Origin of the sequence: Pseudomonas sp. R15(2017), from assembly GCF_002112685.1 — a bacterium.
GTDB lineage: Bacteria > Pseudomonadota > Gammaproteobacteria > Pseudomonadales > Pseudomonadaceae > Aquipseudomonas > Aquipseudomonas glycinae.
Genome location: NZ_NEII01000007.1, coordinates 1 through 114,316, shown reverse-complemented (window position 1 = coordinate 114,316; position 114,316 = coordinate 1). Strand labels below are relative to the sequence as shown.

Annotated in this window: 100 protein-coding genes and 3 pseudogenes; 55 read left to right on the top strand and 48 right to left on the bottom strand. The window is 61.3% G+C overall.

Annotation, left to right across the window (positions count from 1 at the left end; genetic code table 11):
- The first annotated feature begins 39 nt into the window (after positions 1-39).
- The 5 genes from CAF77_RS15810 (at position 40) to CAF77_RS15790 (ending at position 5,324) form a co-directional block, all read left to right on the top strand.
- Positions 40-1,587 (top strand): TROVE domain-containing protein, encoded by a 1,548-nt coding sequence (locus tag CAF77_RS15810; protein WP_085655194.1) that lies wholly within the window; start codon positions 40-42, stop codon positions 1,585-1,587.
- A 238-nt stretch (positions 1,588-1,825) separates the two neighbouring features.
- A complete protein-coding gene (locus CAF77_RS15805) occupies positions 1,826-3,052 on the top strand; it encodes an RtcB family protein (protein WP_041475522.1) in 1,227 nt (408 codons plus the stop codon).
- Positions 3,053-3,091: 39 nt separating this feature from the next.
- Positions 3,092-3,880, top strand: coding sequence for a nucleotidyltransferase domain-containing protein (locus CAF77_RS15800; RefSeq protein ID WP_064378877.1), 789 nt, complete (start codon positions 3,092-3,094; stop codon positions 3,878-3,880).
- A gap of 8 nt (positions 3,881-3,888) precedes the next feature.
- Positions 3,889-4,920 (top strand): RNA 3'-terminal phosphate cyclase, encoded by a 1,032-nt coding sequence (gene rtcA / locus CAF77_RS15795; protein WP_085655193.1) that lies wholly within the window; start codon positions 3,889-3,891, stop codon positions 4,918-4,920.
- Positions 4,921-4,994: 74 nt separating this feature from the next.
- On the top strand, positions 4,995-5,324 hold the full coding sequence (locus CAF77_RS15790; protein ID WP_064378879.1) for a hypothetical protein: 330 nt from the start codon (positions 4,995-4,997) through the stop codon (positions 5,322-5,324).
- A gap of 57 nt (positions 5,325-5,381) precedes the next feature.
- Here CAF77_RS15790 and CAF77_RS15785 read toward each other — a convergent pair whose 3' ends face one another.
- The 4 genes from CAF77_RS15785 to CAF77_RS15770 all read right to left on the bottom strand — a co-directional run bounded on the left by CAF77_RS15785 (position 5,382) and on the right by CAF77_RS15770 (position 9,295).
- Positions 5,382-5,795 carry a VOC family protein gene (locus CAF77_RS15785; protein WP_074687707.1) on the bottom strand — a complete coding sequence of 138 codons (414 nt, stop codon included), beginning with the start codon at positions 5,793-5,795 and terminating at the stop codon, positions 5,382-5,384.
- 160 nt (positions 5,796-5,955) lie between these two features.
- Complete coding sequence (locus tag CAF77_RS15780) at positions 5,956-6,900, bottom strand: alpha/beta hydrolase (RefSeq protein WP_085655192.1); 945 nt, start codon at positions 6,898-6,900, stop codon at positions 5,956-5,958.
- Between the two features lie 112 nt (positions 6,901-7,012).
- Entirely contained in the window at positions 7,013-8,011 is a 999-nt protein-coding gene (locus CAF77_RS15775) for an NAD(P)H-quinone oxidoreductase (protein ID WP_085655191.1), read from the bottom strand.
- Positions 8,012-8,074: 63 nt separating this feature from the next.
- The gene (locus CAF77_RS15770; protein ID WP_085655190.1) at positions 8,075-9,295 is read right to left on the bottom strand and encodes a YbfB/YjiJ family MFS transporter; all 1,221 of its coding nucleotides are present in this window, start codon (positions 9,293-9,295) and stop codon (positions 8,075-8,077) included.
- A 111-nt stretch (positions 9,296-9,406) separates the two neighbouring features.
- Here CAF77_RS15770 and CAF77_RS15765 point away from each other — a divergent pair, with 111 nt between their 5' ends.
- On the top strand, positions 9,407-10,282 hold the full coding sequence (locus CAF77_RS15765) for a LysR family transcriptional regulator (RefSeq protein WP_085655189.1): 876 nt from the start codon (positions 9,407-9,409) through the stop codon (positions 10,280-10,282).
- 65 nt (positions 10,283-10,347) lie between these two features.
- On the opposite strand, the gene CAF77_RS15760 is transcribed toward CAF77_RS15765, so the two are convergent.
- Complete coding sequence (locus CAF77_RS15760) at positions 10,348-11,070, bottom strand: pirin family protein (protein ID WP_064378885.1); 723 nt, start codon at positions 11,068-11,070, stop codon at positions 10,348-10,350.
- A 211-nt stretch (positions 11,071-11,281) separates the two neighbouring features.
- Between CAF77_RS15760 and CAF77_RS15755 the strand changes: the two genes are divergently transcribed.
- Positions 11,282-12,232, top strand: a complete 951-nt coding sequence (locus CAF77_RS15755; protein ID WP_011333406.1) for a GlxA family transcriptional regulator — start codon at positions 11,282-11,284, stop codon at positions 12,230-12,232.
- Positions 12,233-12,322: 90 nt separating this feature from the next.
- On the top strand, positions 12,323-13,795 hold the full coding sequence (locus CAF77_RS15750) for a winged helix-turn-helix domain-containing protein (protein ID WP_085655188.1): 1,473 nt from the start codon (positions 12,323-12,325) through the stop codon (positions 13,793-13,795).
- Here CAF77_RS15750 and CAF77_RS15745 read toward each other — a convergent pair.
- The gene (locus tag CAF77_RS15745) at positions 13,757-16,543 is read right to left on the bottom strand and encodes a winged helix-turn-helix domain-containing protein (protein WP_085655187.1); all 2,787 of its coding nucleotides are present in this window, start codon (positions 16,541-16,543) and stop codon (positions 13,757-13,759) included. The genes CAF77_RS15750 and CAF77_RS15745 overlap by 39 nt on opposite strands.
- Positions 16,544-16,876: 333 nt before the next feature.
- Between CAF77_RS15745 and CAF77_RS15740 the strand changes: the two genes are divergently transcribed.
- Positions 16,877-17,446, top strand: coding sequence for a flavodoxin family protein (locus CAF77_RS15740; RefSeq protein WP_085655186.1), 570 nt, complete (start codon positions 16,877-16,879; stop codon positions 17,444-17,446).
- Between the two features lie 7 nt (positions 17,447-17,453).
- On the opposite strand, the gene CAF77_RS15735 is transcribed toward CAF77_RS15740, so the two are convergent.
- Entirely contained in the window at positions 17,454-17,855 is a 402-nt protein-coding gene (locus CAF77_RS15735; protein WP_064378890.1) for a helix-turn-helix domain-containing protein, read from the bottom strand.
- A 260-nt stretch (positions 17,856-18,115) separates the two neighbouring features.
- On the opposite strand from CAF77_RS15735, the gene CAF77_RS15730 reads away from it, so the two are divergent.
- The 7 genes from CAF77_RS15730 (at position 18,116) to ycaC (ending at position 24,646) form a co-directional block, all read left to right on the top strand.
- On the top strand, positions 18,116-19,099 hold the full coding sequence (locus tag CAF77_RS15730) for an MBL fold metallo-hydrolase (RefSeq protein WP_085655185.1): 984 nt from the start codon (positions 18,116-18,118) through the stop codon (positions 19,097-19,099).
- Between the two features lie 44 nt (positions 19,100-19,143).
- Positions 19,144-20,067, top strand: a complete 924-nt coding sequence (locus CAF77_RS15725) for a LysR family transcriptional regulator (RefSeq protein ID WP_011333412.1) — start codon at positions 19,144-19,146, stop codon at positions 20,065-20,067.
- A 349-nt stretch (positions 20,068-20,416) separates the two neighbouring features.
- On the top strand, positions 20,417-20,794 hold the full coding sequence (locus CAF77_RS15720) for a DUF6124 family protein (protein WP_064378892.1): 378 nt from the start codon (positions 20,417-20,419) through the stop codon (positions 20,792-20,794).
- A gap of 236 nt (positions 20,795-21,030) precedes the next feature.
- Positions 21,031-21,447, top strand: coding sequence for a DoxX family protein (locus CAF77_RS15715; protein ID WP_011333414.1), 417 nt, complete (start codon positions 21,031-21,033; stop codon positions 21,445-21,447).
- Positions 21,440-22,066 (top strand): antibiotic biosynthesis monooxygenase, encoded by a 627-nt coding sequence (locus CAF77_RS15710; protein ID WP_085655184.1) that lies wholly within the window; start codon positions 21,440-21,442, stop codon positions 22,064-22,066. The genes CAF77_RS15715 and CAF77_RS15710 overlap by 8 nt, the downstream gene beginning before the upstream one ends.
- Positions 22,067-22,111: 45 nt before the next feature.
- Complete coding sequence (locus CAF77_RS15705) at positions 22,112-23,950, top strand: amidohydrolase (RefSeq protein WP_085655183.1); 1,839 nt, start codon at positions 22,112-22,114, stop codon at positions 23,948-23,950.
- 69 nt (positions 23,951-24,019) lie between these two features.
- Positions 24,020-24,646 carry an isochorismate family cysteine hydrolase YcaC gene (ycaC, locus tag CAF77_RS15700; protein ID WP_011333417.1) on the top strand — a complete coding sequence of 209 codons (627 nt, stop codon included), beginning with the start codon at positions 24,020-24,022 and terminating at the stop codon, positions 24,644-24,646.
- A 58-nt stretch (positions 24,647-24,704) separates the two neighbouring features.
- Here the strand turns inward: ycaC and CAF77_RS15695 are convergent, their stop codons facing one another.
- Positions 24,705-26,132, bottom strand: a complete 1,428-nt coding sequence (locus tag CAF77_RS15695) for a mechanosensitive ion channel family protein (protein ID WP_085655182.1) — start codon at positions 26,130-26,132, stop codon at positions 24,705-24,707.
- Positions 26,133-26,195: 63 nt separating this feature from the next.
- Complete coding sequence (locus tag CAF77_RS15690; protein WP_085655181.1) at positions 26,196-27,212, bottom strand: alpha/beta hydrolase; 1,017 nt, start codon at positions 27,210-27,212, stop codon at positions 26,196-26,198.
- Positions 27,213-27,374: 162 nt separating this feature from the next.
- Here CAF77_RS15690 and CAF77_RS15685 point away from each other — a divergent pair, with 162 nt between their 5' ends.
- The gene (locus CAF77_RS15685; RefSeq protein WP_064378896.1) at positions 27,375-28,274 is read left to right on the top strand and encodes a LysR family transcriptional regulator; all 900 of its coding nucleotides are present in this window, start codon (positions 27,375-27,377) and stop codon (positions 28,272-28,274) included.
- Between the two features lie 149 nt (positions 28,275-28,423).
- Here CAF77_RS15685 and CAF77_RS29365 read toward each other — a convergent pair whose 3' ends face one another.
- The 3 genes from CAF77_RS29365 to gspG form a co-directional block, all read right to left on the bottom strand.
- A complete protein-coding gene (locus CAF77_RS29365; RefSeq protein WP_084776885.1) occupies positions 28,424-29,020 on the bottom strand; it encodes a hypothetical protein in 597 nt (198 codons plus the stop codon).
- A 76-nt stretch (positions 29,021-29,096) separates the two neighbouring features.
- On the bottom strand, positions 29,097-30,284 hold the full coding sequence (locus CAF77_RS15675; RefSeq protein WP_007956102.1) for a type II secretion system F family protein: 1,188 nt from the start codon (positions 30,282-30,284) through the stop codon (positions 29,097-29,099).
- A gap of 14 nt (positions 30,285-30,298) precedes the next feature.
- The gene (gene gspG, locus CAF77_RS15670; protein ID WP_011333421.1) at positions 30,299-30,727 is read right to left on the bottom strand and encodes a type II secretion system major pseudopilin GspG; all 429 of its coding nucleotides are present in this window, start codon (positions 30,725-30,727) and stop codon (positions 30,299-30,301) included.
- A gap of 203 nt (positions 30,728-30,930) precedes the next feature.
- Between gspG and CAF77_RS15665 the strand changes: the two genes are divergently transcribed.
- The 22 genes from CAF77_RS15665 to CAF77_RS15555 all read left to right on the top strand — a co-directional run bounded on the left by CAF77_RS15665 (position 30,931) and on the right by CAF77_RS15555 (position 54,863).
- Positions 30,931-31,542, top strand: a complete 612-nt coding sequence (locus CAF77_RS15665) for a lytic transglycosylase domain-containing protein (protein WP_064378899.1) — start codon at positions 30,931-30,933, stop codon at positions 31,540-31,542.
- Positions 31,543-31,744: 202 nt separating this feature from the next.
- Positions 31,745-37,570, top strand: a complete 5,826-nt coding sequence (gene mnxG / locus CAF77_RS15660; protein WP_085655716.1) for a manganese-oxidizing multicopper oxidase MnxG — start codon at positions 31,745-31,747, stop codon at positions 37,568-37,570.
- A gap of 75 nt (positions 37,571-37,645) precedes the next feature.
- The gene (locus CAF77_RS15655) at positions 37,646-39,568 is read left to right on the top strand and encodes a cytochrome D1 domain-containing protein (protein WP_085655715.1); all 1,923 of its coding nucleotides are present in this window, start codon (positions 37,646-37,648) and stop codon (positions 39,566-39,568) included.
- A gap of 13 nt (positions 39,569-39,581) precedes the next feature.
- Positions 39,582-40,232: an SCO family protein gene (locus tag CAF77_RS15650; RefSeq protein WP_011333425.1), complete on the top strand. Its 651-nt coding sequence runs from the start codon at positions 39,582-39,584 to the stop codon at positions 40,230-40,232.
- Positions 40,229-40,855: an SCO family protein gene (locus CAF77_RS15645; protein WP_064378902.1), complete on the top strand. Its 627-nt coding sequence runs from the start codon at positions 40,229-40,231 to the stop codon at positions 40,853-40,855. The genes CAF77_RS15650 and CAF77_RS15645 overlap by 4 nt, the downstream gene beginning before the upstream one ends.
- A 9-nt stretch (positions 40,856-40,864) precedes the next feature.
- Complete coding sequence (locus CAF77_RS15640) at positions 40,865-42,415, top strand: ABC transporter substrate-binding protein (protein WP_085655714.1); 1,551 nt, start codon at positions 40,865-40,867, stop codon at positions 42,413-42,415.
- Positions 42,416-42,430: 15 nt separating this feature from the next.
- Positions 42,431-43,384, top strand: a complete 954-nt coding sequence (locus CAF77_RS15635; protein WP_085655713.1) for a peptidylprolyl isomerase — start codon at positions 42,431-42,433, stop codon at positions 43,382-43,384.
- 236 nt (positions 43,385-43,620) lie between these two features.
- Positions 43,621-44,154 (top strand): response regulator, encoded by a 534-nt coding sequence (locus CAF77_RS15630; protein ID WP_039769033.1) that lies wholly within the window; start codon positions 43,621-43,623, stop codon positions 44,152-44,154.
- A gap of 83 nt (positions 44,155-44,237) precedes the next feature.
- Complete coding sequence (locus CAF77_RS15625) at positions 44,238-45,959, top strand: GspE/PulE family protein (protein WP_085655712.1); 1,722 nt, start codon at positions 44,238-44,240, stop codon at positions 45,957-45,959.
- On the top strand, positions 45,940-46,743 hold the full coding sequence (locus CAF77_RS15620) for a hypothetical protein (RefSeq protein ID WP_064378907.1): 804 nt from the start codon (positions 45,940-45,942) through the stop codon (positions 46,741-46,743). The genes CAF77_RS15625 and CAF77_RS15620 overlap by 20 nt, the downstream gene beginning before the upstream one ends.
- A gap of 1 nt (position 46,744) precedes the next feature.
- The gene (locus CAF77_RS15615; protein WP_007956129.1) at positions 46,745-47,290 is read left to right on the top strand and encodes a PilN domain-containing protein; all 546 of its coding nucleotides are present in this window, start codon (positions 46,745-46,747) and stop codon (positions 47,288-47,290) included.
- On the top strand, positions 47,277-47,825 hold the full coding sequence (locus tag CAF77_RS15610) for a GspMb/PilO family protein (protein ID WP_064378908.1): 549 nt from the start codon (positions 47,277-47,279) through the stop codon (positions 47,823-47,825). The genes CAF77_RS15615 and CAF77_RS15610 overlap by 14 nt, the downstream gene beginning before the upstream one ends.
- Complete coding sequence (locus tag CAF77_RS15605; protein ID WP_007956134.1) at positions 47,825-48,343, top strand: hypothetical protein; 519 nt, start codon at positions 47,825-47,827, stop codon at positions 48,341-48,343. Before CAF77_RS15610 ends, CAF77_RS15605 begins: the two co-directional genes overlap by 1 nt.
- Positions 48,340-50,187, top strand: coding sequence for a secretin N-terminal domain-containing protein (locus CAF77_RS15600; protein ID WP_011333433.1), 1,848 nt, complete (start codon positions 48,340-48,342; stop codon positions 50,185-50,187). Before CAF77_RS15605 ends, CAF77_RS15600 begins: the two co-directional genes overlap by 4 nt.
- 2 nt (positions 50,188-50,189) lie before the next feature.
- Positions 50,190-50,663: a type II secretion system protein gene (locus CAF77_RS15595; protein ID WP_064378909.1), complete on the top strand. Its 474-nt coding sequence runs from the start codon at positions 50,190-50,192 to the stop codon at positions 50,661-50,663.
- A gap of 5 nt (positions 50,664-50,668) precedes the next feature.
- Positions 50,669-51,043: a type II secretion system protein gene (locus tag CAF77_RS15590; protein WP_011333435.1), complete on the top strand. Its 375-nt coding sequence runs from the start codon at positions 50,669-50,671 to the stop codon at positions 51,041-51,043.
- Positions 51,018-51,557 carry a type II secretion system protein gene (locus CAF77_RS15585; RefSeq protein ID WP_064378910.1) on the top strand — a complete coding sequence of 180 codons (540 nt, stop codon included), beginning with the start codon at positions 51,018-51,020 and terminating at the stop codon, positions 51,555-51,557. Before CAF77_RS15590 ends, CAF77_RS15585 begins: the two co-directional genes overlap by 26 nt.
- Positions 51,554-51,946, top strand: a complete 393-nt coding sequence (gene csgE / locus CAF77_RS15580) for a curli production assembly/transport protein CsgE (RefSeq protein WP_064378911.1) — start codon at positions 51,554-51,556, stop codon at positions 51,944-51,946. The genes CAF77_RS15585 and csgE overlap by 4 nt, the downstream gene beginning before the upstream one ends.
- Positions 51,943-52,374 (top strand): curli assembly protein CsgF, encoded by a 432-nt coding sequence (locus CAF77_RS15575; RefSeq protein WP_007956141.1) that lies wholly within the window; start codon positions 51,943-51,945, stop codon positions 52,372-52,374. Before csgE ends, CAF77_RS15575 begins: the two co-directional genes overlap by 4 nt.
- A gap of 29 nt (positions 52,375-52,403) precedes the next feature.
- Positions 52,404-53,264, top strand: a complete 861-nt coding sequence (locus CAF77_RS15570) for a CsgG/HfaB family protein (RefSeq protein ID WP_064378912.1) — start codon at positions 52,404-52,406, stop codon at positions 53,262-53,264.
- A gap of 786 nt (positions 53,265-54,050) precedes the next feature.
- A complete protein-coding gene (locus CAF77_RS15565; protein ID WP_064378913.1) occupies positions 54,051-54,434 on the top strand; it encodes a DUF6124 family protein in 384 nt (127 codons plus the stop codon).
- A 237-nt stretch (positions 54,435-54,671) separates the two neighbouring features.
- Positions 54,672-54,863, top strand: coding sequence for a hypothetical protein (locus tag CAF77_RS15555; protein WP_064378914.1), 192 nt, complete (start codon positions 54,672-54,674; stop codon positions 54,861-54,863).
- Between the two features lie 151 nt (positions 54,864-55,014).
- On the opposite strand, the gene CAF77_RS15550 is transcribed toward CAF77_RS15555, so the two are convergent.
- Entirely contained in the window at positions 55,015-55,398 is a 384-nt protein-coding gene (locus CAF77_RS15550) for a hypothetical protein (protein ID WP_064378915.1), read from the bottom strand.
- 96 nt (positions 55,399-55,494) lie between these two features.
- Here CAF77_RS15550 and CAF77_RS29525 point away from each other — a divergent pair, with 96 nt between their 5' ends.
- On the top strand, positions 55,495-55,713 hold the full coding sequence (locus tag CAF77_RS29525; protein ID WP_064378916.1) for a hypothetical protein: 219 nt from the start codon (positions 55,495-55,497) through the stop codon (positions 55,711-55,713).
- Between the two features lie 73 nt (positions 55,714-55,786).
- Here the strand turns inward: CAF77_RS29525 and CAF77_RS15540 are convergent, their stop codons facing one another.
- From CAF77_RS15540 to CAF77_RS15515, 6 genes are all read right to left on the bottom strand, one after another.
- The gene (locus CAF77_RS15540) at positions 55,787-56,071 is read right to left on the bottom strand and encodes a type II toxin-antitoxin system RelE/ParE family toxin (RefSeq protein ID WP_080770598.1); all 285 of its coding nucleotides are present in this window, start codon (positions 56,069-56,071) and stop codon (positions 55,787-55,789) included.
- Complete coding sequence (locus CAF77_RS15535; protein ID WP_034152589.1) at positions 56,061-56,267, bottom strand: hypothetical protein; 207 nt, start codon at positions 56,265-56,267, stop codon at positions 56,061-56,063. Before CAF77_RS15535 ends, CAF77_RS15540 begins: the two co-directional genes overlap by 11 nt.
- Before the next feature lie 268 nt (positions 56,268-56,535).
- Positions 56,536-57,987 (bottom strand): curlin, encoded by a 1,452-nt coding sequence (locus CAF77_RS15530; RefSeq protein WP_064378917.1) that lies wholly within the window; start codon positions 57,985-57,987, stop codon positions 56,536-56,538.
- A 26-nt stretch (positions 57,988-58,013) separates the two neighbouring features.
- A complete protein-coding gene (locus CAF77_RS15525) occupies positions 58,014-58,478 on the bottom strand; it encodes a curlin (RefSeq protein WP_007956150.1) in 465 nt (154 codons plus the stop codon).
- 70 nt (positions 58,479-58,548) lie between these two features.
- Complete coding sequence (locus tag CAF77_RS15520) at positions 58,549-60,783, bottom strand: Ig-like domain-containing protein (RefSeq protein ID WP_085655711.1); 2,235 nt, start codon at positions 60,781-60,783, stop codon at positions 58,549-58,551.
- 35 nt (positions 60,784-60,818) lie between these two features.
- Complete coding sequence (locus tag CAF77_RS15515; RefSeq protein WP_064378919.1) at positions 60,819-62,165, bottom strand: hypothetical protein; 1,347 nt, start codon at positions 62,163-62,165, stop codon at positions 60,819-60,821.
- A gap of 413 nt (positions 62,166-62,578) precedes the next feature.
- Between CAF77_RS15515 and CAF77_RS15510 the strand changes: the two genes are divergently transcribed.
- From CAF77_RS15510 to CAF77_RS15490, 5 genes are all read left to right on the top strand, one after another.
- Positions 62,579-64,027: an ATP-binding protein gene (locus CAF77_RS15510; protein WP_064378920.1), complete on the top strand. Its 1,449-nt coding sequence runs from the start codon at positions 62,579-62,581 to the stop codon at positions 64,025-64,027.
- Positions 64,028-64,186: 159 nt separating this feature from the next.
- On the top strand, positions 64,187-66,994 hold the full coding sequence (locus tag CAF77_RS15505) for a multicopper oxidase domain-containing protein (RefSeq protein WP_064384031.1): 2,808 nt from the start codon (positions 64,187-64,189) through the stop codon (positions 66,992-66,994).
- A 17-nt stretch (positions 66,995-67,011) separates the two neighbouring features.
- The gene (locus tag CAF77_RS15500) at positions 67,012-68,082 is read left to right on the top strand and encodes an SCO family protein (RefSeq protein ID WP_223290665.1); all 1,071 of its coding nucleotides are present in this window, start codon (positions 67,012-67,014) and stop codon (positions 68,080-68,082) included.
- Positions 68,083-68,186: 104 nt separating this feature from the next.
- Entirely contained in the window at positions 68,187-69,680 is a 1,494-nt protein-coding gene (locus CAF77_RS15495; protein ID WP_064378922.1) for a HAMP domain-containing sensor histidine kinase, read from the top strand.
- Positions 69,649-71,085, top strand: a complete 1,437-nt coding sequence (locus CAF77_RS15490) for a sigma-54 dependent transcriptional regulator (protein ID WP_064378923.1) — start codon at positions 69,649-69,651, stop codon at positions 71,083-71,085. Before CAF77_RS15495 ends, CAF77_RS15490 begins: the two co-directional genes overlap by 32 nt.
- On the opposite strand, the gene CAF77_RS15485 is transcribed toward CAF77_RS15490, so the two are convergent.
- The gene (locus tag CAF77_RS15485; RefSeq protein WP_064378924.1) at positions 71,076-71,444 is read right to left on the bottom strand and encodes a hypothetical protein; all 369 of its coding nucleotides are present in this window, start codon (positions 71,442-71,444) and stop codon (positions 71,076-71,078) included. The two genes, CAF77_RS15490 and CAF77_RS15485, sit on opposite strands and share 10 nt — an antisense overlap.
- Positions 71,445-71,608: 164 nt before the next feature.
- Here CAF77_RS15485 and CAF77_RS15480 point away from each other — a divergent pair, with 164 nt between their 5' ends.
- Positions 71,609-72,415: a class I SAM-dependent methyltransferase gene (locus CAF77_RS15480; RefSeq protein ID WP_064378925.1), complete on the top strand. Its 807-nt coding sequence runs from the start codon at positions 71,609-71,611 to the stop codon at positions 72,413-72,415.
- 159 nt (positions 72,416-72,574) lie between these two features.
- Here CAF77_RS15480 and CAF77_RS15475 read toward each other — a convergent pair whose 3' ends face one another.
- From CAF77_RS15475 to CAF77_RS15395, 17 genes are all read right to left on the bottom strand, one after another.
- The gene (locus CAF77_RS15475; protein ID WP_064378926.1) at positions 72,575-73,267 is read right to left on the bottom strand and encodes a GNAT family N-acetyltransferase; all 693 of its coding nucleotides are present in this window, start codon (positions 73,265-73,267) and stop codon (positions 72,575-72,577) included.
- 117 nt (positions 73,268-73,384) lie between these two features.
- On the bottom strand, positions 73,385-74,173 hold the full coding sequence (locus CAF77_RS15470; RefSeq protein WP_085655717.1) for a ChbG/HpnK family deacetylase: 789 nt from the start codon (positions 74,171-74,173) through the stop codon (positions 73,385-73,387).
- Positions 74,145-75,332, bottom strand: a complete 1,188-nt coding sequence (locus tag CAF77_RS15465) for a GNAT family N-acetyltransferase (RefSeq protein ID WP_064378928.1) — start codon at positions 75,330-75,332, stop codon at positions 74,145-74,147. Before CAF77_RS15465 ends, CAF77_RS15470 begins: the two co-directional genes overlap by 29 nt.
- 4 nt (positions 75,333-75,336) lie before the next feature.
- Positions 75,337-76,026 carry a GNAT family N-acetyltransferase gene (locus tag CAF77_RS15460; RefSeq protein ID WP_064378929.1) on the bottom strand — a complete coding sequence of 230 codons (690 nt, stop codon included), beginning with the start codon at positions 76,024-76,026 and terminating at the stop codon, positions 75,337-75,339.
- A gap of 67 nt (positions 76,027-76,093) precedes the next feature.
- Positions 76,094-78,013 carry a hypothetical protein gene (locus tag CAF77_RS15455; protein WP_064378930.1) on the bottom strand — a complete coding sequence of 640 codons (1,920 nt, stop codon included), beginning with the start codon at positions 78,011-78,013 and terminating at the stop codon, positions 76,094-76,096.
- Positions 78,010-79,317: a lipopolysaccharide biosynthesis protein gene (locus tag CAF77_RS15450; RefSeq protein ID WP_064378931.1), complete on the bottom strand. Its 1,308-nt coding sequence runs from the start codon at positions 79,315-79,317 to the stop codon at positions 78,010-78,012. Before CAF77_RS15450 ends, CAF77_RS15455 begins: the two co-directional genes overlap by 4 nt.
- Positions 79,314-80,315: a polysaccharide deacetylase family protein gene (locus CAF77_RS15445; protein WP_064378932.1), complete on the bottom strand. Its 1,002-nt coding sequence runs from the start codon at positions 80,313-80,315 to the stop codon at positions 79,314-79,316. The genes CAF77_RS15450 and CAF77_RS15445 overlap by 4 nt, the downstream gene beginning before the upstream one ends.
- A gap of 13 nt (positions 80,316-80,328) precedes the next feature.
- A complete protein-coding gene (locus CAF77_RS15440) occupies positions 80,329-81,465 on the bottom strand; it encodes a glycosyltransferase (RefSeq protein ID WP_064378933.1) in 1,137 nt (378 codons plus the stop codon).
- Positions 81,458-82,426 (bottom strand): glycosyltransferase, encoded by a 969-nt coding sequence (locus tag CAF77_RS15435; protein WP_064378934.1) that lies wholly within the window; start codon positions 82,424-82,426, stop codon positions 81,458-81,460. The genes CAF77_RS15440 and CAF77_RS15435 overlap by 8 nt, the downstream gene beginning before the upstream one ends.
- Positions 82,423-83,793: an O-antigen ligase gene (locus CAF77_RS15430; protein ID WP_064378935.1), complete on the bottom strand. Its 1,371-nt coding sequence runs from the start codon at positions 83,791-83,793 to the stop codon at positions 82,423-82,425. Before CAF77_RS15430 ends, CAF77_RS15435 begins: the two co-directional genes overlap by 4 nt.
- Positions 83,790-84,842, bottom strand: coding sequence for a glycosyltransferase family 4 protein (locus CAF77_RS15425; protein ID WP_371915556.1), 1,053 nt, complete (start codon positions 84,840-84,842; stop codon positions 83,790-83,792). The genes CAF77_RS15430 and CAF77_RS15425 overlap by 4 nt, the downstream gene beginning before the upstream one ends.
- A 35-nt stretch (positions 84,843-84,877) precedes the next feature.
- The gene (locus tag CAF77_RS15420) at positions 84,878-86,470 is read right to left on the bottom strand and encodes a Wzz/FepE/Etk N-terminal domain-containing protein (protein ID WP_064378937.1); all 1,593 of its coding nucleotides are present in this window, start codon (positions 86,468-86,470) and stop codon (positions 84,878-84,880) included.
- A 17-nt stretch (positions 86,471-86,487) separates the two neighbouring features.
- Positions 86,488-87,513, bottom strand: a complete 1,026-nt coding sequence (locus CAF77_RS15415) for a polysaccharide biosynthesis/export family protein (protein WP_064378938.1) — start codon at positions 87,511-87,513, stop codon at positions 86,488-86,490.
- Between the two features lie 21 nt (positions 87,514-87,534).
- Positions 87,535-88,182, bottom strand: a complete 648-nt coding sequence (locus CAF77_RS15410; protein WP_011333467.1) for a CpsD/CapB family tyrosine-protein kinase — start codon at positions 88,180-88,182, stop codon at positions 87,535-87,537.
- A complete protein-coding gene (locus tag CAF77_RS15405) occupies positions 88,182-88,928 on the bottom strand; it encodes a sugar transferase (RefSeq protein ID WP_064378939.1) in 747 nt (248 codons plus the stop codon). Before CAF77_RS15405 ends, CAF77_RS15410 begins: the two co-directional genes overlap by 1 nt.
- Positions 88,929-88,946: 18 nt before the next feature.
- Positions 88,947-89,984 (bottom strand): NAD-dependent epimerase, encoded by a 1,038-nt coding sequence (locus CAF77_RS15400; RefSeq protein WP_064378940.1) that lies wholly within the window; start codon positions 89,982-89,984, stop codon positions 88,947-88,949.
- Complete coding sequence (locus CAF77_RS15395) at positions 89,981-91,333, bottom strand: UDP-glucose/GDP-mannose dehydrogenase family protein (RefSeq protein ID WP_064378941.1); 1,353 nt, start codon at positions 91,331-91,333, stop codon at positions 89,981-89,983. The genes CAF77_RS15400 and CAF77_RS15395 overlap by 4 nt, the downstream gene beginning before the upstream one ends.
- 391 nt (positions 91,334-91,724) lie before the next feature.
- Here CAF77_RS15395 and CAF77_RS15390 point away from each other — a divergent pair, with 391 nt between their 5' ends.
- From CAF77_RS15390 to CAF77_RS15360, 7 genes are all read left to right on the top strand, one after another.
- Positions 91,725-93,422: a sulfatase-like hydrolase/transferase gene (locus tag CAF77_RS15390; RefSeq protein ID WP_085655710.1), complete on the top strand. Its 1,698-nt coding sequence runs from the start codon at positions 91,725-91,727 to the stop codon at positions 93,420-93,422.
- 50 nt (positions 93,423-93,472) lie between these two features.
- Positions 93,473-94,126: an ABC transporter ATP-binding protein gene (locus tag CAF77_RS15385; RefSeq protein WP_064378943.1), complete on the top strand. Its 654-nt coding sequence runs from the start codon at positions 93,473-93,475 to the stop codon at positions 94,124-94,126.
- Positions 94,123-96,594: an FtsX-like permease family protein gene (locus CAF77_RS15380; protein WP_064378944.1), complete on the top strand. Its 2,472-nt coding sequence runs from the start codon at positions 94,123-94,125 to the stop codon at positions 96,592-96,594. Before CAF77_RS15385 ends, CAF77_RS15380 begins: the two co-directional genes overlap by 4 nt.
- The gene (locus CAF77_RS15375) at positions 96,584-97,651 is read left to right on the top strand and encodes a lipocalin-like domain-containing protein (RefSeq protein ID WP_064378945.1); all 1,068 of its coding nucleotides are present in this window, start codon (positions 96,584-96,586) and stop codon (positions 97,649-97,651) included. Before CAF77_RS15380 ends, CAF77_RS15375 begins: the two co-directional genes overlap by 11 nt.
- An 87-nt stretch (positions 97,652-97,738) precedes the next feature.
- Positions 97,739-97,981: a hypothetical protein gene (locus CAF77_RS15370; protein ID WP_041475203.1), complete on the top strand. Its 243-nt coding sequence runs from the start codon at positions 97,739-97,741 to the stop codon at positions 97,979-97,981.
- An 11-nt stretch (positions 97,982-97,992) separates the two neighbouring features.
- Entirely contained in the window at positions 97,993-98,172 is a 180-nt protein-coding gene (locus CAF77_RS15365) for a hypothetical protein (RefSeq protein ID WP_064378946.1), read from the top strand.
- 83 nt (positions 98,173-98,255) lie between these two features.
- Positions 98,256-98,840, top strand: coding sequence for a hypothetical protein (locus tag CAF77_RS15360; protein WP_085655709.1), 585 nt, complete (start codon positions 98,256-98,258; stop codon positions 98,838-98,840).
- A gap of 327 nt (positions 98,841-99,167) precedes the next feature.
- Here the strand turns inward: CAF77_RS15360 and CAF77_RS15355 are convergent, their stop codons facing one another.
- Positions 99,168-99,989 (bottom strand): glycosyltransferase family 2 protein, encoded by an 822-nt coding sequence (locus CAF77_RS15355; protein WP_039767785.1) that lies wholly within the window; start codon positions 99,987-99,989, stop codon positions 99,168-99,170.
- A 244-nt stretch (positions 99,990-100,233) separates the two neighbouring features.
- Here CAF77_RS15355 and CAF77_RS15350 point away from each other — a divergent pair, with 244 nt between their 5' ends.
- A complete protein-coding gene (locus tag CAF77_RS15350; protein WP_064378948.1) occupies positions 100,234-101,052 on the top strand; it encodes a VanW family protein in 819 nt (272 codons plus the stop codon).
- Positions 101,053-101,069: 17 nt separating this feature from the next.
- Here CAF77_RS15350 and CAF77_RS15345 read toward each other — a convergent pair whose 3' ends face one another.
- The 6 genes and pseudogenes from CAF77_RS15345 to CAF77_RS15325 all read right to left on the bottom strand — a co-directional run.
- Positions 101,070-101,483, bottom strand: coding sequence for a hypothetical protein (locus CAF77_RS15345; protein ID WP_084776887.1), 414 nt, complete (start codon positions 101,481-101,483; stop codon positions 101,070-101,072).
- A 121-nt stretch (positions 101,484-101,604) separates the two neighbouring features.
- On the bottom strand, positions 101,605-101,949 hold the full coding sequence (locus CAF77_RS29030) for a hypothetical protein (RefSeq protein WP_139831646.1): 345 nt from the start codon (positions 101,947-101,949) through the stop codon (positions 101,605-101,607).
- 133 nt (positions 101,950-102,082) lie between these two features.
- On the bottom strand, positions 102,083-102,478 hold the full coding sequence (locus CAF77_RS15340; RefSeq protein ID WP_064378949.1) for a hypothetical protein: 396 nt from the start codon (positions 102,476-102,478) through the stop codon (positions 102,083-102,085).
- 332 nt (positions 102,479-102,810) lie between these two features.
- Positions 102,811-104,802: pseudogene (locus tag CAF77_RS15335) on the bottom strand (RHS repeat-associated core domain-containing protein); the annotation flags it as partial.
- A 92-nt stretch (positions 104,803-104,894) separates the two neighbouring features.
- Positions 104,895-105,284, bottom strand: coding sequence for an Imm50 family immunity protein (locus tag CAF77_RS15330; RefSeq protein ID WP_139831645.1), 390 nt, complete (start codon positions 105,282-105,284; stop codon positions 104,895-104,897).
- A 10-nt stretch (positions 105,285-105,294) separates the two neighbouring features.
- Positions 105,295-107,328: pseudogene (locus tag CAF77_RS15325) on the bottom strand (RHS repeat-associated core domain-containing protein); the annotation flags it as partial.
- 230 nt (positions 107,329-107,558) lie between these two features.
- On the opposite strand from CAF77_RS15325, the gene CAF77_RS15320 reads away from it, so the two are divergent.
- Positions 107,559-108,113 (top strand): RNA 2'-phosphotransferase, encoded by a 555-nt coding sequence (locus CAF77_RS15320; protein WP_084776888.1) that lies wholly within the window; start codon positions 107,559-107,561, stop codon positions 108,111-108,113.
- 5 nt (positions 108,114-108,118) lie between these two features.
- Here the strand turns inward: CAF77_RS15320 and CAF77_RS15315 are convergent, their stop codons facing one another.
- From CAF77_RS15315 to CAF77_RS15300, 4 genes and pseudogenes are all read right to left on the bottom strand, one after another.
- Entirely contained in the window at positions 108,119-108,493 is a 375-nt protein-coding gene (locus CAF77_RS15315) for a hypothetical protein (RefSeq protein WP_064378951.1), read from the bottom strand.
- Complete coding sequence (locus CAF77_RS15310; protein ID WP_064378952.1) at positions 108,490-113,172, bottom strand: RHS repeat-associated core domain-containing protein; 4,683 nt, start codon at positions 113,170-113,172, stop codon at positions 108,490-108,492. Before CAF77_RS15310 ends, CAF77_RS15315 begins: the two co-directional genes overlap by 4 nt.
- Positions 113,172-113,894, bottom strand: a complete 723-nt coding sequence (locus CAF77_RS15305; protein WP_371915555.1) for a DUF4123 domain-containing protein — start codon at positions 113,892-113,894, stop codon at positions 113,172-113,174. The genes CAF77_RS15310 and CAF77_RS15305 overlap by 1 nt, the downstream gene beginning before the upstream one ends.
- Positions 113,895-113,898: 4 nt before the next feature.
- A pseudogene (locus tag CAF77_RS15300) lies at positions 113,899-114,316 on the bottom strand (type VI secretion system tip protein VgrG); the annotation flags it as partial.

Genomic DNA, 114,316 nt, shown 5'->3' with positions numbered 1-114,316 from the left:
CCTGTCCCAACGAACAGGACAACACAGCGAGACGCCACGATGGCCAACTTCAACCTCTTCAACACGCAATCGAAAAACCTGCCGGCGTGCGACACCTTGAATGCTTCCGGGGCTGCGGCTTATGCCTACACGCCCAAGCATCAACTGGCCCAGCTGGCAGTCACCGGTTGCCTGAATTCGACCTTTTACGCATCCGCTCAAAGTCAGTTGGATCAGGTGTTGAAGCTGGTGGCAGAGCTGGACAGCCGCTTCGTGGCGAATGCCGCTCTTTATGCTCGCCAGAAGGGCCATATGAAAGACATGCCGGCCTTGTTGCTGGCGGCGCTGGCGGCTCAGCGCTCGGCGCTGGTGCCGGAGGTGTTCGGGCAGGTCGTGGACAGCGGCAAGATGCTGCGCAATTTCGTGCAGATCCTGCGCAGTGGCGCCACCGGTCGCCGCTCCCTCGGCTCCCAACCCAAGCGTCTGGTGCAGAACTGGCTGAACAGCGCGACCGAGCGACAGCTTTTGCAGGCATCGATCGGCAATCAGCCTTCGCTGGCAGATGTGCTGAAGATGGTTCACCCAAAACCGTCCGAGGCCTGGCGCGAAGCGTTTTTCGCCTGGGTGATCGGCAAACCGGTGGATGCACAGGCGTTGCCCGCACTGACTCGCGATTTGCTGGCCTTTCGCAGCGGTGCGAGTGATCAACTGCCTGAAGTGCCTTTTCAATTGCTCGGTAACGAAACATTGAGCAAGGAGCAATGGGCGGCTCAGGCACGAAATATGGGGTGGCAGGGCCTGCGCATCAACCTCAATACGCTGGCGCGCCACGGTGCTTTTGAAGTACCGGGTTGCACCGAATACGTGGCCGCGCGGTTGGCGGATCCTGAAGCCGTTGCGAAGGCGCGGGTGTATCCGTACCAGTTGCTGGCGGCGTACCGGATGGTCGGCGATGACGTGCCGGCGCTGATACGCGAGGCTTTGCAGGATGCGCTGGAGCTGTCATTGACCAATGTGCCGACGCTGCAAGGTGCGGTGGTGGTTTGCCCGGATGTTTCCGGCTCGATGGGGAGCCCGCTGACCGGTTATCGTCAGGGCGCGACCACCGCGGTGCGCTGCATCGATGTGGCGGCGCTGATTACGGCGGCGGTGTTGCGCAAACAACCGACGGCGCGGGTGATGCCGTTCGAATGGAAGGTGGTGGATATCACCCTCAACCCGCGCGACAGTGTGATCAGCAATGCCGAAAAGCTTGCGGGCATTTTCGGCGGCGGAACCTGCTGCTCGGCGCCGTTGAAGAAACTGGCGGACAGCAAGGCCAGGGTCGATACGCTGATCATGGTGTCGGACAACGAATCCTGGATCGATGCGCGACGCCAGGGCGCCAGCGAGACGATGCTGCAATGGGAGCGGATAAAGCGGATCAACCCCCAGGCACGTCTGGTCTGCATTGACCTGCAACCGGGCTGGGCGACACCGGCGGCGGATCGTGACGACATCCTGAATGTCGGCGGTTTCAGTGACGCGGTGTTTGATGTGATCGAACAGTTCACTGCCGGCCGATATGGGCCGCAGCACTGGGTCGAAGCGATTGAACGCATGGGGTGAGGCGATGAGCCGCCCAAAGAATTGATTTGTCACGGGCACTGAATGCCGGTGGGACTACATCCAAGACGTCTCACCAAACCCTTGTCAGTGCGCGTGACGGCACGAATGCCGATGGCTGTACATCTGAGGCCGGCTAACCCCGGTGCGCGGCAACGCGCAACAGTCATCAACCTTTGTCGTGCCACCTTTTTAGAAGCTGCCGGCGACTGCCGGTGGGACTACCTGAAGAATCGAGATGATGAAAGAACACACTTACCAACTGCTGGAAGTCGCCAACGGCAAACCGATCAAGCTCTGGACCGAAGGCGTCCCGGTGGAAAACGAAGCGCGCGAGCAGTTGATGAACACGGCGAAGATGCCCTTCATCTTCAAGCATCTGGCGGTCATGCCGGACGTCCATCTGGGCAAGGGCTCGACCATCGGCAGCGTGATTCCCACGGTCGGCGCGATCATCCCGGCTGCGGTCGGGGTGGACATCGGTTGCGGCATGATTGCCGCGCGAACCTCGCTGACGGCGGCCGATCTGCCGGACAACCTGCATGGTCTGCGCAGTGCCATCGAGCAAGCGGTGCCCCATGGCCGCAGTTCGACCCGCTCGCGCCGCGACAAAGGCGCCTGGGACGAGATTCCGCAGCAGGCGGATCAGGCCTGGGCGGCGCTGAATCCACGGTTCAAGGCGATCACCGACAAGTACCCGAAACTGGCCAACACCAACAACCGCGGGCATCTCGGAACACTGGGCAGCGGTAACCACTTCATCGAAGTGTGCCTGGACGAGGCCAACCGGGTCTGGTTCATGTTGCACAGCGGCTCGCGCGGTGTCGGCAACGCCATCGGCAACCTGTTCATCCAGATGGCCCAGGCGGATATGCGTCAGCACATCGCCAACCTGCCGGATCGTGATCTGGCGTACTTCGAAGAAGGCAGTCGGCATTTCGACGATTACGTCGAAGCCGTGGGCTGGGCCCAGGATTTCGCCAAACAGAACCGTGCGCTGATGATGCAAGCGGTGATTCAGGCCACGCGGCAGATTATCCGCAAACCGTTTGAAGTGGCGCTGGAGGCAGTGAACTGCCACCACAACTACGTGCAGAAAGAGCGGCATTTCGGTGAGGACATTCTGGTCACCCGCAAAGGCGCGGTGTCAGCGAAGAAGGGCGAGTTGGGGATCATTCCCGGTTCGATGGGCGCCAAGAGTTTCATCGTGCGCGGTCTGGGCAACGAAGAATCGTTTTGCTCCTGCAGCCACGGTGCCGGCCGGACCATGAGCCGAACCAAGGCCAAAAACACCTTCACCGTCGAAGACCAGATCCGCGCCACCGCGCACGTTGAATGCCGCAAGGACGCTGCGGTGATCGATGAAATTCCGATGGCCTACAAGGACATCGACAAAGTCATGCACGCCCAGCGTGAGCTGGTTGAAGTGCTGCACACCCTGCGTCAGGTGGTGTGCGTCAAGGGATAACGCGTGCCGCAAGGCACGCCGGAACAAGGATTAAAGGACATGAAATTCGAAGAACGTCACCCGCTGTGCAACACCATGCGTGCCCGGGTACTGGAAGAACTGACGCGCATAGAGCGCGAACGCAATGTCACGGTGCTGTATGCCTGCGAATCGGGCAGCCGGGCCTGGGGTTTTGCCTCGCCGGACAGTGATTACGATGTGCGCTTCGTTTATGTGGAGAAACCGGAGTGGTTCGTCCAGGTCGATGCACCAAGTGATGTGATCGAGCGCCCGCTGGATGACGAGCTGGATGTCAGTGGCTGGGAGTTGCGCAAGACCCTCGGGCTGTTGCGCAAATCCAACCCGACCTTGCTCGAATGGCTCGACTCCCCGCTGGTTTATCGCAGCGAGACTGCAGCGGTTTCTCAGCTGCGGGCACTGGCCGAGGCGTTCTACAGCCCGCCAGCCGCGCGCAATCATTATCTGTCGATGGCGAAGAAGACCTTCCGTGGTTATCTGCAAGGCGAAAGCGTGCGGTTCAAAAAGTACTTTTACGTACTGCGGCCGCTGCTGGCGGTGCGCTGGATCGATCAGGGGCGAGGTCGGCCGCCGATGACGTTCAGCGATCTGCTGAGTACCGTCGATGACCGAGCCTTGCTCGATGAAGTTGATGAACTGCTCGCGCTCAAGCGCAATGCCGATGAGAGCGCATACGGTCCTCGTCGTCCGGCGCTGCATGCGTTCATCGAGGCGGAGCTTGAGCGTGCGGTGCCGACATTGCCCAGAACCCGGGAGGATTCGCGGCAGCTCGATCGATACCTGCGGGAAACCGTTGGCCTGTACGCCTAAGGAAAAAAATGAAACAGGACGTTATTGAACTGGACGGCGCGATCGGCGGTGGCCAGGTGTTGCGCAGTGCGCTGAGTCTGTCGATGGTGACGGGCCAGGCGTTTCGAATAGTGCGGATTCGGGCCCGGCGCAGTCGTCCCGGCCTGTTGCGCCAGCACCTGACCGCCGTGATGGCGGCGGCGCAGGTCTGCGGTGCGAAGGTCCAGGGGGCTGAACTGGGTTCGCAGACATTGAGCTTCGAGCCAGGGCCGATCCGTGGCGGCGATTATCGCTTTGCCATTGGCACCGCCGGCAGTTGCACCCTGGTGTTGCAAACCTTGCTGCCCGCCTTGTTACTGGCGCCGCAAGCCAGCCGCGTGCGGATCAGCGGCGGCACGCATAATCCGCTGGCGCCCCCGACCGATTTTCTCAGCCGCAGCTGGCTACCGTTGCTGCGACGCATGGGCGCGGAGGTTGAACTGACGTTGCTGCGCCACGGGTTTGTACCGGCGGGTGGCGGTGAAGTCGACGTCAGCGTGCAACCATCGAAACTGTCAGCACTGCACCTGTGTGAGCGCGGCCTGCCGCGTTCGCAACAGGCGTTTGCGCTGACGGCCGGGCTGGCACCGAACGTCGGCATACGCGAGCTTGACCGGGTGGCGCGTCGTTTGAACATGGCGTCAGCAGAATTGAACGCCGTCATCCTTGATCCGGCCTGCGGACCGGGCAACGTGTTGCTGCTGGAATATGCGTTTGAACACGTCACGGAGGTTTTCAGCGCTTTCGGTCAGGCTTCACTGCGTTCGGAGAAGGTTGCGGACGCCGCGATCGATCAAGCGACCGATTGGTTGCACAGCGGTGCGGCGGTAGCGGAGCATCTGGCTGATCAACTGCTGTTGCCGATGGTGCTCGCCGGAGGTGGATCGTTTACCACCCCCAGGATGACCGAGCATTTGCACAGCAATATCTCGGTAATCCAGCGTTTTGTCCCGATCGTCATCCAGTGCCGGGAAGAAGGCACAGACCGATTGAAGGTTGAAGTCCGCGCCCGGGAGCAATAGGCGGCAAACTGCTGGCCCCCGAGTGTTTCAAGTCCCGGCAAACTCGCCTTTTTTCAAAAGGTTAGGTGGGCTATATGCGGACGATTGTCATCACCGTAGCAACGCTTTCCCTCGCTCTGTTCGCGGTGGAGGCCCAGGCCAGGGAACTGAGCAAGAGCCATCGTTTCGCGTGTACCTGGGGTTCGGACATCGCCGCCGGCGCGCAACAATCGAAGCTGTCAGGGATTTCCCTGTATGGCGCGCGCAAGCGCTTGCAGGCGCGCAAGTTTCAGCAACCGTGGATGCGCATGACCGCCATGGGCATCACCGAGCAGACCTACGACAGCGCGTCGCGGCTCAAGCCGGCGGCCGTCAAGCAGACCTACTATGAGCAGTGTGTCCGGCACGAGCTGGCCCAGCGTTGAACGCAAAAGCCCGACCTGAAGAGGTCGGGCTTTTTCATGTCCGGTGCAATGACAGCGTCACTTGTCACTTTCGCAATTGACCATCCACGACACACCAAAACGATCCACCAGCATGCCGAAGCGCGCTGCCCAGAAGGTGGCTTCCAGCGGCATGTCGACGCGACCGTCCCTGGCCAGGGCGTTAAACACCCGTTCGGCCTCGGCGATGCTGTCGACATTCAGCGAAATCGAGCAACCGCTCATGCCCTGGGTCGGGCGGTCGGGTGTGGTGTCCGAGGCCATCAACATCTGATCGCCGACTTTCAGGCAAGTGTGGATGATCAGGTTGTGGTGCTCTTTGGGTACATGTTCAGCGGCTGGGGTTTCGCCGAAGGTCATCATCGCTTCGAGCTTGCCTTGCAGGCATTGCTCGTAAAACGTGAAGGCTGCGCGGCAGTCGCCGTTGAAGATCAGGTACGGGTTGATTTTCATGGGGGTGCTCCCGAATAGGCAGTGGAACGCTGCGCGGCCGGGTGTGCCGAAGCAGCGTCATGGATGGACTCCATCCAGCAAAGCGTCAGATCGCCGGATTGCCAGCCGATGCTGCAAGAATTTCCTTTCGGGGTGACCGATGGTCTCCGGGGGAGGAACGTCAGGAATCGCGCGGATTCTTTTGCACCGCAGCACCCGCCACCCGGGCGGCAGGTCGGGTTTGCATCAGCGCATCGATCGCCTTGCGATAATTCTGTCCGCCCAGCGCCATGCTGTTGTTGTGCGTGGCGCCGGGCACCAGCAACAGGCGTTTTGGCTGCCGGGCGGCGGCGAACAGTTGTTCGCTGAAGCGTGACGGCACGAATGCGTCGGCCAGGCCGTGTACCACCAGCAACGGCATGTGGATCTCGGCGATCTTGTCGATGGAATCGAATTTCTGCGACAGCAACCAGCGGACTGGAAGGGAGGTGTTGGCCACGGCTTCCGCAACATCCGCCAATGAAGTGAAGGTGGATTCGATAACCAGTCCGCGCACCGGCAGTGGGGTGTGGTTTCTGGTGGCGTCGCGACCGAGTTCGGCAGCCAGATCGATGGCGACCGCGCCACCCAATGAATGCCCGTAGATCAGGCGTTTGTTCGGATCGGGTTGCAACAGCTGGAAGCGTTCCCAGGCCACCCGCGCATCTTCGTACACCGTGCTTTCCGACGGCAGATCGCCGTGGCTCTGGCCGAAGCCGCGATAGTCGATGGCCAGTACCGAATAACCTGCCGCGCGCAATTGCTCGATACGGAACAGTTGCCCGGTGAGGTTCCAGCGCACGCCATGCAGATAAAGAATGGCCGGTGCATCGGCGCGCTCTGCCGGCCACCACCAGGCGTGAATGTTTTGCCCGGCCTTGAAGCTTTTCGGTTGCAGGTCGAGTTCCTGCACGCTGCCGGGCAATCCGTGATACCAGCCGGCGGTGCCCGGTTCGATGCGAAACAACAGCTTGCGTTCGGTGTGTTCCAGCACGGCACAACTCGCCGGCACGCCGATGATCAGGGCAGCCATGCAGGCGAACGCCAGACGGCGGCGTCGAAGTCGGGTCATGAAGGCCAGGAACATTAAACGTTTCACCACAGCGCGGACAAAGAACGCTTTTTACCAGATGCCTTGACCCGCGCGTGACATTTTCGACCACCGCACGCCTGCAACGATTACAAAATGCTGCAACGGCTCAGTCGATCTTCAGCACGATCTTGCCGATGTGGTCGCCCGCTTCCATGTGCGCATGGGCCTTGGCTGCGTCGGCGAGCGGGTAGACCTTGTCGATGATCGGCAGGCAGCGTCCGGCGGCCAGCACCGGCCAGACGTGTTCGCGCAATTGATCGGCGATGGCGGCCTTTTCCGCCGAGGTACGTGCGCGAAGCAGGGAACCGGTGACCACCGCGCGCTTGCCGAGGATCGCCAGCAGGTCAATGTCATTGGCCCGCGCGCCACCGAGAAACCCGAGCATCACCAACCGCCCATCCATGCCCAATGCGCTGATGTTCCCGTTGAGGTAAGAGCCGCCCATGATGTCGAGGATCACATTCACGCCCTGGCCGGCGGTTTTCTCGGCGATGACCGCGGCGAACTCCTGTTCCCGGTAGTTGATCGCGTCGCCGCCCAGATTGCGGATCGCTGCACATTTGTCGGCGCTGCCGGCGGTGGCGAAAGCTTCAATGCCAAACTCGCGGCACAGCATGAGCGCGGTGGTGCCGATGCCGCTGGTGCCGCCGTGGATCAAGGCGCGCTGACCACGGCTGGCGCCGCCGAGGCCGAACAGGTTGGCCCACACCGTGAAAAAGGTTTCAGGAATAGCCGCAGCCTGAATCCAGTCCAGCCCTTCGGGAATCGGCAGGGCCTGGCCGGCCGGGACTGTGCAGTATTCGGCGTAACCGCCGCCATTGGTCAGCGCACACACCCGGTCACCCACCGCGAATGTGCTGACACCGCTGCCAATCGCCACCACCTCGCCGGCCACTTCAAGGCCCGGAATCGGGTTCATGCCGGGCTTCATCGGGTATTTGCCGGCGCGTTGCAGGGCGTCCGGGCGATTGACGCCGGCGGCGTGCACGCGGATCAGAACTTCGCCTTCTGCGGCAACCGGGAGCGCGACGCGTCGGGATTGCAGAACCTCGGGCCCACCCGGTTCGGTGATTTCGATTCGGGTCATTTCATTGGGCAACGTCATTTTCGATTCCTCTTGAAAAAGTGATCAGTAGATGGGAACGCAGTCAGGGCGCAATGATTCCCGTCATTCGGCGCAGCAGCGTTGTTCGACGGAGGAGGGCAGCAATTTCATGGCGTGCTCAAGTATCAGCGCGATCACGATGGCACCGCCGGCAATCACGAAGAGCAGCGCATGTTGTCCGCCCGTGGCGTTGAACAGCGCCGAATAGGCGAAGCCCGCCAGCGCCTGAAACGTGGCGAACGACACCGTGGCCCGGCTCCACGCCACCTGTTGGCGATGGTGATCCGGCACCAGCTCATGCACCCGAGCCAATGCCAGCGGCACAATGCCCGGTGGAAATGAACCAAGGACCACCGCCAGCAGCGCCAACGCCAGGAACGAATGCGAAACCGCCAGCAAACCCAGGGTGATCGCCTGCACCACCAGCACCAGACGAATGCCGGTCCGCGCGCCGAGATGATCAGCGAGAAAGCCATAACTCACCGGGCCGACGATGGCGCCCAGACCGTACATGACCCAGATCAGCGCGCCGACGTGCGCCCCGGCGCCCAGTCCACGGGCGACGTAATCCACCAGAAAGACCATGGCCGGTACCAGCCCGGCAGCCATGAATGCGTACTGGGCAAACAGCAGATAAACAGCAGGCGGTGTCGGCTCGACCGGTTCCACCTGAGCCGTTGCGGTGGTTGCGTGGGTCAGCTCCGAAGGCCAGCCGAACCAGCTCAATGCCGTCAGCGCGAGCGACAGAGCGCCCAAGCCCAGCCAGGTCGCTTGCAGGCCCAGCCCCAACAGCAACGGAACAATCGTCCCCGAGCCGGCGATGCCCAGACCGATGCCGAGGAAAATCGCGCCACTGGCCAGACCTTTGCGTGCGGCGGGTACATGGGGCAGTACGGTCGCGGCCACCAGCACCATGATCGCGCCGCCCGCGATTCCCGACAGCAGGCGCCAGCCGAAATACCAACTCACCGACACGGGGTACGCACAGGCGAAAAACGCCACGGTCACCGCTAGCATCATCAGGCGCAGAGCGTTTCTCTGGGTAAGCCGGCGTGCCAGCGGTCGGCCAAGGAGAGCGCCGATCAGGTAACCGACCAGGTTGGCCGCGCCGAGATAGACCACATCATGGGCGGAAAACCACTGCGCCTGAATCAGTGAAGGGATCAGCGGTGTGTAGGCGAAACGCGCCAGACCGATGCTGACCAGGCTGGCGCAGAGTCCGGCGAAGATCGCCAGCCAGACACTTGTGTCCGGACGTTCGGGCGAAGCAATTGAAGTGTGCATGACCGCAATCCTTTGAAAGGTTTATGACGCACAGCATATCGACTATCGTTGCTGCGTTAATGCAGCGAGTTTGCGTGGTTGTGATGCGTTTATGCATCAATGGAGAACGGTATGAACTGGGATGATGCAAGGGTGTTTCTAGCGGTCTGCCGCGAGTCGACATTGCGCGGCGCCGCGCGCGTGCTGGGCGTGGATCAGGCGACGGTCGGGCGACGCATCACGGCACTGGAAAAGTCGCTGGGCGCGACCTTGTTCCTGCGCACCTCCGAGGGCTATGCACTGACGGCAGTCGGCGAAGCGGCGCTCAAGTCGGTGGAAAAAATGGAGCATTCGGCGCTGGAACTGGAGCGGCGTATCCAGGGCCTGGACGATCGCCTGACCGGCAGCGTGCGGGTCAGCACCACCGATTCGCTGGCCATCGACTTTCTGATCCCGGCGATGGCACAGTTGCACGAACAGCATCCGGACGTGCGCGTGCAACTGGACGCCTCCACGCAAATCCTCAGCCTGGCCAAACGTGAGGCGGACATCGCTGTGCGCAATACCCGTCCAGACAATCCGGACTTGATCGCCCGGCGCATCGCGCGTTGGCCGGTGGGGCTGTTTGCCTCGCAGGCCTATGTCGACAGCCATGGCGTACCGGCACCGGGCAGTGCGTTCGAGGGCCACGATCTGGTGGTCTACGAGCCGTATCTGCAGGGCAACAAGGATCTGACCCTGGTGTCCGAGCCCATGACTCGCGGGCGGATCGTCGCCGGTCTGAGTTCCAGTCTGTTGGTGCGGCGCTCGATTGCCGCCGGTCTGGGTGTAGGAGAAATCCCGGTCTACATGGGCGAGCGTGATGGTCTGGTCAGGCTGTGGCCGGAACGTACGCGGCCGTTACCTTATGAAGTGTGGCTGGTGACCCATGCGGATTTACGCCACACCGCGCGGGTCAGGGCGGTGATCGAACACATTGTCGAAGCGTTTGTGCTGGAAAACGAGTAGTTGTTCTGCCAATAAAAAAACGGCCTTCAGTGAAGGCCGTTTTTGTGGGCGCCGAAACCTGCGCCTCATGGCATTTCCGGCAATTCCTGCGGGCGCAGATCAAACACCAGGACTTCGGCATCCTGGCCATTGCTCAGGGTCAGTGCCTGTTCTTCACGAACCCTTACGCCGTCGCCTTCCTTCAACTGCATGCCGTTCAGTTCAACGCTACCGCGAGCAACGTGCACATAGGCATAGCGGTTGGCAGGCAGCTTGAGAGTGGCGCTTTCCTGGCCATCGAACAGCCCGGCATACACCCGTGCATCCTGCCGTACTTTCAGCGAGCCGTGACTGCCTTCGGGCGAAATGATCAGTTGCAGGCGACCGCGTTTTTTCTGTTCGCTGAAGTGCTCTTGCTGGTAGCGCGGTTTCGCGCCGCTGACGTCCGGCACGATCCAGATCTGCAGAAAGTGCACCGGCTTGGTTGCCGAGTGGTTGAACTCGCTGTGGGCCACGCCGCTGCCGGCGCTCATCAGTTGCACATCGCCGGGGCGGATCACCGAACCGGTGCCGAGGGTGTCCTTGTGTTCCAGCGCACCTTCGAGCACATAAGAAAAAATCTCCATGTCACGGTGTGGGTGCTGGCCGAAGCCTTTGCCAGCGGCGACGCGGTCATCGTTGATGACCAGCAGGTCGGAGAAGCCCTGTTCACGCGGGTCACGGTAGCTGGCGAAGGAAAAGGTGTGGAACGACTTCAACCAGCCATGATTGGCCAGACCACGGTCGGAAGCTTTACGAAGGGTCAGCATGATGAAATCTCCTTTCAGGACGTTGATTCGTCCGAGTGAGGAGAAGGTTACTGGTTACCCTGCGATGCAATAAGTAGATGAAAATTGAAATACTGTCCCTTTATGGTTGACAGTTGTGTGGGCTGGATCACGCATTCTTTTCCAACGATTTCGCCTGTTCCGGCCATAATGCGCGAACTTATGACTTTGCATGGATTTTGGTGATACCCCCATGAAGACCGTGGCCATGGTGCTGTTTCCCGATTTTCTGCTGCTCGACATGGCCGGGCCGCTGGAAGTCTTTTCGGTTGCCAACCGCTACCTGAAACCGCAATCCCACTATCACCTGACCACCCTGGGCACCGAGCGCGGGCCGTTGCGTGCGTCCAATGGCGTGCTCGTGCACACCGATCGGCACATCGACGAAGCCGATGAGCGCTATGACTTGCTGCTGGTACCGGGCGGCCCCGGCGCCTACAACGAAAAACACCCGCCGTTGCTCGCCTGGCTGCAAGGCGCGGTCACGCGCGCCGGGCAATATGGCTCGATCTGTACCGGCGCCTTCGTGCTGGGCCATGCCGGACTGCTCGACGGCTATCGTGTGACCACTCACTGGAATTACACCGAACGCTTGATCAAGGGCTTTCCGAAGGCAAACGTCGCGACCGACCAGATTTTTATTGAGGATCGCAACCTGATCACCTCCGGAGGTGTCACCGCCGGGATCGATATGGCGCTGGCGGTGGTCGCTCGCGATCATGGCAAAAAAATTGCCCAGGACGTGGCCAAGGTGCTGCTGGTCGTCATGAAACGTCAGGGCGGGCAAGCGCAGTTCAGCCCGTTGATGGCGGCAGTGGCACCCCAGGAAACCCCGATCACCCGGGTGCAGAACCATGTGCTGGAACATCTGGAGGAAGCCTTCACCGTCGAGCGCATGGCAGGGCTTGCGAACATGAGCGCACGGCACTTCGCCCGGGTGTTCGCTCGCGAGGTCAACATGACGCCCATGGAATTCCTGCAAAGTGCGCGCATCGATTGCGCACGCAATCTGTTGGAAACCAGCGATCTGCCGCTGAAAACCGTGGCCTACAAAAGCGGTTTCGGCAGCGTGCGGCACATGCGTTTTCTGTTCGGCGAAAAGCTCGGGCTGACCCCGACGCAGTATCGCGAACAGTTCAGCTAGAGCGGTTCTGTCCGTTACGGGCATCCGGATGTCCGTGCTGGACCCCGCGTGGTGGTTGTACCGTCATCGAGGCCTGCGAAGATAACGGACATGAACAGCCTCAACGAATTGAACTCGGCGTCGGTCCTGCGTTTCGGGCCGTACGCCTTCCATTTGCGCCAACGGCTGATCCTCGAAGGGGATCGGCAATTGCGCATGGGCGGTCGTGCGCTGGACATTCTGCAAGTGCTGGTCGAGCGCGCCGGCCAGGTGGTCAGCAAAGAACAATTGATCGCGCTGGTGTGGCCGACCTCGGTGGTCGAGGAGATCAACCTGCGGGTACACATCGCCGCGCTGCGCCGGGCCCTCGGAGATGGTGAAAACGGTCAGCGCTACATCGTCAATGTGCCGCAACGCGGCTACAGCTTCGTGGCTCCGGTGCAGGGCGACAGCGTCACCCAAGTGGTGTTCGAAAACCTGCAAGCGCCCCAGCACAATTTGCCTGCACGACTGACGCCGGTCACCGGGCGCGATTCACTGGTCGGCGGTCTGGTGCGGCAACTGCCGTTGTCCCGGCTGCTGACGGTGACGGGGCCTGCCGGTGTCGGTAAGAGCACCGTAGCGCTGCGCGCAGCGGAACTGCTGCTGCAACATTTTCGTGACGGCGTGTGGCAGGTGGATCTGTCGCTGATCGATGAAAACATCCCGCTCCTCGATCACTTGCTGAAAACCCTCGACCTCGATTTCCCCACTCTGGCAGCGCGCCATGCCTTGCTGGTGCTGGACAACTGCGATCACCTGCACCAGGCCTGCCGGAGCCTGCTGCAAACATTGCTTGATGCTGCGCCGCGTCTGTCGATCCTGGCCACCAGCCGCGAGCCGTTGCGTCTCGCTCTGGAAGTCCTGCAGCCACTGCCGCCCCTGACCCTTCCCAAAGCCTCGGCCCTCAACAGTGTCGCCGAGGTCATGGGCTATTCGGCGGTGCAGCTGTTTGTCAGTCGTGCCCGCGCCCGTCAACACGGCTTCAGTCTGCGTGAGCAGGATCTGGAAACGGTGCGCGATATCTGTCGCCGGCTCGACGGTCTGCCGCTGGCGATCGAGTTGGCAGCCGCGCAGATCGATGCGCTGGCGCTGGTCGGCCTTCAGACGCAACTGGATCAAGGCCTGCAAGTCCTGAGTCACGGTCGCCGCACCGCCGTGCCGCGCCACCAGTCAATGAAGGCTGCGCTGGACTGGAGCTGTCAGCGCTTGAGCGAGCAGGAACAGCGCGTGCTGCAGCGGTTGTCGGTGTTCAAGATGGCATTCACCCTGGATGCCGCCATCGGCGTGATCAGTTGCGCACAACTGCCGCCCTCGACGCTGGTGGGCGTGGTCGAACAGTTAGCGGCCAAATCGCTGCTGACAACGGACCGGTCCGGCGGAGCACTGCGCTATCGAATGCTCAACATCACGCGCCGCTATGCCCGCGAACAGCTGGAGCAGGGCGGCGAACTCAATGATGTCGAGCGTCGGCACGCGCGTTACCTGGGCCGTACCCGACCCGTCTCAAGCGGCCGACTGACCGCGCAGTTCGTCGAGCAGTAAGCGCACTTTGCGCAAGTCCGGGGTGGCATAGCCTTCGGTGAAGCGCTGGTAGACCGGCGCCAGCAATTCGATAGCCTCACGATAACGCGACTGGCGCTGCCACCACTGTGCCAGCGAAGTCGCGCTGCGCAACTCCCAGGCCAGGGCACCTTGAGTCCGGGCAATCTCGAGCGATTGCTGCAAGGCGCTTTCGACCGTGTGATGACAGGGCGATTCAGCGGCCAGCAATCGCTCGGCCCGGGCCCGCAAAATCTCCGCAGTACTCCAGCCGGCCGCGCCGCTTTGTGCTCGTTCAAGCAGGGCATCGTCAACGAAGCCCGGATCCAGCGTGACCATGATTTCCCTGACCAGACCGCTGTCGGCGGGCGGGATGGTGGGGGATTTGTCGGCGTCGATCACCTGTGCGTACTGCCGCGCCCACGTGTAGAACAGCAGCACCGAATGCTTCTGCGCCTGTTCGAGCAACAGTTGCAGCAGCGCCCGGGCGTTCTGTGTATCTCCGTTGTAATGGGCGATCAGGCACGAAGCGAGTGCCAGGGTGTAGCAGATCGAGGTGCCGTGATTGATCTGCACCGCGATGTCCAGCGCCTGCCGTGCTGTATGCCAGGCTTGCTCGGGGAAACCTTGCAGCCACAGCACACGGGCAAGGACGGTCAGCGAAGCGACGCTCTGGTCGTATTGCACGCCGAAACCGTGAGTGAAGCGGTTGAGGTGGCCGCTGTGGGCCATGCGCTGAATGACTTGCTCGGCGTGGATTCGCGCCTGGTGCTGATCGCCGGCGTAATGCAGCGCGAGCACCCGCAAGCGGTGGGTACTCAGGGACAGCTGCGCATCGCCGTGCACTCCGAGACTTTCGAATTGCTCGCTCTGCTCCAGCGCCATCCGGTAATGCCCGCAACTGAGATTGACCGCCATGTGTCCCGACACGGCGCGCAACTGACCGGCCATATCGTCGTGCTGTTGTGCCAGCAGCCGGGCGCTGACGAAGGCCTCGATGGTTTCCGGCGTGCCGCCCCAGGTGTGGTAACACGCGCTGCCCAGGGCCAGTTTCAAGGCGATTTCCAGTCGCGGGCAGGGCTCGTCGGATGAAGCCAGCAGCGCCAGTGCCCGTCGTACATGAACGCCGTACTCCTTGAGCAAGGACAGTTCCTGCCACAACGGCGCCGAGGTCGCCGTCAGTCGAACGCCGAGCGCGCGCGAGCCTTCGTCATTCAGTGTCCACTCAAGGGCCGCCCGCAAGTCTTCAAGGCCACGGGCGTAACGCTCGATCCAGACTTCAGTCGCCGTGTTCTCCCAATCGGCCTGGGCCTGATACATCAGCGCCAGGCTGCGTTCGGCATGGCGTTCGCGGGTTTCGCCGAGTTCGGCGGCCTGGTCGAGTTTTTCCAGCGCATAGCGGCGAGTGGTGTCGAGCAGGCGATAGAACACTTCTTCATCGCCAACCTCGACGTTGAGCAGCGACTTGGCGACCAGTTGCGTGATCGAAGCGAAGACTTCGTTCGGCTCGATGTGCTGACCGACGATGACCGCCGCCGCGGACTCCAGCGTGAACGCACCACGAAACACCCCCAATCGGCGCAGACCGGTCTGTTCGCAGCTGTTGAGCAGGTTGAAGCTCCAGTCCAGCGTAGCGCGCAGGGTTTCATGCCGACCCAGACGAGTCTGATTGCCCGCCGGCAAGCGTCCCTGAAGTTGACTCAGCAAACCCTCCAGCCCGAGGCCCGCCACCTGCGCAGCGGCCAGTTCCAGTGCCAGCGGGATGCCGTCCAGTCGGCGACAGATGTCGATGATCAAGGGCAGATCAGCGTTGCCCGGCTCAAAATGTTCGTGGGCCGCCATCGCCCGTTCGACGAACAGCTGCAGCGCGGAGAATTCCATCGCCTGATCGCGGTCCAGCACCGCAATCGGCGGCGGGCAGTCGAGGGATTCCAGGCGCTGCACATACTCGCCCTCGGCACGCAGGCTTTCGCGGCTGGTGGCCAGAATGTGCACCTGCGGTGCGCCGCGCAGAATGTTTTCACTCAGCATCGCCACGGCGTCGATCAAGTGCTCGCAGTTATCGATCACCAGCAGCATCTGCCGCTCGCGCAGGCTGTTGATCAGGCAGGCCATCGGTTCACTGTCGTGCAGCGAAAGGTCCAGCAGGGCGGCGAGGTGCGAGCAGATCGAGCCCGGATGTTTGAGCGGGGCCAGATCCAGCAGACGAATACCGTCGCGATAACGGCCGATCAGTTGCTCGGCGACACGCAGGGCCACGGTGGTCTTGCCGATGCCGCCGGGGCCGACCAGGGTGATGCAGCGCTGGCGCGGCAGTTGCGTCATCAGGCTGTCGACCACCGACTGGCGCCCGATCATCCGCGTGCGCCGCAATGGCAGGTTATGTCGACCGAGATGGGCGGCGGCGGGGCGTTGTTCGATGGATTGCAGCACGACCGGCGCGACGAAACTGTATCCGCGCTGCGCCACCGTGACGATGTAGCGCTGCCCGGCCTGACCGTCGCCGAGGGCCTTGCGCAGCGCGGCCATGTGCACCCGCAGATTGATGTCTTCCACCACGCTGTCGGGCCAGACTCCGGCGATCAACTGTTGCTTGCTCACGACCTCGCCGGCATGGGCCAGCAGGATCAGCAGAATGTCCATGGCGCGCCGGCCCAGGCGCAAAGGCTGGTCGCCTTCAAGCACCAGCCGCTGGCCGGGGTGGATCCGATAGGGGCCGAAACCGATGGCCTGATTCGGGGAAAGACTCAACCGCTCACTCCTTCGACGCTTTTTATGATCCTGATCCGTCAGGGTGAAGAATCCGTGACGGACAGGGCGAATAGAGGCTTGAGGGGCACGCAAGCCGTCTGATCCGCAGTATCCGAGCATATTCCTCAGGATTTGACGCCAGCGCAACTTTCGCGAAGGACTCGGGCCTTTGCATCACTCGGCATCCAGTACCGTCACCACTGTATTCAAAGGCCGGAACCCGTGCCGTTTTGCCCGATAGCCGGGGAAAATTAACAACGATTAACTCGTCCGCGTCGGCTTCAGAGCCAAAACTCCACGGCAATGGAATGCATACGTCCGGAGGACGCTGCGATGAGCAAGGTAGTAGTGGTTTATCACAGTGGCTACGGGCACACCCGCGTCATTGCCCAGGCTGTGGCCCAAGGTGTGGAGCGCCACATGGGCAGCACCTGCCTGTTGCTGGCCGTGGAAGACGTGGAAGCCCACTGGGATGACCTGCATCGCGCCGACGCCATCATCTTCGGTGCGCCGACCTACATGGGCAGCGCTTCGGCGGCGTTCAAGCAATTCATGGAGGCCACGGCCTCGTTCTACCTCGCCCGGCCGTGGCGCGACAAACTCGCGGCGGGCTTCACCAATTCCGGCAGCCTGTGCGGCGACAAGCTCAATACCTTGCTGCAAATGGCGGTGTTTGCGGCCCAGCATTCGATGATCTGGGTCGGGCTCGATCTGTTACCGGCGCGTGCGTGCGCAGGTGTTTTCGACGGGCAATTGAATCGCCTCGGCAGCTCCCTCGGCGCCATGTCCCAGTCCTGTGTCGAGCAACCGCCCGAGCAGGCGCCGCCGCTGGAAGACCAACAGACCGCTGCGCACCTGGGCGAGCGGGTGGCGCGACTGGCCCAGCGGATGGCTCGAGAGTGAAACCGCCTCAGCGGTTTTTCATGACCTGACAACGCCACGCAAACGGGTTGATCCCTTCGCTGCGGGTGAAGATGTGGCAGAAGTGCGCCTGATCGCAAAAGCCGCACTCCAGGCTGATCTGCGTGAGGCTGTGGTTGGTGTGTTGGATCAACTGCTTGGCTCGGGCAATGCGCTGGGTGCGGATCCAGTCTTGCGGCGAGTACCCTGTGCTGCATTTGAACGCCCGGGAAAAATGGCTGCGCGAGAGTGCGCAGGCGTTGGCCAGTTCGGTGACTTCAAGGCTGTCGCCGAGGCGTTCGAGAATCAGCTGTTTCACCAGCCGTTCCCGTTGCGGGCTGAGGCCGCCGGTGCTGGGCTTGCGGGGTTCGCTGGCAGGGGCGAGGGCGACGGTTTGCTGTGAGTGAGCCATGGCCAAGGTCCGTGTCGGTGGGGAACGCACGGTCAGCGCTTTCCCTCAGGTCAAAAAAACAACGCTGCGCAGAGGGATTCATTGTTTGGCGAGGGGCGGGTGCTGACGAGTTAAACGTTGTTAATTCCACCGTCGGCTGCAACTCAGCACACCGCTGCAAGTCCCCATGACGGGAACCGGGCAGGATGGCGACGATTGGGGGCGGGCCATAAGGGGCCGCAGAATCGGGCTCGGGCTCGGGCTCGGGCGAGGGGATGCATATGAAAGATTTGGTACGCGGCGTAATCGGCCTGGCGTTGGTCGGTGTGATGTCCAGCGCCATGGCGCAGGCACCGCAGGTCGGCACGCAGGCGCCGGGTTATTTCCGGCTGGCGCTGGGCGATTACGAGGTGACGGCGCTGTTCGACGGCTACAACGATTTGTCACCGAAGCTGTTGCAGGGCATGAGTCAAAGCCAGATTCGCGCGCTGCTGGCCCGGCGTTCGATTGAAACGCCGGGCGTGCAGACCGCGTTCAATGCTTTCCTGGTCAACACCGGTAAACAACTGATTCTGGTGGATACCGGCGCGGGCCAGTGCATCGGCGCCACCGCCGGCCAGCTCTCGGCGAACATGCAGGCAGCGGGTTACAAGCCTGAGCAGGTCGACGCGATTCTGCTGACGCACCTGCACCTGGATCACGTCTGTGGGCTGGTCGACGGCCAACAACGGCCGATCTTTGCCAATGCCACGGTTTATGCAGCCAAGGCCGAAGCCGATTACTGGCTCGATCCGCAGGCCGAGGCCAAGGCGCCGGCCGGTGCCCGGGAGTTTTTCAAGATCGCCCAGGATTCCACTGCGCCTTACGTGGCGGCCGGGCGCTTCAAGACGTTCGCAGAGGGCCAGTCGCCTTTGCCGGGTGTGGTCGAAGCCACACTGGAAGCCGGGCACACGCCGGGCAGCACCACCTACCGCTTCACTTCGCAGAACCAGAGCATCGTGTTCATGGGCGATCTTGTGCATAACCTGGCGGTGCAGTTCGATCATCCGGAGGTGTCGATCCGCTTCGACGTCAACGGTCAGCAGGCGATCAAGAGTCGTAACGCCGTGTTCAGTGCAGCGGCGGCCAGCAAGACCTGGGTCACGGCCGCGCACTTGCCATTCCCGGGCATCGGCCACATCACGGCGGTCGACAAGCACTTCCAGTGGGTGCCGGTCGAATACGGCCCCTACAAACGCGCGGCCAAAGTGCCGCTGATCGAGTAAAGTTCCACCTTTCACGTCAGGCTAAAACAAGGAAAACGTGCCCCATGAACCGTAACGATCTGCGCCGCGTCGACATGAACCTGCTGGTGATTTTCGAAGCGCTGATGTTCGAAAAGAACCTGACCCGCGTCGCCGAAAAACTGTTCATGGGCCAACCGGCGGTGAGCGCCGCGCTGGGGCGTCTGCGCGATCTGTTCGATGATCCGCTGTTGCTGCGCAATGGCCGGGGGATGGAGCCGACGGCGCGGGCGCTGGCGATTCTCCAGGAGCTGCAACCGGCGATGGACGTGATTTCCGGCGCGGTCAGCCGGGCCAAGGAATTCGATCCGGCGACCAGTTGCGACGTGTTTCGCATCGGCTTGTCGGACGATGCCGAATTCGGTCTGTTCCCGCCGCTGCTGCGCCAATTGCAGGAAGAAGCGCCGGGGATTGTCGTGGTGGTACGTCGCGCCAATTACCTGCTGATGCCGGGGTTGCTGGCATCGGGGGAGATCTCCGTCGGCGTCAGTTACACCACCGATCTGCCGGCCAACGCCAAGCGCAAGAAACTGCGCGACATTCCCTGCAAGGTCCTGCGCGGCGACAACCGCCCGGGCCCGCTCACGCTTGACGAATACTGCGAGCGCCCGCACGCGATGGTGTCGTTCTCCGGAGACCTGAGCGGCAATATCGATATGGACCTGGCCAAGGTCGGCCGCAGCCGCCGCGTGGTGCTCGGTGTACCTCAGTTCAGTGGCCTGCGCGCGCTGCTGGCCGGCACCGAGATGATCGCGACCGTGCCGGATTATGCGGCGTGTGCATTGGTCGAAGGGTGTGCGTTGCGGGCTGAAGATCCGCCGTTCCCGATTGATGCGGCGCAACTATCGATGGCGTGGAGCGGGGTGCATGACAACGACCCGGCAGAGAAATGGCTGCGTTCGCGGATCAGTCAGTTCATGTCGGTGACGCTGGATATTCCGGCGGTTTAGCACGGTGTTGAAAGGCGTTTAAGGTTACTTCCGGTAAGCCACAACGCCTTGCGCCTTTGCCTACGTGTACGCCAGAATCCGCCGGCTTGTGCGCCTCTGGGGCGGGTTCTATTGTTCGCCGGTCGCTGAAAAACAGCGATCGGGTTTAGCAGCCCGGATCTACTCTAGACGCACAATGCCCTTCGTTCGTGATCAGGCTTACGCCTGACCGTCCACGTTATGGCGGCTTTGCGTGGGGCACTTCGGTGCGCCGGGTTCTAGAGTCCTGGTCTGCTAACCCGCGTACGGCCGCCACCTCTTTCGTTTAGCAGCGAAGCGTGGCGCCTCCACTACTCTAGAGGCTTTATCCATGATCAAACCAACGCCAAACCCGCCTGAAACCGACCCCACTTCGCCCTACGAAACCCTCGATTCCAAGAAATTCCACGAAGCCGCCGAGCGCGCCCTCGACCACTACCTCAATCCGCTGCTCCCCAGAAAACCGCTGCTCAAACCCAACACCCGCTACCTCATCGCCCCCGGCATCGACAGCGAAGAACTGCTGGCCGACGCCTGCGAAACCCTGACCTCGGCCAAGGTCATGGCCAATGACTTCGCCGGGCTGGTGGACGGCCCGCAGCGGCATGTGCTGTTGGGGATTGCGCAATTGATCATGCTGGGGGAGCTGGCGGTGAATCGAGTGCTGGATAATCTGGAACTGAAGGCTGAGGCGCCCGCTGTAGCTTGATCGACTGATCGACTGATCGACTGATCGACTGCTCACCTGATCGTTCCCACGCTCTGCGTGGGAATGCAGCCCGGGACGCTCCGCGTCCCAAAGAGCGGACGCAGAGCCTCCATTGAGGCATTCCCACGCAGAGTGGGAACGATCGACGGTGGTCTCAAAAAGAGAGCACACCCATCCAATTTCCCCCCGATCAATCGCTGCACCATGGCCTGCAATGATTAATCAAGGGTGGGCCCATGAACGCTGTACAACGCAATGACCAGGCGCAAGATCTCGGCCTGCTGTTCCTGCGGGTGACCGGCGGGTTGTTTCTGCTGTTCGTCCACGGCTTGCCCAAGCTGCTGGACTTCACCGCGCAGTTGCAACAAATCGAAGACCCGTTCCACCTCGGTGCTCACCTCACCTTGATTCTGGCGATCTTCGCCGAAGTCCTCTGTCCGCTGCTGATCGTCGCCGGGGTGCTGGCGCGTCTGGCGTGCTTGCCTATTCTCTTTGTGCTGCTGGTGGCGCTGCTGCTTGTGCATCCGCAATGGAGTGTGGCCGAAGGGCAGTTCGGCTGGTTGCTGTTGATCCTGTTTACCACTGTTTTGATCGCCGGGCCGGGACGGCTGGCGCTCAATGTTCGTTTGCCCGGAGTGCTCCGTTATGCCTGATGCCCAGACCCCGAAAAAACCGGGACCCGAAGAAACCGTGACGCTCATCGTCAAGCACCGGGTCAAGGCCGGTTTCGAACAGCCGTACGAAGCGTGGCTGCGCAATATCGTCAGCGTGGCGGGGCGCGAAGAAGGGCATCTGGGCGTGGACGTGATGCGCAGCCAGCAGGGCGGTCTCGCGCTGTTCACCTGCGTGCTGCGTTATTGCTCGACCGACGCGATGCAGCGCTGGCTCGACTCGCCACAGCGTCAGAAACTGATCGATGAAGCCGCGCCGATGCTCGCCGACGGCGATCAGACCGAAGTCAACGCAGCCAACGAATTCTGGTTCACGCCGCTGGCCGAGGCCGGCTCACCGCCACCGCGCTGGAAGCAGGCTGTAGTGACGCTGCTGGTGATCCTGCCGCACACCTTGCTGGTGCCGCTGATCTGGGGGCCGTTGCTGCAACTCAACGCCTTTCTCTCCAACTACGTGGTCGCCACGTTCCTGATCACCCTGACCATCGTGGTATCGGTGGTCTACGTGTTCATGCCGCCGGTGACCCGTCTGTTCGCGCCGTGGCTGGAAGCCGGTCAGTCACACAAACACCTCGAATCCAATGCCAATCCGCCGCGCTGAAGCGGCGGGTCCGGGCTCCGTTTCACTTATCTCGAAGGAACTGCGATGAACGCCGATCTGATTCTGTTCAATGGCCAATTTCATACGGTAGACCGCGAAAAACCCCTCGCCAGCGCCGTGGCAATCAAGGACGGGCGCTTCGTCGCCGTCGGTAACGATGCCGAGGCGATGGCGCTCAAGGGCGCCGGCACTCAAGTGGTCGACCTCAAGGGCCGCTGCGTGATTCCCGGCCTCAATGACTCGCACTTGCACCTGATCCGTGGCGGTCTGAACTACAACCTCGAACTGCGCTGGGAAGGCGTGCCGTCGCTGGCCGATGCGCTGCGCATGCTCAAGGATCAGGCCGACCGCACACCGACCCCGCAATGGGTGCGCGTGGTCGGCGGCTGGAACGAATTCCAGTTCGCCGAAAAACGCATGCCGACCCTCGAAGAAATCAACCAGGCCGCGCCGGACACCCCGGTATTCATCCTGCACCTGTACGACCGTGCGTTGCTCAACCGCGCTGCGTTGCGCGTTGCCGGTTACACCCGCGACACACCGAACCCGCCGGGTGGCGAGATCGTGCGCGATGCCAACGGCAACCCGACCGGCATGCTGGTGGCGCGGCCAAACGCGATGATTCTGTACTCGACGCTGGCCAAGGGGCCCAAGCTGCCGCTGGAGTATCAGGTCAACTCGACCCGTCAGTTCATGCGCGAACTCAATCGCCTCGGCCTGACCAGCGCCATCGATGCCGGCGGCGGTTTCCAGAATTACCCGGACGATTATCAGGTGATCGAACAGCTGGCCAAAGACGACCAGTTGACCGTGCGCATCGCCTACAACCTGTTCACCCAGAAGCCGAAAGAAGAGCTGACCGACTTCCAGAACTGGACTGGCAGCGTCAAGTTGCATCAGGGCGATGACTTCCTGCGCCATAACGGCGCCGGGGAAATGCTGGTGTTCTCGGCAGCGGACTTCGAAGACTTCCTCGAGCCGCGCCCGGACCTGCCGCAGACCATGGAACAGGAGCTTGAGCCGGTGGTGCGCCACCTGGTCGAACAGCGCTGGCCGTTCCGTCTGCACGCCACCTACAACGAATCCATCAGCCGCATGCTGGATGTGTTCGAGAAGGTCAACCGCGACATTCCGTTCAACGGTCTGCCGTGGTTCTTCGATCACGCTGAAACCATCACCCCGCAGAACATCGAGCGGGTGAGGGTGCTGGGCGGCGGCATCGCGATTCAGGATCGCATGGCGTTCCAGGGCGAATACTTCGTTGACCGTTACGGCAAACAGGCCGCCGAAGCCACGCCACCGATCAAGCGCATGCTCGCCGAAGGCGTGCCGGTCGGTGCGGGCACCGATGCCACTCGGGTGTCGAGCTACAACCCGTGGACTTCGCTGTACTGGATGGTCAGCGGTCGCACCGTTGGCGGTCTGGCGCTGTACGAAGAAGGTTTGCCACGCAGCACCGCGCTGGAACTGTTCACCCATGGCAGCGCCTGGTTCTCCTCCGAGCAGGGCAAGAAGGGCCAGATCAAGGTCGGGCAACTGGCGGACCTGGCAGCGCTGAGCGCGGACTTCTTCAGTGTCGAAGAAGAAGCGATCAAGTGGATCGAGTCGGTGCTGACCGTGGTTGGCGGCAAGATCGTGTACGCCGCCGGCGACTTCGAAGACCTCGGCCCGCGTTCGCTGCCGGTGCTGCCGGATTGGTCGCCGGTGGTGAAAGTCCCGGGCCACTGGCGCCCGAATTCGCCCTTGCAGGCTCAGGTACACCAGTGCAGCGGCCCGTGTGCGGTGCATACCCATAGCCATGAAAAAGCGCGGATGTCGAATGCGCCGGTCAGCGATTTCGCCGGTTTCTGGGGCGCATTCGGCTGCTCCTGCTTCGCGTTCTGATCCTTTTGAAAAAGCGCCGCTCTGTGTGAGCGGCGCTCCCCGCAACAACCATCCATCGAGGAGTTTCACATGAGCAACGTTCCTTACAAACGCTTGAACAAAGACGATGCCGTTGTGCTGTTGGTCGACCACCAGACCGGTCTGATCTCGCTGGTACAGGATTTCTCGCCGAACGAGTTCAAGAACAACGTGCTGGCACTGGGCGACATCGCCAAGTTCTTCAACCTGCCGACCATCCTCACCACCAGCTTCGATTCCGGCCCGAACGGCCCGATCGTGCCTGAGCTGAAAGAGCAATTCCCGGACGCACCGTTCATTGCCCGTCCTGGCCAGATCAACGCCTGGGACAACGAAGACTTCGTCAAGGCCATCAAGGCTACCGGCCGCAAGCAACTGATCATCGCCGGTGTGGTGACTGACGTGTGCGTGGCGTTCCCGACCCTGTCGGCCATTGCCGAAGGTTTTGAAGTGTTCGTGGTCACCGACGCTTCCGGCACCTTCAACACCACCGTGCAACAAGCGGCGTGGGCGCGTATGTCAGCTGCCGGCGCACACCTGCTGAACTGGTTTGCTGTGGCCTGCGAGCTGCAGGGTGACTGGCGCAACGACATGGAAGGCCTGGCGAATCTGCTGTCCCAGCGTCTGCCGAACTACCGCAACCTGATCAACAGCTACACCAAATTCACTGCCAAGTAAGCTTGTAACGAAGAGGCCCGCCAAAATGGCGGGCCTCTTTTTGCCTTCAGAAAAGGGCTCAGCGCTTTTGCAGCCAGCCCAGAAATCCACCTTTTTTCACCGGTGCCGGTTTGGCCATCAACGCCAGCCGACTGTTCTGCTGCCGTACCGCCTGCAACTTGTTCAACGCCTGACCCACTTCACTGCGCTGTTCCATGCACTGGCGAGTCAGGTTCTTGTCGAGGCGATAAATGATCGAAGATGTCAGCGCGGTAAACGTCGCTTGCGAAGGCGTGTCCGCGAGGATGCTTTGCTCACCCATGACCTCACTCGGCCCCATGCGTCCGGCCTCGGTGAAGCCGTTGCCGTCCGGCACGCTGGCGCTGACCACGCCGGTGGCGATCACGAACAGGCTGTCCGGGACTTCCTCCAGATTGAGCACTACCTGCCCGGCGCTGTACTGCTGCGCGACCATCGATTCGGCGAGGCGATCGCGTTCCTCGTGGCTCAGCGAACGGAAGATTTTCACTTCATCGAGCAAGGCGCGAGCGCGGGTCGAAGGTTCGATCACGCCGTCCGGGTGCCGCGAAATACCGGCGGCTTCAAGGTGCCGGTGGGCGAGGTCGAACAATTGATTGCGCACCTCGCTTTTCTTGCCCAGTTCGGCGATGAACCCGCTGGCCACGTATTCCGACATTTCGTCGCCGGCCTCTTTCAGCACCGCTTTCGGTGCGGGCGTCAGCAACAGACTGCTGCTGCCTTGCAGCGTGCGCTCGAGGGCGTCGAGCACTCGGCGCGGGCGAATGTGGTTCGGCACCTTGATGCTGATCGACACGCCGTGCAGGTTGTTCGGGCGGCTGAGGTTGACGATCTTGGCCTTGGCCGCCACCGAGTTCGGCACCACGGCCAGAGTGCCGGTGCTGGACAGCAGGTGCGTGGCACGCCAGTTGATGTCGAGTACCTTGCCTTCGACACCATCGATGACCACCAGATCATCCACCTGATACGGCTTGGTGGTGTTGAGCACGATGCCGGAAAACACGTCGGCCAAGGTGCTTTGCAGCGCCAGACCGATGACGATCGCCACCACCCCCGAAGTCGCGAGCAGGCCTTTGACCGGCAGATCCAGCACATAACCGGCCGCTGCGACGATGGCCGCCAGAAACACCAGCGCACCGATCACGTCCTGCAGCAGGCGGCCGCTGTGACCGATGCGGCGCATCAGGATCAGACCGATGACTTCGGTCAGCACCCGCGCGGCGTACAGCCACCAGAGAATGCCCAGTGCCGTCGCCCCAAGTTGCGCCACCGGGTCGTCGGCAAACAGCGGCGCCTGCAACGGGCTGACGCCGGCGTTGATGGCCAGCGCGTTGAAGGCCAGGAACAGCACCAGTCGCACGGCGACCCGTTGCGCGCGATGCTTGAACGGTGCGAGGTGCCAGAGCAAGGTGTCGAGCACCAGCAGCAGAGCGCTCCAGGACAGCAGGTGGGCAGAAAAAAGGCTCATGGGATGAACTCCGGCGGGCACAAAAGAAAACGCCACACCCGAAGGTGTGGCGAGGGGTTGCACTCAGTTCAGATGGGTCTTGAGTTCTGCCGCAGCCTGGCGCACGGCGGCTTTCACTTCAGGAATCCCGTTCAGCGGGTTGAGCAGGCCGAAGTCGTGAATCATCCCGTTGTAGCGCACCGAGGTCACCGGCACACCGGCCGCGTCGAGGTGGCGGGCGTAGCCTTCGCCTTCGTCACGCAGCACGTCGAACTCGGCGGTCTGCACCAGCGCGGCGGGCAGGCCCTTGAGCTGTTCGGCGCTGGCGTTGAGCGGCGAGGCATGGATCTGTGCACGTTCGGCCGGGTTGGTGGTGTAGTTGTCCCAGAACCATTGCATCATGCCCTTGGTCAGGAAGTGGCCCTTGGCGAATTGCTGGTACGAGCCGTTATCGAACCCGGCGTTGGTCACCGGCCACATCAGCAACTGGAAGCGCAGGGCCGGGGTTTTCTGTTCCTTGGCCATCAACGCCACAACCGCTGCCATGTTGCCGCCGACGCTGTTGCCGGCCACCGCCAGACGCTTGCCGTCGACACCGATGTCCTTGCCGTGCTCGGCCACCCATTTGGTTGCCGCGTAAGCCTGATTGATCGCAGTCGGGTACTGCGCTTCCGGCGACGGCGTGTAGTCGACATACACCGCGACTGCGCCGGAACCCACCACCAGATCACGGATCAAGCGTTGGTGGGTCGGGTAGTCGCCCAGCACCCAGCCGCCACCGTGGAAGAACATGAACACCGGCAACTCACCTTTGACCTTGGCCGGACGCACCACTTTCAGGTTGATCGTCTGGCCGTCGACCTTGATCGCCTTGTCGCTGACCTCAACGCCGGACAGGTCAACCTTCACCGAAGCCTGGGCGCCGGTCAGCACCGCACGGGCGTCTTTCGGGCTCAGTTGTTCAAGTGGTTTGCCACCGCCGGCGGCGAGGGCGTCGAGGAAGGCCTGGGTGTTGTGTTCGACGCCAGTGCTTTCGGTGGCGAAGGCGTTGCCGATGGACAGGGCGAGCAGGGAAGCGGCGAGGGTTTTCTTGATGTTCATGTGCAATTCCTTTTTAAGTCGTTTGAGTTTTTGTATGCCTTGGGATCGGGCTGCTGTGGCGCTGGGCTTCAGGCCTCAGCAACACCGTGAGCACAGATTAATGAGGTGCCGGAAAGTGAAAAAGCGGCTATAAAGCGTTTAACTGTCAACCAGAGAGTGACAATGAACCCGTTCGAAGACATGCGTATTTTTTGCCAGGTCATGGACTCCGGCAGCTTCACGGCGGCGGCCGATCAGTTGGGCCTGTCCAAGCAGTTCGTCAGCCGTCGCTTGATGCAACTGGAGGAGCGCCTCGGCGTGCGATTGCTCAACCGTTCGACCCGGCGCCTGGACGTGACGCCGCTGGGCCAGAGCTATTACGAGTCGGCGCTGCGTTTGCTCGGTGAAGTGGAGTCGGTGGAGCAGGGCATCGCCGGGCAGACCGCCGAGCCGCGCGGGGCGATTCGCGTGAGTGCGCCGCTGTCGTTTGCGCTGGCCCATCTGGGCTGTCTGCTGCCGCCGTTTCTGCAGCGTTATCGCGAGGTCACGGTGGAGGTGGACTTGAGCGACCGGCCGGTGGATCTGCTGGGCGAGGGTTACGATCTGGCGCTGCGCATCGGCGTACTGGAGGACTCGACCCTGATCGCCCGACGCATCGCGTCAATCGAACGGGTGTACTGCGCCAGTCCTGCGTATCTCGCCGAGCGCGGTACGCCGGTCAAACCGGAAGATCTGCTGGGCCACGACTGTCTGCCTTACGGCCACGGGCGTTCGGTGCAGTGGCGGTTCAATGCGGGGCAGGGCAAGCCGCTGCTGGTGAATGTCACCGGGCGGATGCGCGTCAACAATGGTGAGTTGCTGCGGGATGCGGCGGTGGCGGGGATGGGGATTACCTATCTGCCGACGTTCATCGTTGGCGCGGCGCTGAAGGATGGGCGGCTGGTGCCGGTGCTGGACGAGTTTCGGCCGGAACCGCTGACGCTGTCGGCGGTGTACCCGCAGCATCGCCAGGCGTCGCGGCCGGTGCAGGCGTTGATCGAGTTTTTGCGTGAGCGGCTGGATCAGAATCACGTCGCTCTCTAGGTTTTGCGGCAACCTTGTGGGCACTGATGAGCCCTGTGGGAGTCGGGCTTGCCCGCGATAGCGGTGGGTCAGTCAGTGATGCTTTAACTGACCAGGCCTCATCGCTGGCAAGCCAGCTCCCACAGGGATTGCGGTGCTTTCAGTTCGGGTCAGTTGGCGCGCTTGTCATCGCCAGGCTCGCCGCCAACGTGTACGCCACGGTCATCACCGATCTCGCCAGCGCGATGTACGCCACGGTCATCACCGATTTCACCAGCGCGATGCACGCCATGGTCATCACCGACTTCACCGGCCCGATGTACACCGTGGTCGTCGCCGGGTTCAGAATGCGTGCCGCTGCGACCGGATGACGCCGTGTTGCCGGAATGGCCCGAACCGTGGTCACTGCCGCTGTGGCCACTGTTGCCACCGCCGCCACTGCCACTGTTGCCGCCACCGCCGCTGCCGCCGTGACCACCACCATTGCCACCGCTGCCGCCGCCTCCATTACCGCCACCACCGCCTCCGCTGCCGCCCCCGCCATTACCGCCACCACCGCCTCCGCTACCGCCCCCTCCATTACCGCCGCCACCCCCACCGTTACCACCGCCGCCGCCCCCGCCGCCCCCGCCGCTTCCTCCACCACCACTTCCCCCTTCCTTGGCCTGAACACTCGACACCCCGGACAGGTTGTCCGGAATCAGTACGGTAGACGCCGACAGGACTGCGCCGATGGCCATTGCGAGCACGAGCTTTTGAATGTGCATATCGTTCTCCGTCTTTGTTGTCTTGATTGGGAACGTGGATGTAGCTTGTTGCGTGTGATCCGACCCGTTCCCGAGGTCAGTGGATACTCGAAGCCAGTTCGAAGATCGGGATGTACATCAGGATCACGATCACCCCGATCAACAGGCCGATGAAAGTCATGAGCAGCGGTTCGAACAACCGCACGAACCACTCGATCCAGCGGCTGATTTCCTCGTCGTAGAAGTCGGCGCTGCGTTCCATCATTTGCCCGAGATTGCCGGACTGTTCACCGGCGCGCAGCAGGCGCAGGGACACGGGCGTCACCAGCCGGTTGAGCTCGAGGGCGGTGGACAACGATTGCCCCTCGCGCACCCGCTCGCAGGCCTGGTCCAGCCGCGCTCGCGAGGCCACGGTGAGCAGGCCGCGCACCATGCCCATGGCCGTCACCAGCGGAATCCCGCCTTGCAGCAGAATCCCCAGCGACCGGTAAAACCGCGCCAGCTCATACATGAAAATCCGCTGATGCACGGCAGGCAGTTTCTCCACCAGCCGATCCAGCCCACGGCGAAACGCCGGTTGTTTCTGCAGCACGGCGAGGGCGATGACGATCGTCGCCAACAGGCCGAAAAACTCGCCCTGATGGGCGTGTAGAAACATGCCGCTGCTCATCAGGATCTGCGACAGCCACGGCAGGTTCGAGCCCAGCCCTTCGAACACCAGGCTGAAGCGCGGCACCACGTAACCCATCAGAAACAGCACCACGCCACCGCCGACCACCAGCAACAGCAGCGGGTAGATCGAAGCGCTGACGATCTTCTGCCGCACCTCGTCCATGCGCTGGCGATAGCTCACGTAACGGCCCAGCGCATCGCCGACCGCGCCGGTCTTCTCGCTGGACTGTACCAGCGCCACGTACAACGGCGGGAACACCGCCGACAACTGGCCGAGCGCCTGGGAGAACGATTTGCCCTCGTATAGCAGCCGCACCAGCTCACTCAAGGTTTTGCGGGCGGCGGGGGCGGTTTCTTTTTCGGCCAGGCTTTCCAGCGCATCGATCAGCGGCAGGCCGGCGTTGAGCAGGGTGGTCAGTTCTTGGCTGAACAGCACCAGGTTGAAGGTTTCTCGCTTGCTCAGGCGCAACGAACGCCAGTGCCTCTCGGCGTGCAGGCTGACCACACGCAAGCCCTGATCCTCGGCGATGCGCCGCGCTTCGCTCTGGCCGGGCGCCTCGACGCTCAGCGACACCACTCCGGCCTTGCCCACTGCTTTGAGTTGAAATCGCATGCCGTGAGCTCCGCTTATTGCCAGTTGGTGACTTCGGCGTTTTCGCCTTCGCCGCCGGGCTGGCCGTCCTTGCCCATCGAGAGCAGGTCGTACTCGCTGTTTTCGCCGGGATAGCGGTAGGTGTAGTTACGCCCCCACGGATCCTGCGGCAGTTTTTTCTGCAAGTACGGGCCGGTCCATTTGGCTTCGTCGCTCGGTGCGGTCACCAGCGCCTGCAAGCCTTGTTCGGTGGACGGGTAGTGGCCGACCTCCAGTCGATAGAGATCCAGCGCCTTGCTCAGGCCTTCGATCTGCGCCTTGGCGACCTTCACCTCGGAACGCCCCAGCTGGGCGAAATATTTGGGCGCGACGATCCCGGCCAACAGGCCGAGCACCACCAGCACCACGAGCAATTCGAGCAGGGTGAAACCGCGTTGGGCACGCGGACGAAATTGCAGCTTCATGATGACCTCCCGTGAGTGGCAGCCGTGTCGCCGAAAGGGCTTATGCAATTGCCATGCTCAGCCCCCGATAAATTCGGCTGTCGGGCTGGAGCCCTTGTATTACGGGCTTTTCCAGAGTCGGCACAGTGCTTGCGTACGGCTGATCAACGACGGGTCAGTGGGGCATTTCCCCCAATTTTTCGGGGCCTGTCAGGGGAGGCCCAATGATCCATTCATTCACTGCAGGACTGCTCGGCTGCGTGCTGTCGGTCGGTGTCGCACAAGCCGATGTCTTCGTTTCCATGGACGCCAAGGGTAGCTATGTGCTGTCGAACGTCCACCGTCCCGGACGCACTTACGAGCGGGTGATTCGCGAGGCCGATGCGCCGCTGGTCAGCCTTGACCAGCAACCGCAATTGATCGCCAACCAGCCCTACGCCGAGCTGGTGTCAGCGGCGGCCAGCGCCAATCACCTGCCCGAGGCTTTGCTGCACGCGGTGATCAAGTCCGAATCCAATTACAACCCCGGTGCCACCTCGCCCAAAGGCGCTGGCGGGCTGATGCAATTGATGCCCGACACCGCCCGCGAGCTGGGGGTGAAAGATGTCTACGACCCCAAGGCCAACATCCAGGGCGGGGCCAAATACCTCAAGCGCCTGATGACCCTGTTCGACAACGACATCGCCCTGGCCGTGGCGGCTTACAACGCCGGGCCGGACGCGGTGCTCAGCCGGGGCCGGGTGATCCCGCCGTTCGCCGAAACCCAGCGTTACGTGCCCAGCGTTTTGCGTCAGTACCGGCGCTTGCAGGGGCTGGCGGTGGATGCGCCGTTGTAGCCCCAGTCTTGGTTTTCCCCACTTTCGGGGCAAACCCGAGGGGCTCGGAAAAGTGGGGAAACGGGTGGGGAATATCCCCCGCATTCTCAAGTGACCTATGTAACCGTTTGAGTTGGAACGACATTTTTTGTGGCATGCGGATTGCTCCAAGGGATTTATCGAGAATCGTTCCCTGTGAGCACCCACTACGAGGTTTCCGATCATGGTTGGCATTCACCACGCACCGCCCCTGTTGAACTGGCTGCTGTTGCTGGTCTCGATGCTCAGCGTCGAACTGGCCAGCGCCGCCGTGCGCTGCGAGCGCAATCTGGTGGCCAATGTAGTCGCCTTCGATCAACCGCTGATGTTCAACCGCCTCGGTGCGCAGAATGCCAACGGCATGATGTACGCCTTGCGCCGCGATGTGGTCGATGACCATGACGTCTCGCTGGCCTATGGCGGCAGCGCGGTGCCTGGCAAGGTCTCGCTGCGTGCGGACAAGCGTCCACGGCCGCTGGTGCTGCGGGTGGCCGCCGGTGATTGCCTGACGATCAACCTGCAGAACCTGCTCGACTACCAGGCCAACCCGAACAAGCATTTCGAAGCACCTGAAGGCGAGGAGGGCACCGTGAACCCCGGTGGCGCCGATGCCTTCAAGGTCGACGAGCAGGTCGCCGACCGCCATGTCGGCTTCCAGGTCAACGGCCTGCAAGCGGTGAACAGCATCGACGACATTTCCTCCTACACCGGGCGTAACGCCAACACCCTGGTGCCGCCGGGCGCGAGCCGTTCGTACGTGCTGTACGCCGAGCGTGAAGGGGCGTTTGCCGTCAGCAGCCGTGGCGCGACATTCGGCGGGGAAGGCGCGGCCGGCAACACCGCCAATGGCCTGTTCGGCCAGGTCGTGGTGGTGCCGAAGTCGGGACGCACCTATCGCAACACCCTCACCGAAGAAGAAATGCGTCTGGCCACCACCGGCCGTACACCGGCCGGTCACCCGATCGTCGATTACCAGGCCCGCTACCCGCAGCGCGAACCGTGGCTGCGTGAAGGCAAGGCCGGCACGCCGATCATCAGCATGGTCGACGGCAACGAAATCATCTCCAGCGAAAGCGATGCAATCGTCATGGGCAGCAACGCCGATGGCAGTTTTGCGCCCAGCACCTATCCGCTGGAATCGATGGGCAAACGCAACCCGGCGATCCCCAATCGCCTCGAGCCGTTTCGCGATTTCGCCTCGCAGTTCCAGGACGAAACCGCCGCTACCCAGGCATTCCCCGCTTACTGGGCCGACCCGGTCATGGCCCATGTGCTGGAGCCGACCCGCGACTCGTTCATGATCAACTACGGTTCCGGCGGCATGGGTGCCGAAGTGGTCGCCAACCGCCTCGGCGTGGGACCGATGCACGATTGCCTGTCGTGCGCCTACGAAGAATTCTTCCTCAGCTCGCACACCGTCGGCGACGTGGCGATGCTGGTGGACGTGCCGGCCAATACCGGGCTTGAGAACATCGCCCCCGGCCAGACACCCAGCGCCGATCAGGTCGGCGTCAAGGCCACCATGGCCCTGTATCCGTCGGAGCCGTCGAACGTCAACCACAGCTACATCGGTGACTTCGTCAAATTCCGCAACACCCACAACGGCCACGAACAGCACATCTTCCACCTGCACGGCCATCAGTGGCTGTTCAACCCCAACGACGACAACTCCGATTACGTCGATGCCCAAGGCATCGGTCCGGGCGCCGGCTATACCTACGAAATCGCCAACGGCGGTTCCGGCAACCGCAACCGGGTGGCCGGCGATGCGATCTATCACTGCCACTTCTACCCGCATTTTGCCCAGGGCATGTGGTCGATGTGGCGGGTGCACGATGTGTTCGAAGAAGGCACTCGGCTGGAAGTCTCGCAACAGGGCGCCGATGGTTATCACAGCGAACCTTACGCCCTGCGCAGCGGTAAACCGGCTGCCGGTGCCCGCGCCTTGCCGGATGGCGAGATCATTGCCGGCACGCCGATTCCTGCCGTCGTGCCGCTGCCCGGCAAAGCCATGGCGCCGATGCCGGGCAAAGTGGTGGTGGTGCCGAAAATCGGCGACACCCTGGTCGCCGGCCACGATGACGACGATGAAGAAGAGGACGACGGCGAACACCACGGCGGTAACGGTGGTTCGCAAGCCATTGGTTCGCTGGCACTGGTCGATCGCAGCGAAGCCAACCGCAACGCCGACGGCAGCCTGAAAAACCCTGGCTATCCGTTCTGGATCGGCGGCATGGAAAGTTCGGTCGGTCAGCGTCCGCCAACCCCACCGCTGGACATGCTCGACGCCGCCACCGCGCAATCCTTGAAAGCCAGCGGCAAAGCGCTGTGGGCCAACCTCGATCCGAATCAGTCCGGCGGCTGGGACGGCGGCTTGCAGCGTCACACCCTCGACGGGGTGGCGGCCGGAGGCGAGGCGCACACCGTGACCACTTCGCTGGATTTCTCCAAGGAAGTCACCCGCGCCAAGCCGATCTACCTGCCCGAAGAAGGCACGGAAGTGGAACAGGCGGCGATGGCGTTCCACGCGAAAAAGGATCACCCAAGCTTTGCCTTGCTGCCCGGCAACCAGATCGTGGCCAAGGCCTTCCGCACCAACGGCGCCTTGCCGATGGCCGGTGCGCCGTACTACGAACCGTGCATGGACGACCGGCAAAAACGCCTGACCAGCAGCGCCGGCAGCGGTGAATTCGCCAGCGGCGACCGGCTGGACGGCATGTCCTTCGTCGGCGCCTCGACCTTCACCGCCGACCGGCCACGGATCTACAAGGCCGCCAACATCCAGTTCGACGCGGTCTACAACAAGGTCGGCTATCACTTCCCGCAAGCGCGGATTCTGGCGCTGTGGGAAGACGCCTGGCCAGTGATCACCAAGCAGCGTCCGCCAGAGCCGCTGGTGATGCGCATGAACACCTTCGACTGCGTGCAATACCAGCAGACCAACCTGGTGCCCGCCACCTACGAGATGGACGACTATCAGGTGCGCACGCCGACCGACGTGATCGGCCAGCACATTCACCTGCCGAAGTGGGACCTGACAGCTGCCGACGGTTCCTCCAACGGCTGGAACTACGAGGACGGCGTGCTCTCTCCGGGCGCCGTTCAGGAACGCATTCACGCAATCCGTGAATTCAACCAGTGCGAGGGCAGCGACCCGCGCGACGGCACCCAGGCGTGCCCGAAAGCCAAGGCGCATCCGTTCTTCGGACAGTTCGGGCGCAGTGACTGGATGGGCGCGCGCACGGCCATGCAACGCTGGTTCGTCGACCCGGTGGTCAACGCCAAGGGCGTGGATCGCGGGCTGGGCACCATCTTCACCCACGACCACCTCGGCCCATCGACTCACCAGCAGATCGGCCTGTATGCCACGGTGCTGGCGGAACCGGCCGGTTCCACCTGGTTCCACGCCGAAACCGGCGAGCCTCTGTACAGCGGCGCGCGCCAGGACGGCGGGCCGACCTCGTGGCAGGCGGTGATCAATACCGGCGACCTCGACGGCGACGGCAAGAACGACAGCTTCCGTGAGTTCTTCCTCGAATACAGCGACTTCCAGCACGCCTATGAAGCCGGTGTGTACGTGGGCGCCGGCCCCAACGGCGTGCCTAATCCGCAAGCGTTCCCGGCCACCGCCGACAGCTTCCGCTACGCGATCAACCCGCCGGTGCGCAACAACGCCAGCACCCTGCTCGAAGGCGTGCTGGAAGTGCAGGGCGGTCAGGTGCCGGGCTGCCCGAGCCGGCCTTGCCCGCAAGCGATCTCCGTGGATGATCCGGGCATGTTCGTCGTCAACTATCGCAACGAGCCGCTGGCCCTGAGGGTTTACGACCCGAACAAGGTCGGCCCGGACGGCAAGCGCGGCATGCAGGCCGACGGCCTCGGCGGCGATCTGGCGTACGCCATGCAAAGTCGTACCGACCGGGCGATCCCGGCGATGAACCTGGCACCGAACCTGGTGACGGCCGCCACCGGCCCGACTGGCGGCACCACGCTGTTCCCGCCGCACATCAACAAGGGCGGCAGCGAGCCGGGCGACCCGTTTACCCCGATGCTGCGTACCTACACCGGCGACAACGTGCGTCTGCGGGTGCATGCCGGCGGCCACGAGGAAGAGCACAACGTCACCCTGCACGGCGTGAAATGGCTGCAGAGCGGTTCCGGTTTCGGCAACAGCTCTAACTCCGGCTGGCGCGCCTCGCAGATGATCGGCATCTCCGAACAGATGGGCTTCATCGCACCGGTGTCGATGCTGTCCAGCTCTGCGGCGACCACCGGTGACTATCTGTACTCGATGGACGCTTCGATCGAAGGCTACTGGAGCGGGATCTGGGGCGTGATGCGCAACTACACGGCCAAACGCAATGACCTGTTCGCCATCCCCAACAACCCGAGTCCGGCGGGCATGCGCAACACCGTGGCGTTCGAAGGCAGCTGCCCACGGATCAGCGCCAACCCCAACGGCATCGGCACCCGGCCGACGGTGCAGCGCAACTATGAAGTGGTGGCGGCGCTGGCCAACGACATCCTCGGCAATTCGCTGGGCCTGAGCATCGGCGATTCGGCCGGGCTCGGTCAGCATGTCGGCGGGCCGCTGAATCCGGCGGGCGGCACCCTGGTGCTGAACTCGCGCACGGTGAGCATTCCGCAGGTCACGGTGACCGATCCGGAGGACGGCGAGACCATCACCATCGGTGGCCAGAGCGGGCCGCTGCATGATCCGACGGCGATCCTGTACGTGCGCAAATCCGACCTCGATCCGGTCAGCGGCAAGCTCAAACCCGGCATTCCGGTCGAACCGCTGGTGCTGCGCGCAGCGGCCGGGGACTGCATCAACATCACCCTGGAAAACCGTCTGCCGAGCGTGATGCCGGACCTGACCCAGACCGCGGTGATGCAGGGCATCGTCAAACGTGATCGCAACAGCGGCCTGGGTTCGACCACCTTCAGCAACAACCTGATGCGGCCGTCCAGCCACGTGGGGCTGCACGCCCAACTGTTGGCCTATGACATCACCAAATCCGACGGTGCCAACGTCGGCGCCAACCCGATCCAGACCGTGCCGCCACGGTTGGGCAGCAGCGGCGCCTACCCGACCCGGACCTATCAGTACTACGCCGGGCACCTGGAGCGTGAAGGCAAACCGGTCACGCAACTGGGCCGCAGTGTCGACAACATCAATGCCACGGCCGTGGAGTTCGGAGGCCTGAACATCACCCCGGCGGATGTGATCAAGCAACCGCAAAAAGGCCTGGGTGGGGCGATGAGCATCCTGCCGATCGGCGCGACCTGGGTCGACGATGCGCGCAAGGTCAACGCCACGGTCACCGCACCGGGGCAGACGACTTACCGCGACTTCGCGATGGTCTGGCACAAGGCGCTGAACACCCGTTGGGCCAATGGCCGGCCAGTCGAAGGCATCGCTGCCGAGGGCTTCGGTGTGCCGACCGATCCGCAGGACAACTCGAGCATGGCCATCAACTACAAGACCGAACCGCTGTGGTACCGCTTCGGCCTTGCCCCGGATGCGCCGTTCGGCCATGCCGATGGCACGGGTTATGGCGACATGACCAACGCGCACATGGCCTACAGCAATGCGCTGGTGGGCGGCGATCCGCAGACGCCGGTGCTGTATGCCAAACCGGGTCAGCCGTTCCGTACGCACATCCTGATGCCGAGCGGCGGCAGTCGCGGCACGACGTTCCAGCTCGACGGACACGTCTGGTCGCTCAACCCGTTCCAGGCCGAGAAGAGCGACACCGGCGGCTACCCGATGGGCACGCCGGGCGTGGGTTCGGTGCGCTTCGGCTACAACCCGATGTCGATGTACATCGGCGCTCACGAAAGCATCCTGCCGGCGGCGCACTTCAGCTTCATGATCCCGAGCGCCGGGGGCAGCAACGCAATACCGGGGGACTACCTGTTCCGCGATTACGGCGCCTATGGCAACACCTCGGGGCTGTGGGGATTGCTGCGGGTGACCAATGAGCCGGAGCCGGCGCCGCCTGCTCAGTAGGTGCCAATGCGCAACCTGTGGGAACCGGTGAACCCGCTCCCGCAGGTGGGGACAGGATTTGTAGGGGAGAGCGACATGAACAGGATCATCAACATCATCGGCGTCTGCCTGCTGGCCATGGCCGGCGCGCTGCTCACGCTGAGCGAGATTGCCCTGGCGCAAACCGGCGCCGGGCAGGTGCTGACCCGCGACGGCGTGTCGATCGCCTTCGATCTGAAGCCGCTGGCCAGCGATGGCCAGCTGCGTGAGGGCGAGTTCGCCGACGTGCAGTTTCGCGTCACCGACGGTGCGTCCGGCCAGCCGTTGTCCGGTGTGGCGCCGGGGGCGTGGATCGATCCGCAAGCCGTCGCCGCCGACCAGGCCCAGGGCCGCGACCAGAGCTGCAAGTCGCGGGTCGGTACGTTCCTCAAATCCAACATCGGCGCGCGGCCGCTGCTCGACCTCAACAGCTATTTCCTGCTGGTGATGAACCGCGATGCCAGCGTTTCGGTGGTCGATCCGTCCGTCTCGGTCGGCGGCATTACCAGCACCCTGGCGCGGATCGAACTCAAGCAATCGCCGATGGACTGGGTTACGCCCAAGGACAACAAAAAGGTCTTCGTGTCGATGCCGACGGCAGGGGAAGTGGCGGTGATCGACAGTGAGCAATTCAAGGTCATCGACTCGGTGGCCGCCGGCAGCCAACCGGTGCGGGTCGCGCTGCAACCGGACGAGCGTCTGCTGTGGGTCGGCAACAACGCGGCCAAGGCTGAAGAATCCGGGGTCACGGTGATCGATACCCAGAGCCTCAAACCGCTGAAACACCTGGCGACCGGTCGCGGCCACCATGAAATCACCTTCAGCAAGGACAGCCGTTTCGCCTTCGTCAGCAACCGCGACGACGGCACCCTGAGCGTCATCGACGTCGCCGGCCTGAGCCTGGTGCAACAGGTCAAGACCGGCTCCAGCCCGTTGTCGGTGGCGTACTCGCCGCTGTCCGGCGCGGTGTACGTGGCCGATGGCAAGGACGGCACCGTCACCGTGATCGACAGCAACAGCCGCGCCGTGAGGCGGGTGATCAAGCTGCAACAGGGCCTCGGCCCGATGGGCTTCAGCGCCGACGGCCGTTTTGGCGTGGTGCTGAACACGGTGGAAAACCGCGCCACAGTCATCGACGCGGCCAACGATTCGGCGATCCATGACCTGGAGGTTTCAGCCGAACCCTATCAAGTGGTGTTCACCCAGGCGTATGCCTACGTGCGCGGACTGGCCTCGCCGAAAGTCACCATGATCAACCTGTCTTCGCTGGGCGAAGGGCGTCAGCCGATTACTCAGGGTTTTGAAGCCGGGCCGCAGCCGCCACGGCTGGCCGGGGATCTGCCGCTGGCATCGAGCCTCGCGGTATCGCGCGATGACAACGCGGTGTTCGTGGTCAACCCGGTGGACAACACCACCTATTTCTACGCCGAAGGCATGAACGCGCCGATGTCCGGTTACCCCAACCGGGGGCAAATCGCCCGCGCCGCGCTGGTGATCGACCGCAGCCTGCGCGAAGTCTCGCCGGGTCTCTACAGCTCACGAGTGAAACTGCCGGCGGCGGGGCGCTTCGACGTGGCGTTCCTGCTCAATCAACCGAACATCATTCATTGCTTCACCGCGCAGGTGGCGTCCGACGGCGCGCCGGAAAAACACCTGGGCGCGGCAAAAGTCGAGTTCCTGCTGGACAAGACCGCCGTGGCCCTCAACGACCCGTACGTGGTGCGCTTTCGCATCGTCCAGGGCAAACAGAAAATCCAGCGCAGCGGCGTGACCGACGTGCAGTTGCGCTACTTCCTCGCGCCGACTTCCCGGCCCCGTGAAGTGGCGGCGCTGGAAGTTGCTGACGGCGTGTACGAAGCACCGGTGACGCTTGATCGCAGCGGCGCCTGGTACCTGCACGTGCGCGCGGCCTCGCTGGGCGCCGGTTTCGACGACAAGACCTTTGCCAGTGTCCGGGTGCTGCCCGGCCAGACTCAGTGACGAGGAAACGACCATGAACCGATTTGCATCCCGTGGCCTGCTGACCCTGTGCCTGTTGGCCGTCGGTATCCAGCAGGCCAGCGCCCACTCGGCGGACGAGCATGCCGGCCACACCGCACCGGCCGCCAACAGCCAGGAACACGCCCAGGTCAAGTTCGCCGACGTGCCGTTGCTCGACCAGAACGGCAAGACCGTGCACCTGGAGCAGGATCTGGTGCACAACAAAATCGTGGTCATGAGTTTCATCTACACCAGTTGCACCACGGTCTGCCCGGTGGTCTCGTCGATCATGGGCAAGGTGCAGAAACAGCTCGGTGCCCGGGTCGGCGCGGAAGTGCAACTGGTGTCGATCAGCATCGACCCGCAGCGCGACGACCCGAAACGCTTGCAGGATTACGCCCGCACCTTCCAGAAAGGCCCGGGCTGGAGCTGGCTCACCGGTTCGCCGCAATCGATCAGCGCCACCCTCAAGGGCCTCGGCAGTTTCAGCGGCGACTTCAAGAATCACCAGCCGCTGATCCTCGTCGGTGACGGCAACAGTCGCCACTGGACGCGCTATTACGGCTTCACCGATCCGGCACTGCTGGCCAAGGAAGTCGAGAAACTCAGCGGCCTGCGCACCCACGCCAAACACACCGCGATTGCCATGGAGCAACAGCCATGAGGACCCTGGACCGGATCACCCTGACAGTGTGTTTGTGGATTTTCAGCGCCATGGCCCTGGCTCACGAAGGCCACGAACAACCGGCACCGGCAACGGCCAGCGCTGCGCCCGCACCGGCCAAAGGCACCCACGACGCGAAAACCTGGTTCACCGACACGCCGCTGCTGGATCAGAACGGCGACGTCCAGCGTTTCTACAGCGATGCGCTGCACAACCGCGTGGTGCTGCTCAACGTGATCTTCACCAGTTGCAATGACGCCTGCCCGCTGATCACTCGCAAGCTCAAGGAAGTCCGCGAGCTGCTGGGAGACAAGGCCGACGGCATCACCTTCATTTCCCTTACCAGTGATCCGCTGCGCGACACGCCGGCGGTGCTCAAGGCTTACACCTTGAAGCAGGGCGCCGATGACCCTCACTGGCTTTTCCTTACCGGCGACAAGGCGCAGATGGACCTGGTGCTGGGCCGCATCGGTCAGATCGTGCCGACGCCCGAGCAGCACTCGACCCAGTTGATCGTCGGCGATGTGGCCAACAAACGCTGGAGCAAAATCCGTCCCGACGCCCCGGCCACCGCCATTGCCCAGCGCTTGCAGCTGCTGACAATGCCTGTGGCCGGCCGCTGAGTCCGCGCCATGAACCTCGGCCGCGTCCTCGCCCTGATCCTGCTCGCTGGCGTCAGCCTCGGCGCGGCCGCATTGCCGCTGACCGATGAAGAAAGCGCCGGCAAGCGTCTGTACCGCGAAGGCCTGTCCGCCAGCGGCGAGCCGATCATGGCGCGGGTCGGGGCGGCGGATGTGTTGCTGCCGGCCACCAGCCTGCCGTGCGCCAACTGCCACGGCGCCGACGGTCTCGGCCGGCCCGAGGGCGGGGTGCGTCCGCCGGAACTGAACTGGTCGCGGCTGACCAGCATCCACGGTCAGCAACAGGTCAACGGCCGCAACTACCCGGCCTACACCGACAGCAGTCTGGCGCGGGTGATTCAGCAGGGCCGCGACCCCGGTAACAATCGCCTTGACCCGAGCATGCCGCGCTTCCTGCTGTCGATGAAGGATCAGCGCAATCTCACGGCTTACCTCAAACGCCTGGCCGATGACCGCGATCCGGGGCTCGATGACCAGACCTTGCACTTGGGCACCTTGCTGCCCAGCCAGGGGCCGCTGGCCGAGGAGGGCGCCACCATCGCGGCGGTGCTCAACGGCAGTGTGGCGCGGATCAATCAGGCCGGCGGCATTCACGGCCGGCAGTTGCGCCTGACCGTGGCCGATCCCGGCCCGGATCGCGCCAGCGCCGAACAGGCCCTGCAACGGCTGATCGAGGAAGAGCAAGTCTTTGCGCTGATCGCGCCGCTTGCCCCGGCGCTGGACAGCGAACTGGCGCCACGTCTGGAACAGTCCGGCGTGCCGCTGATCGGGGCCCTGTCGTTGCTCGGCCCGGTGCAGGCCAGCCCACAGATTTTCGAGCCGCTGCCGGGCCTGCGTGAGCAACTGATCGCATTGGCCGACTACGCCACCGCCAGTCTGCGAGTGCTGCAAGGGCCGACGCTGATTGCCTATCCCGATGACCCGGCGCAGGTGCTGGCGGCACAGGTCCTCGGCCAATATCTACAGGATCACGGCTGGGAAAAAGTCCATCTGCAGGCCTACGACCCGGCGGCGGACAGCTTGCCGCTGGGCTCGCGCTCAGTGTTCTACCTCGGTAGCGGCGGAGGTTTCAGTCGGCTGGCGGCCGGATTGCAGAATGCCGGGCAGGTGCCGTACCTGTTTGCTGCGTCGAGCCAGGTGGCGGGGGATTTGTTGCAGGTGCCGGAGGGCTTTTCCCGGCGGGTGTTTCTGGCGTATCCGTTCGTGCCCAGCGACTGGACCCAGGCCGGGCGCATGGCCCTGACGCTGTTGCGCGAGCATCAAGGCCTCGGCGCCCAGCACGCGGTGCTGCAAGTCGGCGCCTACGCCTCGATGCTGTTGTTCAGCGAAGGCATGAAGCAGGCCGGCCGCGACGCCAGCCGCGAAAAACTGGTGGCGGCCCTCGAAGGCTTGCACGACTTCGACACCGGCCTGACCCCGCGCCTGAGCTTCGGCCCCGGCCGACGATTGGGCCTGAGCGGGGCGCACGTGGTCACCGTTGACTTGCCCGACCAGCGTTTTTATCTGGTCGCTCCCTACAAACCGATTATTGCCACGCCCTGACCGGAGGCCCTGATCATGAAGCTCAAAACCCTGTGTTGGCTGCTGACAGGCTGGTTGTCGGTGGGAATGGCGAACAATGAACCGGTGGCCGCCCGGGTCAACGGCGAGGCGATTTCCGAGTTTCGCCTGGAACGTTTTTTCGCCGAGTACCTGGAAGATCAGGGCCGCGCCGTGGCGAGCATCCGCAACCCCAAGGCCTATAAACAACTGCGTCAGGCCGCGCTGGACACGCTGATCGACAAGGAACTGCTCTGGCAGGAATCGCGCAAGCGCGGGGTGAAAATCGATGAGCAAACCGTGCGCGAACAGGTCGAACAGACCCGCACCGCCATCGGCGGCACCGACAAATTCCTCCAGCGTTTGCAGGACGCCGGTTTCGATGAGGCCTCGTTCACCGAGTACACCCACCGCGAACTGGCGGCGCAGCGGATGTTTGCCGAACTGACCCAAGTCCAGGCCCCGGACGAGCAGACCGTGCGGGCTTTCTTCAACGAACACCGCGCCGAAATGGGCGCACCGGAGCAGGTCCAGGCCCGGCACATTCTGATCAAGGTTGCCGGCGATGCCGATGCCGCCACGGTTGAAGCGGCACGACTACGCTTGATGCAGATGCGTGCCGCTATCGCAGGGGGGCAAACCTTTGCTAGCGTCGCGCAATCGGGATCGGAAGATGTCACCGCCAGCCAGGGCGGGGACCTGGGGTATTTCGCCCGTGGGCAGATGGTGCCGGCCTTCGAAACGGCAGCGTTTGCCCTCAAGCCTGGTGAGGTCAGCGAGGCGGTGCGCACACCGTTCGGCTGGCATTTGATTTTTGTCGAGAACCACAGGGAGGCGGCCGATGTCCCAGAGGAGCAAGGGCTGGAAACAGTCAGGGCGTACCTCGCCCGACAGCAACAGACCCAGGCTCGTCGTCAGGTGCTCGCGCAATTACGGGCAGAGAACAGGATCGAACGAATTGACGACGACTGAAGGTTCCCCCCCAATAGTGGGGAATGGCTTCGATGCCCATTCAGGTGCTTCCCCGTTTCTGGGGAACGGGGTACCGGGACGAGCGGGCATTTCCATTCAATTCAAGGACATGAAGACAAAAAATTACCGGCATTCAGCCTGGCATGAAGTGTGCGTTACCTCTTGTGAGGCGCACTCCAGCAGGTTCGGGTCATTGAATTTCAATTGCCGGCACTTGAGGTTTCAGGGAGTCCACCTTGGTTAACAAAGTACTGGTTGTCGAAGACGAACAGCTGCTTGCACAGAACCTTCAGGATTATCTGTCGGCGCAAGGGCTGGAAGTCCGGATTGCACATGACGGCGCAGAGGGAATCGGCCTGGCCGAGACTTTCGCCCCCGACGTGCTGGTGTTCGATTACCGCTTGCCCGATATGGAAGGGTTCGAGGTGCTCGACGCGGTCCGCCAGAACAGGACGTGTCATTTCGTGCTGATAACGGGTCACCCGACCGCTGAAGTCTGTGAGCGGGCGCGGCAACTGGGGGTCAGTCATATCCTGTTCAAACCGTTTCCGTTGGCGGAACTTGCCCGAGCTGTCTGCGACCTTCTGGGGATCCAGCGCGAAGCGAAACCCGGTGCGAGCCCATCCGAAGGCTTTGTCGAACGACGCCAGAGCAGGACCGAGAGCTTCCCGTTGCAGTTATACGATGGCAGTTGGGTGCTGGCGGACCGCCGACGAAACCGGTCGGAGGTCATGGCACCGGACGACGATCAAATGCTCACCGGGGAGTAATGGCGCGATAGACGTTCCGGCACTCGCCGAATTCGCCTCCCGCGCCGTCAGGGCCTCAAGCCCCGGGTGTTGGAGAGCAAGCCATGGATCGTCTGTCCGTTGTCGTCGAACCGCTGTTGGTCAACCCTGCGCTGGAGGCCCAGACCCCGCCACGCTTTTCCAGTGAGCAACTGGCCCAGGCCCGGGCACGGGCCAGCACTTCCGGGGAACGGGTGCTCGATGCACTGGCCGTGCTCTGTGAACTGGCGCCGATGCCGTTCATTGCCAGCCTCGGCGCCACCCTGCATTACCCGGTGCTCGACACCGACACGCTGTTTCTGGCGACCCCGGTGTTCGACCGGGTCACCCTCGCGCAATGCCTCAAACGTGAATTCATCCTGCTGCGCCACAACGACGAAGTCGTCGGCGTGTTCGCCGACCCCTTCGACACGTCGCGCCTGGCCTGGATCGACGAATGCCTGCACGGCGCGCCGCTGTACCTGGTGCACGCCGACGACCTCAAGGCCTATCTGGCCCGCCACGAAGAAAGCTTCCACGCCGTCGAATCGCTCAACGCCCAGGCCGACGCCGGCAGCGAGACCGACACCCTGCAAAGCCTGTCGCTGACCAGCATCAGCGAAGACTCGAGCGTGGTGGTGAAACTGGTCAACTCGACCCTGTACGACGCGCTGAAAATGCACGCCAGCGACATCCACCTCGGCACCACCGGCCAGGGCCTGGTGATCAAGTACCGGATCGACGGCGTGCTGAACAACATCGGCAAGATCCAGGGCAGCGAGTTCGCCGAGCAGGTGATCTCGCGGGTCAAGGTCATGGCCGAGCTGGACATCGGCGAAAAACGCGTACCGCAGGACGGTCGCTTCAAGATCGGCATCAGCGGCCGGCAGATCGACTTCCGGGTGTCGATCATGCCGAGCATCTTCGGCGAAGACGCGGTGCTGCGGGTGTTGGACAAACAGGACCTGGCCGACAAGGTCTGCGGCGTGCAACTGCAAGCGCTGGGCTTTGAAGACGAAACCCTGCGCCAACTGCGTCGCCTGGCCGCCGAACCCTACGGCATGGTACTGGTGACCGGCCCCACCGGCAGCGGCAAGACCACCACGCTGTACGCGATGATCACCGAGATCAACCACGGCGTGGACAAGATCATCACCATCGAAGACCCGGTGGAATATCAGCTGCCGGGCGTGCTGCAAATCCCGGTCAACGAGAAAAAAGGCCTGACCTTCGCCCGTGGCTTGCGCTCGATCCTGCGCCACGACCCGGACAAGATCATGGTCGGCGAGATCCGCGACCCGGACACCGCACAGATCGCCGTGCAATCGGCGCTCACCGGTCACCTGGTGTTCACCACCATCCACGCCAACAACGTGTTTGACGTGATCGGCCGTTTTACCCAAATGGAAATCGACCCCTACAGCCTGGTTTCGGCGCTCAACGCGATTCTCGCCCAGCGCCTGATCCGGCTGGTGTGCAGCAGTTGCAGCACGCCGGTCAACCCGAGCGATGAAGAGTTGCGCGCCTCGGGCCTCGACCCACAGAAAGTCGATCACTACCACTTTGTCCACGGCAAGGGCTGCGGCCACTGCCGGGGCAGCGGCTATCGCGGACGCACGGCGATTGCCGAACTGCTGCACCTGGACGACGAACTGCGGCAGATGATCGTCGAGCGCCAACCCATCACCCAGATCAAAGCCCTGGCCTGCGCCCGTGGTTTGCGCCTGTTGCGCGAATCGGCGCTGGAGCTGGTGGAGCACGGTCGGACCACGCTGGAGGAGATCAATCGTGTCACTTTTATCGCGTGATCAATTCATCGCCGTGCTCGGCGCCAGTGGTGTCGGCCTCGGCCAGCGCCGGGGCAGCGACACCCTGTGGCTGGGCAGCGTCGGCTACATCGACGAAGGCTTTCAGAGCTACGCGGTGGCGCTGGACACCCTCGACCGTCTGCTCGGCGAACACACCCGTACCGGCGCCGAGCTGAGCGTGGTGATCTCCGGCCACTTCAGCCGTTTCTGCCTGGTGCCGTGGAGCGAGCAGATCAGCAGCCCTGACGAACTGCGCGGCTTCGCCCAACTGTGCTTCGAAGACCTGTTCGGCGCCCCGACCCAACCGTGGAGCCTGGTGCTGTCGGCCGAGCCGGCCGGGCATGACCGGATCGCCAGTGCCTTGCCGCAGGATTTGCTGGAACGCCTGCGCACGCTGGTCAGCGGTCGCGGCCTGCGCCTGCGTTCGGTGCAGCCGTACCTGATGACCGCGTTCAACCGTTTCGACAAAAGCCTCGACGCCGGTGACTTCCTGTTCATCGTCGCCGAACCGCAACGCAGCGTGTTGCTGCTGGCAAGGGAAGGGCGCTGGTCGTCGGTGCGCTCGGTGGGCGGCAGCGACAGCGACGCGGCACTCAGCGCGCTGATCGGTCGTGAACGGCAACTGCAAGCCTCCACCAGCGAACGCGCCTTCAACGTTTATCTGCACGCCCCGGCGCGGCTCGATGCGCAACCGGATGTGGCGGGGGTGCACCTGCGCACCCTCGAAGACAACTCGATGACCGTGCGTGACGCCTTGTACGTCATGTCCCGGGCGGTGGCCTGACATGCGCGCCTTGAACCTCGACTTCCAGCCACGTCCGCGTTCCGGCCCGTTGGGCTGGAGCCTGCTCGGCGGCGGTGTATTGCTCGCGCTGGTGTGCTTCGGCGTGCAGCAGCACCTCGGCGATCAGGCCGAGCAACAACAAGGTCACTTGCAACACACCCAGCGCCAGCTCACCGGCGACAGCGGCTCCAAGACAACGCTGAGCCCGGCGGAAACCCGCGAGCAGGCGCAGAACCTTGCTGAAATGCGCAAGGTCTCGCAGCAACTGCGCCGCCCCTGGGAACGCCTGTTCGCCATGCTCGAAGCCATGCCGCGCGACGACATCGCCTTGCTGACCCTGACCCCGGATGCGCGCAAGGGCCAGGTGCGGATCAGCGCCGAAGCCCGCGATCTGCAAGCGATGCTGGATTTCCACAAACGGCTGGAGGCCAGTGACGAGCTGTCCGACGTGTCGCTGCTGAGCCACGAGATCGTCGTCAAATCGCCGGAGCAACCGGTGCAATTCAACCTGTCGGCGACCTGGGAGATAGGCGATGCGAATCCCTAGACTGATCGTTCACGAATACCTGCAGGGTCTCGGCATTCCGGGCCTGGCCGGTCTGGCGCTGCTGCTGGTCACGCTGGCCTGGGCACTCGGCGGCTTGCTGCCGGGCTGGCAATCGCTGCAACAGCTCAGTCAGCAAACCCAGGAAGCCACCGAGTACCTGGCCAAGGTCGAGGACGGCAGCATCGCCCCGCCCGTGGTGCCGCAACGTCAGCTGGATGATTTCCGTAACAAGCTGCCGGCCCAGCCGCAAGCCACCGTCGCCATCGACCGCATCTACGCCCTGGCCGCGCAGGAGCACATCACCCTGGCGCGCGGCGAATACGCTCTCGGCGTCGATCCCAAGACCCATCTGGCGCGCTACCAGATCCTGTTGCCGGTGCGCGGCAGCTACCCGCAACTGCGCCGCTTCCTGCACGCCTTGCTCGGCCAGTTGCCGGCGGTGGTGGTGGAAGACGTCGAGTTTCAACGCAAGAAGATTGCCGACACCGACCTCAGCGGCCGGATCCGTATGACCCTCTACCTGTCGAGGTCGTGATGGACACCAAACGCATAACCGGCTGGGTGGCGTTCTTCGGGGTGGCGGCGGCGCTGGCCTGGTTGCCGGAGTATTTCTCGCCGAGCGACGAGGCGGATTCGACCGAAGTCGCCGTGGCCAGCCCGGCCAAAGCCAGCGCCCGTGGCGCCTTGCCCGCCAGCAGCGCCAAGGCGAATGCGGCGCCGATCAAGGACCTGAGCCCGGCCGGCGACCTGTTTGCGAGCAAATCCTGGAAGGCCGCGCCGACTCTGGCGACGGTCACCGAACAAGCGATCAACCCGACCCCGGTGGTACAAGCCCCGAGCCTGCCACCGGTGCCGTTTCAGTTCGTCGGCAGGCTGCATGACCGCAGCGACCTGCAGGTGTTCTTGCAGGACGGCGAGAAAATCTACGTCGTGCGCAGCGGGGATGTGATCGACGACACCTGGAAGATTGCGGCGATTTCCGATGTGGAACTGAGCCTGGTCTACCTGCCTTTGCATTTGTCGCAGACCTTGTCTGTGGGGAGTACGCAATGAACAGATCCCGTTTGCTGATGAGCCTCGGCCTGTGTGCCGGGCTGGCCGCGTGCAGTTCCGCGCAGGTCGCCAACAAGGAAGCCGCCGACCTGATCGATCAGGGGCAGTACGAGGCGGGCCTGGCCCGGATCGAGGAAGGCTTGCGGGAAAATCCGCGCGACACCGAGCTGCACCTGCTGCTCAACAGCGGCCGGGCCAAGGCGATCACCGCGCTGCTGACCTCCGGCGACACCGACCGCGCCCGCCGCGACTTCGCCTCGGCTCGCACCGCCTACAGCCGGGTGCTGACCATCGAGCCGAACAACCGCCGCGCCCAAGATGCCCTGCGCCAGCTCGACTACCTGCGCAGCATGGACGAGAAGCTGGAACTGGCCCGTGGCGACCTGCGCCGGGGCGACATCTACGGCGCCGACCGCCAGGTCAAACAGATCCTCGAACTCGACCCGAAAAACGACGGCGCGCTGGAGCTGCAAGGCAACATCCGTCTGGTGCAGAGCCGCAACGTGATCCAGTACCCGCAACTGCGCACCCGGCTCGACCGCCCGGTGACCCTGGAATTTCGCGACGCCAACCTCAAGACCATTTTCGAAGTGCTGTCGCAGGTTGCCGGCCTGAATTTCATCTTCGACAAGGACCTGCGTCCGGACATGAAAGCCACGATCTTCGTGCGTGACGTGCGCATCGAAGACGCCGTGCAACTGCTGCTGCAACAGAATCAGCTGCACCAGAAAGTGGTGAACGAAAACACCTTGCTGATCTTTCCGGACTCGCCGCAGAAGCTGAAGGATTACCAAGAGCTGGTGATGCGCACCTTCTACCTGACCAGCATCGACGCCAACACCGCGCTGAACATGATCAAGACCATGCTCAAGACCCGCGACGTGTTCGTCGACGAACGCCTGAACACCCTGACCATGCGCGACACCGAAGACGCCGTGCGCATGGCCGAGAAACTCCTGCAATCGCAAGACCAGTCCAACCCCGAAGTGGTGCTGGAAGTGGAAGTGATGGAAGTCGCCACCCAGCGCATTCTCGACCTCGGTCTGCAATGGCCAAACACCTTCGGTGTGGTCAACAGCGACGGTTCGGCGGTGACCATTCTCGATCAACTGAAAGGCATCAACTCCAGCCGGATTTCGATCTCGCCGTCGCCGCAAGCCAAGATCAACGCCCAGGACAACGACATCAACACCCTGGCCAGCCCGGTGATCCGCGTCAGCAACCGCGAACAGGCGCGTATCCATATCGGTCAGCGGGTGCCGATCATCAGCGCCACCTCAGTGCCATCCACTCAAGGCCCGGTGATCACTGAAAGCGTCACCTACCTCGACGTCGGTCTCAAGCTTGAAGTGCAACCGACCGTGCACTTGAACAACGAAGTAGCAATCAAGATCGCCCTGGAAGTGAGTAACGCCACGCCGCTGGAGCCGACCCGCCAAGGGACGATTCCGGTGCAGGTCGACACCCGCAACGCCCAGACTTCGCTGCGTCTGCATGACGGCGAAACCCAGATCCTTGCCGGCCTGATGCGCAACGACCACGGCGCCACCGGCAACAAGATTCCGGGCCTTGGCGACATTCCGGGTCTGGGTCGGTTGTTCGGCAGCAACAAGGACACTATCGGCAAATCGGAACTGGTGCTCTCGATCACCCCACGGATCGTGCGCAACCTGCCGTACCAGAGCCCGTCGGACATGGAATTCCCCACCGGCACCGAAACCAGCATGCACATCCAGGCGCCGGATCGCTCGCAAAGCTACTCGATGCCAGCGCCTGCCGCGCAGCCTCGTGCAGTCGGTGAAGCGGCCGTGGCCACCACCCGTGTAACCGTCGAGAAGCCTTGATCATGAACGCCTCCCAACGCGGTTTTACCTTGATCGAAGTCGTGGTGACGCTGGCCCTGATCGGCCTGCTGGCCGGCATGGCCGCGCCGCTGACCGAGACCCTGGTACGGCGTGGCAAGGAGCAGGAACTGCGCACCGCGCTGTATCAGATTCGCGATGGCATCGACGCCTACAAGCGAGCCTTCGATGCCGGCTACATCGAGAAATCCCTGAACAGCAGCGGCTATCCGCCGAACCTGAAAGTGCTGGTCGAAGGCGTGCGCGACGTGCGCAGTGCCAAGGGTGCGAAGTTCTACTTTCTGCGCCGGATACCGCGGGATCCGCTGGTGCCGGCCAAACGTGACGACAACGGCGGTTGGGGCCTGCGGGCCTACAACAGTTCGGCCCAGAACCCGCGCGATGGCGAGGACGTGTTCGACGTCTACTCCCTCGCCAGGGGCCGTGGCCTCAACGGCATCGCGTACCGCGAGTGGTGATTCTCATGCGCCGGGAAAAGGGTTTTACCTTGCTCGAGCTGATGGTGGTGATGGCGATCATCGCGACCCTGATGACCATCGCCTTGCCGCGCTACTTCAACAGCCTCGAGGCCTCCAAAGAGACCACGTTGCACCAGAGCCTGTCGGCCATGCGCGAGGCGCTGGATCACTACTACGGCGACACCGGGCGCTATCCCGATTCCATCGAGCAACTGGTGGAGATGCGTTACCTGCGCAACGCGCCGCTGGACCCGATCACCGAACGCAATGACCAATGGGTGCTGATCGCACCGCCGGACGGTGTGGCGGGCGGCGTCGCCGACATCAAGAGCGGAGCTACCGGGAGGGCGCGTGATGGCAGCCAGTATTCCGAGTGGTAAGCACGCGGAGCAGGGTGGGTTCACCTACCTGGGCGTGCTGTTCCTGATCGTGATCATGGGCATGGGCCTGGCCAGTGCCGGCGAGTTGTGGTCGACCGTGTCGCGCCGCGATCGCGAGAAGCAACTGCTGTGGGTCGGCACCCAGTACGCCCAGGCGCTGCGCAGCTACTACCGCAGTTCGCCGGGCCTGGCGCAGTACCCGAAAGAGCTGGCCGACCTGCTGCAGGACGAACGTTTTCCGGAAGCCCGCCACCATCTGCGCCAGCTCTACCCGGACCCGATCGGCGGCGGCGAATGGGCCCTGCAGCGGGGTTTCGACGGACGCATCACCGGCATCAACAGTGCCTCCACCGAGGTGCCGTTGAAGCAGGCGGACTTCCCGTCGCAGTGGTCGGATTTCGAAGGCATGCAGCGTTATTCGGACTGGCAGTTCGTGGCTGAAAAAGCCTTTCTCGATGGCACCAACGGCCCGGCGAAGGGCCAGTCGGCATTGCCACAGGCGTTGCAGCCATGAGCCGCCACGTGTGGTGCGCGTTGATCCTCGCGGCCGTGGCGTCTTTCGCCAGCGCCAGCGAAGAAGACGAAATGATGGGCTTCATCGTCGACGACACGATCTCGCACATCGGCCACGACTTTTACTACTCGTTCAGCGAGCGCCTGCGCGACACCAGCCGCATGGATTTCAACCTGGTGGTGCGCGAGCGCCCCGACGCGCGCTGGGGGAGCCTTGTGACCGTCGAGTATCAACAACGCCTGGTGTATCGGCGCTTCCTGCCGCCGAACACCGTGGAACTGAAGGACGAGGCCTACGCGGCCGCCGACTCGGTTCGACTGGAGGTCGTCCGGCGCAAGCTGGAAGCCTTGTTGCAGGACACCACCGACCTTGAGAAGGACGAACTATGAACACGACAACGTTCTCACGGCGCAGCGGATTCTGGATCTCGGGGTTGTTGATCGGGCTTGCCAGCGCCGCTGCCGTCCAGGCCACCGAACTGGTCTACACGCCGGTCAACCCGTCGTTCGGCGGCAACCCGCTCAACGGCACCTGGCTGCTCAACAACGCCCAGGCACAAAACGACCACGACGATCCGGATCTCAAGAAACGCTCGACGGTGGCCGGCACTTCGGCGCTCGAACGCTTCACCAGTCAATTGCAGTCACGGTTGCTGGGGCAACTGCTGGACAACATCTCCACCGGCAACACGGGGAGCCTGTCCACCGACGCTTTTATCGTCAACGTCGTTGATGACTCGGGGGCTCTCACGATCGAGGTGACCGACCGAGCGAGCGGCGAAGTTTCCGAAATTCAGGTGAACGGCCTCAACCCATGACGGGATGACGGTTCCGGGGAGTGATGGACATGAAAAAAATAATTGCGCTAGGGCTGATGTTGGCAGCATTACAAGGGTGCAGTCTGCGCGAGCCGATGCCGGCCGAGCAGGACACCGATACCCCGACCCTGACCCCCAGGGCCTCCACTTATTACGACTTGCTGAAAATGCCGCGCCCCAAAGGCCGGCTGATGGCGGTGGTGTACGGCTTCCGTGACCAGACCGGGCAGTACAAACCGACGCCGGCGAGTTCGTTTTCCACCAGCGTCACCCAGGGCGCAGCGTCGATGTTGATGGACGCGATGCAGGCCAGCGGCTGGTTTGTGGTGCTTGAGCGGGAAGGGCTGCAGAACCTGCTGACTGAACGCAAGATCATTCGCGCTTCGCAGAAGAAACCGAATACGCCGGTGAACATTCAGGGCGAGCTGCCACCGTTGCAGGCGGCGAACATGATGCTTGAGGGCGGGATCATCGCTTACGACACCAACGTGCGCAGCGGTGGGGAAGGGGCGCGGTATCTGGGGATCGATCTTTCCCGCGAGTATCGGGTGGATCAGGTGACGGTGAATTTGCGTGCGGTGGATGTGCGTAGCGGGCAGGTGCTGGCGAATGTGATGACCAGCAAGACGATTTATTCGGTGGCGCGCAGTGCGGGGATTTTCAAGTTTATCGAGTTCAAGAAGTTGCTTGAGGCTGAGGTGGGTTATACGACTAATGAGCCGGCGCAGTTGTGTGTGTTGTCGGCGATTGAGGCGGCGGTGGGGCATATGGTGGCGCAGGGGATTGAGCGGCGGTTGTGGCAGGTGGCGGGGGATGCTTCTACGCCTTCGCAGGATGATGTTTTGAATCGGTACCTGACTCAGAACAAGATTGATCCGGATGCGGAGTGAACGTGGCGGCCTTCGGGCCGACCAGGTTCTCTGGGTGGTTTGGGTGAATATCCGTTTTTTTGGGTGTTGCTGCTGGCGGTTCCGCCCTTACGGCGGGTCACTTTGGCAAACGCCCCAAAGTAACCAAAGGTCTGGGCCCCGGCGTTCGGCCCCTCGCTGGGGCTCGGGGTTCCTTCGCTCCGGGATTCATCCGGGGGCATCGCCTCCGGTTTGCTTCGCTGCACCTCCTCTCGATGTGTTTGGCTTCGCCAAACGGTCGCTGCGCTCCCACCCCCGGATGAATCCCTCCACTCAGCCTGCCGAAGGGGCCGGCACGTCAAGAGCGGTACTCGAGCTAACGCTCATCGTGTTGAGTGGTGAGAAGCGAAAAGCGAAAAGCGAAAAGCGGATTGCTTTTGCTTTGATCGTTCCCACGCTCCGCGTGGGAATGCAGCCCGGGACGCTCCGCGTTCCATTCTCGAATGTTTAAAAGTTGTGTCTGTTTCAGCGATCCTTCCCACAAGGTTTTCAGGTTGTCCGTCGGAAGCGCGGGCTCTAGCCTGTTTCGGTCGCTGCCAATTCAGCGATCGGGATTGGAAACCCCGACTAGAACCGAGCGCACAAGCGCTTTTCATAACGTATGCTTGCGCACCTTGAAAAGTGTGCACTCCGTTATGGCGGCTGTGCGCGGGAGACCTTCGGGTCAACCGGGTTCTCCGTTCCCCGGGTTTCCAGCCTGCGTACAGCTGCCACCCATTCGTTCGGAAACCGAATGGGCCAGCTTCATTTCAGGATCGGAGATTCACCATGTTCAAACCAACACCCAACCCACCCGAAACCCAAGCCAACCCCGAAACCGACCCAACCTCCCCATACACCTCCACCACCTCCAGAAAACTCCACGAAGCCGCCGAACGCGCGCTCGATCATTACCTCTGCCCCGGCGCCCACATCATGGGCAGCGTCAACGAACCCGCGCGGATGTACCTCGCCAACCCGGCCTACAACACCGAATCCCTGCTCGCCAACGCCAGCGAATCCCTGGGCTCTGCCAGCGAAATGCTAAACAACTTCGCCGCCACCCTCGACCCGGCCCACCGCAAGACCGCCCTGGGCATCGCCCAGATCCTCATGCTGGGTGAACTGGCCGTAAATCAGGCCTTGGATCACGTCGAACTGAACGATGAATAGCTCGGTACAGAAACCAAGTCCCTTCGAATCAGAACATAGTCGACTTACCTTGGAGGCGATGGACGATGTGGATGCTGATCGGGTGATTGACCATCAAACAGTGCTGGATTGGGCCGATTCTCTGATCTGTCCGGAGAAACCATTAGATAGTCCCCAATAGCTTGAAAACCATCAGAAACAAAAAAGAACGCGATCCAAGAACAAGGTCGCGTTCTTCACTTTCAATCCGGAACCACCATGGATCCCCTAATATCCACAATCGTTTCAGACTTCGAAAGCGAAGAGCAGGCCGCCAGCTACGACCGCTGGTTGATTGCCAAAGTACAGGCCTCAATCGATGATCCACGCCCCAGCATTCCGAATGACCAGGTGATGGCTGAAATGTGGGCCTTGATTGAAATGAAGCGATGCGCCAAAGCGCTGGGGTGAGAACTCGCCCAGCGACGATACGAAAAAAGCAAAAAACGGTTGGTCCTACGAATCGCCAATCTACGGTTCTGCCGGGTGCCCCAGCGACAGCAAACTCTCGCAAAATTCCTTCAAAATGAGACACAGGTGCCGAAATAAACTCCATCGTTGATCATGTAGGTGAAAGGTTTTTTTCGCCTTCCACAAACTCCATCACGTTCAATGCTGTGACAAGCGTACCTGCATAATTTAGAGATGCCGGAACCGCAGATAAGACCTTAAAGGAGTTTTCCGAACTTCCTGAATCAATGATTTCAGGTTTTGAGTCCACTGCGTTTTTCAGAGCGCCGATGGTGACGCCGGAAGAGCGGTCAACCGTAAATTGGCGACCTACGTATGCATTCTTGATTAACTGATATGTTGGTCCCTCATCGCCCATAGCCTGCGAGAACCTTTCAACGGTGCATATGTAGTCATCAGAGCCCGCTGCGGCCGTGACGGTACCGCTGATCAATAGCGTCAATGCGCACCAAATAGAAAATGAAGATATCTGCATCACAGTTCCTTTAATCTTGCTCCCAGCGAGAATAGATCACAGGTCTAGGTTTGGATGTCTGTTGGTATCGCTAGCTGATGGTTTGTCGAGGGATATATGGGCTATACACCACCAATGGATATCGAAAGCGCGGCTTACAAAGAATTCGTCGATCTATGGGATGTGGGTTTTTTTGAGAGTCAGCGATTGGGGCAAGCCTTCTACAACCATTTTCGCCTCCATCGGTTAACCGATCAGGCTTTGTTACAGGGGCTGTACGAGGCAGACGGCAAGAAGGCTCGAGCCGCTATAAGTCGTATATTTCATCTCAACTAGCTAAGTATTGAGATACAAAAAAACCGTACCTCCATGGGAAGCACGGTTTTTTGTGTTGAGACGAGGACGGGATCTAACTGGGGTCGCGTCGAGGGTATTCCTGACGCGCATGCAAGATGCTCACAATCTCAATTCGGTCCGCCACTTGATAGACGACGAGATAGTTCGGGCTTACCACAATCTCCCGAGTGCCGGGAGAGCGACCTTTGCGATACAGGTGTGGATGCCAAGGAAGCGCGGATGTAGTTTTTACGACTGACTTATGAAGAGCTGTCGCCGCTACAAAATTTCGCTCGCCAATGTACTTCAGTATTTTCGAGAGTTCGACCCGAGCCTTGGGTCGCCACTTAATCTGCATCAGCGCTTTTGCGCATTGATTCCATCAAGGCGTTTATTTCCTCCATCACTTGCTCATGGGGAATACTCGGACGCGGATCATCGAGAGAGGCCTGTACTTCGGCCCGAAACCAACGGTCATAACTCGCAGCCTGTTCCTCAGGATCAAGATCCGAAACAACCGGGCACAGTGGGTCGATCAAAGACGGGTCGATCATGGAACCTCCGGGTTGGGTGCCTGGAAGTCTATTCGGTAACGGTATCGCTGTCGTCGCTGTCTGGATGAATTGCATGTAGGCCAAGCTCCATGGGGATCAAGTTGTCCCGGCAAATCCTAGAGCCTGCACTTCCGACGGCCAACCGCCAGAATTCGTCAGAAAACTCCCCGAATTTCTGAAAACGTTCCGTTTTCCGTAGGACGCCACTCAAGCGTCAGCGCAAAAAAAAACCGCGACCTCAAGATCGCGGTTTTCCAACACCCAACACTTACTGCTGCAAAACCGTCGCCTGGTTAGCCGACCCGAACTGCTGAATATTCGCGGTCTGCGTCATCCCGCTCTGATCCACATTGGCAATGTTCCCGGTGCCGCCCTGGGTTACATACGCCACGTTCATGGTGTCAGCCTGTTTGACGGTGATCATGTTGTCGCTGCCATACAGCTGCGCGGTGTAGGCCTGGTTGCCGGTGCCGGATTGATCGAACTCGGCACTGTTGCCGGAGCCGTTCGATGAGCCCTGCACCAGGTTGGTGGTGCCGCGTTGGTCGGCGATGAGGATGTTGTCGCTGCCGTTTTGATCGAAGTACAGCTCGTTGTAGGAATCCGCCTGGCTGACCGTCGTCTTGTTGCCAGTGCCGGTCTGATTGGTGGTCATGATCTGGCCGATGCCGTCCTGGGTGAAGCTGGCGATGTTGCCGTTGCCGGTCTGATTGACCGTGGCGCGTTGGTTGCTGCCGAACTGGCCGCCATGTTGCGGGCCTTTCCAGTTGCTGGCGTAGACCTTGTTGTCGTTGCCCACCGAGGTGGCGTTAAGGGTTTGGCTGTCGCCGTTCTGGTAGGTGAAGTGCACGTTACCGTTGCCGACTTGATACAGGGCCAGGGTCGAGTTGACCGATTCGAACTGGTCGGCATAGATGGCGTTGGTGTTGCCGACCTGGGTGACGGCGGCGGTGTTGTTTTCGCCGAAGCTTTGGTCGACCACGGTTTCGTTGCTGTCGCCGTACTGGTTGACGGTGGCCTGGCTGGCCAGTTGCGAGTCTTGCCAGATTTCGGTGCCGTTGAGGTTGCCGAACTGGTTGATGGTGATGTTGCCGCCGGTGCCGTTGCGCTGGTCGCCGTAGGCGTAGTTGCCTTCGCCGGCCTGGTTGATGCCGATCTGGCCACCGTTGTGCAGGACCTGTTCGGCGGTGCCGTAGTTGGCGGTGCCGTACTGGGTGATCACCGAGCTGTTGCCGGTGCCTTCGTACAGTTGCTCGATGTTGGCTTCGTTGCTGTCGCCGAACTGGAAGGTCTTGCCTTCGCTGCCGTTCTGCGAGTCCTGGTAGACGAACGAGAAGTTGCCGCTGCCTTGCTGTTGTTGCAGGGCCTGGTTGCCGGCGCCGAAGCCGAGGGACTGGCTGGCGTGGGCGGTGTTGAAGGCACCGGTCTGTTGTTGGGTGATGGTGCTGTTGTCTTCGAAAAGCTGCTCTGCGTAACCGGCGTTGTAGTCACCGACCGCGTCCTGGGTGATGACGCTGGTGGCGGTGTCTTGCACGGCGGCGGCGTTGTTGCCCTGGCCGAGTTGGGTTTGGGTCGCGGTGCTGAACGGGGCCTGGGTCTGCTTCACATCAGCGATGTTGGCCGTACCGAACTGGCTCTGGGTGGAAAGGCTGTCGTCGGCCATGGCCTGGGCACTGATCATGACCAGGATGGCGGCGGTGAGGGGCGTCAGTTTGAACATGATGAACTCTCCGATGATTGCAGTGCTTAGCGATATTGCTTGACCGAAACGCTCATGCCGTTGCCCGACTGGGTCACGGCGCTTTGCAGCCCCGTGCCGGCCTGCTCGATGCTGGCGTCGTTGTTGTTGCCGTTTTGCGAAATCTGCGCACGGTTGTGGCTGCCGGTTTGCGTGATGGACGCGGCGTTGCCGGAGCCGTTTTGCGTGATCAAGGCCATCAGGTCGCTGCCTTGTTGCAGGATGTACGCCTCCTGATTGCTGCCCGACTGCACGATCTTGCCCAGCAGCGACTGACCGTTTTGCGACAGCAGGGCGAGGTTGACCTGGCCGTTCTGGTCGATCAGGGCTTGCTGGCCCACGGGCGGCGGCAGTTCGCCGAGATCGGCGCTGTTGGGCGCCAGGTCGTCGTTTTCCATCAGGTCGTCGGCGCGCACGCCCGCACTGACGCACAGGGCGAGCAGGCAAAGCAGGGCGGCGGTCGGCGTGTTCATGGCAAATATCCTCTCGGGCGTTAACCGTTGAGCGTTGCCCCGCCTGCCCGAAAGCAGGCGGGGCACTGGCTCAGAGCGTGGTCACCGACACCGTCCGCACGGTGCCCTGGGACGAACGGATAGTGGCGGTCGGGTTGGCTGATGGCACGACCAGCGTGTTGTTCAGCGTCAGCCGCCAGCGTCCGGTCACCGGTACCGTGGTGGTGCCCAGCGTTACCAGCCCGGTCGGAGTGGTGACCTGCACGGTGATGGTGTTGCCGGTGGTCACCGACGAGGTACCGGCGAAGTCCCAGTTGAAGCGGCCGCCGGAACGGGCCTGCACGGTCGAGGTGGTGATCGTGAAGGTTTCCGCCGCTGGCCGTGGCGACACTTGCACCGTGACGGTCGCCGGCGTCGACTTGGCGCCGAAGCTGTCCCGGGCGATGTAGGTGAAGGTCGTGGTGAAGGCTGTGGTCACGGTGGCCGGTGGGGTGTAGGTGATCACCGTGCCGTCGGTGCTGACCGTGCCGCGTCCTGCCGGCGGTTGGGTCAGGCTGGCGACGCCCAGCGGTGTGTTGCCTTCCGGATCGGTGTCGTTGGCCAGGACGTTGATCGGGATCGCGACACCCAGCGTGGCGACGCTGTCGGCGACGGCGGTCGGTGGCCGGTTAGGTGCGACGGTCACCGTCACGGTCGCCGGATTGGCCGAGGCCAGGCCTTTGCTGTCTTGCGCCTTGTAGGTGAAGGTGGTGGTCAGCGGAGTATTGACCACGGCTGGCGGGGTGTAGACCACCGACGTGGTGCCGTTCAGGGCCACGGTGCCTTGGCCGGCTGCCGGTTGAGTCAGCGCGGTGATCGTCAGCGGCACGTTGTTGTCCGGGTCACTGTCGTTGGTCAACAGGCTGAGGGTGATCGGCACGCCGAAGCTGGTGCTGCCGGTGTCGGCGTTGGCCAGTGGCGCCTGGTTCTCACCGGTGTCCGGTGCTGCACCGACCACTACGACTGGCTCGGTATCGCTGCCGCCGGCGGCGGATTTGACCGTCACGGTGGCGGGTGGCTGGGTCAGGTCGGCCACGGTGATTTTTTGCAGGGTGCCGGTTTTCGACAGACGTCCGTAGCCTTGGGCAACCATATCCGGCACCGCGACTTCATCTGTCGAAGTGGCTTCGATCAACAGGCTGTGGTTGGCCCAGCTGTAGCGGGCGGTCTGGATTTTCACCACGTCGGTGAGCTTGGCCGAGACAGCCGTCGGACGGGTCGTGCCGGCCGGGTTGGTCGCGGTCACGACCACCACCGACGGCAGGGTGCCGGTGCCCAGGCGCTGGCCAAAGAACAGCCCGTTGTTGTCGCCCAGCAGACTGGTCTGGCACGGCGTCGGTGGTGGGCCGGGGAGCAGCGCCAGGGTTTCGCGGAAGCACAGGGTCGAGCTGCTGTCGGCCTTGGCGAACACTTCGGCGCGCACACCGGCCGAGGTACGGCGATAGGTGGCGCGGTCGACGGCGACGTGGGTTTGCTGACGATTGTCGAGGACCTTGCCGGCGACGGTGAACAGGTTGGTCTGAATCGAGCCAACACCCGACGGGCCGTCGATCCGCAGGAAGTTGGTGTTGAACGGGCTGCCGGTCACCGCTTCGGTGAGGTTCGGGTCGCCGACGAAAGTTTCGATGCCGCCGGTGTCCGGGTTCACTTCGGTATACGGGCCGTTGATGCTGCGCAGGAACGGGCCGATGGCGCCGTTGAGCGCTCCGCTGAAGTTGCCCGGCGCACCGATGCCGATGTCTTTGGTGATGTTGATCGCCCGCCTGCCAGGGGTGGTGACGTTGACGGTTTCAACGCCGTACGGGTGGGTGATGGTGTAGGTGCCGGCCACCGGGACGTTCACCCGGATGCGGATCCGCGCGAAGCTTTGCTGATCGCCATCTACCGGATTCCCCGAGGCGAACGCCGCTTCAATCCCCGCCACGTAGGCATCCACGCCGAAACCGGCGCCGTTGTTCGGGATGGCGGTTTCAGCCAGGAACCAGAACGCCTCTGGCGGCCAGTTGTCGGGGAACACCATCGGCAGGGTGTCATCGAACACGCCCGGTTCCGGCAGCAGGGTGCACATGTAGGCCGGCGGGGTGCTGACCGGCACCCGCGAACTGGCGGCGCGGGACTGGCAGAGCTCCATCGACAGCAGGTTGTTGTCCTGGTACCACATCGGGAATTTCCCGGTGGCGAAGGTGTAGGGGCCGGGATCGACGGCGGCCAGTTGCGCGAACGCACTGCCGGTCAGCGAGATTGTCAGCCCGAGCGCGTTGAGCGCGAAGCGTGGCCACTTGTTCATGATGCCTCCTGATGCGGATCTGGGCATGTGAGCGTTCATTGCACGATGACCACTTCTTCGGTATCGCTGCCGCCGTTGGACGACGTCACCCGAACCTTGGCCGGTGGTATCGGCGTGATCCCGGTGGCCAGGGTTTTCTCCGCACCGTCGCCACCCAGCGCACCGATAGCGGCGCCGGTGTCGGAGGTGGCGGTGAGCACCGGTGGCGAGGTTTCGTCACTGGTCGTGGCCACCACGGTCAATTGCCCGGAACTGAGGCTGTACTCGGCGCGCTGGATCACCACCAGGTCGGTCAGGGTCATGGGCAGGGTGGTCGGCGAGCTGGTGGCGATCGCCAGGTGGTTGTCGGCGGTCACTTGCAACACGGCCGGCAAAGTCGGGTTGACCGCCGATTGCGCATACCAGCTGCCGGTGCTGTCGGCTTCTGTCATGTTCACCACGGGCGTGCTGCTGGTGATGGCCGCGGTGCCCGGTGCCGGCGGGGCTTTGACGAACACGTCTTGTTGGGCCACTGGTGCGCTTTCACCGGGCTTGCGCGAGTAGGTGCTGCGCTCAGTGATCAGAGGCGTTGGCCGCACCACTGTCGACAACTTGCCGGACACGGCGAAAGTCGTGCTGCGCAGGTCGATGCCACCGGGGCCTTCGATGCGTACGAAGTTGGTGTTGAACGGGCTGCCGGTTACGGCCTCATTGAGGTTCGGATCGCCCACGAACTGCTCGGCCGCACCGGTCAAAGGGTTGGTCTCGGTGTAGGGCCCGTTGACGCTGCGCAGGAACGGACCGATGTCGCCCTTGAGCGCGCCGTCATAGGTTTGCGGAGTGCCGATGCCGATGTCGCGGGTCATGTTGATCGCGCGCCGGCCGGGGGTGTCGACGGTGAACACATCGACGCCGTACGGGTGGGTGATAACGTAGGTGCCGGCGGTGGGCACATCGACCCGGATGCGGATCCGCGCGAAGCTGATCTGGTCGCCCTCCACCGGATCACCGGCGGCAAAGGCAGCTTCGACGGCGCTGACGTAAGTCAGATTGATGCCGCGTGCCGCATCGACGATGGAGGTATCGCCAGTGAACCAGAAGGCTTCATCGGGGAAGTTGGTGGGGAATACGAGCGGCTGCGTGTCATCGAACACGCCGGGGGTCGGCAGCAGCGAGCACATGTACGACGGGGCGCCGGGTGTGCTCGGTACGCGGGAGCTGAGTGCTTTGGACAGGCACAGATCCAGGGTGCGACCGTGGGTGTCCTGATACCAGCTGGCGAAACCGCCATTGGCCGGCGTGTAGGGACCCGGGTCGACGGCGAACAGAGCGGCCTGGGCAATGCCCTGGGCCAAAGCGCTCACGACCAGGACGGTCGCGGTTTTGGACAGTAAAGGGTGCATGAGTTAATCCCTCTATCAAAGTACCTGCCCCTTGGGGATGGGTCAGTTGCAGAGGGGCTTTACAACTTCCATACCAACGACCGACCAACCGGCGGCAAAGGCCCGTGGCGCAAGGCTTGGCGGCTTGTCGCGCAGGTTGTGGATACAGCGTGCATAGGGCGACATCCCCCAGCATTGGGGATTGTGGGGCGGGCGCTGCGCAAAAAACTGTGGGAGCTGGCTTGCCAGCGATGGCGTCGTGTCAGTCACTACTTTGGGCACTGGAAGTCCGCTATCGCTGGCAAGTCGAATCGTCGCACCGCAGCTCCCACAGGGTTTTGTGGTTATCCGGGTGGCTTGTGGGGCACCCGCATCCGGGCAAACACCCAACCGTGGGCTATAACCCTATAGGGACGTATCGGGAAGTCGCCGCCATGAACATGCAGTCAAAAACGCTACCGGTCGAGGAGGGCAGCCAGCGGCTGAACTCGCGCAAGCAGCCGTTTAACCTGTTGCGCTGGTTTTCATTGATCAGCATGGCGGTGATCGGCACCGTGGCGGTGGCGCTCGGGGCGGTGTCGACACGGTTCGTGATCGAAGAAAGCGTGCAGCGCGATGCCCTGCTGACCGCGCAGTTCATTCAGGCGATTGCGTCGGCGGAAGTGCGCCATGTCTCGATCCCCAATATCCGCACCATGGGCGAGTTGCTCGACCCTCGTCAGGACAACGATTTTCCCGATGTCGACCCGCAGGCCCGGGCCAGCGCCAGAGGTGAGTTTCTTGATCACATCGAGCATTTGCCGGATGTGATCCTCGCCAACATTTATGCGCCGGACCGTACCGTGATCTGGTCGACCAACCCGGCGCTGGTCAACACCCGCATTCATGCCGACGAAGACCTCGACCGGGCGTTCGATCAGAGGATCCCGGTGTCGGCGAGTTACCACAACGTAGACAAGGGCCGTGAAGAACAGAAGTTCGTGGTGCCGCCGGAATACATCTTCATTGAAAACTACATTCCACTGTTCGACGCCGAGGGCAAGAACGTCACGGCGATGGTCGAGATCTATAAGGAGCCCAAGGACCTGATCGCCCGCATGGAGCGCGGTCTGGCGCTGATCTGGCTGGCCACCGCGCTGGGCGGCGGGCTGATTTACCTGGGGTTGTACTGGATCGTGCGTCGGGCGGCGATTCTGCTGGCAGCCCAGCAGAAACAACTGATCGCCAACGAAACCTTTGTCGCGCTGGGCGAGATGTCTTCGGCGGTGGCCCACAGTCTGCGCAACCCGCTGGCGACCATTCGCTCGAGCGCCGAGCTGGCCCTGGAATTCGATGCGGGGCCGGCGCAGAAGAACGTCAAGGACATCATCGGCCAGGTCGATCGCATGTCGAAGTGGGTGCGCGAACTGCTGCAATCGCTGCGACCGCTCAATGACGACCCGGAACCGGTGAACCTGGTGGCGGCGCTGCACGACAGCCTGATGGCGTTCGAGCAGCAGATTGCCAAGGCTGGCGTGCACGTGGTGTTTCAACCTCAGCAGACGCCGATGGTGCTGAGCCATCCGGTGCAGCTCACACAAATCCTCAACAGCCTGCTGGCCAACGCGCTGGAAGCGATGGACAAGGGCGGCACACTGACCATCACCCTCGAACCGAGCGACAGCCGTGGCGTGAGCGTCATGCTCAGCGATACCGGCAAAGGCATGAGCGAAGAGCAGCGCAGCATGGCGTTCCGGCCGTTCTTCACCACCAAACAGGGCGGCCTCGGGGTGGGGCTGGTGCTGGTCAAACGGATCATGGAGCGCTTCGGCGGAGGCGTAAGCCTCGACAGCCGGGAAGGCAAGGGCACCACCGTTCGTCTGGCGTTTCAACTCATTCAGTAAATTGGGGTGAACTTCTCCCCAGCAGTGGGTGTCAGGCCCCAGTCACCGGGGAGTGGGGCATGCAACAGCGCTCGCAAGCCCCTGTAACAACTGGAAATGATTTTTTGGCGAGTTAATTGCAAAACACCATCACCCCTTCCTTAGATGAGGCGGCTGATGATGGACAGAGCAATGCGTGACCCCAAAAAGCTGTTCCTGTTGACGCCACTGAGCGTCTTCTTGATGTTGGCCCTTGGCCAGATGACCGGGGTGCGAGCGAGCCCGATCGACGACGAGAATCAGCCGGAAGCGTCCGACCCGTCGGCCTATTACGACGAGCCCGAAGACCGCGCTGGCGCGCTCAATGCAATCCTGACGATGCCCGAGGCCAACTTAGACTCCTTCGATCTGCCTGACGGGGTCAAAGGCACGCGCAATACGACGCGCATGGAAAACATCCTGCCGCCCACCGTCCAGACCAGTTTCAATTACCCCACCAACGGCAAGCCGAGCCCGCTGTACGGTGCCCAGCCGTTCACTCAGCAACTGGTGCTGTTCGAAGAGTTCGGTCCGGAAAAACTCGACCCGACCACACCGGCTGCGCCGTTGAGTTTCCCGCCGGCCGCCATCGGCCCGGCGCCGGCGCAAGACCCGAACAACATCGCCCGCAGCGCGCCTCCCGGCACGGCGCTGGATGCGTTTTTGCGTCAACCGGGGCTCACGCCATTTCCGAGCCAGTATGCCAACACGGTTGACCGCAACCCTTGGCAGGCGCAGATCGAACTGTTTCTCAACCGTCACATCGGTTCCTCCGCCGAAGGCCGGCCACCGGGAAAAGGCTGGGCTCATCAGCGCTGGAACGAGTTTTACCCGCAAGTCGCTTACAAGACCGTGCAGACCGGCGCGCGGCTGAACGGTGGTCTGCGTGACAGTCGGCAGATGCACGGTTACGCCGTCGGCGAGTTCGGCCCCGGCGGCCTGTACCACAACGTCGCGGGCGTGCCGGCGACCGATGGCACGGCCAAGGGTGTCGACCCACGGTTCCACCCGGCGATGCCGGTGCAGGATCACAACTCGGTGTGGACCTTCGACGGCACGCTGCCGCCGAAACTGTTGATGGTGCGCTACGGCCAACCGGTGCTGATGCGGCATTACAACGGCTTGCCGATCGATCCGTCGGCCAACCGTGGTTTCGGTCTGCACACCATCACCACCCATGAGCACAACGGCCATGCGCCAGCAGAAAGCGACGGTTATGCCAACGCGTTCTTCTTCCCCGGCCAGTTTTACGACTATCGCTGGCCGATCCAGCTCGCCGGTTACGACAGCATCAACACCAAGGCCGAAGATCCGCGCGCCGCGTTTCCCTGCGCACCGGGGGAAACCCTGTGGGTCAACGACCTGCAACCTGCGAAAAAGACCTGCGACCACGGCACCATCAAGATTCGTGGCGACTGGCGCGAAACCATGAGCACCCACTGGTTCCACGACCACATGCTCGATTTCACCGCGCAGAACGTCTACAAGGGCAACGCGGCGATGATGAACTACTACAGCGCCTTGGACCGTGGCAACGAATCGGTGAACGACGGCGTCAACCTGCGTTTCCCCAGCGGCAGCGCCTTGCCGTGGGGCAACCGCGACTACGACGTCAATCTGGTGTTCGCCGACAAGGCCTGGGATCAGCAGGGCCAGTTGTGGTTCAACCCGTTCAACACCGACGGCTTCATCGGCGATCAGGTGCTGGTCAACTGGCAATGGAAACCGACCCTCGACGTGCGGGCGCGCAGTTATCGCTTCCGCCTCCTCAATGGTTCGGTGTCGCGCTACTTCAAGCTCGCCCTGGTGCGTGAAGTCAAAGGCACCAGTGGTGAGTTCCAGGGACCGAGAAACTCCGGTGTGTCCTACAGCCGCGTGCCGTTCCACATGATCGCCAACGACGGCAACATCATGGAACACAGCGTACCGTTCGACGGCACGATGGACCTGGATGCCGACGGCGACAAGCAGAACCACAACGCGATTCTGCCGACCCAGGGCATCGCCGAGCGGTTCGACATCATCGTCAACTTCGCGAAAAACGGCATCAAGCCGGGCGACAAGCTGTTCTTCGTCAACCTGCAAGCCCAGGACGACGGCAAGGGCCCGAAAGAAGTGATCCCGCTGGCCGACGTGCTGTCGGAGAAATACCTGGCAGTCATCAAACAGACCAGCAAGGGTCCGCAATGGGATCGGGGTGACCCGGTGGTAGGCAAGGTCCTGCAACTCAACGTCAAGGCTTATACCGGCCAGGATCTGTCGATGAACCCGGCGGCCTACGAACCGGCCAAACCGGGCAAGGCGGAAGGCCTGGTGATGATTCCGCTGAAGATCCACCGCGACAACGCTGCCGACAAGGCGTTGCTGGCCAAGGCGCTGCACCGGACCTTCACCTTCGGTCGCGCCGACGGCACCGATGAAGCGCCGTGGACGATCAAGACCGATAGCGGTTTCGGCTTCCACATGGACCCACGCCGGTTGAATGCCTCGACCAAACTGGCCAGCGGCCCGACCGACGCCGGAGTCAGCGGCATCGGCACCCTGGAAGTGTGGAACATCAAGGCCGGCGGCACGGGCTGGAGCCATCCGGTACACGTGCACTTCGAGGAGGGGATCATCCTCAGCCGTGGCGGCAAGGCCCCGCCTGAATGGGAAAAATGGGCGCGCAAGGACGTCTACCGGATCGGTTCGGAGGCCGACGGGCTGGACAACGTCGAGATGGCGATCAACTTCCGCGAGTTTGCCGGGACCTACATGGAGCACTGTCACAACACCCAGCATGAGGACAACTCGATGCTGCTGCGTTGGGACCTCGAGAAACCCGGGCAACTGCAGTTGATGCCGACACCGTTGCCGAGCTGGGATGGCGTGCGCTACGTCAACTCCGCTGCGCTGCCAACCTTCCGCACTGGCGACGGCTTCGGCCCGCAAGTGACCGTGAAACCATGAAAAGGGAGGGAGCCGACATGACCCAGCCAACGCCGCGCTCCCGCGCCCTGGGCATGCACCTGATTCTGGTGCTGGTCACCTGCCTGCTCGGCAGCCAGGTGCTCATCGCCCATCAGGCGCAGCCCGAAGGCGCCAGTGAATCCGCCACCCCGTGGGGTGGCGACTATTTCCCCAACACCCTGCTGACCGACCAGGACGGTCGACAGGTGCGCTTTTTCGATGACCTGATCAAAGACAAGGTGGTGGTGATCAACTTCATCTTCACCTCGTGCAGCGACTCCTGCCCACTGGAAACCGCGCGCCTGCGCCAGGTGCAGAAACTGCTTGGGGACCGAGTCGGGAAAGACATCTTTTTCTACTCGATCACCATCGACCCGTTGAGCGACACCCCCGCAGTGCTCAAGGCCTATGCGCAACGCTTCAAGGTCGGCCCCGGCTGGAAATTCCTCACCGGCGAGTTCGAAGACGTCACCGAGCTGCGCAAGAAGCTCGGGCTGTTCATCGAAGGCGTCGACAACGGGCGCACCAAGGACCACAACCTGAGCCTGATCGTCGGCAACCAGAGCACCGGGCGCTGGATGAAAGCCTCGCCGTTCGAAAACCCATGGATCCTCGCCGACCAACTGGCCAACACGCTGCAAAACTGGAAACAGGCCAGCACCGAAGAAAGCTACGCCGACGCCCCGCAGATCCGGCCGCCGAGCAATGGCGAAGAACTGTTCCGCACCCGCTGCGCTTCGTGCCACAGCCTCGGCCCGCAGGATGGCGAAGGCATCGGCATGCGCAACATCGGCCCGGACCTGATCGGCGTGACCCGTCAGCGCGACGCGGCCTGGCTCAATCGCTGGATCCGCGAACCGGATCGTGTGCTGGCGGAGAAAGACCCGATCGCACTGCAACTGTATGAGCAATACGAGCGTATTCCGATGCCCAATCTGCGCCTGGACGAGGCCTCGGCGCAGTCGATCATCGACTTTCTGAGTGCCGAAACCGAGCGTCAGCATCCGTCCGTGCAGCCCTTGGCCGACGGGGCATTGACGCCAGTAAAACCGGCTTCTGCCAGCGAAACGGTGAGTCGTATGCAGTAGCGGCTAAATAGCATCATTGAACCGTGTGTCACGGTCATTGCCACCTACACTCATTCGAGAAGGCGGCTGTAACGGGCTCGACACAAAAAAGCCAGGGCAATCCCATGCAGCAACTGGAAGAACAAAAAACAGCAGCGCCGAACATAGCGTTGGCAGCCATCAAGAGTTGGGGCGGGCAGTTCAATCTGCTGCGCTGGTTCTCGCTGGCCAGTTTTTTCATCATCGCGGCCGTGGCGCTGGGGCTGGGGTATATCTCCACGCGCTTCGTGGTCACCGAAAGCGTGGAGCGCGATGCGCTGCTCACCGCGCAATTCGTGCAGGCCATCGGCGATGCGGAAATGCGCCATGCCAACATCACGCCGCAACGGACCATGGGCGAGATGCTCGACTCGCGCCAGGACGGGAACTACCCCGACGTCGATCCGCTGTCCCATGCAATGGCCCGTGCCGAGTTTCTCGATCATGTCGAACATTTGCCGGATGTTCTGCTGGCCACGGTGTACGCCCTGGACCGCACGGTCATCTGGTCGACCAACCCCGAACTGATCAACGTCAAGTTTGAAGACGACGACGAGCTGGATGAGTCGTTCGAGATGAAAGTCCCGGTGTCTTCCAGTTATCACAAGATCGACGATGAAAAACCCGAGCAGCGGCTTTCTCGCGAACCCAAATACCTGTTCATCGAAAACTACATTCCGATGTTCAACGCCGACAAAAGCAAAGTGGTCGCCATGGTCGAGATCTACAAGGAACCGGCGGATCTGGTCGACCGTATCGACCGAGGGTTCGCCTCGATCTGGGCTGCGACGATCCTCGGCGGCGCGGCGATTTACCTCGGGTTGTTCTGGATCGTACGGCGCGCCTCGACGCTGCTGCAAAGCCAGCAGCAGCAACTGATCAGCAATGAAACCTTTGTCGCTCTGGGCGAGATGTCTTCGGCGGTGGCCCACAGCCTGCGCAACCCGCTGGCGACCATTCGTTCCAGCGCCGAACTGGCCCAGGAAATCGCCAGCCCCGGCGCACAGCGCAACATCGGCGACATCATCAGCCAGGTCGACCGCATGTCGCGCTGGGTTCGCGAACTGCTGGTGTCGTTGCGCCCGATGAGTGACGACGGCGAGGCGGTGGACCTGCTGGCGGCGGTCGAGGACACCCTGGGGGCGTTTGATGCGTTGATCCGGCGCAATGGCGTCGAAGTGCGATTCGCACCACAAGATTGCCCGCCGGTGGTCAGTCAACAGGTGCTGCTCACGCAAATTCTCAATAGCCTGTTTGCCAATGCCCTGGAAGCGATGCCCAGAGGCGGCGTACTCAGTGTCGAGATTGAAACGGCGCAGACCGGTCAGGTGCGCATGACCCTGAGCGACACTGGCAAAGGCATGAGCGCGCAGCAGCAACAACTGGTGTTCAAACCGTTTTTCACCACCAAGCAGGGCGGCCTCGGGGTCGGCCTGGCGCTGGTCAAGCGAATCATGGAGCGGTTTCAGGGTTCGGTCATGCTGACCAGCCGCGAGCAGGAAGGAACCCGCGTCAGTCTCAACTTTAGAGTGGCATCGGGAGGGGAATATGGAACACAGCATTCTGCTGGTCGAGGATGACGAACTGCTGGCCGAGAATATTCAGACCTACCTGGAGCGCAAGGACTTCGAGGTGACGGTCTGCCACTCGGCCGAGGACGCGCTGGGGCAACTGGAAAGCTTCATGCCGGACATCGTCCTGACCGACAACTCGCTGCCGGGCATGAGCGGTCACGATCTGATCCAGAAGCTGCGCATCAGCGCGCCGGACCTGAAAGTGATCATGATGACCGGTTACGGCAACGTCGAAGACGCGGTGGTCGCGATGAAGGAGGGCGCCTTTCATTACGTCACCAAACCGGTCGCGCTGCCGGAACTCAAACTGCTGCTGGACAAGGCCCTGGCCACCGAACGGATGGAGCGCACGCTGTCGTTCTATCAGGAGCGTGAGGCGCAGAAATCCGGAGTACAGGCGCTGATCGGCGAATCGGCGCCGATGCTGCATTTGAAGAACACCATCGGTCAGTTGCTCGAAGCCGAGCGGCGCATGACCAACGGCGATCTGCCGCCGGTGCTGGTGGAGGGCGAAACCGGTACCGGCAAGGAGCTGGTTGCCCGTGCGCTGCATTTCGACGGTGCGCGCAGCAAAGGCCCGTTCATTGAATTCAACTGCGCGTCGATTCCGGCCAACCTGGTGGAGTCGGAGCTGTTCGGTCACGAGAAAGGCGCGTTCACCGATGCCAAGGACCGCCGGGTCGGGCTGGTGGAAGCCGCAGATGGCGGCACGCTGTTTCTCGATGAAATCGGTGAAATGGATCTGGTGCTCCAGGCCAAGCTGCTGAAATTGCTGGAGGATCGCACCATTCGCCGGGTCGGCTCGGTGAAGGAGCGCAAGGTCAACCTGCGGGTGATCAGCGCCACCAATTGCAACCTTGAACAGATGGTCCAGCAGGGCAAGTTCCGCCGCGATCTGTTTTTCCGGCTGCGGATCATCTCGATCAAGGTGCCGCGTCTGTACGCCCGTGGCGAAGACATCCTGCTGCTGGCCCGGCACTTCCTCGCCAGTCACGGCAAGCGCTATGGCAAACCGAACCTGCATTTCAGCGATCAGGCCGAAGAACTGCTGCTCAGTTACACCTGGCCGGGTAACGTGCGCGAGCTGCGCAACATGCTCGAACAAACCGTGCTGCTGGCGCCAAACGACACCATCGCCGCTCATCAACTGAACGTGTGCATGAGCCTGTGCGATGAGCTGCCACCGCAGCATCAGCACGAGGTGCAGCACCCGCACTTCGAACCGCGTCCGGCGAGCAACACCGAATCGATGAACCTGCCGGAAGTCGAGCGCGACATGGTGCGCAAGATGCTCGACAAGACCGACTGGAACGTCACCAAATCGGCGCGCCTGCTGGGCCTGAGCCGCGACATGCTGCGCTACCGCATCGAAAAGCTCGGCCTGGCGCGGCCGGACAAGCGTCAGTGGTAAACGGCGGTGCTGCGTGGATTCGGCGAGCCGAGGCATTCCAGCACGCACGTCGGGTCCAGCACCTCGTCGTTGACGTAAATGCCGCGCTCGGCATCGTAGGTGCGGATAAACACCCGCACCGTCGCATCGGCCACGGTCGGCAGTTGCGAGTCCTGGAAAACACGGCGATCCGGGATGACGATGAAATCCTGCGGCGGCGTGTCATCGAACGGCCGGGGCGGCTGGGCCGACAGCGACGGTGGAGCAGGGTGGGCAAAGGGCTGGTCCGCCCCGTAGTAGTTGAAATTGCTGTCCAGCGCCTGCGCCTGGGCGGCGGCGAGCAGACAGGCGGACAACAGCAGTCGATTGAACATTCCCATGGCAGCACCTGTGGAAGCGGATTTCCCCAAGGTTGTTAACTATAGCTGCCCGTGGTGCACGGCGTTGTTGCAGGCGTGGTCGGCTTACAAGTTCGCAACAACCTGTTGCGCGAGGCTGAACTAGACTCGGGCCGCTCAATGGTGAGCATCGCCCGGAGTGCGCCATGGAAGTGCCGAACAATAAAAACGCCGTCGAGAGCAATCGACAGGCGTGGAATGATTCCGCCCGTCATCACCAGGACTCCCCCGAGTGGCAGGCCTTGCTGACCGAAGTTGCGCAGGCCGATTTTTCCTGCCTCGACGACACCCTTCGCGGCTTGCTCGAGCAGGTCGGTGTCGATGGCAAAGACGTTGTGCAGTTGTGTTGCAACAACGGTCGCGAAAGCCTTTCGCTGTTTGCCCTCGGCGCACGGAGCGTGGTCGGCATCGATCAGTCGAGCGCGTTTCTCGAACAGGCCCGCGAACTGAACAAGCGTTCGCCGCATAACGCCGAGTTCATCGAAGCCGATATTCATCATTTGCCCGAATCGCTGCGCGCCCGTTTCGACGTTGCGCTGATCACCATCGGCGTCTTTGGCTGGATGCCTGACATCGGCGAGTTCTTTCGCCACGTCGCCTCGACCCTCAAACCGGGCGGACAACTGGTGATCTACGAGACCCACCCGTTCCTGGAAATGGTCGACCCCGAGGCCGAAGACCCGTTTCGCCTCGCCAGCTCGTATTTCCGCGAAGAACCGTTCGTGCAGGAAGAACCGATCGTCTACGTCGGCAAGGTCGAACAGCCGGCGGCGAAGTCTTACTGGTTCGCGCACACCCTCGGCGCGATCTTCACCGCCGCCCTCGAGGCCGGCCTGACCATCACGCACTTCAAGGAATACCCGCACTCAAACCGGGAAGAAGCCTATGACCAGTACCAGAACCGCGAGGCGCAGATGCCGATGTGTTTTACGTGGGTGGGGGTGAAGTCCTGACCTGACAATTGAGGTGCGGCGACTGGCCCTATCGTCGGATCGCCGCCCGGGGCAAGCCCGCTCCCACAGGGATCTACGGCAATCACGTATTTTGTGGTCGACATAAATCCTGTGGGAGCGGGCTTGCCCGCGATGGCGGCTGCAAAGCCGCCACAAATTTCAAGCCTGCGCAGCCGCCGTCACCACCGGCCGTCCCGGCTTGCGCAGCGGATCGAGGCGTGAGCCTTCGTAGCGGGTTTCACGGAAGAACCGCCATTTGCCGAACAGGCAATAGACGTGGGTGACGCGGCCCTGTTCGTGATAGCCCATGCGGATGTGCAGTTTCAGCGCCGGGATGTTGTGGGTTTCGCAGACGTCCACCACTTTGTTGCAGCCCTGGGCGGCCATGGCTTCCCAGAGGGCGACCTGAACGTCCACCGACAGGCTGCTGCCGAAGTAGGCGCGGGTCATTTCGCCGCCGAACTCGAAGAACTCGCCGGGTTTGACCGGGAAGGTGCAGCCGTAATAGTGGCGGTCGTGGTAGTCACGACTGCTGCCCCAGATGAACCCGACCGCATGGCCGTCGGCGTCCAGGTACATGTGCCCGGTGTGGCCTTCGTCGGCCAGTTCGGCCATGGTCTGCACCCGGTCACCGAAGTGCCTGGCGAACGCGCCGGCATTCTCGGCGGTGATGTCGACTTTGCGCAGACCGTCGTAGGGGCGCAGCTTGTGCGGCGGTACCGGGCTGACCAGGTCGCGCTCCATCCACAACAGTTCCCAATGGAAGAACACGTAGCGTTTCCACAACGTGCCGAAGGTGCGGCCCAGGCCTTTTTGCTTGATACGTTCACGCAGCTTTTCAATGACGTTCATGATGCCCTCCGAGGCCGGAGCCCGGGTGTTGTGGATGACGCTTTTGTGGGTATAGATCAGCCCTGCAAGTTCATGTCAAAGCGCCAGCTTTGAATGTATTGCAAGTTGTGTAACGGTTCAGAGTGCCTCGGCACCGCGTAGAAATTCCTTGTTCAGATCGGCATAGGAAACCCGTGGAACCCCCGCCAGCTGCAGCTCTAGCACGCGGCTCAGGGACTCTCCGGGTTGCAGATAAGCGTCACCGAAATCCGCCCCGAGCTGGTTCGGATGGGCGACGATTTCCAGCACGCCGTCGGTCGGCGCAGCAGCGTTGCGCAGGTCCACCGGGGTGCAGACGTAATCGGCAGTGACCCCGGCCAGTCCCTGCAAACGACGGTTGAGCAGGCCCTTGAACACGCGTTTGGGCAGGCTGAGGTTTTGCCCCAGGTTGCGCGCCAGGCGCACGGGCACGCCTTGGTGGGCAGCGAAGCGCGCGACGATCTCGCCGATCGGCCAGATGTTGTGCACGTGCTGATGCGAATCGAGGTGGCTGGGACGCACGTCATGATCGACGCAGCGCTGCCACTGCGCCTGCAATTCTTCCTGCACCGCCTCGCGGTCTTCGCGGCCCAGCCACAGGCTGTGGCGAGGCAGGTTGAGGTCGAACACGCCGTGGCTGTCGCAGAAGGTGCGACGCTGGAGAATGGCCCGGCTCAAGGGCCGACCGTAGGTCAGGTTGAAGTGCAGGCCGATCCGGCCTTCCAGCAACGGCAGCCGGGCCATGGCGCAGGCTGCTTCGAACGCCGGCATGTTGGCCATCGCCGTGGCGGAACTGATGACCCCGGCCTGGAACGCGCCGAGGATCACCGCGTTTTCGTTCGGACTGAGGCCGAAATCGTCAGCGTTGACTATGACTTGGCGAGGCATGTTCGCCCTCCTTGGTGGGGTTGATCACAGGTGTCGCAATGACCGCCGCTCTGGCCGCCGCACGCTTCGCCCGCCATTGTTGCAACCCAGGCTTGAGCCGGTGCCAGACGCGCAGCCCGAACCCCAGCAGCAGCCCGCTCGGGCGCCAGGAGTAGAAGCTCCAGCGCCAGTGTTCCAGTTGCCCGGTCATGCGTTCGTGCAGTTGATGGCTGGAGTTTTCCAGGCTGACCCGCGAGGCATCGATCCAGCGCCAGTTGTCGTCCAGCCCCCAGCGAATCCATTCCTCCAGCAGCACCCGGCCGCTGCCCAGATCGGCGTACTGCGGCAGGAAGGCGAGGTTGTAATCGTAGAGCCGGCCCTGCTCGAGCAGGCCGAGCCGATAGCTGATGCAACGCCCGTCCAGTTCCAGCATCACCACGCGCACCCGATCCGAAGCGGCGAGGGCGGTGAAAGCGTTTTCCATGCAACGGCGGCTGCGCTCGCTGGCAAAGATCCCGACGCCTTCGTCACCTTTCCAACTCACCGCTTCGACTTCGCTGATGACCTGCAGCAACGGGCCCATGCTGGTCGCGTCGGGCGTGATCCGCCGGACTTCGGCGCCGCACGCGGCAATACGCTTGCGCGCCCGGCGCAGTTTGTAGCGCGGGTCGCCCGAGACTTCCTGGCGGTCGGCGTCGCTGATCAGGTGCACCGGCACCCGGCAGCTCAAGCGACGTTCGCCGGTGGAGCTGTGGGTCATCCATTCGCTGAGCACGCTTTCGGCGCCGACCGGCTCGGCGATTTCGTTGAGTTGCAGCAGGGCGTGGGGCACTCGCTGGCGAATCAGCCGCAGGGCTTGGCGCATATCGTCGGCGTTCAGCTGTGATAACAACGCCAGGCGATCAGCCAGCGGATAACCCAGGTGATGCACCACCCGAAACGGCACACCGAAAAACCGTTCACGGCTCGCCACCAGTGGCAGGCACAGGCACAATTCGTCCGCTTCCCAACCCAGCAATACATGCAGTCGCTCGTGCGCATCGAGCGCCTGCTCTGCCGCACACAGCCAGTCGAGGCTGTTGAACGGCGTGTGATCCGTCACCCGCAGGCGCAGCGCTTCATAGGCCGCCGCCGGGAAGTCAGGTGCGCACAACGAGGTGCGCCATTCGAATCGCGCCATAGGCTCAGGTCGCCGTTGCTGTGACAGGTGGACGGGAAGGTTTGCGCAACGCCTCCAGGCGCGAGCCGTTGTAGCGGGTTTCGCGGTAGAAGCGCCAGCGACCGAACAGTTTGTAGATGTTCATGATCCGACCCTGTTCGGTATAGCCCATGCGCAGATGCAGCTTGAGCGCCGGGATGTTGTGGAATTCGCAGACGTCCACGACCTTGTCGCAGCCCTGGGCGGCCATGGCTTTCCACAGTTCCAGTTGCAGATCCACCGACAGTTCGGTGCCCCAGTAGGCACGGGTCAGTTCGCCGCCGAATTCGAAGAACTCACCGGGTTTCACCGGGAACAGGCAGCCGTAGTAGTGCCGGTCGAAATAGTCTTGAGCGGTGCCCCAGATGAAGGCCACCGCATGGCCCTGATCGTCCAGGTGCATGTGCCCGGTGTGATGTTCCCGGGCAAGCTCCGCCATGGTGCCGACGCGGTCGCCGAAGTGGCGGGCGAAGGCGCTGACGTTGTCCGGGGTGATCTTCACCACCCGCAGCGGCGGGTAGGGCTTGAGGCTGTGGGGTGGCACCGGACTGACAAGGTCGCGCTCCATCCACAGCAGTTCCTGATGAGAAAAGACGTAGTGTTTCCACACCTTGGCCAAGGTGGCCCGCAGGCCTCTGTGTTTGATGTGATCGCGGATTTTTTGCAGAACATTCATGGTCGTGGCTCCTGATGACGAGTCATCGCGCGGCACAGGCCAGCGCGGCCGGACATCAACGGGGCGGTCACGAGGCGCTCCAGCTCAGGGCAAACAGGGTCTGTCCCGGCAGTTCGAAGCGCACGCGGCCGTCCTGACAGCGAAACGGCGCGTCGCGGCTGCGGTTGTCGGCACCGAAGTAGCGCAGTGCGCCGCCGCTTAGCGGGCATTTGGCGCCCGCCAGATCGACATGCTGCAAACGCGTGCCTTTGTTCACGCCGAGCAGTCCTCGCTGATCGTCGCCGGCCATCGCCAGCACATCGACTTCGAACGCGTCGTTCTCCAGCCACAGCACGTTGTGCAACCAGTGCTGCTGAATGAACTGCTGGGCCAGGCCCACCGGTTTCAACTCGAAGCGGTCATCGCCCAGCACCCGCAACATGCCTTTGGGGTACTGCGGCTCATCGGCGGCCTGGAACCAGTTGAGCATGCTCAGCAAGCCGTCCTGGGAGGCGTTGATCACCACCGAGGCCCACCACAGCGAAGTGAAATGGGTTTCCTGATCGTAGGGGCTCAGGCTCGAGCCGCTTGAGAGGTTGGTCTGGTCCAGCAGCAAGGCTTTGCGTGGTTGACCCTTGGCGTCGAGACCGACCAGGTCCGCCGCCCGACGCACGCTGTCGCGGTACACGCGCGTGGCGAGCAGGTCGCGAATCATCCACTCGTGCCAGGCCAGCGCATCGACCTGATCGGCGGATTCACCGAGCAGGCGCCGGGCCCAGTCGATGCCGCGCTTGTTCGCCGCGTTGTCGGCGAACGGGCCGTTGACCAGCCGTGAACTGGCCGGCATCGCGATGCGCACACCTGCTTTGGCATTGGCCGGATCGCTGCGCACTTGCCGGGCCATGCTGGTGAAGATCGAACGGTATTGCTCGTAACTCGAATAATTCAGGTTGGGCTCGTCGGCAAACCCGATGTAATGCGTGCCTTTGCCGCCCAGCGCACGGGTACTGGCGAGCCAGGCGTCGAGGCCGTTGTTGCTTTGCACGTCGGCGCGCAGATCGGCCTGACGCTGACTGCCGGCGAGCAAGGTGATGTCCTGGCGAATGCCGAAGCGATCCTGATAGACCTGGCGAAACGCATCTTCGAAGTGCGGTTGTCTCGCCGTCACGTCGACGAAACTGTAGTAACTGGCGGCCGTCGGTTTCAGCGCATCGAGCAGCGGATGGCTGGCCGGCGGCGGCATCACGTAGGGCAGGGCGATGCCCAGATCCGGGGTGCGGCCGAGGACTTTGTCGTGCAGGGTCAGGCGCGTCTGGCCGTCGTCTTCACGCAGCGGTTTGAGCTGTTGCGGGCTCTGTGCAAACAGATTGGCCGTGCCGTCGAGCCAGAACGCCGCTTTGCCGCTGCCTTGCAGACGCAGGCGCCAGACCTGTTCGCGTTCGCTGACCGGCAACGCCACCTGATCGAATTGCCAATAGGCGCGATAGGGTTTCAGCGCCAGTGTCAGGGGCTGCCCATCACCGACCCGCTGCGCTTGCAGGGCGCTGACCCCGCCGTGGAACTTGCCCGCCAATATCGCGTGCTCACCCGCGGCGACCTTGAAATACAGCTCATCGCCGTTACGGGTTTCCGCGCTGAAATGCACTTTGGCCGGAGCGAACAGCGCCACGGTGTTTTCGTCGTGCTCGACCCGATAACTGCGGAAGCTGTAGCCGGGGATCTCCAGCTGATAACTCGCGGCGCCCGGCGCCAACGGCCAGCTCTGGCTGCCACGGGTTTCACTGGCCTTGATGAAGCGTTCACCCTGCAATTGGCCGCGGCCGTCGAGCAGGAAGATGTGCTCTTCGTTGGCCTCCGCCTGCCACGCCGGCGCCCAGCGCACGGTCACCGTGTCGGGGCGATCCGCTTGCAGGTACAGACTGCCGTCGCGAATGTCGCCCCAACGCATCGACGCCGCGAAGGCGTCCAGCGACAGGCCGAGACCGAGCAGCAGGGCCAGGCCTTTCATGCTGCCTTCCGACGCTGCAACATCAGCCACATCGGCGTGAGGTCGCTGGGCAGAATGATCAGGGTTTGCCAGAACGCCACGCCGCTCAACCGGCAGTACAACACCAGCATCGCCACGGTCACCGCCAGATAGGCAATCGACGACGCTGCCGCTGCACCGACGATGCCGTAGGCCGGAATCAGCAGCAGGTTCAGCGCAAGATTGAGCAGCGCACCGAGCCCCATCAGCAGCGACACCGTGCCGGGGCGGTTCTTGCCGATCAGGTCCAGGCGCAGGATGCTGGCGTAACACAGACCCAGCAGCCCCGGCAGCAAGGCCAGCAGCGCCGGATACGCCGGTTGGTAGGCGACGCCGAACAGGGTAACGATCAGCCATTCGCCGATCACGGCCATGGTCAGGCAGGCGCCGAGCATCACCGTGGCGGTCAGGCGCAGAGCCAGCGGCGTGACCTTGTCCATGCCTTCGTCCTGTTGCAGCAGGCGTTTCATCAGCGGCGTGGTCACCGCTTCCGGAACGATCAGCAGCAATTCGGCGGCGGCGCTGGCCATCGCGTAATGCCCGAGGGCAGTGCTGCCCAGCAGGGCACCGATGAACAGGTAATCGGAACGCAGGATCACTTGCTGGAACAGCAGATCCGGGTGACTGCGCGCACTGAAACGCAGCAATTCGTTCTGGCTGGCGCGATCCCATTGCAGCTGCAACGGCTGCGCGCGTTTGAGCCACAACCAACCGACCAATACCACCAGACTGATGCCGGCCAGCCAACTGATCAGCGCGGCTTCGAGGGCCGCTTCTTTCCACATCCAGAACAGCGCGAGAAACAGCAACAGCGGCGCCAGGGATTCCACCAGTCGCAAGGCATTGAACGCGACCACGCCGCCGGACGCATTGTGCAAGGTCAGCAGACCACTTTTGAGCACGGTCAACGGCACCGCCAGCAACAACAGCCACGCCAGCAGACCGAGTTGCATGGTCACGTCCAGTTCACTGCCGAACTCGCGCACCAGCGCCACCACCAGCAAGGTCAGCAGACCCGCCAGCAAACAGCCAAACACCAGCACTTGCGCGAGCAACAAGCCCATCGGCCGCTGCTTGGCTGCCTGATAACCCACGGCGGAATTCAATCCGCCGCTGGTGGCGGCGCTGATCAGATCGGGCAGGGTGCTGAGCAGGGCGAACAGGCCCCGTTCGCTGGGGCCGAGAATTCGCGCCAGCAGCACATTCCTCAGCAGGCGCAGGGCGATCATCGCCAGTTTGGTGCCCATGCTCAGCGCCAGGTGCTTGAGGTAACTGCCTCGACTCATGGCCGCGCCCCGCGATAGATCCGCCACGACAGCAGTTGCGGATTGCGCGCTGTGCGCTGGCTGACACCGAAGCGCGGCAGGTTCAGCGGATCGCCGGTACCGCGATAGATGCCACTGCCGGTGCCCAGCGCAAACGGGAAATCGTGATTGGCGATCTGTTCGCGCACCCGCTCGTCGTTGTCGCCGTTGGGGTAGCAATACACCGGCAGCGGACGGTTGCAGCCGTTGAGCATGGCATCGCGGCTGCGGCTGATTTCTTCGCTCAGGCGCACGTCGTCCAGGCCGGTGAGGATCGCGTGACTGGCGCCGTGCGGGCCGAAACGCACCAGACCGGAAGACTCCATCGCCCGCACCTGATGCCAGTCCAGCGCCTGGGGCTGCGACTCTTGCGGGCACTCGTCGGTCAGGCGTTCGAGTATCTTCGGATCGAGCGCCTTGAGGCTTTGCAGATAATGCAACAGGGTCAGACTGCGGCGATCCACATCGATGTCATCCAGCAGCACTGGCAACGGCTGGCCGGCGGCACGCAGGCATTCGATCAGGTGCGTGCGGGCTTTTTCACCATGACTGCCCCACAGGGTTTCGCCGATGCTCTCCCACCAGAAACGCTGCCGGCTGCCGATGAAATCGGTGGAGAGAAAAATGCTCGCCGGCACCTGATGTTTCTGCAGCAGCGGAAAAGCGTTGGCGGCGTTGTCGCGCCAGCCGTCGTCAAAGGTCAGCGCCACCTGCGGACGCTCGGTGCGCAGGGCATTGGGTTGCAGGATCTCCATCAGCGGCACGCAATCGAAATGCTTGCGCAGCCACACCAGCAAGTGTTCGAAGGCCTTGGGCCCGACGCACAGTTCGTTGCGGTGCGGCAGGTCGGCGGCGCGGTCGTTGGAAAGCACCCGGTGCAACATCAGGATCACCCCGGCGCCGTGCAACTGGTTGCGTCCTATGGACGAGTTGAGATAGAGCCAGCCGCTGGTGCGTTTAATCAGTTGTTTGATCGCCATGGCTCTGTCCCTCTCAACGGTTTTGGTCAGGGTTCCATTGGGCATAACGCTGGCCGCGCAGGAACTGCCACAGGCCGATGCTCATGCCCGCCAGTGTCACCAGCAGGAACGCCGCGAGGCGGAACGGCTTGGGCAAGCGGTGCTGCGAATCCAGCAGACCGGCAATCGCAATGGCGTAGCCGAGCAGTTGCGCGATCAGGCTCAGGCGATAGAAACCGTGGTCTTCCCACAGCCAGAAATTGCTCAGCAGCAGCGGCAGCAACAGGATCGGCGCCAGACGGCGGATCAGCTTGTGGCTGATCAACGCAATCGAATACAGCCCATGCTTGAACGGATTCAGCAGTTCACTGCGTTGCGCCAGGCTTTGCAGGCCGCCGACCGTGACCCGCTGGCGCCGGCGGAATTGCTTGTCCGCTTCGTCGACGCCGTGGTCGATCACTTGCGCTTCGGGCACGTAGACGATGCGTTTGAATTTCACTGGCGCGCAGGTGCTGATGAAAAAGTCGTCATTGACCTCGGCCGGCACGTTCTCGAACAGTTCGCGGCGCAGGGCGAGCAGGGCGCCGTCGGCGGAGACCATGCAGCCGGTACGGTTCTCGACCCGGCGCAACCAGCCCTCGTAGTGCCGATAAAGGCTGTCGCCAATGCTCAGTCCGCCGCCGGTGACCGGAATCACCATGTGTCCGGCGCAGGCGCCGACCTGTGGGTCGCTCAGGGGCGCCAGCAGGTAGCCGAGGGTTTCCCGCGACCATTGGTTGTCAGCGTCGGTGAACACCAGAATGTCGCCCGTGGCCAGCGCCGCGCCGGCATTCAGGGTGGCGGCCTTGCCCTGGCGAGGCAGGTCGAGCACGGTGATTCGCGGGTCGACGACCTTGTGTGCGCAGGCCACGGTGGCGTCGGTGGAACCGTCGCTGGCCAGAATGATTTGCAGGGTCGCCGGCTGATAATCCTGGGACAGCAGCGAGCGCAGCTTGTGTTCGATGTGCCGTGCTTCATTGTGGGCGGCAATGACGATGCTGACGTTCAGCGGCGGTGCCGGGCTGTGGCGCCACGCCGGAAACAGTGGCGCCAGCAGCGTCAGCAGCAGTGGATAGCCGACATAGGCGTACGCCGGCAGCAGCAGGCACATCCAGAAAATGAATTCAGCCACGGGCAGGCCTCCTGGCGTTCCAATGACACAGACTGAGAATGAACGCCGCGCCCGCCAGGTGCAGGCGCACCCAGTGCAGGCCCCACAGTTGCAGGGTCAGGCAGACGTTGCGGTGCTTGGCGCTCTGACGCACGCTGAGCACCAGCCCCGGCACCAGCGTGAGCATCACCATGATCGCGGCGTGATGGGGGAAACCGTCGAGCAGGGCGGAAATCGCCAGGAAATCGAGAATCCAGACGAAGATCGACAGCATCGGAAACCGCAACAGGCGCAGGCTGAAACCATGGCTGCGTAGCAGTTGCAGGTGACTGCCCTGGCGCCACAGTTCCTTGCCCATCCACTCGCGCCAGTTCATTTCGTAACCCCAGTGCAGGGCCACACTTTCATTGATCGACAGCAGCCGCGCGCCGTGCTCGCGCAGGCGCAGGGTGAATTCCTTGTCTTCGCCGGTGCGCAGGGTTTCGTTGAAACCGCCGACCTTGTCGAACCAGCGCCGGCGCATCAGCAGGTTGGCGCTGGGCAGCCAGTCGACGACATGGCTGGTGTGGGTGGTCGGGCGCAAGGTCCGGCGCTGCCAGGCAGCGGCGTACCACGGCGCGGCGGCGGGGGTGTGCAGATCGAGACCGAAGACATCGGCCTGGCCGCTGGCTTCGATGTCGAACAATGGACGCAACCAGTCTTCCGGCATTTCGATGTCGGCATCGATGAACGCCAGCCATTCCCCGGTGGCAATGGCTGTGCCGCGATTGCGCAGCGCACCGATCAGCAGGCCTGGCATCACCAGCACATGGGCGCCGAACTGCCGGGCAATCTGCGGTCCTTCGTCACTCGATCCGTTGTCCACTACGATCAGTTCACACTCGACATCCGCCGCGTGCGCCGCTTTTTGCGCGGCCAGCAAGGTGCGGCCAATGTGCCGGGCCTCGTTGTACATCGGGATGACGATACTGATCCGGCTCATGCTTTAGCCTCCGTCATCGGCGCCTGCTCGGCTTTCAGGCGCAAGACGCTGGTCATGGCGAGCATGATCCACAGGTATTTCTGGTTCGGCGCGCTGAGGAACATCAGAAACAGCGTCAGTGACAGAAAACTCACCCCCAGGTGGGTCATCAGATCTGCCTGTTGCCAGTTGCGCCGCAGCATCCATTCCTTGCGTGCGCGCATCAGGTTGTACAGGCCCAGCGCGAGCATGCCGACGAACATAAGGCCGGCAGGAACCCCCAGCTCACTGAAGATTTCCAGGTAGGTGTTATGCGCCCGGCGATACAGGTCGCCGATCTTGCGGTTGGCGGAAAACGCTTTGGCGTAACCGGTGGTGGCGTAGTGCAGCGGGAAGGTGCCGGGGCCGGAGCCGAGCAGCGGGTTCTCGCGGATCATCTGGCCGCCGACCACGATGTATGAGGCACGGCGACCGAGGGATTCGTCGTTGTGCCCCTTGGCGCCGGCGCTCAACACGCTGAGGGACTGGATACGCGCGATGTAACCGGCAGGCATCGCATAGATCGCCAGCGGAATCACGATCGCCGCGCCGAGCATGGCAAAGCCGAGGTGACGTGGACGAATCCGCGCCAGTTGAGCGCGGTAGTGCCAGCAACCGATCACCAGACTCAAGGCCAGCACCACCAGCCCGGAACGCGATTCGGTCTTGGTCATGCCGCCGAGCAACAGCAGGCAGCAACCGCCCCAGAACAGCCGATGCAAGAGGTTCGGGCTGCGGATCACCAGCAGCAGCCCCAGCGGAATGGCGAACGCGATGAGCAGGGCGAAAGCGTTGGGGTCTTCGAGCAGGCCGGCGGCGCGGCCCTGATCCTGGAATTTGGTGGAGAACATGGCCATGGCGCAGGTCGTGCTGACGGCCAGGGTCACCAGCCGGGCGAACAGGTCGAGGTTCAGCTCGCGGCCGATCAGCAGGGTGATGACGAACAGAATCAGGCCGACGCTGATTTCCCGCAGATGACCGAGCGACATGCCCATATCGTCAGTGTTGAGCAGGCTGAGAAAGTACAGGGTCATGAAGGCGATCAGAAAGCGCCAGATATTGCTGCGCAGGCGATCCGAGGGAATCTGGTGCATCGCCAGTTGCAGCATCAGGATCAGGGCCAGCGAAGCACCGATCAGTTTGCTGCCGGACAGCGAACTGTCCTTGAAGAAACCCTCGAACGGTACCAAGGCGGCAATGCCGAGCAGGCCCCAGGTCGGTTTGCGGTACAACACCGCGAACCCCACCAGACCGAGCACTGCACCCGGCGCGAGGTAGGGCCAGGGACTGGCCAGCAGAGCAATGCAGGCCAGACCCAACAGACTGACGATCGAGAGCGGGAAAATCATGCGCGTGCCTCCCGTGCCGTGCGGATGTACAGCTGCGACCAGCGTTCGGCGAGGGCCTTGAGGTCGTAGCGGTCCTGTTGCGTGCGTTTTGCGTTATCGCGCAGTTGCCGTGCCAGTCCGGGCTCGGACAGCAAGGTGTCGAGCTGACGGGCGAGGGCGGCGCTGTCGGTGGGGGCGGCGAGCAAGCCGTTGTGGCGGTGCTCCAGCACATCGGGAATTCCGCCGACGCCGAATGCCACCACCGGCACCCCGGCCTGCATCGCTTCCAGCAGAATCATCGGCGTGCCCTCGGTGCGCGAGCTGATCACCAGTGCATCGAGTTGCTGCCACCAGTGACGCATGTCGGTCTGGTAACCCGGCAACCGGATGCGCCGCTGCAAACCGGCGGCGTCGATCCGCGCCTGCAAGTCTTCGCGTTCCGGGCCGTCGCCGAGCATCACCGCGTCGAGTTGCGAGTGCTGATGACACAGCGGGATCAGTGCGTCGAGAAACAGATCCGGGCCTTTCTCACTGCTCAAGCGTCCGACGTAACCGGCGAGCCAGCGGGGTCCTGGCGCGTCGCAAGGAAAGGCGGCCGCCGCCGGCAATCCGTTGGGGATCACTTGCAACTTTTCCGCACGCACGCTGGCCTGACGGTGCAGCACCGCGATGCTTTCGGCGACGCACACCACCCGATCCACCGACGCGGTGCGGCACAGTTGCAGGCTCAGCCAGGTGTAGAACTTTTGCTTGCGGCTGCGCGGGGTGAAGCCGTGTTGGGTGATCACCAGCGGCAGGCGCAACAGCGTGGCGCCGACCCAGCCGAACAACAGGCCCTTGAAATTGTGAGTGTTGATCAACGGACGTTCACCGCGCCGCTGACGCAAGTGCCGCAGCAGGGCAGCCAGCCCTGCGCAGCCTTGTGCGTCGACACCGGCCTCGCGAAAGCGCGCGATCAGTTCCGGCGGCGCATCGAGGAACAGCACCTGGTGCTGCCCCGGCGTCGCCAGGCAATGATCGAGCAACATCCGCTCGGCCCCGTAGAAGCCACCGCTGCTGAGCAAATGCATGATCGGCAGGGCGGCGTTCGGGGCGGACGGCGTGTTCAATTGCGCACCCAGTGCACAAAGCTCGGCACGGTCCAGTTCTTGTGCGGGTTGCTCGGCTGCGCGTTCTGGTCGTTGATCACCAGCAGCACCGGCAGGCCCAGCTCGTGGCTGATTTGCGCCGGGTGTTTGAAGCGGTGGTCGAAGAACTCACGCACGTAGACCAGTGCAATCGCCAGCAGCAGACCGGTGAACAACCCGAACGGAATGATCAGCATCGGTTTGGGGAACGCCGCTTCGGTCGGCTCGAACGGCGGGCTCAACACCCGGGCGTTGGACAGGTCATCGCTCAGCGAGCGGGTGGTGCTGCTTTCAGCAAAACGCTGGGCGTAGGTCGAGAACGCGGCGTGCAGGGCATCGATTTCGGTGTCCATCTGCCGCAGCTTGCTCTGGGTTTGCTGCAGCTCGTGGATGCGGTTCTTGAACTCGGCGATGCGCGCGGTTTTCTGATCGATCACCTGCTGAACCACCGCCAGATCGTTGGTGCGTTCCTGGATACGGTTGCTCACCACCTTGAGGAACTGCTGGCGGGTGCGGGCAATCTGCTCGCGGGTCAGCAACATCGGTTCGCTGCCGGGCTGGAACACTGCCAGATCGTTCATGTAGCGGCTGACCTGGGTGGTCAGTTGCTCGCCCATCTGTTTGATTTCCCGATCCTCGAACGCCACGTTGTCGACGGTGGTGGTGAAGGTGTAGGGGAAGGTGTAGTCGTTGAGTTTGCTGTTACTGGCGGCGGCCAGCGCGGTCTTGAGGTATTCGAGCCAGCGCTGGCTCTGCAGCAGGCGGTCGCGGTACAGGTTCAGCGCCTGCTCTTCGGTGTTGATCGCGTTGAGGCGGAAGGTGATTTCCTCCTTCGGATCCGACGCGCCGACGCTTTCCAGCAGCGCCTGACGATTGCCTTCCAGTCCATCGAGGCGCACCTGATAGAGATGCTTCTTGGTTTCGTAGAAGGACTGCGGCAGATCGATCGATTGCAGCGCCTGACGGCTCACCAGGTAGTTCTGCAACAGGGCAGCGACGAAAGTCGTGCCTTGATGCGGGTCGGGGAAGCTGTAGACGATCGAGATCACGTTGGAGCCAGGCAGGGTTTCGATCTTCAGGCTGTCGATGGCTTGCTGGGTCAGGGCATCCAGCACAGTGTCGCGCACCGGATCGGTCTCAAGCCCCAGGGCGTTACGCACCGGGTTGATCACGTACTGGCGCAGCGGCGAGCTGATGTAACGCTTGAACGGCTCGCTCACCAGTTTGTTGAACATCCCGGGCGACGGGGTGTATTCGCCCTTGTCACGCAGTTCGCTGATGGTCTGACGGATCAGCGCCGGCGAACGCAGGATGTTGCTCTCGGTTTCCATGTCCGCCAGCGATGGCGGGATGAAGGTGGCGTTGTCCACAGTCAGCGACGTGGTGGCGTCGCCCTGCGACAGTTTTTTCGACTGCACGATCACCTGAGCGGTGATATCGAAGCTCTGTTTGAGCAGCAGCGGCAGCACCAGCGCGATCACTGCGAAGATCAGGAACACTCGTTTCACCAACTGCTTGTTGGCGAAGAAGATCCTGAAGAACTCATGCAGGTAGTTTTCCTTTGGATTCATGATCGGTCACCTGAGAGTCAGTTGTTGTTGCTGTCTTTGTTGTCGACGCGATAGCCGAAGCTGAAGCCCACGCCCTGGAACAGCACCACGTCGGCCAGTTGCCGGGCGAGTTCGCCGGCGCTGGCCAGTTTGGTTTTCGGCACGTACAGCATGTCGTCCGGTTGCAGGTAGGCGATCTGCGGCGCCTCGCCCGACAATGCTTTCTCGACGTCGTAGCGCACGGCCTGCACCTGATTGCCATTGCGGCGCATGATCACCACCGAATCCAGCCGTGCCTTGACGTTGGTGCCGCGCGCCAGGGTCAGCGCCTCCAGCACCGACACCGGCCGGCGGATCGGGTAGGAACCCGGCTGGCCGACCTCGCCCAGCACATAGATTTCATTGCCGGCGGTGGACTTGAGCAGCACGTCCACGGTCATGCGGCCCGGCAGTTGCGCGTACTTCTTGTTGAGGAACGCTTCGAGCTGGTTGACGGTCATGCCTTGCAGTGGCACGGCGCCGATTTCCGGGAAGCTGGCGTAGCCGTCGGTGCCGACGGTGATCTCGCGGCTCATGCCGGTGGCCGGGTGGTTGAGGGCGCTTTTCAGGTTCTGTTCGTTGGTCAGCGGGCTGATGATCTGCACCGTCAACTGATTGCGGTTGGGCTGGAACAGCTGCTTGCGCTGGTAGGCGCGCTGGATTTCCTGGCGCGCTTCTTCGCTGGTCAGCCCGGCGATTTTCACCGACGTGTTGGCGCCTGGCAGTTCGATGGTGCCGTCCGGCAGCACCAACTGGTTGCCATTGAGCTGGCTGGCGGCGGTGAAGTTCAGGCCGATCTGGTCACCCGACTGCACGCGGTAAGCGTCCGAGCCGCTGGTGCTGATGTGGAAGATCACGTCCAGCACATCCTGCGGGCGCAGGGTCTGCTCGACCTTCGGCATGTCGGTGGCCTGGGCGTTGGCCGGCGTGGCGGTGAGAATGTTCACCGGCATGTTCTGGGTTTCGGAGGTGCTCGAGCAGCCTGCAAGCGGCAGCATCAGCAGCACAAGAATCCTGGCGTTCATGGCGTCATCCTTTGCGGTTGCTTACAGGTTTTTGTAGAGCCATTTAGGCATGTAGTACTTGCGTCGGTTGAACACGCTGCCGACCACTTTGGCCCCGGCCTGGGTCAACCGTTGCACGGCTGCCTGGGCAACTTCCCAGCGGGTGTCTTCGGCACGTACCACGAACACCACACCGTCGACCTGGGTGCTGATGACCAGCGTGTCGGCGGCCGAATACACCGCGTCGCCATCGATCACCACAAAGCGGTACTGAGCGCCCAGTTGATCCAGCAGCGGGCTCAGACGCTCGGCAGTCAGGTGTTCAGTAGTGCGGATCGGCCGGCCATTGGGCAGCACATGAAACGGCAGGCTCGACACCTGCACCACGCAGTCCTGCAGCAGCGGCGGGTTGTCCGGGTTGAACAGCAGGTCGCGCAGGCCGCGCTCCTTGCTCAGGTTCAGTTGCTGGGTCAGGTTGCTCGCCGACTGGCTGGCGTCGACGTACAGCACCTGGCCGCTGCTCATCTGCGCCAGTTGACTGGCCAGCGCCAGGGCGCTGGTGGTGGTGCCGGCGCCGGGGTTGGCGGCGGTCAGGAACAGGATCCGCAGATCCAGGTCCAGCACGGTTGAAGTCAGGTTCGACTCGCTGGGGCTGGCAATGCTGAGGCTTTTGTTGGTTGAACCGTCCATTAGCTTGCTCCGTGGCCGCTGAATACTTTGAAGGGGGTTTTCAACAGAATCTTCAGATCAAGCAGAAGGCTCTGCTCGGCGATGTAGCTGAGGTCCAACTCAACGCGCTGGTCGAAGTCGATATTGCTGCGTCCGGAGATCTGCCACAGACCGGTCATGCCGGGGTAGATCGCCAGACGTGCGAGGTGACTGTCCTTGTAGCGATAGGCGTTGAACGAGGTCGGGCGAGGGCCGACCAGGCGCATGTCGCCGGTCACCACGTTGATCAGGTTGGGCAGTTCATCGAGGCTGGTGCGCCGCAAAAAACCGCCGATCCCGGTGATGCGCGGGTCCTGGTCGATCTTGAAGTCGATGGCGTCGGCACCGTGCTTGTTCAGGTGGCGCAGTGACTCCTTGAGCTCTTCGGCGTTGGCGACCATGGTCCGGAACTTGTACATGCCAAATTTGCGCCCGCGATAACCGGTGCGTTTTTGCACGAACATCACCGGGCCCTTGCTGGTGAATTTGATGGCCAGCGCCAGACCGATCAGCAGCGGCGAAATCATCAGCAAAATCATCAGTGCGCCGAGACAGGCGACCACCCGATTGGTGCGCGACAGCTGCCATGGGCGACCGCCGTCGCGACCGGTCATCCAGCCCTGGCCCTGGCGGTGGATGGCCGCGTCCAGGCGCATTCGCTGTTCCGGATCCATGCGTTTATCACGGACCAATTGTTGCATCGGTACACCTTTCTCATGTCCAGTCATGGAGTCCTCCGCTGATGTTCAGCCGCGAGCGGCGCGTGGGCGATAGGCAGTGGGGTAGTAATCGCGGAACCAGGCGATGAACCGCCGAAGTCCCTCATCCAGCTCTATCCGGGGCTGGAACCCGGTGGCCTGGGCCAGATCGCTGGCCTCGGCGCAGGTATTGAGTACGTCGCCCGGTTGCAGCGGCAGCAGCTCGACCACGGCTTTCTGACCGAGGTGTTTTTCCAGTAGGGCGAGGTAGGTTTTCAGCGCCACCGGGTGCTGGCCGCCGATGTTGAACAAGCGCCACGGCGCCATGCTGCTGGCCGGGTCGGGTTGCTCGCGGTTCCACTCGGGATTGGCCCGGGGCGCACGCTCGATCAGGCGTGCGATGCTTTCGATGATGTCGTCGATGTAGGTGAAATCGCGCTGATGCTCGCCGTAGTTGAACAGCTTCAATGGCGAGCCTTCGCTGATCGCCTTGGCGAACTGGATCGGCGACATGTCCGGCCGGCCCCAGGGCCCGTACACCGTGAAAAACCGCAGCCCGGTGCAGGCAATGCCGAACAGGTGGCTGTAGCTGTGCGCCATCAATTCATTGGCTTTCTTGGTCGCGGCGTACAGTGACAGCGGGTGATTGACGCCGTCCTGTACCGAGTAGGGCGTGCGCTGATTGGCGCCGTACACCGAACTGGACGAGGCATAGACCAGGTGCTCGACCGGGTGCCGGCGGCAGCACTCCAGAATGTTCAGGAAACCGTCGAGATTGCTGTCCAGATAGGCCCGTGGATTTTCCAGCGAATAGCGCACCCCGGCCTGCGCCGCGAGGTGCACCACCACTTGCGGCCGTTCACTGCTGAACAGTGCTTCAAGCGCCGACGCGTCTGCCAGATCAATCGTGGCGAACGGGAAGTCCCCGACCTGTCCGCGCACCCAGTCCACCCGATCGTGCTTGAGCTGCGGATCGTAGTAACCGTTGAAATTGTCCAGGCCGATCACCTGATGCCCGTCGCGCACCAGCCGCAGTACGCAATGAGCACCAATGAACCCGGCCGCACCGGTGACGAGGATTTTCATGGCCGCAACCCGTCGGGCGCGATGTGGCGCAGGCCGATACCGCTGTAGTGCAGGCCGGCGGCCGCCACTTGTTCCGGGTTGTAGAGGTTGCGGCCGTCGATGATGACTTTCGAGCGCAGCTTGCTGGCCAGCAGCTCGAAATCCACCACGCGGAAATTCTTCCACTCGGTGCAAATCACCAGGGCGTCGGCATCCTCCAGGGTGTCGTCGCGGGTGGCGCACAGGTGCAGGTCATTGCGGTAACCGTAAAGGCGACGGCACTCGGACATCGCTTCCGGATCATAGGCCTGCACGCTGGCGCCTTCGGCCCACAGCGCTTCCATCAGGTAACGACTCGGGGCTTCACGCATGTCATCGGTGTTCGGCTTGAACGCCAAACCCCAGATCGCGATGGACTTGCCGGCCAGGCCTTGAGGAAATTGCGCCCTGAGTTTGCTGAACAGGATGTGCCGTTGCGCGTCGTTGACGTCGGTGACGCTGCGCAGCAGTTTCAGCGGCATGCCGTTGTGTTCGGCGGTGTGCAGCAGGGCGCGCAGGTCCTTGGGAAAGCACGAGCCACCGAAGCCGCAGCCCGGGTAGATGAAGTGATAGCCGATGCGCGGATCGGAGCCGATGCCCTTGCGCACCGCTTCGATGTCGGCGCCGAGCAGTTCGGTGAGGTTGGCCAGTTCGTTCATGAAACTGATGCGGGTGGCGAGCATCGCGTTGGCCGCGTACTTGGTCAGCTCGGCGCTGCGGTTGTCCATGAACATCAGTTTTTCGTGGTTGCGGCAGAACGGCGCGTACAGCTCGCTCATCTGTTCGCGGGCCAGTTCATCGCGGGTGCCGACGATGATCCGGTCCGGGCGCATGCAGTCGGCGAGGGCGCTGCCTTCCTTGAGAAATTCCGGGTTGGACACTACTCGCACCGCCAGACCATTTTTGCCGCGCCGCTGCAGTTCTTCTTCAGCGGTGTGCAGCACCTGATCCGCCGTGCCGACCGGCACCGTGGATTTGATGATCAGCGTCCGATCGTCTTCCATGAAACTGGCGATCTGCCGCGCCACGTTGAGCACATGGCTGAGGTCGGCGGAGCCGTCTTCGTCGGCCGGCGTGCCCACGGCGATGAAGATCAGCCCGGCACGTTCCACCGCATCGCTGGCCTGGGTGCTGAACAACAAACGCCCGGCCTTGATATTTTCTTCCAAAGTTGCCGAAAGACCCGGCTCGCTAATAGGCGGTACTGCCTGTTGCAGTTGTTTAATCTTGTTCGGGTCAATATCAACGCACAATACGCGATGTCCAACATCGGCAAGTGCGGCTGCTTGTATCAGGCCAACATAGCCCGTACCAAATACGCTCACGTCCATATTGGCGTGCCTCGTAAGACGGTGATGGAAGATCGAAAATGGAACTGTCAAAAGGGGTATAGCGCAGCGTGGGGAAAGCGTGTCAGCAAAATGACATGTTGCAGGGGTATAACACCCCCATTTTTGGGGGCGAAAGGCCATCAAGTGCTTGCTGTAGATGGATTTGTCCCGTTCTTGACGGGTTTTTCACATTCCGAAGAAAACGATAAACGGTCGTAGGCCGCGAAATTCAAGGGTTTTAACGACTTGGGTGTGTCAGATTTGAGTCAACAGTTTTTTGACGCTTTTTGATAATGTCCGACATTTCTTGCGCTTTAATGGCCCGGTGCTAGTGTCAGGTTTTGACCGACAAACCCTTGACAATGCCTCGTCGGACACACCCGGAATCGCCATGTTTCGATATCTGAAAGAACTGCTTTTAATTATTTATCTATTGCTTTATTCAGAATATTACCTTGACCGCTTAAGTGCGATGGGTATTGGTCTGGCAGTACTTCTTTTTGGCGCGATGTTTTTGACGCTGACTTTCGCATTATTACTAACCGCCTATATACGTCAGACTTTCATTCGGCATTTGTTCGCATTAACCCTGTTTGTTTCGGCGGTGTTCTTCGATGTTTATACGAGGGTGACCGCCGATTACCTGACCTATAGCAGTTTTGTCTCGCTGGTTTACTCCGGCGGCTTCATTCAGGAAGCGGCGTATCAGTATCGGGGGGCGATCATTCATGGGCTGCTCAACGGCCTGCTGCTGTTGTTCGGGATTGGCCTGAAGCCACGACACGCGGTCCCGGTGCCCAATGCCTTGCGGATCGCTGCGCCGTTGTGCGGTGTGTTGCTGCTCAGCGCCGTGTTGTTCGTGCGCGCCGGCGAGGGTGCTCGCGGGTTGCCGATCATGTACACGCCGCTGGCCTATCTGAACCTGTTCGGCTACGAAGCGCTGCACAACACCGTCGGCCCGCGTGAGCCGGTGACTCTGGCGCGCATTGGCCCGGCGGTTGGTCACGACATCGTGCTGATCATCGACGAAAGCATTTCCGGCAATTACCTGGACATCAACGCGCCATTCGGTGTGCACAGCAACCTCAAGCAGGTCCGTCCGGGCGTGCAGATCTTCAATTACGGTTACGCGGCGTCCATCGCCAATTGCAGCGCCGACACCAACATCACCCTGCGTTACGGCGGCACCCGCGCCGACTACATGCGCATCAACAGCACGCTGCCGTCGATCTGGCAGTACGCGAAAAAGGCCGGCCTGCGCACGGTCTACATCGACGCTCAGCGCACCGGGGGCAATCTGCAGAACCTGATGAACGATGCGGAAAAAAAGGACATCGACGAATTCGTGCAATTCGACCAGACCAGCGTGCGCGACCGCGACATGGCTGCCGCCGCCAAGCTGATCGAACTGCTCAACGACGGCAAGCCGGAGCTGGTGCTGATCAACAAGGTCGGCGCGCATTTCCCGGTGCACGACAAATACCCCGACGCCTTCATGGCCTACCGCCCGACCTTGCCGCGCGGGCAGTTCACGGAAGTCGCCGACACCGGCGAGCGCACCGGCTTCAACGGCCAGCCGGATGACTGGCTGCTGTATCGCAATGCCTACAAGAACACCGTGCTGTGGAATGTCGGCGAGTTCTTCGCGCGGGTGTTTGCCCAGGCCAATCTGAACAACGCGCTGCTGATCTACACCTCGGATCACGGCCAGGATCTGCACGAACGCGGTAATCCGGGACTGAACACCCACTGCGGCGGCGATCCGGTGGAAGAAGAAGGGCTGGTGCCGCTGGTGGTGATTCAGGGCGAGCAGTTGCAGACGCTCGACTGGTCAGCGCAACTGGCGGTGAACAAGGATCGCTCCAGTCACTACAACATTTTTCCGACCCTGTTGCAGTTGATGGGCTACGACCTGCCGGGAATCGAAGCGGTGTACGGCAAACCGCTGAGCGTGGCGACGGCGGATGCATTCACCTTCAACTACCGCTTCAACGCGCGGCTGGGGGCCAGACCCGAGTGGAAACACATCGACCTGAACAGCATCGTGACGCCGGGTGAAGCGTCGACGAGTGTGGCGGTGGGTCAGTAACGCGCCGGTATCCGCTATCCTTGGCCGACACGGATCGATCGGATGGCGGCATGCTCCAGGTTCACAACGTCTTCAAAAGCTACCTCACCCCACAAGGCCCGTTGCCGGTGTTGCAAGGTATCGACCTGACGCTCAAGCCCGGCAGCAGCCTGGCGCTGATGGGCGAGTCGGGCAGCGGCAAGAGCACGCTGCTGCACCTGATCGCCGGGCTCGACAAAGTCGACAGCGGCAGTATCAGCAGCGGCGAACATCGGCTGGACCGGATGAACGAGGCGCAACTGGCCAACTGGCGGCGCACCGAAATCGGTCTGGTGTTCCAGCAGTACAACCTGATCGGCAGCCTGCGGATCGAGGACAACCTGGCGTTTCAGGCGCGACTGGCCGGGCGGCATGACCCGCGTTGGCAGCAGCATCTGGTGCAGCGCCTGGGGCTGAGCGAATTGCTCAAGCGCTATCCCGAACAACTCTCCGGCGGCCAGCAACAGCGGGTTGCGCTCGGGCGGGCGCTGGCCGCGCGACCGAAACTGCTGCTGGCCGACGAGCCCACCGGCAGCCTCGACGAAGCCACCAGCGACGAAGTGCTGCGACTGTTGCTGGAATTGCTCGACGACACGCCGACCACCTTGCTGATGGTCACCCACAGTCAGCGCGTGGCGGCGCGGCTGGCGGAGCGCGTGGTGCTGTCCAGCGGTCGGTTGACGTGAAGGTTTTCCGCCACGCGCTGATGGCGCTGCTGAGTCACTGGCGACGCCATCCGGTGCAGTTTTTCAGTGTGCTGACCGGGTTGTGGCTGGCCACCAGCTTGTTGACCGGAGTCGAAGCCCTCAACAGTCAGGCGCGGGACAGTTATGCCCGGGCCAGCCAGTTGATCGGCGGCGAACCCCAGGCCAGCCTCAGCACGCCGAACGGCGCGACGTTCCCGCAACAATGGTTCGTTGACCTGCGGCGTCTGGGTTGGCCGGTGTCGCCGATGCTGCAAGGACGCCTGAGTCTCAAGGGCCACGAAAACCAGCGCCTGCAGTTGATGGGTATCGAACCGGTGTCTTTACCCGGTGACAGCGCGGTGGCCGGGCAGGCGATGCCGATCGAGCGCGTCGTCGAGTTCTTCAGCCCGCCGGGCAGCACCTGGATTTCTCCCGAAACCTTGCGGGCGCTGAACCTCGCCGAGGGCGCGACCCCGGCCACCGAAACCGGCCAGACGCTGCCGCCGCTGCGGGCGCAAACCGACATGGCCCCCGGCATGCTGTTGGTGGACATCGGCGTCGCTCAGCGCGTGCTCGAACAGCCCGAGCAACTGTCACGCCTGCTGCTGCCGAAGGATTTTCACGCCGACGTCCCGGCCGCGTTCAAGGGCCAGTTGCAGCTCAAGAGCAGTGGCGAGGAAAACAACCTTGCGCGATTGACCGAAAGCTTCCACCTCAACCTCGATGCGCTCGGGTTTCTCTCGTTCATTGTCGGTTTGTTCATCGTCCACGCGGCTATCGGTTTGGCGCTGGAGCAACGTCGGGGACTGCTGCGCACCTTGAGGGCCTGCGGGGTCAGCGCGCGGATGCTGATCGCTTGCCTGATCGTCGAGCTCGGCGCGCTGGCGTTGATCGGCGGGTTGTTCGGCGTAGTCAGCGGTTACTGGCTGGCGAGCGTGCTGTTGCCGGATGTCGCCGCCAGCCTGCGCGGTCTGTACGGCGCGGAAGTGGCGGGGCAGTTGCGTCTGAGTCCGTGGTGGTGGTTCAGCGGCATCGGCTTGAGTCTGCTTGGCGCATTGCTGGCCGGAGCCAACAGTTTGCTGCGGGCGGCGCGTCTGCCGTTATTGGCGGTGGCGGATCCGCAGGCCTGGCATCAGCAACATGCGAGCTGGTTGCGGCGTCAGGGTTGGGTCGCCGGTGTTTGTGCAGTGATTGCGCTGGCGGCGCTGGTGTGGGGCAACAGCCTGGCCAGCGGTTTTGTGTTGATGGCGGGGCTGTTGCTCGGCGCCGCGCTGGCGCTGCCGGTGTTGCTCAGTGCGCTGCTCAACGGGTTGCTCGGGCGTAGCCGCTCGGTGCTCGGGCAGTGGTTTCTCGCCGACTGCCGCCAACAATTGCCGGCGTTGAGCCTGGCGTTGATGGCGCTGCTGCTGGCGATGGCGGCGAACATCGGCGCCGGCAGCATGACCGCCGGTTTCCGCCAGACCTTCAACGACTGGCTCGAACAACGGCTCACCGCCGAGCTTTATCTGAACCCGAGCAACCCGGCGCAGGCGCGAGAGCTGTACACGTGGCTCAAACAGCAACCGAGCGTCACCGCGATCATGCCCAACTGGCAGGTTTCGGTGACGCTGCAGGGCTGGCCGGCGGATGTGTTCGGGATCATCGATCATCCGCACTATCGCCAGCACTGGCCGTTGCTCGAATCTCGAGGAGACGACCCGTGGGCGGCGCTGGCCAAGGACGATGCGGTGATGCTCAGCGAACAATTGGCGCGTCGCTTGAAAGTCACACCGGGCGATCACCTGACCATTCCCACGCCGGGCGGCTCGTGGACGCCGCGCATCGTCGGGATCTACGCCGACTACGGCAATCCCAAGGGCCATGTGCTGGTCAACAGCAATCACCTGTTGCGCGGCTGGCCGCAGCTGACGCCGAACCGCTTCAACCTGCGTATCGACCCGCCGAACATCCCGGCGCTGCTCACGGCCTTGCAGGCGCGCTTCCAGCTCGATGACAGTCGCATCGTTGATCAGGCGCGGCTCAAGGGCTGGTCGGTGCAAGTCTTCGAACGCACTTTCGCCGCGACCGCCGCGCTGAATAGCCTGACGTTGGCCGTCGCCGGCGTGGCGCTGTTCATCAGCCTGCTGACCCAGAGCCAGAGCCGTCTCGGCCAGCTCGCACCGTTGTGGGCGTTGGGCGTGACGCGACGACAGTTGATGCTGCTCAATCTCGGGCAAACGTGGCTGTTGGCGCTGCTGACGCTGGTGCTGGCCTTGCCGCTGGGCATCGGTCTGGCGTGGTGTCTGGACGCGGTGATCAACGTGCAGGCCTTTGGCTGGCGTCTGCCGCTGCGGGTGTTTCCATGGCAGTTGCTGCAACTGATGGGGCTGGCGCTGCTGGCGACCTTGCTGGCCTCGGCGTGGCCGCTGTATTCGCTGTACCGCACGCAACCGGCGGACTTGCTGAGGACGTTTGCTCATGAGGACTAGGTTTGCGCTGGTGTTTTTGGCGTTGTTGCTCGGTGGTTGCGACAACCCCACAGCGGAGCAGAAGGGCTTCGCCGGCATGGGCGCTCAGGCACAGGCGTTTACGCCGGTGGTACCGGGGCGGGTGTTCAGCTTCCCGGCGGATCACGGCGCCCATGACGGCTTTCGCATCGAATGGTGGTACGTGACGGCCAATCTCAAGGATGCGCAGGGCAACGATTTTGGCGTGCAGTGGACGTTATTCCGCAGCGCCCTGAACGCCTCGCCGCAGCAGCCGGGCTGGGCCAACCAGACGATCTGGCTCGGGCACGCGGCAGTGACCTCGGCCAGCGTCCATCACGCCGCCGAGCGTTACGCCCGTGGCGGCGTCGGGCAGGCCGGGGTGCGTGCGGCGCCGTTCGAGGCGTGGATCGATGACTGGCGTTTCGTCAGTCAGGCGAGCGATCCGCTGAGCGACATGCAACTCAGCGCAAAGGACAAAAATTTCAGCTACCAGCTGCGCCTGACCTCCAGCCGCCCGCTGGTGCTGCAAGGCGACAAGGGTTTCAGTCAGAAATCCGAACAGGGCCAGGCGTCGTATTACTACAGCCAGCCGTTTTTCCAGGCCAGCGGCACCCTGCAGATCGACGGCCAGACCTACACCGTCAACGGCCCGGCCTGGCTCGACCGCGAATGGAGCAGTCAGCCGCTGACCGCCAATCAGACAGGGTGGGACTGGTTCTCCCTGCATCTGGACGGCGGCGAACACGTCATGCTTTACCGCATGCGCCAGAAGGAAGGGGCGCCGTACCTGACCGGCACGTGGATTGCCGCCGATGGCCAGACCGAAACCCTGCACGCCGAGCAGATCAAGCTGACCCCGCAAGGCACTGCGAAGGTCGCCGGCCGTTCGATGCCGGTGCGCTGGTCGATCGACATTCCGCAAAAAAATCTGCAGATCACCCTCGATGCAATCAACCCCGATGCCTGGATGAACCTGCGCATTCCGTATTGGGAAGGGCCGGTGCGCCTGAGCGGCAATCGGGGCGGGCAGGGCTATCTGGAGATGACCGGGTACTGATTTCGCGCGCCTTGCCTGCGAAGGGATCGATTGGAACTCTGTCGAGGATGCTCCCTCTACCGAGAAACATGGCCGAGGATCCGATCCATGAGCGAGGAACTGAAATCTCCAGACCTGACTACCTGGCAGCAGATGTTTGACGATCAGACGTACTGGCAACAATCCCCGGATGCCCATTACTTCGATCTGCAGCGCATTGCTGACGATTTGCTCGGCCAAGGTGCCATCGATCTTGAGCAGTGGCAGATTCTCAGAGCCAAGGCCGATGACCTGCACAAGGACGCACCCGCCGTGAACGTCGCGCGGGAACTCGACGACCCTGAAGCCTGAGGAGGCCCGACATGAACACTGTCCCTGATAGCGAACACCCTGACGAACCTCGTCCGCCGGGTGAAACCGAACGCGACAACGACGCACTGCGTCCCACCGATCCCAAACAGCGGCAGAGCTCCGGAAAAGGCACCGCCAGTGGCGAGTCCACCGCGCAGGACACTGCGCAACGATCGCGGAACAAACCCTGAAGGGCGACTATGCTCAGTGGCACATCCGTCGCTGACCACGTCGGCGATGGGTGCTGCCATCCATCACAGGGAATGTATCGCTTATGAAGCTCCAAGCACTGACGCACGCCATAGCACTTGCCACTGTCCTTTCTACTGCCAGCTTTTCGGCGATGGCCGCCGATATCCCGCTGTCGGCCGCTGTCGAGGCCGACCGGGTCACCACCAAAGTGCTGGCGGTTGACCCGGCCAATCATCAGGTGGTCCTTGAAGGCGCGGAAGGTCGCCAGGTGCACATTCAGCTCAGCGACAAGGCGAAAAACCTCGGTAATTTGAAAGTGGGCGATCTGGTACAGATCGAAGTGACCCGCTCTGTGGCCGCTTATCTGGACACCGACGTGGATAAAGGTCTGCCTGGCTCCACCGAGCGTACTGGCGAGCTGCGCAACGCCGTGGGCAGCAGCAACCCCGGTGGCGAGGCTTTCCGCCAGGTTCAGGTGCAACTGAAAATCACCAAAATTGATTTGGCGACAAACCAGGTCACCCTGGAAAACCCTTCAGGCCAGTCGAAAACCCTCAACGTCGAAAAGCCTGAAATTCAGGCCAAGCTGAAAGATTTGAAAGTCGGGCAAAGCGTCGTGGTCACTTACACCGATGTATTAAAAGTGACCAGTCAGCATGAAAGTTGAGTATTGACTCTACAGAATGGCTGTTCTTGTACAAGTAATTGTATGAGAACAGTCATATGAAGTATTCGGGCGGGTGAGTTCAGAAAGTTTGTCGGGAAAAATCGGTAAGCAACGTCCTTTAACTTTTCAGTACATAAATTTCATCTTCAATTAGCACGACATATCCGCCAACTTCCATTAAAATCCCTCCCGTTCGCCCAGTGTCAGGGCTCTTTACCGGTGCATGGATTGCCAGGCCATTACACTGGGCGAACACCTCCTCGGAGTGGAAACCAAAGAATTCAGAAGCAAAAAAGGGCGACTTTGAAGTCGCCCTTTTTTATTGTCTTACGATTTGGCGGGTCGCATGCCCTGTTGTAACTGAAGGCGCTTGAGCGTTTCCTGATACATGGTGGTGCGGCGGTGCTGTTTGCCGTATCCACCGATCGCGGCCACGGTGCCGGCCTGAATGTGATCCAGGTAGCGGAAAATCGTCCGCGGCGAGAGGCATTTGATGCCGTAGCCAAGGCTGCTTAAACGATCCTGCAGCGTGTATCCCGGGACTCGGTCGTCCATCGAAAAATGAAGCCCGTGAGCCTTGATCAGCCGTGCGTTCCACAAGGTGCAGAAGCTTTTCAGGTGTGTTTCCCGGTAGGGTTTTGGATCTCGGGAGGGCAACCCCAAGTGCTGTTTTGCCCGGCGGAAATAGTGTTTGAAATAACGCGAAGACAAACGCCAAGTGTCTCTAAGGACACCGCGATCCAATTGCTCGACGCAACCGACCGCCGCTGTATCCAAAGATTGCATGCACTCATTCATCATCATCGAAAAGACAGTACTGTCAAAAACGAAAGTATCGGTGTGCAGCAAAAACAGGTAATCGGTTTCAACTTTCGCAAGTGCCAGATCAAGTGCCTTGCCATGAGCAATATGTCCCGCTTCCTTGCCGGGTGAAGGGCGCTCGATCAAGTTGATCCAGTCCAGAGACCGCAAGTAAATCAGGCTTTCATCGGCAGAATCGTTGTCCACCACCCACACCGGAATTTGATGCTCCTTGACGTATTGCTGGAGAAACTCCAGGCACATCCGGGTTATTTCCGGCGTCTTGTAATTGACCAATACAAGACTGAAGGCGGGCAGTTGTTTAGAGGTGGAATCGATCGCACTCATGGTCCGGGCTCACTTCAAGTTGAAGGGTTCTGCTGACGGCAATCAGCCCACAGAACCGCTGCTTTGTGGCCCGGATGGTAGGGACGTAACCTTAGTTCAAGCTTAATTTCCGAGCGCCCGGTCCGGGTGACTTGTTACCGCTTGCGACACCGGCGAGGCGCTTGGCGATCAAGCGCGGTTCCACGGTAAGATGCGCCGCCCTTTCAAGCTCAAGGAAGACAACGGCCCGCGCCGTTCGCCAAGGATGAAACCACTTTCCCTCTACCACCCGGCCCTTTACTGGCTGCGCGTGTGGCAAAAAAGACTGTTCCGCCACATCGCCTGGCACTGCTCGAGCAAACGCTACGCGCGGCCTGCCACGACGTCCGAGCGGCTGCCTTACCGCTACCTCAAACACACCTCAAAACTGATCCGCAAACTCGGCGACTCCGACCTCGCGCTGCAACACAACAAAGTCATCAACCTCAAACTCGCCGTCGCCGCCATCGACGGTGTCACCATCGCCCCCGGCGAATATTTCTCCTTCTGCCGCCTTGTCGGCCGCCCGACCCGCCAACGCGGCTACGTCGAAGGCATGGAACTCTCATTCGGCGAAGCCCGCACCGGCATCGGCGGCGGCATCTGCCAACTCAGCAACCTCATCCACTGGATGGCCATTCACTCACCCCTGGTCGTCATCGAACGCGCCAACCACAGCTTCGACCCCTTCCCGGACGACGGCCGCGTCCTGCCATTCGGCTCCGGAGCGGCGATCTTCTACAACTACATCGACCTGGTACTGCACAACCCGACGGATCGCAGCTTTCAGCTGAAGCTGAAGGTTGGGGAGACGCAGTTGGAGGGGGAGTTGTTGTGTGATCGGGAGCGGGCTTATCGGTATCACGTGTTCGAGGTGGGGCATCGGTTTGTGCGGGAGGGGGAGCGGGTGTATCGGGAGAATGAGATTTGGCGGGAGGTGAGGGAAAAGGGGCAGGTGGGGGCGTTGGTTAAGTGCGAGAAACTGTATGGGAATCGGGTGGTGGTTAAGTATGAGGTTTTGGACGCGTTGATCGATACGAAGTAATCATGGTTCTGGAATTGCTACTCTTCTGCATCCATGAGTTTTCTGTATTTGGAAAATATAGCGATGGCTTGTTTTTCGCCATTAATCAGGTTTTCATAAAAATTAATATTTGAAGCCCACTCAGCGAAAACTAACTTGCTTTCTGGCTTTGATTTTAAGGCGAGAAAGCAAAGTTTCCAATGGCGCGAAAGTCTGCTATCGACAATTTCGAAAAAGTCAGCTGCGACAGGGATGGGGTATTCATCATGGGTTTCTGAGCACAGATAGTACCAAGGTTGGTTATCCCGAAATTCTATTCCGTAGGCAATGTATTCTTTTCCTATTTGCAGGTCTAATTCGCCATCAGGAAGTGATATGTGTTTTTTTAATCTTGATACGGTTTCTGGATTTGGTGCTTGATTGATGTTGTTGAATTTACATACGACCTTCATTTAGTGGAATCTCCAAGCTCTGAGGAAGGTGGTGGGGTTGTCTTCAAGAATATAATGTATGAAAGGGGTTGAAAAGGGGGGGCAGATTTATTTTCTTCAGCGAAAAATAAATTTTGGTTTGTTATGCTTCAAGCATAAAATCTTCGATTTTTTTAATAAATTCCATCTTGTTTTTTGTTTTGAATTCCCCTAGGAATATCTCAGAATTTTTTAACGGGTTCCCTTTGTTGTCGTACTTGATTGTTAGGAATTCAATTACAAACTCTCCCGATGGATCTCCTTCTGGTTCAACTCTGGAGTCAAAGCAGTGTCCCGTAGTTTGTCGTGCACCACCTAGTAAAACTGAGCTACTAAACCAATCTGCAGTTTCGGGGGTGAGATCAACCTCGTAAAGGTTGTTGATTGTGATTGTCCATCCACTTGGTACTCGGAGGGGTTGGAGTTTGTATTTAAGTTTTGTTCTCATATTATTTTGTTTTTTTCATGTATAAAAGTGGAGATGTATAAAAAGGGACGGTTTTATTTTTTCAACGAGAAATAGATCTGTCCCCTTTGACTTGGGTTTGAAAAGGAGACAGATTTGTCAATTTTTGTTGAGTTCAGTCTAGCGGGTACTCGCAGGTCCATGGGGGCGTAAATAGCTCGGGGTTTATGTTGTTTTCATAAAGAAAAGAGTTTATTTCTTCCTCTGTTTCCATGGTTTTGCACGTTGTGATTGTTGTGTCGTTGGCGCCAATGCTGTCTCTTGTTTTGAGAAAGTGGATTGGGAGAGTGAATTCTATAATGACGTATTTAGAGTTTTTTGCATCCTCTAGAAACTTGTAGTAACTCTCTCCAGGGTATCTGTTTTCAAAGTTTAAATGATAAACAGCGTAGATTGCGATCCACTTTCTAAGTGACTCATCCTGCGAAGGTAGTTCCTGCGCAATCTCTGTATATGATTTTGCCTCCAAACCCCACCAAACTTTTCTAGGGATAGTCTTCTGGGTGCTCATTGTTGTCCTTCAAATTGGTTTGGCCAATAGATTCTTATAACTTCCCCTTTCACAGGGTGAAGCTGCAAATGTGGATGATCACCATGTGGGTCGCTCGGGTCGTGATTCGCCATTGTGACCTTTCTTGTCTTAATGTCTGAAACCGGTGTGTCATCCCAGTGATAGTATTTTTCGGGTTCTTTTGTTTTTCTAAAATGCGTTTTGGCAGTCGCAGAGTTGAATTCTTCGGCGTTTCTATATCCTTGGCCTACATATTTCCCTAAAAATAGCTCTTCAGCTTCAGCTCTGCTGTTCACGGTGACGGAGGTAGCACCTCGATCAAGTGCGTCTGATGCCCTTTTTACAGAACCATTCGACCACGGGATATCGGGTGCCGAAGGTTCTTTCGTATCGACTCGCGCCTTCTCTGTTGGTGCAGTTGGGTTTCCTTGACCATCTCCATCTGGTGGGCATCCATTCAAACCCAACGGATCCACCCACCCCGTAGGGTTAGGCACGTACTGGTAGTTATTCAACCCACCCGCAAGCTTGATCGGATCCGGTGTCAGAAACCGCCCAGTCCCCGGATTGTAGTAGCGATGACGGTTGTAGTGTAGGCCTGTCTCCGCATCGAAGTACTGACCCTGGAACCGCAACGGGTTGTCGATTTCGCTGACGTCCAGCGCCGCGAGGTTGCCGTACGCGCGGTATTTCGCGGACCACATGATTTCACCGCCGTAGTCGGTGAGTTCCTGCGGTGTGCCCAGGTGATCGAGCTGATAGTAGAACGGCGTCGCCTTACGCGGGCCTTCGCCGTCGAGCATCGCCAGCGGGCGGAAGCTGCCGGGTTCGTAGATGTAAGTGCGATAACGATTGTCACCGCTTTCGGCGATCAGGCGTTCGCCTTGCCACAAGAATTCGGTGGTATGGCCATCGACAGTTTTCTCGATGCGGCGACCGAAGGCGTCGTACTTATAGGATGCATTGCTGCCGCCCGGCAGGCTGACACGGATTAGTCGGTGCTGGGAGTCGTAGCTGTATTCGGTGACGAGTTTATGTCCGGTGCCACGGCGTTCGCGGATCAGGTTGCCATAGGCGTCGTAGTCGTAGTGGCGGTCGCCCTGCATCAGCAGACGGTTGCCTTTGACGTTGGCGAGGTTGGCTGTGCCTTCGTTGTTCTGGCCGAGCAGGTTGCCGGCCGGGTCGTGGGCGAAGGTTTCCGGTGTTGCGCCACGTACGCTGGTCAAGCGGTCCAGCGGGTCGTAGTGGAAGCTGCGGTTGCCCTTGCGGCTGTCGTCGATACCGGCGAGGTTGCCGTTGGCGTCGTAGTTATAGCGACGCTGGAACAGGTTTTTTTCACGCTGGCTGACGCTATGCGCTTGCAGGCGACCTTGTTCGTCGTACTGGTATTGGCTGAGCAACAGGCCTTGTTGGCGTTGCTGTTCGCGACCGGCGCTGAATTGGTGGCTGGTCAGGCGTGAGCCGTTGAGGTCGATGCTGCTCAGACGTCCGCCTGACAAATGGCGGTAGTCGAGTGTGCTGCCGTCGGGGAGGCGGCAGTGACTCAGTTGCCCGACGCTGTCGTATTCGTAACGTGTGGTGCCCCAACCCTGGTGTTCGGTGATCAGGCGATCCTGCACGTCGTATTCGTAGGCCAGCGGCCAGTGACCGTCGTCGACATTCACCAAACGGCCAAGGGCATCGTAGCTGTAGTGAATTTCTTCGCCATCGGCGAGGGTTTTCACCAGCAGTCGACCGGCAGCATCGCGCTGATACTCGGTGACCAGTTCGCTGCCGTCATCGCCGAATTCGGTCTTCTTCAGCAACTGGCCGTTGAGGTCGTATTCGTACGCGGTGCGGCGGCCGTCGAAACCGGTTTCCTGCTGGATCAGGCCGTTTGCAAAATAGTCGAGGTGGTAATGCTCGCCACGTTCGTTTTCGATTTCGGTCAGAAGCAGGCGCGAGTTGTCGTAGCGGTAGCGCAGCTGGCTGCCGTCAGGATTGATACGACGGCTGACAAGGTGCAGGTTGTCGGCATATTCGTAACGGGTGACGCGGCCGAGTTCGTCGCGTTCGGCAGTGACATTGCCGTAGGCGTTGTAGGTAAACGCGCGTGTTGCACCGCCCGGCAGGGTAATTTGTGCAAGGCGGTTGGCGGTATCCCATTGGTATTGGGTAATGGCCCCGGACTCTTCTTGCCGAGTAATCTGCCGCCCCAACGCGTCGTAGCGATATTTGCGTTGACCACCGTCGGGCAGGCGTTCTTCAAGCAATTGACCGAGGTTGTTCCAACCCAGTTGGTGGCGGCTGCCATCCGGGTGACGGATCTCCAGCAAGCGTCCTTTTGGTCCTCCACCTACAAAGCCCCCTTTGGCTTCCTTTGGTTTCTCATTCTGTCCTTAAAGTATTAATTGAAAAGGGCGGGTGCTTATTTTTATTATGCGGCACCGTCGTTGTGGTATGCCTTAATGTTGGCGATGGTAATGTTTTGTGCATTGCACATGACTTTGCATGAGTTTCCAAACTCAAGCTCGATTCTGTAACTTGGTCCGTCTTGTGTGGCAGTTAAAGTAGTGGGGCCGCTGAAGTTAAAGTTTTCTACTATGAAGCTGTCTACATTGGCTATGTAGAGATTGAACTCGTATTCGTTGTAGTTTTGCTCAAGCCATTTTTTTGGAGCAGCGTCCTGCTCTATTGGGCAGTGTAGTTTTAAACAAATAGAATTTCCGTCCAGCATTACATAAGACGTATGCATGTTGGTGGGTGAGTGGTTTTCTCCAAAAATTGAAGTCCATTGTATTTTGTTTGATACGGATGAAATCCACATTTTGAGTTACTCAGAATACGTAATGTTTGGCCACGCTTTTAAGGTGGAATGTTTTATTTCGATGAGCATTTCCTGTTCCTGGATTATACTCTCTAACATTAAAGTGTGGTTTGTGCGACGCATGTGTGGACGGGTAGTCTTCATGTCCATGTGAGTGCTCTTGAATGACGACGCGTTCGTTGTCAATATTTTTATAATGATACTCTCTAGTCATTACAGTATTGCCTTGAGAGTCCCGTACAAATTCAATATTGCCATTTTCATCTTCCTTGGTAAGAGGAACTCTTTTCACGTCAGTTGGTTCTGCAGTCGTTGGAATTCTCGCATCACGTTTTGCATCTTGGAATGCTGCTCTACGGGAATGATAGAACTTGTCGCCCCTTTTAAATTTCCCTTGCCCAGCGCATCCATTTAAACCCAGCGGATCAATCCAACCTGTCGGGTTGGGCACATACTGGTAGCTATTTAATCCACCCGCGAGCTTGATCGGATCTGGTGTCAAGAAACGCCCAGTGCTCGGATTGTAATATCGATGACGGTTATAATGTAAGCCTGTCTCAGCATCAAAGTACTGACCTTGGAAACGTAATGGATTGTCTACTTCATTGACATCCAACGCCGCAAGATTGCCATAGGCCCTGTACTTAGCCGACCACATGATTTCCCCACTGTAGTCAGTCAGTTCCTGTGGTGTACCTAGGTGGTCGAGTTGGTAATAGAACGGAACTGCCCTTCGCGGCCCTTCGCCGTCGAGCATTGCCAATGGGCGGAAGCTACCCGGTTCGTAGATGTAGCTGCGGTAGCGGTTTCCTGCGCTTTCGGCTATCAATCGATCTGATTGCCACAGGAACTCGGTGGTGTAGCCATCGATGGTTTTTTCGATGCGACGACCGAAAGCGTCGTATTTGTAGGACGCGGCGCTACCATCCGGCAGGCTGACACGGATTAGTCGGTGCTGGGAGTCGTAGCTGTATTCGGTGACGAGTTTTTGTCCGGTGCCACGGCGTTCGCGGATCAGGTTGCCATAGGCGTCGTAGTCGTAGTGGCGGTCGCCCTGCATCAGCAGGCGGTTGCCTTTGACATTGGCGACGTTGGCTGTGCCTTCGTTGTTCTGGCCGAGCAGGTTGCCGGCCGGGTCGTGGGCGAAGGTTTCCGGTGTTGCGCCACGTACGCTGGTCAAGCGGTCCAGCGGGTCGTAGTGGAAGCTGCGGTTGCCCTTGCGGCTGTCGTCGATACCGGCGAGGTTGCCGTTGGCGTCGTAGTTATAGCGACGCTGGAACAGGTTTTTTTCACGCTGGCTGACGCTGTGCGCTTGCAGGCGACCTTGTTCGTCGTACTGGTATTGGCTGAGCAACAGGCCTTGCTGGCGCTGCTGTTCGCGACCGGCGCTGAATTGGTGGCTGGTCAGTCGTGAGCCGTTGAGGTCGATGCTGCTCAGACGTCCGCCTGACAAATGGCGGTAGTCGAGTGTGCTGCCGTCGGGGAGGCGGCAGTGACTCAGTTGCCCGACGCTGTCGTATTCGTAACGTGTGGTGCCCCAACCCTGGTGTTCGGTGATCAGGCGATCCTGCACGTCGTATTCGTAGGCAAGCGGCCAGTGCCCGTCGTTGACATTCACCAGACGGCCCAGGGCATCGTAGCTGTAGTGAATCTCTTCGCCATCGGCGAGGGTTTTCACCAGCAGTCGACCGGCAGCATCGCGCTGATATTCGGTGATCAGTTCGCTGCCGTCGTCGCCGAATTCGGTCTTTTTCAGCAACTGGCCGTTGAGATCGTATTCGTACGCGGTGCGGCGGCCGTCGAAACCGGTTTCCTGCTGGATCAGACCGTTGGCGTAGTAGTCGAGCTTGTAGTGCTCGCCGCGCTCGTTTTCGATTTCAGTGAGTAGCAGGCCGGCGTTGTCATAGCGGTAGCGCAACTCGCTACCGTCGGGATTGATGCGGCGGCTGACCAGATGCAGGTTGTCGGCGTATTCGTAGCGGGTGATGCGGCCCAGCTCATCGCGTTCGGCGGTGACGCGTCCGTACGGGTTGTAGGTAAAGGCACAGTGCCTTCGGGAAAGATCTATTTTCTTCAACTGCCCCCTTTTGTGTTGCGGTATCTATATTCGACAATCGTTAACCTGTTGGAGTAGAAGGGTAATAGTCTTTGTTGATGTAATGACGTAGCCTTAGGGTGGAGTTAGCTCAGAACTTTGGTTTGGGTGGTTTTTAGGGCGTGGCTAGGTTGGAGTTTAGTGTTTAACGAACTTTATCTATTTAGGGATGGGTTTTAATGAGTTGTAACTTTGAGGATTTAAGTAGGTTTCTTAGCTATGTTTTACGCCATGAGCCAGAACATATTGGGCTCGAACTTGATGCCGAAGGCTGGGGAAGTATCAAGGAATTAATGTCGGGGGCCGCTGGAAAAGGTGTTTTCGTAAGCTTGGTGGAGGTTGAAGAAGTCGTTTCTACGAATGATAAAAAACGTTTCGAAATTTCCAGCGATGGATTAAGGATTCGTGCTATACAAGGGCACTCGACCAAGTTAGTTAGGCGCAGGTATTCTGAGTTGGAACCTCCCGAATATTTGTACCATGGTACAGCAGAACGATTTCTGGAGAGTATTCGACATCGCGGTCTTGTTCCAGGTGGCAGACATCACGTACACCTAACAAGCGACAGAGTTTTAGCGTCAGAGGCGGGGCGGCGGTTTGGCAAGGTAATCTTGCTGAAAATAAGCTCTCAGTCTATGTATAGAAAGGGCTTTGTTTTTTTCAAGTCTGAAAATGAAGTTTGGTTGACCGATAGTGTACCCGCTAATTTTATAATTGAGGTTGATAAGGAGTAGTCGTGCTACTCTTCATCTTCCCAGGTTTTATGTGTTTCTGTGGCGGCAGTTAACCAGTCATTAAAGGTTTTATAGCTGCCATGAAGCTCCCAGCCTTCTGCCGCATAAGCGTGGATTATGAGTACCTGAGGATCTCCGGAATTATCGTTTCCATCAAAGCAGGCGATATCATCGTTCGCATTAAATTTGGCAAACGGTATTAATTCTCTCTGTGGGTAAAGGCTTTTTAGTGTATGGTACCAATAATTGACGTCTCCATCTTCAAAGACTATGAACCACCAAGGCTCAAGGTCGACTTCAGGATCTTTGCTGATAGTTTTTATAAAGCTTTTGGGGTATTGAAATTTACTTCTGTTTTGAATGTTTAAATAGTAATTCATTCTTTGCCACTCAGTTTTGGAAGCTCGTGTGAGCCGTAAGGGGTTTCTTTGCCGAAGCGCTTCGGCGACTGTTTGCCGACTCTTAACTCGATCGCTTGCCCCCAGGTGTCAGGTTTCTTTCCTTTTACGGCGAAACGCTTCTGTTCAGGTTCAGTGACAGGGTCATTATAAGCGCGTTCTCTCGCCTCCACTTTGATTCCTGCTTCACGTGCAGCCCGAACCCGAGTGTTGTCCATGCTAGTCAGATGACCGTCTGGCATTCGTACAACGTCAATTGGATCACCTTGCCACCCCTTTTCTTTCATACTCGTGACCAAGTTGTCATAAGTATAGTTATTGCCCGCTCTATCAGTTTTATTGTATGAAACGGAAGTTTGGGAAAATCTTACCTCGTTGGGGTCAATAGATCGCACTTTGGGGCAGTGTGCCAATGTAGAACTTAAACCCAACGGATCCACCCACCCCGTGGGGTTCGGCACGTACTGGTAGCTATTCAACCCACCCGCAAGCTTGATCGGATCCGGTGTCAGAAAACGGCCAGTCCCCGGATTGTAGTAGCGGTGCCGGTTGTAATGTAACCCTGTCTCTGCATCGAAATACTGACCCTGGAATCGCAACGGGTTGTCGATTTCACTGACATCCAGCGCCGCAAGGTTGCCGTAGGCGCGGTACTTCGCGGACCACATGATCTCGCCACTGTAATCAGTGAGTTCCTGTGGTGTGCCTAGATGATCGAGCTGGTAGTAGAACGGCGTTGCCTTGCGCGGGCCTTCGCCGTCGAGCATCGCCAGCGGGCGGAAGCTGCCGGGTTCGTAGATGTAGGTGCGATAGCGGTTGTCGCCGCTTTCGGCGATCAGGCGTTCGCCTTGCCACAAGAATTCGGTTGTGTGGCCATCGACAGTTTTCTCGATGCGGCGACCGAAGGCGTCGTACTTATAGGATGCATTGCTGCCGCCCGGCAGGCTGACACCGATCAGTCGATGCTGGGAGTCGTAGCGGTATTCAGTGACGAGTTTCTGGCCAGCGCCGCGACGTTCGCGAATCAGGTTGCCAAAGGCGTCGTAGTCGTAATGGCGATCACCCTGCATCAGCAGGCGGTTGCCTTTGACGTTTGCGAGATTTGCTGTGCCTTCATTGTTCTGGCCGAGCAGGTTACCGGCCGGGTCATGAGCAAAGCTTTCCGGCGTAGCGCCACGAACGCTGATCAAGCGATCGAGCGGGTCGTAGTGGTAGCTGCGGCTACCTTTTCGGCTGTCGTCGATGCCGGCGAGGTTGCCGTTTGCGTCGTAGTTGTAGCGGCGCTGGAACAGGTTTTTGTCGCGCTGGCTGACGCTGTGGGCCTGCAAGCGGCCCTGTTCGTCATATTGATACTGGCTGAGCAGCAGGCCTTGTTGGCGTTGCTGTTCGCGACCACCGCTGAACTGGTGAGACGTCAGTCGCGAGCCATTGAGATCAATGCTGCTGAGCATACCGCCGGGTTGATGGCGGTAGTCGAGTTTGCTGCCATCAGGCAAGCGACAGTGCTTGAGCTGGCCGACGTTGTCGTACTCATAGCGCAAGGTGCCCCAGCCCTGGTGTTCGGTGACGAGGCGATCTTGCAGGTCGTATTCGTAGGCGAGCGGCCAGTGCCCGTCGTCGACGTTGACCAGGCGACCGAGGGCATCGTAGCTGTAGTGGATTTCTTCGCCGTCGGGAAGTGTCTTCACCAGAAGCCTGCCTGCGGCGTCGCGTTGGTATTCAGTCACCAACTCGCTGCCGTCATCGCCGAATTCGGTTTTCTTCAGCAACTGGCCATTGAGGTCGTATTCGTACGCAGTGCGACGACCGTCGAAGCCGGTTTCCTGCTGGATCAGGCCATTCGGGAAGTAGTCGAGGTTGTAGTGCTCGCCGCGCTCGTTTTCGATTTGGGTCAGCAGCAGCCGCGAGTTGTCGTAGCGGTAGCGCAGTTGGCTACCGTCAGGATTGATGCGACGGCTGACAAGGTGCAGGTTGTCGGCATATTCGTAACGGGTGACGCGGCCAAGTTCGTCGCGTTCGGCAGTGACGTTGCCGTAGGCGTTGTAGGTAAACGCGCGTGTTGCACCGCCCGGCAGGGTAATTTGTGCAAGGCGGTTGGCGGTATCCCATTGGTATTGGGTAATGGCCCCGGACTCTTCTTGCCGAGTAATCTGCCGCCCCAACGCGTCGTAGCGATATTTGCGTTGACCACCGTCGGGCAGGCGTTCTTCAAGCAATTGACCGAGGTTGTTCCAACCCAGTTGGTGGCGGCTGCCATCCGGGTGACGGATCTCCAGCAAGCGTCCTTGACGGTCGTAGCTGTAGAACGTCGAATTTCCGTCCGGGTCGATTTGCTGGGTAACATCGCCCTGTCTGTTGCGTTGATACTTCCAGCTGGCTTTGCCGCGATGAACATCGCTGACGAATCCGTTGCTGTATTCGTAGGTGATGGCCTCATCTTCAGGAGGGATGACGGCGATCATCAATCCATTGTCGTCGTACCGGTATTCGGTCACGGCGCCGAGAGGATCCTTTTCCGCGACCAATTGGCCTTTATCGTTATAGGCCTTGAGGTGCTCGGCACCATCCGGGTCGATCTTGCTGATCAGTCGTGCCTGGTCGTCGTGGGTGTAGACCTCTTCGCTGCCATCGGCGTTGGTAACGGTCACGCTGCCTTTGTCATCCCAGGCGTAGTGCGCGTCCATCTGCGAGAAGTTTGCCCAGTGGTGAATGCATCGAGCCAGTTTGCCTTCGTTCTCCCACTCCCAGAAGAAGCTCGCGCCGCCGGCCAGTTGCCGTTCCAGAATCACATGTTGATCGTTGTAGCGATAACGCTCGGCTTCCCCGGCAGCATTCTTCGCTTCAATCAACCGGTGCTGCGCGTCATAGGTGTAGGTGACCAGCGTCTGGACAGTGTTCCAGGCATCCTCAAGATTGTCTGCTGGAAGAAACTGCTGATAGTCCACAGCCACAATGTGTTTGCGGTCGTAGCGTAAAAGCAGGGCACGACCTGCGCCGTTGTCGAGGCGTTTGATGCGCCCGTGGATGTCCCGTGTGATGTGCAGGCGATTGCCATAGCTGTCGCTGATGGCGATCAGAGTTGCGCCTTTGCTGTTGAAACGGAAGTGATAGAAAGAAGGACGCTTGCCGGCTTGGGCCAGTACCAGTTCTGACGGGTCATCGCCGAGGAAAATGGCTGCACGCGAGAGGCTGTTGGTGATCGCCGGGCGCTGTTCGCTTGGAAGCGGGAACGGTGTGGAACGGTTTTCGTGGTCGGTCCAGATGACTTCATCGCCCACGATTTCGATGCGATGGGCAAGGGCGTGACTCCACCCGTATCCCAAGCCACAGTCGATTTCCACGGCGCTGGTTCTGTACAGGCGTGTCCATTCAAACGGCAGCAAGCCGTCAAGCTGGCCATCTGTCAGCGTCAGTAGCTCTTCGCCAGTGACCATCGACACCGGGCATCCGTTGGTACACGTCCCCGAGGCGGGTTCGGCGCTCTTTTCCGCAGGCGTCTTTGCCTGTTTTGAAGCGTCATCACCAACTTCGCCTTTACCCAGCCTTGCGTTCTTTTTCCCGTCGAATCGCAGCTGAGAGACGCCGTTTCTCACCTTAGCCGTCACCCCGCGTGCCGCAACGGCAGTGTATTTGGCAACGTACTCCATAAAGCCATTGATGATCTTGAATAGCGACTTCACGAAGCTGGTGACAGCGTTGATGACAAGCTCACCGTACTTCTTCAGTCGGGCGGCGAGGTAGATAACCCCTGTGCCTTCGGCCGCAATCGTCAGTACCACGCCAATCACGATGTCGATCGCGATGCCGACGACAATGGCCGTGGTCATCTTCGCAACGTCGCCGGCCATCTTCATTGGCGGCAAGCCTGCCAGCCAGATCACGGCACTGCGTACCAGCAGGAACAAAGCGGCTTCGTCGCTGGCCAGCAACATGGCTTTTTTCATGATGTCTGGCGAGCTTTGGGCGACTTTGATCAGGTCCTGGACGCCGGCACCGAGATCATTCGCAAACTTCTTGGGGTCTTGCAGAATGTCGAGCACCAGACTGATGCCATCCCACACGCCTTTGATGGCTTCCCAGCCACCTTCAAGAATACCGTTGCCGATCGCCATCGCAGTGCCCGAAGCCGACAGGTTCGACCACTGTGGTTTGAACCCGGCCCACTCCTTGCGCAGGAAACCTTCGAGGTCTGCTGTCACGCCGCTGTAGGAGCTGAACAGAGCGTCGATCTGCGCGGGTGTCACTTCGTTGTGAACACGGATCTTGTAGAACTTGCCGGGAATCCCACCGGTCCAGCTGGCTTTGCCTTGTTGATCGAGTTTGACCTTGCTGACTGCACCACCTTCCACCGCGACGATCTCGACTTCGATATCGCCTACAGGAATGTCATAAACCGATTCGAACTTGCTCTCGATCAGCAGCGGACCCTTCAAAGGGCACTGAGCCACGTTCGAAGTGAAGTCGCCGTCGGTCATGCTCACCGACTTGCTGGTATCACCAACCTTGATCACTCGCTCCATGCCCAGCAGGGAAGGGAGATCAGCCGCCCGGCTGGCTTTGTCGGCGACGCTGGCGTACCAGGTTTTGGTCTGTTCCTGATACAGCTTCAGACTGTCCTTGAAGGTGTTCAGTTGGTTGTCAACAAAGGCAACGCGATCCATCAGCCTTGCTCCAGAATCAGGTGGTTTAACAGTGCTTCTTTAAGGTTGTCCGGAGCATCCGGGCGACGCACGAAACGGGTGATTTTCAGTTTCAGGTTGTTCTCGGGCCATGCGCTGTAGAGGTCCGGGCGTGCTTCTTCGAGCCATTGCATCAAGTTGCCGATCAGGGTCGTGTGATCCTCTTTCGCCAACTGATCCAGCAACTTCTTCGGCACCTCCCACCACGGCCAATCCTTCGCCTTCGGCACCACCCTCGGCCCGACTTCCAGGCTCCGCCCATTAATCAGATACCGCTCAAACACCGGCAACACTTCCCCGGCTGTCTCACCCAGCCCTTCAAGAATCGGATAGATATGCCGCCCATCCCAGAACCGGAAAAACACCTCGGTCCCGTCCGGCATTTTCACTTGGATCAAGCTGCGCAGATGTTCGAAAACTTCGTTGGGTTCCGAGCGGGAGACCGCCAGCCAGCCCCAGTCGAGGGCGTCGGTTTCGGTGATCCAGGGCAGGAAGGCCGAGTTGGCCTTGAGTTCGGCGACGTAAGGCATCACCGGTTGCCAAGTGGAGTAGGGCGTTCCGCCCCAGACGGGAATGGCCTGCACGGACGGTTCGCTCTGATACAAGGCCTTGAGCGCTTCTGCATCGCTCGCGGCGCTGATGACCAGATACAGCCGCTCGTCTTTCTGCAACGGCTGTTGTGCCAGCCAATCCTTGGGTGTCATTCGATTAGATGGCACAGGCACCTGCCTTGCATTTTTCGCACTCTTCACAGAACGGCGCATTACGTTTGAGGGTGTTGATTTGCGCCGGGGTCAGTACAGCGCCAGCCTTGTCGGCATCCGCCTGCTTCAACACGCCCGGCAGCAGTGGGGCGGCGCCGGTGCCGCTCCCCGGCCCACCGCCGGAGTTGATGTTGATCGCCGGCCCACTCATGGTCACGCCGCCGCCATCGATCTTGATGAAGCTGCCACCACCGACCAACGTCAGTTCGGCTCCGGCTTCCAGCACCACCTTCATCCCGCTGCTGAGGTGAATTTCCTGGCCGGCGTCGATGAATTGCCCGGTGCCGATCTTGATGTGCTGGTTCACGCCCACGGTCAGGTGGTCGTTGGCGCGGGCTTCGACTTTGCGGTCTTCGTAGACG

Excerpts from the sequence above, each read along its gene's own strand:
- CAF77_RS15810 (WP_085655194.1), top strand. The coding sequence starts at position 40 with ATGGCCAACTTCAACCTCTTCAACACGCAATCGAAAAACCTGCCGGCG.
- CAF77_RS15805 (WP_041475522.1), top strand. The coding sequence starts at position 1,826 with ATGAAAGAACACACTTACCAACTGCTGGAAGTCGCCAACGGCAAACCG.
- CAF77_RS15800 (WP_064378877.1), top strand. The coding sequence starts at position 3,092 with ATGAAATTCGAAGAACGTCACCCGCTGTGCAACACCATGCGTGCCCGG.
- rtcA (WP_085655193.1), top strand. The coding sequence starts at position 3,889 with ATGAAACAGGACGTTATTGAACTGGACGGCGCGATCGGCGGTGGCCAG.
- CAF77_RS15790 (WP_064378879.1), top strand. The coding sequence starts at position 4,995 with ATGCGGACGATTGTCATCACCGTAGCAACGCTTTCCCTCGCTCTGTTC.
- CAF77_RS15785 (WP_074687707.1), bottom strand. The coding sequence starts at position 5,795 with ATGAAAATCAACCCGTACCTGATCTTCAACGGCGACTGCCGCGCAGCC.
- CAF77_RS15780 (WP_085655192.1), bottom strand. The coding sequence starts at position 6,900 with ATGTTCCTGGCCTTCATGACCCGACTTCGACGCCGCCGTCTGGCGTTC.
- CAF77_RS15775 (WP_085655191.1), bottom strand. The coding sequence starts at position 8,011 with ATGACGTTGCCCAATGAAATGACCCGAATCGAAATCACCGAACCGGGT.
- CAF77_RS15770 (WP_085655190.1), bottom strand. The coding sequence starts at position 9,295 with ATGCACACTTCAATTGCTTCGCCCGAACGTCCGGACACAAGTGTCTGG.
- CAF77_RS15765 (WP_085655189.1), top strand. The coding sequence starts at position 9,407 with ATGAACTGGGATGATGCAAGGGTGTTTCTAGCGGTCTGCCGCGAGTCG.
- CAF77_RS15760 (WP_064378885.1), bottom strand. The coding sequence starts at position 11,070 with ATGCTGACCCTTCGTAAAGCTTCCGACCGTGGTCTGGCCAATCATGGC.
- CAF77_RS15755 (WP_011333406.1), top strand. The coding sequence starts at position 11,282 with ATGAAGACCGTGGCCATGGTGCTGTTTCCCGATTTTCTGCTGCTCGAC.
- CAF77_RS15750 (WP_085655188.1), top strand. The coding sequence starts at position 12,323 with ATGAACAGCCTCAACGAATTGAACTCGGCGTCGGTCCTGCGTTTCGGG.
- CAF77_RS15740 (WP_085655186.1), top strand. The coding sequence starts at position 16,877 with ATGAGCAAGGTAGTAGTGGTTTATCACAGTGGCTACGGGCACACCCGC.
- CAF77_RS15735 (WP_064378890.1), bottom strand. The coding sequence starts at position 17,855 with ATGGCTCACTCACAGCAAACCGTCGCCCTCGCCCCTGCCAGCGAACCC.
- CAF77_RS15730 (WP_085655185.1), top strand. The coding sequence starts at position 18,116 with ATGAAAGATTTGGTACGCGGCGTAATCGGCCTGGCGTTGGTCGGTGTG.
- CAF77_RS15725 (WP_011333412.1), top strand. The coding sequence starts at position 19,144 with ATGAACCGTAACGATCTGCGCCGCGTCGACATGAACCTGCTGGTGATT.
- CAF77_RS15720 (WP_064378892.1), top strand. The coding sequence starts at position 20,417 with ATGATCAAACCAACGCCAAACCCGCCTGAAACCGACCCCACTTCGCCC.
- CAF77_RS15715 (WP_011333414.1), top strand. The coding sequence starts at position 21,031 with ATGAACGCTGTACAACGCAATGACCAGGCGCAAGATCTCGGCCTGCTG.
- CAF77_RS15710 (WP_085655184.1), top strand. The coding sequence starts at position 21,440 with ATGCCTGATGCCCAGACCCCGAAAAAACCGGGACCCGAAGAAACCGTG.
- CAF77_RS15705 (WP_085655183.1), top strand. The coding sequence starts at position 22,112 with ATGAACGCCGATCTGATTCTGTTCAATGGCCAATTTCATACGGTAGAC.
- ycaC (WP_011333417.1), top strand. The coding sequence starts at position 24,020 with ATGAGCAACGTTCCTTACAAACGCTTGAACAAAGACGATGCCGTTGTG.
- CAF77_RS15695 (WP_085655182.1), bottom strand. The coding sequence starts at position 26,132 with ATGAGCCTTTTTTCTGCCCACCTGCTGTCCTGGAGCGCTCTGCTGCTG.
- CAF77_RS15690 (WP_085655181.1), bottom strand. The coding sequence starts at position 27,212 with ATGAACATCAAGAAAACCCTCGCCGCTTCCCTGCTCGCCCTGTCCATC.
- CAF77_RS15685 (WP_064378896.1), top strand. The coding sequence starts at position 27,375 with ATGAACCCGTTCGAAGACATGCGTATTTTTTGCCAGGTCATGGACTCC.
- CAF77_RS29365 (WP_084776885.1), bottom strand. The coding sequence starts at position 29,020 with ATGCACATTCAAAAGCTCGTGCTCGCAATGGCCATCGGCGCAGTCCTG.
- CAF77_RS15675 (WP_007956102.1), bottom strand. The coding sequence starts at position 30,284 with ATGCGATTTCAACTCAAAGCAGTGGGCAAGGCCGGAGTGGTGTCGCTG.
- gspG (WP_011333421.1), bottom strand. The coding sequence starts at position 30,727 with ATGAAGCTGCAATTTCGTCCGCGTGCCCAACGCGGTTTCACCCTGCTC.
- CAF77_RS15665 (WP_064378899.1), top strand. The coding sequence starts at position 30,931 with ATGATCCATTCATTCACTGCAGGACTGCTCGGCTGCGTGCTGTCGGTC.
- mnxG (WP_085655716.1), top strand. The coding sequence starts at position 31,745 with ATGGTTGGCATTCACCACGCACCGCCCCTGTTGAACTGGCTGCTGTTG.
- CAF77_RS15655 (WP_085655715.1), top strand. The coding sequence starts at position 37,646 with ATGAACAGGATCATCAACATCATCGGCGTCTGCCTGCTGGCCATGGCC.
- CAF77_RS15650 (WP_011333425.1), top strand. The coding sequence starts at position 39,582 with ATGAACCGATTTGCATCCCGTGGCCTGCTGACCCTGTGCCTGTTGGCC.
- CAF77_RS15645 (WP_064378902.1), top strand. The coding sequence starts at position 40,229 with ATGAGGACCCTGGACCGGATCACCCTGACAGTGTGTTTGTGGATTTTC.
- CAF77_RS15640 (WP_085655714.1), top strand. The coding sequence starts at position 40,865 with ATGAACCTCGGCCGCGTCCTCGCCCTGATCCTGCTCGCTGGCGTCAGC.
- CAF77_RS15635 (WP_085655713.1), top strand. The coding sequence starts at position 42,431 with ATGAAGCTCAAAACCCTGTGTTGGCTGCTGACAGGCTGGTTGTCGGTG.
- CAF77_RS15625 (WP_085655712.1), top strand. The coding sequence starts at position 44,238 with ATGGATCGTCTGTCCGTTGTCGTCGAACCGCTGTTGGTCAACCCTGCG.
- CAF77_RS15615 (WP_007956129.1), top strand. The coding sequence starts at position 46,745 with ATGCGCGCCTTGAACCTCGACTTCCAGCCACGTCCGCGTTCCGGCCCG.
- CAF77_RS15610 (WP_064378908.1), top strand. The coding sequence starts at position 47,277 with ATGCGAATCCCTAGACTGATCGTTCACGAATACCTGCAGGGTCTCGGC.
- CAF77_RS15605 (WP_007956134.1), top strand. The coding sequence starts at position 47,825 with ATGGACACCAAACGCATAACCGGCTGGGTGGCGTTCTTCGGGGTGGCG.
- CAF77_RS15600 (WP_011333433.1), top strand. The coding sequence starts at position 48,340 with ATGAACAGATCCCGTTTGCTGATGAGCCTCGGCCTGTGTGCCGGGCTG.
- CAF77_RS15595 (WP_064378909.1), top strand. The coding sequence starts at position 50,190 with ATGAACGCCTCCCAACGCGGTTTTACCTTGATCGAAGTCGTGGTGACG.
- CAF77_RS15590 (WP_011333435.1), top strand. The coding sequence starts at position 50,669 with ATGCGCCGGGAAAAGGGTTTTACCTTGCTCGAGCTGATGGTGGTGATG.
- CAF77_RS15585 (WP_064378910.1), top strand. The coding sequence starts at position 51,018 with ATGGCAGCCAGTATTCCGAGTGGTAAGCACGCGGAGCAGGGTGGGTTC.
- csgE (WP_064378911.1), top strand. The coding sequence starts at position 51,554 with ATGAGCCGCCACGTGTGGTGCGCGTTGATCCTCGCGGCCGTGGCGTCT.
- CAF77_RS15575 (WP_007956141.1), top strand. The coding sequence starts at position 51,943 with ATGAACACGACAACGTTCTCACGGCGCAGCGGATTCTGGATCTCGGGG.
- CAF77_RS15570 (WP_064378912.1), top strand. The coding sequence starts at position 52,404 with ATGAAAAAAATAATTGCGCTAGGGCTGATGTTGGCAGCATTACAAGGG.
- CAF77_RS15565 (WP_064378913.1), top strand. The coding sequence starts at position 54,051 with ATGTTCAAACCAACACCCAACCCACCCGAAACCCAAGCCAACCCCGAA.
- CAF77_RS15555 (WP_064378914.1), top strand. The coding sequence starts at position 54,672 with ATGGATCCCCTAATATCCACAATCGTTTCAGACTTCGAAAGCGAAGAG.
- CAF77_RS15550 (WP_064378915.1), bottom strand. The coding sequence starts at position 55,398 with ATGCAGATATCTTCATTTTCTATTTGGTGCGCATTGACGCTATTGATC.
- CAF77_RS29525 (WP_064378916.1), top strand. The coding sequence starts at position 55,495 with ATGGGCTATACACCACCAATGGATATCGAAAGCGCGGCTTACAAAGAA.
- CAF77_RS15540 (WP_080770598.1), bottom strand. The coding sequence starts at position 56,071 with ATGCAGATTAAGTGGCGACCCAAGGCTCGGGTCGAACTCTCGAAAATA.
- CAF77_RS15535 (WP_034152589.1), bottom strand. The coding sequence starts at position 56,267 with ATGATCGACCCGTCTTTGATCGACCCACTGTGCCCGGTTGTTTCGGAT.
- CAF77_RS15530 (WP_064378917.1), bottom strand. The coding sequence starts at position 57,987 with ATGTTCAAACTGACGCCCCTCACCGCCGCCATCCTGGTCATGATCAGT.
- CAF77_RS15525 (WP_007956150.1), bottom strand. The coding sequence starts at position 58,478 with ATGAACACGCCGACCGCCGCCCTGCTTTGCCTGCTCGCCCTGTGCGTC.
- CAF77_RS15520 (WP_085655711.1), bottom strand. The coding sequence starts at position 60,783 with ATGAACAAGTGGCCACGCTTCGCGCTCAACGCGCTCGGGCTGACAATC.
- CAF77_RS15515 (WP_064378919.1), bottom strand. The coding sequence starts at position 62,165 with ATGCACCCTTTACTGTCCAAAACCGCGACCGTCCTGGTCGTGAGCGCT.
- CAF77_RS15510 (WP_064378920.1), top strand. The coding sequence starts at position 62,579 with ATGAACATGCAGTCAAAAACGCTACCGGTCGAGGAGGGCAGCCAGCGG.
- CAF77_RS15505 (WP_064384031.1), top strand. The coding sequence starts at position 64,187 with ATGGACAGAGCAATGCGTGACCCCAAAAAGCTGTTCCTGTTGACGCCA.
- CAF77_RS15500 (WP_223290665.1), top strand. The coding sequence starts at position 67,012 with ATGACCCAGCCAACGCCGCGCTCCCGCGCCCTGGGCATGCACCTGATT.
- CAF77_RS15495 (WP_064378922.1), top strand. The coding sequence starts at position 68,187 with ATGCAGCAACTGGAAGAACAAAAAACAGCAGCGCCGAACATAGCGTTG.
- CAF77_RS15490 (WP_064378923.1), top strand. The coding sequence starts at position 69,649 with ATGGAACACAGCATTCTGCTGGTCGAGGATGACGAACTGCTGGCCGAG.
- CAF77_RS15485 (WP_064378924.1), bottom strand. The coding sequence starts at position 71,444 with ATGGGAATGTTCAATCGACTGCTGTTGTCCGCCTGTCTGCTCGCCGCC.
- CAF77_RS15480 (WP_064378925.1), top strand. The coding sequence starts at position 71,609 with ATGGAAGTGCCGAACAATAAAAACGCCGTCGAGAGCAATCGACAGGCG.
- CAF77_RS15475 (WP_064378926.1), bottom strand. The coding sequence starts at position 73,267 with ATGAACGTCATTGAAAAGCTGCGTGAACGTATCAAGCAAAAAGGCCTG.
- CAF77_RS15470 (WP_085655717.1), bottom strand. The coding sequence starts at position 74,173 with ATGCCTCGCCAAGTCATAGTCAACGCTGACGATTTCGGCCTCAGTCCG.
- CAF77_RS15465 (WP_064378928.1), bottom strand. The coding sequence starts at position 75,332 with ATGGCGCGATTCGAATGGCGCACCTCGTTGTGCGCACCTGACTTCCCG.
- CAF77_RS15460 (WP_064378929.1), bottom strand. The coding sequence starts at position 76,026 with ATGAATGTTCTGCAAAAAATCCGCGATCACATCAAACACAGAGGCCTG.
- CAF77_RS15455 (WP_064378930.1), bottom strand. The coding sequence starts at position 78,013 with ATGAAAGGCCTGGCCCTGCTGCTCGGTCTCGGCCTGTCGCTGGACGCC.
- CAF77_RS15450 (WP_064378931.1), bottom strand. The coding sequence starts at position 79,317 with ATGAGTCGAGGCAGTTACCTCAAGCACCTGGCGCTGAGCATGGGCACC.
- CAF77_RS15445 (WP_064378932.1), bottom strand. The coding sequence starts at position 80,315 with ATGGCGATCAAACAACTGATTAAACGCACCAGCGGCTGGCTCTATCTC.
- CAF77_RS15435 (WP_064378934.1), bottom strand. The coding sequence starts at position 82,426 with ATGAGCCGGATCAGTATCGTCATCCCGATGTACAACGAGGCCCGGCAC.
- CAF77_RS15430 (WP_064378935.1), bottom strand. The coding sequence starts at position 83,793 with ATGATTTTCCCGCTCTCGATCGTCAGTCTGTTGGGTCTGGCCTGCATT.
- CAF77_RS15425 (WP_371915556.1), bottom strand. The coding sequence starts at position 84,842 with ATGCATTTGCTCAGCAGCGGTGGCTTCTACGGGGCCGAGCGGATGTTG.
- CAF77_RS15420 (WP_064378937.1), bottom strand. The coding sequence starts at position 86,470 with ATGAATCCAAAGGAAAACTACCTGCATGAGTTCTTCAGGATCTTCTTC.
- CAF77_RS15415 (WP_064378938.1), bottom strand. The coding sequence starts at position 87,513 with ATGAACGCCAGGATTCTTGTGCTGCTGATGCTGCCGCTTGCAGGCTGC.
- CAF77_RS15410 (WP_011333467.1), bottom strand. The coding sequence starts at position 88,182 with ATGGACGGTTCAACCAACAAAAGCCTCAGCATTGCCAGCCCCAGCGAG.
- CAF77_RS15405 (WP_064378939.1), bottom strand. The coding sequence starts at position 88,928 with ATGACTGGACATGAGAAAGGTGTACCGATGCAACAATTGGTCCGTGAT.
- CAF77_RS15400 (WP_064378940.1), bottom strand. The coding sequence starts at position 89,984 with ATGAAAATCCTCGTCACCGGTGCGGCCGGGTTCATTGGTGCTCATTGC.
- CAF77_RS15395 (WP_064378941.1), bottom strand. The coding sequence starts at position 91,333 with ATGGACGTGAGCGTATTTGGTACGGGCTATGTTGGCCTGATACAAGCA.
- CAF77_RS15390 (WP_085655710.1), top strand. The coding sequence starts at position 91,725 with ATGTTTCGATATCTGAAAGAACTGCTTTTAATTATTTATCTATTGCTT.
- CAF77_RS15385 (WP_064378943.1), top strand. The coding sequence starts at position 93,473 with ATGCTCCAGGTTCACAACGTCTTCAAAAGCTACCTCACCCCACAAGGC.
- CAF77_RS15375 (WP_064378945.1), top strand. The coding sequence starts at position 96,584 with ATGAGGACTAGGTTTGCGCTGGTGTTTTTGGCGTTGTTGCTCGGTGGT.
- CAF77_RS15370 (WP_041475203.1), top strand. The coding sequence starts at position 97,739 with ATGAGCGAGGAACTGAAATCTCCAGACCTGACTACCTGGCAGCAGATG.
- CAF77_RS15365 (WP_064378946.1), top strand. The coding sequence starts at position 97,993 with ATGAACACTGTCCCTGATAGCGAACACCCTGACGAACCTCGTCCGCCG.
- CAF77_RS15360 (WP_085655709.1), top strand. The coding sequence starts at position 98,256 with ATGAAGCTCCAAGCACTGACGCACGCCATAGCACTTGCCACTGTCCTT.
- CAF77_RS15355 (WP_039767785.1), bottom strand. The coding sequence starts at position 99,989 with ATGAGTGCGATCGATTCCACCTCTAAACAACTGCCCGCCTTCAGTCTT.
- CAF77_RS15350 (WP_064378948.1), top strand. The coding sequence starts at position 100,234 with ATGAAACCACTTTCCCTCTACCACCCGGCCCTTTACTGGCTGCGCGTG.
- CAF77_RS15345 (WP_084776887.1), bottom strand. The coding sequence starts at position 101,483 with ATGAAGGTCGTATGTAAATTCAACAACATCAATCAAGCACCAAATCCA.
- CAF77_RS29030 (WP_139831646.1), bottom strand. The coding sequence starts at position 101,949 with ATGAGAACAAAACTTAAATACAAACTCCAACCCCTCCGAGTACCAAGT.
- CAF77_RS15340 (WP_064378949.1), bottom strand. The coding sequence starts at position 102,478 with ATGAGCACCCAGAAGACTATCCCTAGAAAAGTTTGGTGGGGTTTGGAG.
- CAF77_RS15330 (WP_139831645.1), bottom strand. The coding sequence starts at position 105,284 with ATGTGGATTTCATCCGTATCAAACAAAATACAATGGACTTCAATTTTT.
- CAF77_RS15320 (WP_084776888.1), top strand. The coding sequence starts at position 107,559 with ATGAGTTGTAACTTTGAGGATTTAAGTAGGTTTCTTAGCTATGTTTTA.
- CAF77_RS15315 (WP_064378951.1), bottom strand. The coding sequence starts at position 108,493 with ATGAATTACTATTTAAACATTCAAAACAGAAGTAAATTTCAATACCCC.
- CAF77_RS15310 (WP_064378952.1), bottom strand. The coding sequence starts at position 113,172 with ATGGATCGCGTTGCCTTTGTTGACAACCAACTGAACACCTTCAAGGAC.
- CAF77_RS15305 (WP_371915555.1), bottom strand. The coding sequence starts at position 113,894 with ATGACACCCAAGGATTGGCTGGCACAACAGCCGTTGCAGAAAGACGAG.